Consider the following 115343-nt stretch of genomic DNA (forward strand, 5'->3'; position numbering starts at 1 on the left):
GTTCAGCAGGCAAGCAACCGCAGGTCGGAATTGCTTCGTCCCCTTCAGCTGGAAGCTGCTCAGCTCGACAACCATCCGGTTGTCCGGCTCCGCCTCTAGTGCCGCCTCTGTGAGCGCGCGTCCAATGTTGCCTGCGACGATCGGCTTGAGCCCTCCTGCCTCCAGCATGAGACCAGTCCAGGTCGTCGTCGTCGTCTTGCCGTTCGAGCCGGTAATGCCGATCATCGGCGCCTTGCACAAGAAATAGGCGACCTCCACCTCGGTCACCGTATCAATGCCGAGCTCGGCTGCACGCCGAATCGGCTCGATGCTGTAGGGGATGCCTGGGTTTTTGACGACCAGGGCGACGTCCTCGTTCACGAGCTCAGGCGGATGCTCTCCGCAAACAACAGAAATACCCAGAGCCTCCAGTTCGTCGGCCTCAGGGCATCGATCGCGTTCTTTTTTATCGTTAACCGTCACGAGCGCGCCGGCGTCATGAAACCACTTGGCGACCGCGACACCGCTGCGCGCCAAGCCTAACACGACGACCCGGCGGCCGCGGTAAGCAGAAGGATGCTCCATCCTTACAACACCTCGTTAATGTAGAGTCCAAGTCCGGCAAGAATGAGGCCAGCCGTCCAGAAGGAGATGACGACGCGCCATTCGGACCAGCCGACCAGCTCGAAATGATGATGAATCGGACTCATGCGGAATACGCGCTTGCCTCTCGTCTTGAACGAGATGACCTGAATGACGACCGACATGATCTCTACGAGAAACACGCCGCCGATCAACGCAAGCAATATTTCCGCCTTCGTCAAAATTGCTACGGCCACAAGACCGCCGCCGATACCAAGCGATCCCGTGTCGCCCATGAACACCTTCGCCGGATGCGCATTGAACACGAGAAAGCCGAGCACCGCTCCAACCATCGCTGCCGCAAATATCGCTACGTTCGGCTGCGTATTGTTCAGCGCGATGATCGCATAAGCGCCGAAAGCAATTGCACTCGTGCCGGCGAGCAGCCCGTCAAGGCCGTCGGTGAAGTTCACCGCGTTCGACGTGCCCAGCATCAGGAAGACGACGAACGGGAAGTACAACCAACCGAGGTCGAACGAGAAGTCGACATACGGGATGTTCAAGGTCGTGCTGTGCCCCGACAGCACGAGCAAGTAGCAGACGACAGCTGATAGGATCAGCTGGCCGAGCAGCTTCTGCTTCGCGGTCAGACCGAGCGACCGCTTGAACACGATCTTGATATAATCGTCGAGGAAGCCGACGAAGCCGTAGCCAAGAGAGGCCAAGAGCAGGATGACGGTCTCGAGATTTTTCTCCCCGAACCGTAGCATACCGAGCGCCAGCGCCAGCATAATGATGACACCGCCCATCGTCGGCGTTCCTGCCTTCTTCAGATGGCCCTGCGGACCATCAGAGCGGATCTGCTGACCGAACTTCAGCCTCCGCAAGAGCGGAATGCAGAGCGGTGCCATAATAACCGCTAATAAAAACGATACACCTAACGTAAATAACACAATTTCGAAATCCACCCGTTATCCCTCCAATTGCATCACAAAAGCGGCCACCTGCTCCATCCTCATGCCGCGCGAGCCTTTGATAAGCACGACATCGGCTGCCGAAGCCTCTTGAGCGAGCGCTTGCGCCAGCTCCTCCCGATCTGCAAAGTGACCCACTCGAGCCTGCGGGAAGCGTTCCTGCGCCCCTTGCGCAATATAAGCGCCTAACCGCCCGTATGTCATGACCGCGTATACATGTGCCGGATCTACGTATCGACCAATCTCCCTGTGAAATTCGGCCTCCTCGCTTCCGAGCTCCAGCATATCGCCGAGCACGGCGAACTTGCGTTCGAAGCCGCTCGCCTCATGCAGCAGCTTCAGCGCTGCACGCATCGACGTCGGGCTGGCGTTATACGCATCGTTCCAGATCGTCAATCCGCTCGGCGCCTGCATGACCTCGATGCGCATCCCCGTAACCGTTACCCCGCGCAGCCCCTCTGCGATGGCAGCTGCGTCCATGCCGAAGTAGCGGCCGACAGCGTATGCGGCAAGCGAGTTGACGACGTTGTGCGAGCCGAGCATCGGAATGTACAGCTCGCGTCCTGTGTCTAGGTTAACTCGATAGCGCGAGCCTCTGCCGTCCATCTCGATGTCCAGCGGGAACAGATCATTATCCGGCTCTGCACCGAACCTAACCTTCTTATAGCGGTCCGCTGCCTGCATACGGCCTGGCTCCGCGAGCTCGGGCAGCACCTCCTCGATCAGCGGCTCATCGCCGTTGTAGATGAACGTGCCGCCGGGCTGCAGGCCGGTCAATATTTCCGTCTTGGCGCGGGCAATCTCCTTGCGCGATCCAAGCTGCAGCAGGTGCGCCTCACCGATGTTCGTAATGACGGCGACCTCCGGCTCGGCCAGTCGAGACAATAGCTCTATCTCGCCTCTGCCGCTCATCCCCATCTCGAGCACAGCGATCTCGGTATCCTCGGACAGCTCGAGCAGCGTCAGCGGCAAGCCGATATGATTGTTGTAATTGCCGCCTGTCTTATGCACGCGGAACGCCTGAGACAATACAGCAGCTGTCATATCCTTCGTCGTCGTCTTCCCATTGCTGCCGGTAATGCCGACGATACGCACCTGCAGCTGCTCCTTGTATGCCTTGGCAAGCCGCTGGAGCGCGAGCAGCGTGTCATCCACGACGATGACCGGACGGTCAGGCGGCGGCGTTCCGTGCCCCTGCTGCCACATCGTTCCGGCAGCTCCCGCGTCCAGCGCTGCGAGCGCGAACTGATGGCCGTCGAACGATTCGCCGATCAGCGGAATGTACAGATTCCCTGGCTGCAGCGTCCGCGTATCCTTCGATACGCCGCTCACACGGACGGAGCTGTACGCTTCATTCGTTAACGTCCCTCCCGCCATCGCGGCAACCTCTGCCATCGTTCGATTCATCACCGTCATCGACCCCTTATCGCTTGTTTCGCTATCTCTCGATCGTCAAATGGATGCTTGACGCCTTGTATCTCCTGATACGTCTCATGCCCCTTACCTGCGATCAGCACGACATCCCCTTCGGATGCCGCATTCATTACCCGGGCAATAGCCGCTCTACGATCTGCCATAAGCTCATAACGCGAGCGATCCCAGCCCGCCTGCAGCAGTCCAGGCTCAATGTCGAGTAGAATGCGCTCCGGATCCTCCGTGCGCGGATTGTCGCTAGTTACAATACAGTAATCGCTGTACTTCGCAGCGATAGCTCCCATCAGCGGCCGCTTCGCCCGATCTCGATCCCCGCCGCAGCCGAAGACGCACCAGACACGACCTGCAGCGAACTGCCGAATCGTCGATAGTGCATTCTCAAGGCCATCAGGCGTATGCGCATAATCGACCAGCACAAGGAATGGCTGACCGGCATCCACGACCTCCATGCGCCCCTCAACTGACTGGATGCGCCCCAGACTCGCTGCGATCGCCTCTGGCTCCAGCCTTTCGGCGAGCAGTGCCGCTATGGCACCGAGCGCGTTGTACACGTTGAAGCGGCCGACCAGACGCATCGACACCGGGAACGAGCCTCGGAACGAGGTGACGCATTCGAAGTCAGTCCCCAAGGCGGTCATCCGAATGTCGCTCGCTCTCACATCGGCACGCTCGTCATCGATGCCGTACGTGATCACTTGAGCTGGCGTGACACCGCGGAAGTAAGCGGTAGCCGAGTCATCGGCATTCAGCACCGCATACTGCTTCTGCGCCGCACCGGCGGCGAAGCCGTTGCCCATCCGGGAGAATAGCAGACTCTTCGCTTCGCGGTAACGCTCCATCGTGCCGTGGTAATCGAGATGATCCTGCGTCAGGTTCGTGAAGATGCCCGTGCGGAACCGACAGCCCATCACGCGACCAAGATCGAGTCCGTGCGACGACACCTCCATGACGCAATAGTCGGTACCGAGGTCGGCCATTTCCCGCAAGATGCGCTGTAGCTCCACCGTTTCCTGCGTATTCGTCGCCTTGTTCTCGCGGAACTCGTCTCCCACCTTGACGTGAATGTTGCCCATCAAGCCGGTACGGTAGCCTTGATCGCTTAAGATACGTTCGATGATATATGTCGTTGTCGTCTTGCCGTTTGTGCCCGTCACACCTATGATTTGGACTTCTTGACTCGGATATTGGTAAAAATGGGCGGCCAGTACCGCAGCAGCATATCGCGCATCCGGCACCACAAGCTCCGGCACGCCCGAATGCAGCTCCCGTTCAACGACGAGCGCAGCTGCGCCGCGCTCCACAGCGGCCGCGGCATAGTCATGCCCGTCGACCGTGAAGCCTGGCATGCATAGGAACAGATCGCCCGACTTCACCTTGCGCGAGTCCGTGGTCAATCCTGTAATGTCGATATCCCCGTTGCCCATTAATCGTCCCGTGACCAGCTGATCAGCCAGCTCCTGAAGCTGCATCGAGCGTCCCCTCCATTTCACATGGTATCTATTATGGACAAAAAAGGTTGGGCTGAAAAGCCTATTTTCAAAGAGACGAAACTTTTATGCTCGAATACGAATTAAGAGGCAGGCGACTGCTCGGTCGGCGCTGGCGTATCGCTTGGAGGCGCCCCTGTATCTGACAAGTAAATCCGAATCGTCGAGCCTTGCTCCACGCGCGCTCCCGGCTTCGGCACCTGATTCACAACCGTCTTCCCTACACCGGACTTCGCGAGCTCGAAGTTCATATTCAAGCTTTCATAAATGTCCGTCACCGTCATGCCGACCAGGTTCGGCACCTCGACAATCGGCGTGTCGCCGTACACATACTTGCGGTCAATCTGATCCTTACGCTGCGGCACCTTCATGTAACGAAGCGTATCCTCCATCATGTTCTTCACCAGAGGAGCCGCAATCAAACCACCGAACTGCAGCCCTTGCGGATCATCAACAGCTGCATAGATGACGACCTTCGGATCGTCAGCCGGCGCGAAGCCGATGAACGATACGATGTATTCGTCGGACGAGTATCGACCGTTGATAACCTTCTGCGCCGTACCCGTCTTGCCGCCGACCCGATAGCCGTCGATGAAGGCGTTGCGGCCTGTGCCGTTCGCGACGACGCTCTCGAGCGTCTCGCGCACCTGCTTCGACGTCTCCTCGGAGATGACCTGACGCACCATCGTCGGCTCGACCTTCGAGACGAGCTCGCCGTCCTCAGGCTTATACCAAGCGCGCGCGACGTGCGGCTGATACAGCTTCCCGCCGTTGATCGCAGCCGAGATCGCCGTAATTTGCTGAATGGGCGTCACGGACACACCTTGACCGAACGATGTGGTCGCGAGCTCAACTGGACCGACGCGCGACGGCTTGAACATGATGCCGGTCGCCTCGCCGCCGAGGTCGATGCCTGACTTTTTACCAAAGCCAAAATTGTGGATGTAATCAAACAGCTTCTCCTTGCCGACCGCCTGACCCATGACGACGAAGCCCGGGTTACACGAGTTCTCGACAACGTTGAGGAACGTCTCGCTGCCGTGGCCTTGACGCTTCCAGCAGCGCAGCCTCGCGCCGCCGACCTCGATCGAGCCCTTATCATAGAACGGATCGGTCAGCTTGATCTTCTTCTCCTCGAGCGCCGCCGCCAGCGTAATGATCTTGAACGTCGAGCCCGGCTCGTAAGCCATCCAGATCGGCAAGTTCCGGTTATAGTTCTCAACTGGGTATTCACGATAATTGCCCGGCTCGTAGCCAGGCCTTGACGCCATCGCCAGCACCTCGCCGTTGTTCGGGTCCATCGCAATCGCGATGACATGCTTCGGCTGGTACTTCACCATCGCCTGATCGAGCTCACGCTCCATGATCGTCTGGATATGGCTGTCAATCGTCAGCTGCAGGTTCAAGCCGTCCTTCGGCTCATGATACACATCGGACGATCCGGGAATGAGCTTGCCGGAGGCGTCGACCAAGTATTGAATACTTCCTTTAATACCCGTAAGCAGTTTATCATACTTCAATTCTATGCCCGTCAGTCCTTGATTATCAATGCCTGTGAAGCCAAGCACGTGGGCAGCGAGTCCACCGAACGGATAATGCCGCTTGTTGTCCTCCCTGACGACGATGCCCGGCAGCTGCAGATTGCGAATTTCCTGCGCTTTTTCCTGCGTAATTTTGCGGCCGCCCGGCTTAATGTACACCTGTGAGCGACGTACCGTAATTTGCTTATAGACGTCCGCCTCATCCAGCCCGAGCGCCTCTGCGAGCTTCGAGGCCGTCATCTGCGCATCCTTGATCTGAACCGGGATCGCCATGACGGTAGGTGTACTGATATTGTAAGCGAGCTGAACACCGTTGCGGTCAATCAGCTCGCCCCGCTTCGCGGTAATTTCAATATTGCGGCGCCAGTTGTCCTCCGCTTCCTGGGACAATCTCGGCCCCATCCAAATCTGCACGTACGCGAGCCGCACCACCAGCGCGAAGAACAGGACCGTTCCTATAATCAATACGGCAAATAATCGGCGGCGAACCGTTACATTCGATGACCTCATGCCCGCTGCTTCCCCCTCCTGAACAAGAATGGTTTCATATCATCCCTATTCAGGACAACCGGGGGTTAGAACAAGCTGTGCGTAGCTTGACCTGCTATCGCTTGCTATGACTTGCCGTCGACCTGCTCTACTGCTTGACGCTTGTCGGCTTGGCGCCCTTCGACTCCGACGTCTTGGCGGCAGCCGGGGCTTGCTGCAGCTCCCGATACGACTTCAAGGTAAGCGTCAGCACCCGTTCCTCTCCTTCTCCCTCCAGCGACTGGTCAGCGACATAGCCTTCACCGGTATAAGTGCAACGAAGCTTGAGCAGCGAGCACACCTCGAGCGCATCGCGAAGCGATTTGCCAGATAAGCTCGGTACGTCGATGCTCTCCGTCTCAGACAATCGGAGATAGATCGGCTGTGAGGGCTGAATATCAGCTCCGGGCATCGGAGATTGGCCGACGATCGTCTGTCCACGTCCGTGCAGCTCGAAGCTCAAGCCGCTTGCTTGAAGGAGCTCCCTCGCTTCCTCGACCGACTTGCCTGTCAGCTCAGGAGCCTGCACCGTCTCATCTAGCCCCGTCGTCAGCGTGCTGGCAGGAGCGGCCTGCACCTGCACGGTGGACGGCGCGACGCCGAGGTAGCGCAGCGACTGCGAGACGATCTCGCGGAACGCAGGCGCAGCGACTTCGCCGCCGAGCTGGTAATTGCCGCCGAGGTCTGGCTCATCCGCAATAATCGCAACCAGTATACGCGGATTCTCGATCGGGGCATAGCCGATGAAGGAGATGACCCATTTGCCTTCTGCGTATCCTTTTTCACCCGAGACGACCTTGTTCGCCGTACCGGTCTTGCCTGCAATCCGATAACCATCAATATGAGCACGCTTGCCTGTGCCGATCTCCTGGTTAGATACGACCTGCTCGAGGTATTCGCTTACCTTGCTCGCGGTCTGGCTGGAGATCACCTGACGCACCACCTGCGGCTCGAACTTCTCGACGACTTCTCCCGTCTCGGGATTCGTAATCTCCTTAATAATATGTGGCTTCATCAGCTTGCCGCCGTTCGCTACAGCCGCATAGGCCGTCACCTGCTGAATCGCGGTCGCCGTCAAGCCTTGCCCGTACGTCGCGGTAGCAAATTCCGAAGGGAAGCGCATGTTCACGATTCCAGGCACCTCGCCTGGAAGATCTACGCCCGTCTTCACGCCGAAGCCGAATCGATCGATCGCTTCGCGAAGCTTGTCTTGACCGAGCTTCTCCGTACCGAGCTTCACGAAGGCGACGTTACTGGAGCGAAGCAACCCTTCCAGATATGTAATCTTCCCCCAACCTGATATGTTATGGTCATGGAGCCTGCGGTCTGCGATCTTGATGGAGCCCGACTGGTACGTTTCGTTCGGATTGAACAAGCCCTGCTCCAGTGAAGCAGCCAGCGTCACCAGCTTGAACGTCGAGCCCGGCTCGTACTGCGAAGCAACAGCATGGTTAATATCGGCGCGCTCCTTCATCTCCCAATACTTGTTCGGGTTGAAATTCGGCACATTCGCAAGCCCAAGTATTTCCATCGTTTGTGGATCTACGGCAATCGCCGTCATGCTCTTCGGTTTATATTTATCGAATGATTTCTCAATTGCGCTCTCGAGATAGAATTGGATGTTCTTATCCAGCGTCAGCTTCACATTGTTGCCGTTCACTGCCGCCTTGTATCTGCGCTGCGAATCCGGCAGCTCTACACCGTACCGGTCCTTCTCATAGATGAGCCAGCCCGGACTTCCCTTCAGGTAGTTGTCGAGCGCGAGCTCCAGCCCCATCGCCGGCTTGTCCTCCTTATTCGTGTAGCCGATGACATGAGAGGCCAGCTTCTCCGACGGATAGAAGCGCTTGCGCTGCGGCAGCAGCAGAATGCCTGTGCTGTTGTTCTTCTTATCCAGCTTCGACTCCAGCTCCGCCTTCAGCAGCTTAATCTTGTCAGCCGTCGCGGCGTCGATCTTCCAGCCTTCGTTGCCAAGCTCTACCTGCGCGTAATAAGCGCCGGTGTCCTCGCGCTTCCGATTCAGTCTCGTGCGGATCCGCTCCTCCATCGCGATGAGCGAGCCCGCGTCGTCCGGCTTGCTGAGAATAGCGGCCAGTCCCTTAATGACGTCGAGCTCCAGCCCCTTCTCCATAATGGTCCGCGGCTCCAGTGCCACCGTATAGCTCGGTGCATCCTCGGCCAGCACTCTCCCGCTCCGGTCTACGATCGAGCCCCGTACAGCCGGAATCTCCTTGTCGTGCGCCCACTTCTCCTTCGCCTGGGAGAGCAACTCCTCGCCCTGCACGATCTGTACCCAATACAGTCGGCTAATCAGAACAGCAAAAAGGAGGGTAAACCCCCCTCCGATAAGAAGCGAACGCAGCATTACTTGTTTGGTCATCATCGATCCCTCCGGTACGGTCCTATGAAATCAGGGCTGAACCTTCGTCGTGCTCGCCGAGGCCGTTGCCTTGCCTGCTGGCGATGCGCTGGAAGCGCTAGCCGTGGCGCCTGCAGGAGCGGCCTTGCCACTTACAGTGCTGCTGCTTGCTGCTGTGCTCTTTGGCTTCGCCGACTGCGTCGCTGAAGCGGACTTCGGCTTCGCCGCGCCCTCGTTCTTCACCTGACCGGGCTCAGCTGTGCTGAAGCCGAGCTGCTTCGCCTGCTCCAGCATCCGGTGCGGCTCCAGCGCTGCGTCGAGCTTCTGCTTCAGAATGCTGTTCTCTGCCTCCAGCTTCGCCACCTGCTGCTCGATCGCCTTAATGCTGGCGCTCATTTCATAGATTTGGGCGTAACGCCATATGATAGTGCCTGCAACAATAACGCAGATCACAACCGTGAACAGATACAGCAGCTTCTCTTGCATCGGCAGCGATTTGGAGCGATAGACGACACGCTTCGTTTCCTTCACCTTTACCTTACGCGGCGACTCCGTCCGCTGCTCCACGGCTAAGTTTCCATGAATGTATGCAGGCAATATGGCTCTCCCCTTATTGTGTAATTTTTTCTGCGACGCGCAGCTTCGCGGATCGGGCACGCGGGTTCGCTTCCAGCTCCACCGTTCCCGGCTCGATCGGCTTACGGTTAACGAGCTTCAGCTCGCCGTGCGGGCTGCACACACACATCGGCAGCGCCGGCGGGCATGTGCACTTCGCCACGTAGCTGGCGAACGTCTGCTTGCAGATGCGATCCTCCAGCGAGTGGAACGTAATGACTGCCGCCCGGCCGCCCGGCGCAAGACAGCGTACCGCTTGCTTCAGCGCATCCTCGAACGCGCCGAGCTCGTCATTGACAGCGATGCGCAGCGCCTGGAAGCTGCGCTTGGCAGGATGCGGTCCTGTACGGCGCGCAGCCGCCGGTATACCTTCCTTGATCAGCTCCACGAGCTGCCCGGTCGTCTCGATGACGCCGGATTGCCGGGCTGCCGCAATGTTAGCTGCAATGCGACGAGCGAACTTCTCCTCACCATATTCGAACAAGATGTCGGCGATCTCCTTCTCCGACCATTCGTTGACGATCTCCTTCGCGGTCAGCGGCGCCGTACGGTCCATACGCATATCCAGCTCGGCATCGTGGTTGTAGCTGAAGCCGCGGTCGGCCTCGTCCAGCTGCGGCGACGACACGCCAAGATCGAACAGAATACCGTCCACCTGAGGCTTACCGCTACGGTTCGCCTTCGGGATGAGCGCGAGCTCCTGCTCGAGATAACGAAAGTTGCTGCGCACCAGCTGCACCCGGTCCATGACACCGGCGAGACGCTCCCTTGCGTTCGTGAGCGCAATGTCGTCTTGATCGAACGCAATAAGCAGTCCGTCAGGTCCGAGCTGACTTGCAATCTCCAAGCTATGTCCGGCTCCTCCGAGTGTGCAATCGACATACACGCCGTCCGGCTTAATATGTAAGGCATCAACAGCTTCTTGCTTAAGTACGGTCACATGATGAAACACGGCACTAACCTCCTGCATCGGTGTCTGTCTGGGCTATAGGTCAAAGTTGAAGTCGACGAGCTTCTCGGCCATCTCCGCGAACGAATCCTCCGATTGCTGGAAATAGCTTTCCCAGATCGCCTTGCTCCAAATCTCCACCCGATTGGAGACGCCGATGACGACGCAATCCTTCTCGAGCTTGGCATGGTCGACCAGCGTCCTCGGCAAATTGACCCGCCCCTGCTTGTCCAGCTCGCATTCGGTCGCGCCGGAAAAGAAAAAACGCGTAAATGCGCGCGCATCTGACTTCATTAACGGCAGCGCCTTGAGCTTCTGCTCCAGCACCGCCCATTCCTGCATAGGGTAAACGAACAAGCATTGATCCAGGCCGCGTGTGACGATGAACGATGCTCCGAGGGCTTCTCGAAATTTGGCAGGCACGATCATTCTGCCCTTTTCGTCGATTGCGTGTTGGTACTCCCCCAAGAACACCACTCGTCACCCCCTTTTCACCACTTTACCCCACTTCCTACCACTTGTACAGTTTATTATTCGCGTTGACAAACAAAAATCCTGCCTCATCTTACGATGAGCACAGGATTTTTCGAACAATTTATGAGCCGTCCTCTTATTTGTTCGGGTTCTTCGGCTTGTCGCCGCCCACAGCTCCCTCTTGACCCTCATCCGATGCGGAGCTGTCTGCTTCTGCTTCTGCTTCTGCTTCTGCTTTCGCGCCGAGCAGCTGCTTGTTCTCCTCTGCCAACCGTCTGCGAACATCGACAGAGCTCGCCCGCCGTCTACGTCTCATCCACCACACTGGCAGCCCGACTACAAGGCACAGTACAATTATCGGCAGCGCGCCAGCCAGCAGCACAACCGCTCCTTGCATAATGACGCTCAGCACCGCAATCGAGCCGTTCAGCGCATCCGACGCTCTTGTCCAGAGCGGCCCCCGCTCCTGACTGCGAATGACGTCTGCCGAGCCGATCTTCTCCGTAATGCGCAGATCGATCGTCGAGTAAGCGACGTTCTGCTCCAGGTACCGCATCCGCCCCTTAATGCGCTCGATCTCCTCCTGTACCTTACCTAGCTCCGCCGAGAACGCCACCAGCTCCTCCGCCTTCGTCGCCTTCTCCATGAACGAGACGAGACGCAATTCAACGAGCTCCTTCGCCTTCAGTCTCGAGCTAAGATCGACGAACTCCTCCGTCACGTCCTGCCCCTCCATCGATTTGCGCATCGACGGATTGATCTTCTCCAGCTCAGCGAGCAGCGAAGTGAAGCCGCTCGCCGGTACCTTAATGATGAAGCTGCCGCTACGGTCCGAGGCGCTCGAGCTCTCGTTGAACGTCAGTACGTAGCCGCCGGACATGCGTACAGCCTCCTGCACGAGCGTCTCCGTCTCATCATAGCTGTCGACCTGCATTGTGAGGTTGGCACGATACATGATCTTGCGACTGAACACGTCATTGCTCTGCGGTGCGGTCTGACCATTGAAGCCTCCGCTTCGCTCCTGCGCGGACTGTGAGCCCGGCGACTGCGGCTGAGCCGTATTCGCCTCGCCGCCTGCAGACGCTGGAGACTCCTGCTTGGCCGTGTTCGCCGCTTCGTTCATCATCGCTTTCATCTGCGTTGAGTCCGTCGCTGTCGCCCCGCCATAGCTCGCCATCTCAGATTTCGCCCCATCTGCCCCGCACCCCGACAGCAGCAGCGCCAGCGCCGCTGCCGTCACGAGAAGCTTGCTCCCTGTCTCTCTTCTGGCCTCTCTCATCTCTTAAGATCCCCCTATGTACCTCTGATTGGTCGCGGCCGCCATACAGCGAGCAGCCGCTCCAATCTCAAGACGCAGCGGGATGGATCGATGTTGCAGTCCTTACCATTTCTGCTAAAAAAACAAAACCGCCCTCGGCATAGACATGCGTCTACGCCAGAAAGCGGTTCTACTTATGAATCATGCAGCAGCCTTCGCCGCCGCCCTCACTACTTAATGCTCAGCCCAGCTGTCCAGGTACGCCTTCTGCTCGCCAGTAAGCGAGTCGATCCCCATACCGAGCGCCGCCAGCTTGAAGCGCGCCACCTGCTCATCAAGCTCATACGGCACATTGACGACCTTGCTGCCGATCTGCTTATAATTGTCGTTCACGTACTTCAGCGACATCGCCTGCAGCGCGAACGTCATATCCATAATTTCGGCAGGGTGACCGTCACCAGCTGCCAGATTCACAAGGCGGCCTTCAGCAAGCACGTAGAACTTGCGTCCGTCCTTGAGCGAATATTCTTCGATGTTGCGGCGCACCGTACGCTTCGACACCGACAGCGCCTCCAGCTCCGGCTTGTTCACCTCAACGTCGAAGTGTCCGGCGTTCGACAAGATCGCGCCATCCTTCATTACTTCATAGTGCTCGCCACGGATGACGTCGCGGTTGCCTGTCACGGTCACGAAGAAGTCGCCGACCTTCGCCGCCTCGACCATCGGCATCACAGCGAAGCCGTCCATGTACGCCTCAACGGCCTTGATCGCATCGATCTCGGTCACGATAACGTTCGCGCCCAAGCCTTTGGCACGCAGCGCCACCCCTTTGCCGCACCAGCCGTAGCCGCAGACGACAACCGTCTTACCCGCCACAACGAGGTTCGTCGTCCGGTTAATGCCGTCCCATACCGATTGACCCGTACCGTAACGGTTGTCGAACAAATATTTGCAGAACGCATCGTTCACTGCTACCATCGGGAATTGCAGCTGGCCGTCCTTCTCGAGCGACTTCAAGCGCAGAATGCCAGTCGTCGTCTCCTCCGCGCCGCCGCGCACCTTCTTGAGCAGATCCTTGCGCTCGGAGTGAAGAATCGTCACCAGGTCGCCGCCGTCATCGATGATCAGGTCCGGCTCTGTCTCGAGCGTCTTGATCATGTGCTCCTTGTACTCCTGCGGGTCTGGATTGTACTTCGCGAACACCGTAATACCGTCCTCGACGAGCGCCGCGCACACATCGTCCTGCGTGGAGAGCGGGTTGCTGCCGCAAATTGCGACCTCCGCGCCGCCAGCCTGTACGACCTTCGCCAAATACGCCGTCTTCGCCTCAAGGTGAAGCGAAATCGCCACCTTCAGCCCTTGGAACGGCTTTTCCTTCTCGAATTGCTCGCGAATCTTGTTCAACACTGGCATATGGGCGTTCACCCAATCAATCTTCAGGTGCCCCTCATAGGCAAGGTTAATATCGCGAATACTGCTGCGGTCGATCGTACTAGCCATTATAATATCCTCCTCATATGTCGCTATGCGATTATAAATAATAGATCCGGTGCTTCCCGTCCAGCTCAAGCTCCGCCGTGACAAGCTCCTCCAGCCAAGCGAAGCCATACTTGTTCAAGTACATGGACACGTTGTACACGCGCTCCTGCAGCTTCCCTCCGGGCACAAGCGATTGCTCGATCTTGGCAAAATGCTTCAGTCCCGTCTCGTTCTGCGTTCGCAGACCGTCCTCGGCCTTCTGGGCGAGGTAGTCGATTTGCTCCGTTATTTTACCCAGATTCGTCTCTCCGAGCTTCACTAGACCCGCATTAATGTCGCCAAGCAGCGTAATCAGCGGCTCGTACTGCTGCCTGAAGCTGTCCTTCACCTCGGCGAAGCGCTGCTTCAGCTTATGCTGATCCTGCGCCGCAAGCCACACCTGACGCCGCTCGTCCAGCCGCTCGCGCACATCGTCTAGGCTCAGCCCGAGCTTCGCCATCTGCTTGCTGACGCCGCCCTCCAGCAACGTGAAGCCGTGTCGCGGACACAGCAACGGCATACGCATGCCGAGCGCGTGGAAGGCGCCCTGCGTCAACGTCCAGTACGCGACCTCGGACGGTCCCAGCACGACGCCGAGCACCGGCAGCAGCTCGTCCTGCATGAGCGGACGCGTCATCACGTTGTTGCTGAGCCGCTCCGGCTCGTGGTCTGCGAAGTCGAGCAGCTGCGCACGGCTGAAGCTCCGCCCGCCTCTACGGTCCGTATAGCCGCCTGCCCCATCCTCGTACAGGAGCACCCGTTCGCCGCGGTCGTCATAGACGAACAGATTCAAGCCGTTCGCGGCTACACTCACCTGTGGCTCGTAGCCGAGCTCCACGACACGCTTGCTGCTCGCCTGCAAGCCTTCACTAATGTCCGGCGCACGCTCGATCAGCCGACGGAACATCGGGCCCTCCAGACGGCGCAGCTGCGGATCGTCCGAGTCGAGCAGCACTAGACCGTGCCGCCCGAACAGCGCGGACAGCAGCCGGGCGAACGCCTCCACCAGCGTCGGCGCTCCTGCTGACGACTCCTCGAACAGCCGAAGCACCGACTCCTTGAATTCGGTCGGAGGAAGCGACAGCTCCAGCTGCGTCAGCGCGTCCGCCCATTGCTCCTCGGTAAGACTTGTACGGCTTACCGAGGTTCGCACGTCTTCCGGTCGTCCGATACGCAGCCTCGCAGGGCGCAGCTCCGGGGACAAATAATACGTGTGGTCAACCTCGTCGAAGTCGTGATCCTCCCCGGCAATCCAGAATACCGGCACGACCGAACGCTGCAGCTCCTGCGAGGCGATGCGAGCAGCCTGAATGATCGTCACTGCCTTGTAGACGACGAGCAGCGGACCTGTGAACAAGCCTGCCTGCTGGCCACCCACAACGCAGAGCGTCCTAGGATCGCGCAGCTGCTGCACGTGCTCCAGCGCCTCAGGAGCGTTGCCCGCCCGAACGTTGTACGCCTCAAGCACATCGGCGAGCGCACCCCGATCAACGGTCGTCGTCCGCTCGCGATCGATCCACTCTGCGCGCCTGTGCCAATCGCTCCTGTCCCAAGCACTATAATCGAACAAGGCACCTACAGCTTCCCTCTGATCTATGTAATCGTCGGTCAAGGACTGACCTGTCGGCCAATCCATACTATGTATATGCACGACATTACCGCCGCCCTTCCATCCAGCTGATGAAGCCGACATCGTGCCAGGCCTCATGCACATCGTTACCATTGTACACAATGCTGGAGAAACTCGTCAAAAAAAACAGCCGAAGCGTCCCGCGCTACGGCTTATCCTTACAAGATGTCCATACAGCAGCCGTTGCAGACACTACGACAGCAAGTACGTCCCGACGCCAATGACGAGCAGCACCGCATAACAGACGGACAGCACGAGGAAGGCGAGTCGGCTTAACGTTCGTGCAATTTTGACCAGATCGATTCGACCCTTCACTCGGTTCTGCATGTTGCCAAGCAAGCCCGCCGCAACGAGAAACAGAAGCAGAATGGTCCAGAACAGCATCCGGGAGCCGAACACCGAGCTGCTCATCATCGCGACCGAGCCAATCAGGAACAGCGTCGTAATATCCATACTAAGGTGAGTTGACCTGCGCTTGTTGCGAGTGATGGAATAGACGATAAACCATGTGATGAGAAATGCTACAAACGGTACGAGCGCAAAAAAGCTGTATACGTGCTGGAGCCAATTTATCATATTCATCATCACCGACCCGAACAAATTATCAATCGATAGGAGCGTCACGCTCCTCAAGCGCCCTCACCAGCTCATACAAGCTTCGGTTCACGGTCATCGCGAGGCCATGCTGCTCTCCTAGCCGGACGAGACTGCCAGTGATCGCCTCAATCTCCGTTCGGCGCCCCGCCAGCACGTCCTGAAGCATCGAGGAGCGGTTGGCGGCCGTACGTCTGCATACGTCCTCAACCTGCTGCGGCATATCAGCCGGCAGCTTCACTCCGGAAGCCTTAGCAACAGTCAGCGCTTCCGCAAGCAGACGGTGCATAAGCTCGCGCGCATGAGGCAGCTGAAGCAATTCACCGTTTCTTACCTGCAAAATAGCCGTTAACGGGTTGATACAGACGTTGACTAGCCATTTTCGCCAAACACGGGTAGTGATTTCATTCGACACCATACTGCGAAATCCTGCCAGTTCGAGCTGTTCCGCCAGTTTTTTTTGCAGGCGTGCGCCGACTGCTGTCTCAATGCCGGGCACCGCCGCACCGATCCACGTCTCGCCGCGGCCGGTATGGAGCGCCTCGCGGTCCGACAGACGAAGCGCTGCCTCCGTCGTGACGGCGACAAGCAGCCGTTCAGCCGGTATGGAGCTTCGCAGCAGCTCGACATGACCGACACCGTTCTGCAAGCAGACGACAACACCATTCGAGCCTGCGAGCCGCGCGACGAGTGCAGCGAGCTGCGGCGTCATGTCCGTCTGCTTCACCGTCAGCAATATATAGTGATCCGTCTCCAGCCCCTCTTGGTCGTAATCACCGCGGTCGTTCATAGCACCTTCCAGCACAATGACCGCAGGCCTTGCCTGAAGCTTCTGAGGCGCTTGCTCTACCTGCTCTGCACTCGAGCCGATCTCGATGCCCTGCTCTCTCAGCAGCGCCAGCTGCTCCACCCGCCGCACCGCCAGCTCCACCGGGAAGCCAGTAGCCGCCAGCCTGCAGCCGAATAGAAGGCCCAGCGCGCCAGCTCCTATAATCGTATACCGACTCAATCGGTTCACCCCGCATCTACATGAATGTATGTAAGTATCAATCTACCACATTCAACGCAAAAAGCCACCTGCTGGGTGGCTTAATCATGTCTAATCTGGTATGTAGGGAAGCGAATCAACACTACTCTATAGCCTCTAAATTACCATGCTCGTCGATCTTGAACCTCGACTTCTCCTCTTGCTCCTGCTCATCAAGAATCGCAAGCTTACGCGCCCGATCGAGCATCTGGATCAACGCCTTATAATCGTCGTTCACAACCCGGTAATCGCTGGACACATGATTCACCCGCTTGCTCAGCTCCTCATTCTGCTGCCTGAGCCGCTCCAGCTCCTCCTGCTTCTCGTCCAGCTCCTTCTCCAGCTGCTGCTGGTGACGCACCATCTCCTGATAGCTGCCCTTCCATTGCCGCAGGAATCGGATAATCGCCTCGATCGACAGCTCCTCGACGATACCGTCTGTGCGGACCGTCGCTGTCTCGGAAGCAGTGACTGTGCTGGACACCGTCGCGAACGCTGCCGCATGCTTACGCTGCTGGCTGCGCTTTTGCCTCTGTGCCTTGGCAATCTGGATCGATGACTCATACTTTTTACGGACGAAGCTATTCCAGCGGAAGCCGCAGGCTGCGGCGGTCCTTCCAATTTTTTCACCGACCTCTTCAAATGCTGACAGCTGTGTGCTGCCCTCGCGAATATGTCGCAGCGTCACGTCCGCCAATATCAAATCATCTTCCTCGCTCCATGCATCTTGTCTAATAGCCGTCATTGAAGCTGTCCTCCTAACCCCTGGGGTTCATCTATGATTGATTCATTTCAACCTGCTGCCTTCATTAATCTCTATGCCCATGGTAGAGTTCATAGAATACTTTTCTAGTAATTTGTATTGCCATTTTTGCAGACCGCCATACATCGAATGTCACATTGACGGGTATACTGAGGCACAGCAGGGTAAAATTGACTTAAAATCGTCACCGTTTGGACGTTTACACTTATCGCGGCATTCGCTATAATGTGGAATAGTAATGTTAAGGTATCGTGACCGTAGAGAGGGGGATGCACAATGGATCGCATGTTTCGCGTACTCGGCTTCTGGACGTTAGCGATCGCGCTGATGGCACTGGCAGGAGACTTCATTCCTATGGCGCTGCTGTTCTTCGCCCAGACTGCTATTTTCGTGCTGCTTGGTTACTTGAAGCTGTCCGAACGCGCCTACATATTGATATTTTGGGGTTACATGATCATCTCGTTTACTGGGGTTACGTATTGGTCATTCTTCAAGATGTCCGTATAGAGCGTATAGTAGTGTTAAAAAAAGGTGAACCGCACACGTCGCGGTTCACCTTTTTCGTTGTATCAGTACCTTGAACAGCTCGCTCATCTGATCGGACAGCAGCAGCTGCCGAATCGCCCGGTTCCGTCTCGCCTCCGGGGAGAACGGATCGGTCGCAGCGTGGCTCTGCAGCTTGTTCAACAATCCATGACGCACGAGAAATTGCTTCTGCGTCTCGTAGCACTCCGTGGCGAGCCCTTGCGCCTCGCCGGTCTCCCGCAGCGCACTGAAGTTCACATGCGCCGTCACATCCTGCTCGCCCGGACGCGCTAGCGGCGTGTCGCTCGCCTGATGGCGACGGTACGCGAGCAGCGTGCCGCGCATCCGATGCTCCGCATGCAGCTCCTCCCGGACGTCACCATAGTCGATTGTGACGATACCGCTGCCTGAGCCGAGCGCCGACACCGTACGCTCGTACCAGCGCAGCGCATCGAGCGGCGCCTCGAATTGCTGTCCGGGTCTTGTCGGCAGCTGCTCGCTCTCGATGTAAGCGAGCAGCTCAGGAGAGCTTACGGCTCTTTCAAGCTCGATTAGTCGGCACTCCGCGACGTCCCATCCGACGCCTAGCTCCATCCAGCCGTGCTCCCGATAGACGAGACGATGCACAGGGAACGCGTCCGGCAGCTCGTTCGAGTAGACGATCGTATGACGCCACGGCGCTGCAGCCTGCCATGCCTCCTCCGTCATCCAGCTCGTCCGCTCCTCATGCGGTGCCAGCTGCTCGGCCTGCAGACGCCGATGATACTCGCTGCGCTCGATGCTGATCCAGCTCGTCCTCGCATAGAGCTCGGGATCAAGCTGCTGCAAGCGGTCCAGCAGCTGCCGTGCGAGTCGACCGTCTCCTCCCCCCCACTCGACTAGTGTGAACGGTCTTCTGGCCTCTGTTAGATCGGATACAGCAGCTGCCGCGCCGCTGATCCATTCAGCTATACTCTCCCCGAGCAAGCCGCCAAGAGAGGACGACGTATAGAAATCTCCTTCACGACCTAATTTCACACGATCGCTCGTATAATAGCCGTAAGACGGCTCATACAGGCACAGGTCCATATAGTCGCGAAAGGACAGCCAGCCGTCCGCCTCCTGACTGATGCGCTCACGCAGCAGCGCAACGATCGCACTAGCTGCGTCGTTACTGGATCGTTGTTCCAAGGTCAATACCGAACACCTCCTTATGCACACTGACGAGTCAGCAAGCACCATTTTACTAAAGACAAAGCGAATAAGACCCGATATAATGAGACGGTATCCTTGCTATCGAAGGGAGAACTTATAGATGAAGATACCTAAATGGATCGCATACACATCCGCGCTGTGCGTGACAGCCATACTACTGTCCGGCTGCACAGACCGCAAGCAGCTGAAGGAGGATTGGCTGCAGGCCGCCGCCAAGCAAGAAACGGTGCAGCACCAGCGATTCAGCGGAGAGTGGAAGCTCGCGCTGGACAAGAGCTTGCTGGAGGGCGCACCTCCGTTGACCCAAGCGATGCTAGCTGCACTAGTCGAAGGACGCATCGAGTATTCCGGCCTGTCGTCCACCGCTGATCAGCTGCAGCTGGAGGCCGATGTGAAGGTATGGCCGAAGGGCGAAGGTGCCCCTGCCGTCACGATGCCGATGCTTATTAAAGATAACAAAATGTACGTCCATCTGCCAGTTGTGAACAAGCCGGACGAGTATTTGGAAGCGCTGCTGGCGGAGGGAGATCGGTTGAAGCAATCCGGCAAGCTGTCCGCAGCCGTCAGCCAGAAGCTGCTTCAGGAGCTGGACCCCGACTGGCTTGAGGCGGGCGACGAGCAAGAGACGCTGGAAGGCGGAATATCCGCGAAGCGCATAACAGTCAGCTTGACCGATAAGAACGCCAAGGAGCTGTCCGCCTACGCAGCCCGTGTGCTCCCAGGGGCGATCGACGAGTGGAGAACGAGCGCACTGCTGATCGACTCGCAAGCGAAGCTGCTTAAGGAAGCTGCCTCTTCCATTCAATTGGCGGCCCCAACCACACTTGATGTGTGGATCGATGCCGACGGCTACATCCGTCAACAGAAGGGCCTATTATCGTTCCGACTGAAGCCAGACGGTCCGGTTCACCGTGCACAGTGGACGCACCGTACAGATGCGATGAATGAAGCACCCGCCTTCCAGAAGGAGGTCCCTGCTCTAGTGAAGCCGATCGGAGATGTGCTGAAGCTAGTTCCGAAGAGCTGAAGCGAAGGTGAATAGGATGCTCGCACTTCGCGATCATGAGGCTGCCGTATGCCGGCGGCCTTTTTCGTTGTGCACTTACTCATTTCGCTTTTCACTTATGAATTTAATAGTCATCTTTTTCGTCCTCCTATGATAATCTGTAGTTGAGAGGACTGGGGGGACATGCGGTGAAGGTACATAAATGGGTGTTGACGATGCTAGGCATGACGGCTGCCTGTACAGTCGTCCTATCCTCCGCCTATGGCGCGGACACGAAACCGAAGCAGCAGGAGCTTCTACAGCAAAGCTTGACCATCTATGAGATCGACCGTGAGCTCATCCTGCTAGAGCAGGAGCAATCGAAGCTGAACGCCGCGATGGAGACAACGCGAACTGAGCTGATCGCCGCAGAGCAGGCCACGAACGAAGCACGCGAGCATGCGGCGAAGGTCGTGCGTGCTTATTATATGGGAGATCGCGATTCACTGTGGACGCTCGCCTTCTCGGCGGACTCCTTCTCCGAGGGCATTGCTGTGCTTGAATATTTGCAGATGATATTAGCTAACGATAAGCTCGCGCTTACACGGCATCAAGGTAACTGGGTGAAGCAGACGAAGCTGAAAAGCGAGCTACAGGCGGCAAGCGATACGCTCGAGCAGACGAAGCTGCAATATATGGCGCAGCGGCAGACGCTCGTGGAGCTGCAGGCCGAGCTCGATCTGCGCCTCGCTCAAGAAACGGAGGCCGCTGCCATCCAGCGCCAGATGGAGGAGCTGAACGAGCTGTGGAACACGAAGGGTCTGCCGCAGTTCAAGACGTATTTCATCGAGCTCGGGGCGGCGATGAAGGATCTACCTTCCATCCTAACGAACGGCGGAGGCGCCTCGACGGGGAAAAATTTAAGCCTGTTCGACAACGGCCTCACCTCCACGTTCAAATTGACCGATACGGAGCTGAACCAGTTTTTGCGCAGCAAAAACAAGCTGTTCGAGCAGCTCACCTTCGAATTCAAGCCTGACACCGTCATTGCCTCCGGCAAGCATGATGATATGGAGATGATCATTCGCGGCTCCTACTCGCTTGCTCCCGCACCGAAGGAGGGCGGCAAGCCTTATATTCAGCTTACCATTGAGGAGCTCATTTTTAACGGATATACACTTCCGGACAGTACGATCCGCTCGCTCGAGAAGCAGGTCAGCCTCGGCATCTATCCTGATAAGCTGTCGCCGATCTTGCAGGTGAGTGACGTCGCGCTGGAGGAAGGTGTACTGAAAATAATGCTAAGACTCGTGCTATAGGCAGGATGCATACGATCTTGAAGCTGGAGGCTATACGAAGCATATGACGATTGTACGAACGTACGCACTCGCTATGGAATTGCCCGAGGGCAAACGAGCGGGCTACTATGCGCAAATTGTGAAGGCACTCGCCCAGAAGGCGCCGGTGTTCGATCGGGATAAGGAGCTGCTCATCTTCGCAGAGCTGGAGCAGCGCCAGGCGGCGGAGCCGATTATGGAGCAATACGCTGTACCCGCGGAGCTGCTCGATCTCCTCCTGCTGCCGGAGGCTGCGCGGCTGCGGCCTAGCTTCAGCGACTACGGCTTCACCAGCTTGCTCCAGCGGCATTACGTCTATGCGGACACTGTCTCCGCGTTCCGGCTACGTGCGTTGACTGACGCGACGGACACGTCACCAGCTGCCACTAGCCGGCCGCCTGACCCTGTTTCCGCCGCTGCACAGCTGGAGGAGCACGTGCTCGCGGACTGGCTCGAGGCAAACGGCGAGCGCTGCTTCGCCATCGAGCGCCAGCACGATGTGCTGGCGGCACGTATCGCTATGGCTTACGGCTGCACCGTGGACTGGCTAGTCGAGCCATACGAATAGCGATACGAAGCATGATGCAGATAGCCGATTCGGCGCACATGAATAGGCATCCCCTCTGTACTGGAGTACATAGAGGGGATGCCTTTGTTATGACCAACTTATACTGCCTCATCGCTTGCTCAGCAGGGCTACGACCTGCCTAGCAGCAGCCTACAGCAGGTCCGCCGCCAGCTGGGCGAGGTTCGAGCGCTCTCCGCGCTCCAGCATAATGTGACCGCTGATGCCCTGCTCCTTGAAGCGCTCGACGACGTACGTCAGTCCGTTGCTCGAAGCGTCGAGGTACGGATGATCGATCTGCTCCGGGTCGCCGAGCAGTACGATTTTACTGCCTTCGCCAACACGCGATACGATCGTCTTGATCTCATGCTTCGATAAGTTTTGCGCCTCATCGATGATGATGAATTGACCAGGGATCGAACGGCCGCGGATGTAGGTAAGCGCTTCGACCTGAATGCTGCCGAGTCCAGCTAATATTTTATCAATATCGCCGGGCTTCTTCGTATCGAACAAATATTCGAGGTTGTCGTAAACCGGCTGCATCCACGGACGGAGCTTCTCCTCCTTCTCCCCTGGCAAATACCCGATATCTTTACCCATCGGCACGACTGGACGCGCAATGAGCAGCTTCTTGTACTTGCGCTCGTCCTCCACCTTCATCAGACCGGCAGCAAGCGTCAGCAGCGTCTTGCCTGTACCCGCCTTGCCTGTCAAGGTGACCAGAGGAATGTCGTCGTTCAGCAGCAGCTCGAACGCCATCCGCTGCTGCGCGTTACGCGCCGCGATGCCCCAGATCGGGTCGTTGCTCAGATACAGCGGCTCCAGCTTCTTGCCGTCTCCTGTTACCTTCAGCAGCGCCGACTTGCTCGAGCCCATCTCATCCTTCAGGATGACGAACTCGTGCGGATGGAGTGGGAACGACACGTTCAACGTTTTGACGCTCAGCGAGCGGTACGTGTAGAACTCGTCGATAATGCCGGGATGCACGAGAATGGTCAAGTGTCCGGAATATATATCGTCGGCTACCTTCACGACCCGATCCGTCAAGTAATCCTGTGCCGTAATGCCGAGCACATCGGCCTTGATGCGAACGAGCACATCCTTACTGACCAGAATGACCGGCTTCGGATCCGGCTTCTCCTTCTCCTCCAGATGGTAGTTCAGCGCGACTGCCAATATACGGTTATCGTTCGTAACCTCTGCGAACACTTCCTGAAGCTTGGCGAAGCTCTTATGATTCAGCTCGACCTTCAAGCTTCCACCATTCGGCAGGTCGATGCCTTCATATAAGTGTCCACTTGCTCGCATCGCGTCCAGCATGCGGGATATTTGACGGGAGTTGCGGCCCAGTTCGTCCACATTTCGTTTCTTCGAATCGATTTCTTCAAGCACAACCGCGGGAATGACCACTTCATTATCCTCGAATGCATAGATCGCGTTAGGATCCTGCAGCAGGATGTTCGTGTCCAGCACATAAATTTTTTTCATGTGAGTCCCTCCCAGGTTTGGTGTTTGGCTAAGCTAAGCATGTTACATAGGTAATAGCCTAATGGGACAAACTAACCAAAGCTGAAGCTGCAAAGAAAGGAACGATGTCGAATGAGAATGTTTGTCGTAGTATTCTTGTTGTTGGCCGTTGCTTTGACAGGATGTAACCAATCACCAAAGAATGGAGCTAACTCCTCTCAGGCAGATGATCCGAACCGACAAGTGAAGGTACAGCAAACGGCTCCGCAGAAGAAGGAAATTCAAGACGCAGAAGGCGTTGCTCAGCGGCTGGAGCAAATCGCAACCAGCATCCCGAATGTGGAAAGCGCCAATTGCGTCGTATTCGGCAATACGGCTGTCGTCGGCATTAACGTCCCGGAAGGGATGGACCGCGCTAAGGTCGGTACGATCAAGCTGTCTGTCGCGGAGGCACTGAAGAAGGACCCTTACGGCGTTGATGCGCTTGTAACAGCTGATATGGATTTAGGCGAGCGCCTGCGCCAAATCCGCGTGCATATTCAGCAAGGTCACGGTCTGAATGGTCTAGGTGAAGAGCTGGCTGCCATTATCGGCCGCATCGTCCCTCAGCTGCCGCGTGATGTCGATACGCCAGAGGCGGATCCCTCGGACAGACCCGGTGCTGCGGTAGGACAGCCGAACGGCTTGTAATTCCGGTTATATCAGACGCTCATCCAGCAGATGAACGGAATAGAGCTGACTTACATTCTTTATGGTGCAAAAAAGCCTAGAAACGATAACACGTCGATCTAGGCTTTTTTCATTGCGCTGAACACCTGCGTGTCCAGCTTCTCAGCCGCACGCTTGTCATACGTCTTCTCGTATTCAGGCTCAACGGAAATACGTGCTCCATAGAACATCGCATCGCGAACCTCGGTAATGTGAATATCAAAGCAAGCCAGCTTGAATGGCACGTCCTCCAGCGCTTCTGCAACAAGCTCCCCTTTGCCATAAATGGCATGGACCGAGCCTGCGCCGATATAAGTCAACGTGACGAGTGCGTTATTCTGAATGTTCGCCACAATTCGGGAGCGCTGGTCTACCGCGAAGCGCAACGTCGTCGCATCCTTCGCATAGAGCCAGGAGATGGCGTTCATCGCTGGAGCACCGCTTTCATGATCGATCGTATTGAGCAGCGTCAGTGCTTCCTTCTGCAATTGCTCGATCATTGGCTCAGATAAGGCTGTGATCGTTTCCGCCATAAGTGTCCCCTCCTGTAACTGAAAATCTGTGTTACACCTTTATTATACCATATTCTTAATGGTCGGAATAGACTCCGTGCCGCAATAGCGGCATCTCATGCTGAAAATAAGGTTAAAGGCTATCGGTTCAATTCAAGCGCGCGACACTCCCTTTCCATTCGATAATATATTTTATCAATTACATGCTTCATATATGTCATTCATTGTACTTCGGATTGGAATTAATATCCTCCAATAGCTGCTCGGCCAGTTCACGAGGGTAGCTCTTGAGCAATGCTTGCCCATCCAGCTCGTACTCCACTTGGCACAAGTCTCCCTTATGTGTATAGGCGAATCGGACGAGATGGTGGTCCTCACGCAGGATGACCTCGAAGAAATCTCTCGTCTCCGCAGCTGCCTTGTCGTCCGGTCGAGCTTCAGCCACAATGCTAATCTGCAGCCAGTTAAATAATGCGTCCTGCAGCTTCAAGCGCGCTCCTCCTTCAGCATTATGATTTGCCGACCTTCGGCAAGCCAAGCCTTCATCACATTGATCCACGCGACTGCCTCGATTGCATCATCCGGCTGCTCGGCCTGCTCAAGCTTGAGAGCCGCCTCACGCGCCCCTAGCAAGCCGTGAATGTAAGCTTCGCCGCAATGAGACAGCGTCCAGCCCTGACGGTCGCCAGAGCCCTCGGTTGCCTCCAACGCACCTGCCGCTGCCGCGTCATGATCGGCGCTGTGCAGACGAATGTCACCTTCTGCGCTCAGCTCGAACGGCAGCTCGTCCAAGCCACAGGCGTCGAGCGTCTCATCGGACAGCAGCAGATGCGCCTTGAACGTCAGCAGCAAGCGAGGATGCACCGCCTGCAGCGCTCGGCTCAGCTGCAGTCTCGCTTCCTCAGGCGCAAGACGAAGTCTGTCCGCGCCGAGTACAAGCGCTTCCCCATCCCAGTGAATCGGAACAAGCCAATATACAGCCATCGTGGATCCTCCTTATGAGCGGTCGCTCGTTTGCTGGCTTTCCTTATTTTTCTCGCGCTCCTGCACGAAGTACCGAATACGAACCATCAGCATCAGAATGACGGCGATCGACAAGCTCGGAATGATCGGCAGTCCGGCTAGCTGGAAGAACAGCAGCATGACCGAGCCGAATGCCAGCAGCATATAGATGACTGCCGTCTTCAGAATAGGCAGCTTCCGCTGACGGAACACCTTGTTATAGACGTAAGACGTTAATAGAAAGATCAATAAGTAAGCGACCCAAGGGTACGCACGGAAAAATTCCGTCATCAGCCTGCACCTCCGATAGTTCAGAGCCTAAAGCTCGTTATACGCCGAAGAAAGCTCTGAGCACTCAGAGCTTTCCATCGGAATTGGTCCTGTACGGGCGGCAATCACCTAACAAGAATATATTAACTGTGTCATGCACAAGGCTCACCTGCGGAATTACGCGTTCGTGTTCGCCATCTTCCGCTGCTTCTCGAAGCGCTCGCGCTCACTCTTGTTCAAGATCTTCTTGCGCAGACGAATTGACTTCGGCGTAATTTCGCAGTATTCATCATCGTTCAAGTACTCAAGCGCCTGCTCCATCGACATAATGCGAGGGGTCTTCAGCTTGACTGTATCTTCCTTCGTCGCCGAACGGACGTTCGTCAGCTGCTTCTCCTTACAGATGTTGACGATAATGTCAGTATCGCGGTTATGCTCACCAACGATCATGCCCTCGTATACCTCTGTACCCGTCTCGAGGAACAGAATACCGCGGTCCTCGACAGACAGCATGCCGTAGAATGTGCATGTTCCTGTTTCGCTCGATACGAGCACGCCTTCATGACGGCCGCCGACACCGGAGCCTGCGAATGGACCGTAGCTGTCGAACGCATGGTTCATGACGCCGTATCCGCGCGTAAGCGTCAGGAAGTAGGTCCGATAACCGATCAGACCGCGTGCCGGAATGAGGAACTCCAGACGGACGTTGCCGTTGCCGTGGTTAATCATATTGACCATCTCGGCCTTGCGTGTTCCAAGGCTCTCCATAACAGCACCCATGCTGTCCTCCGGCAGGTCGATGATGAGACGCTCGATCGGCTCCATCTTCTTGCCTTCGATCTCACGGATGATGACCTCCGGCTTCGACACCTGAAGCTCAAAGCCTTCACGACGCATGTTCTCGATCAGAATACCGAGGTGAAGCTCGCCGCGGCCTGCTACGACGAACGCATCTGGGCTGTCCGTTTCATCCACACGCAAGCTTACATCGGTCTCGAGCTCCTTCATCAGACGCTCGCGCAGCTTACGCGACGTTACGAACTTACCTTCACGGCCTGCGAACGGGCTGTTATTGACGAGGAACGTCATCTGCAGCGTCGGCTCGTCAATCTTAAGGACCGGCAATGCTTCCGGCTTGGCTGGATCCGCCATCGTCTCGCCGATGTTGATGTCCTTGATACCGCTGATTGCCACGATATCCCCTGCTGCAGCTTGCTCGATCTCCAGACGCTTCAAGCCCTGGAAGCCGAACAGCTTCTCGATTCTCGCCTGCTTAATCTGGCCTTCACGGTTAATGACCGCAATCGGCTGACCGGCACGCACGACACCGCGGTTGACGCGGCCGATTGCGATACGGCCCAAATATTCGTTATAATCCATCAACGTCACGAGGAACTGAAGCGGGTCCTCTACGCTCTCCGTCGGCGACGGAATGTGCTGAACGATCGTCTCATACAGCGCCTGCATGTTCTCCTGCTGCTTGTCCGGCTCCGGATCGAGACTGGACGTGCCCATCAATGCTGACGCATATACAACCGGGAATTCCAGCTGCGAATCGTCAGCACCAAGCTCGATGAACAGGTCAAGCACCTCGTCGATTACTTCCGTCGGACGCGCATGCGGACGGTCGATCTTGTTCACGACAACGATCGGCGTCAGATGCTGCTCAAGCGCCTTGCGAAGCACGAACTTCGTCTGTGGCATGGTGCCCTCGAACGCGTCAACGACGAGCAATACGCCGTCAACCATCTTCATAATGCGCTCTACCTCGCCGCCGAAGTCGGCGTGTCCCGGTGTATCGACGATATTAATCAGATAGTCCATATAATTGATCGCTGTGTTTTTTGCCAAAATTGTAATACCGCGCTCGCGCTCTAGGTCGTTGGAGTCCATCGCGCGCTCCTGCACCGCTTCATGGTCGCGGAACGTTCCGGACTGCTGAAGCAGCTTGTCGACAAGCGTCGTTTTGCCGTGGTCAACGTGGGCAATAATGGCAATGTTGCGAATTTTATCTCTGGCATGCATAGGTATTCACAAAATCCTCTCTTCTGGATTGGCTTGCGTAGAAGCCCGATCAACAAGAAAGCGCCGACACCGATCGCCGACGCTAGCATTCATCTTTATCATTATACGTTTGATTTTCAGAAAAGGCAAGGAAGCTTGTGCATATTTAACGCTCCGTTAACATTCGACACGAAAGTCGCAGGACATACTCGCAAGCACTCTACTGAGGCGTCTGCTTCGGCCGCACCGCCAACTGCTTCACCAAGCCGCAGGCGAGCACGAACATCGTCGTACAGAGCGGCACCATGTAATGCTTGCTGTCCCCGATGAGCAGCCTCGTCACCTCTTGGTCCGCGATGAACATCTCACCCGCTGTGAAGCCGAGAATGGCGGCGCCAATGTAGATGAGCACAGGGAACCGCTTCAGCAGCTTAACGACCATATTGCTTCCCCATATAATGATCGGAATGCTCAGACCGATGCCAAGAATGATGATCCCCGTCTCCCCCTTCGCCTTCGCTGCAATGGCCAGCACGTTATCCAGACTCATGATGAAGTCTGCGACGATAATCGTCGACACCGCCTTGCCGAGCGTAGACGCCTCTCTAATGTTCGCGTGGCCTTCTTCCTCAATCAGCAGCTTGACGGCGATCCATAGCAGCAGCAGCGAGCCGAGCGCCTGTATGTACGGAATGTCCAAAATATAGACGGCGATCAGCGTCAGCACGACCCGCAGCGCGACTGCGCCGAACGCCCCCCACCATATCGCCTGCTTGCGCTGCGCCAGCGGCAAGTTCTTGCTCGCCATCGCAATCACAACGGCGTTGTCCCCGCTCAGCACGAGGTTGATCAGCATAATTTCGAGGAAGAGTACGATGCTGTCCAGTAACGTCACATCAAGCCCTCCTTCGCTTCACTGTAATCTCAGCCTGCTTATTGCATTAGAATGATGCACTAGACAGTTGCATTAGAAGAGCGTAGCGAACGGGTCGTGCTCCTCTCTCCCTGTCTCCAGCCATATCGATTCGGTCTGCTCCACCGCCCGGCTCAGCGCCTCGTCCAGCCACGGCATGCTCCGCTCGATCGCCTGCAGCACATTCAAGTTCGGATTCGTACTCGGGCTCGGCGGCAGGAAGAGCGTGCAGCAGTCCTCATGCGGCAGCACCGAAATATCGTACGTGTCGATCCGTTCGGCGATACGAATAATCTCCTGCTTCTCCATGCAGATCAACGGTCTCAGCAGCGGGATCGTTACGGAGCGGCCGATCGCGTCAAGGCTCGGCAGCGTCTGGCTTGCGACTTGACCGAGGCTCTCGCCTGTGACAATCGCGCCTGCGCCGTTCGCTTCGGCGAGCTTCTCTGTAATTCGGAACATCGCGCGACGCAGCAGCGTGATCAACAGGTTGTCAGCATACGCCTGATGAATGCGCGTCTGCACGTCCGTGAACGGCACCATATGGAGCCGCAGCGTGCCGCCGCTATATGGCGCCAGCCGCTTGACCAGGTCGCGCACCTTCTGCTGCGACTTCTCGCTCGTATACGGATAGCTGTGGAAGTGTACCGCCTCCAGCTTCAAGCCTTGTCGCAGCCCGAGGTATCCTGCTACCGGGGAGTCGATGCCGCCCGACAGCATGAGCATCGCCTTGCCATTCGAGCCGAACGGGAAGCCTCCTGCGCCCTCGTCGATGCGGGCGTACAGCCAGGCCGCACTGTCCCGCACCTCAATCTTCAGCTCGGCATCAGGTGTATGCACGTCGACCTGAAGCCCCGGTATAGCGCGAAGCACCGCACCGCCCACACTACGGTTGAGCTCGTACGTGTCGAGCGGGAAGCTTTTGTTCACCCGTCGCACATTGACCTTGAACGTAGCGGGTCGAGGCTCAAGCTGCTGCATCAGAGCTGCGGCAGCCTCCTGTATGCGCTCGACGTCGAGCGGTGCGCTGACCGCCGGGCTGATCGAGGATAAGCCGAGCACGCGGGTAAGCGGCTGGAGCACCTGCTCGTACGGCGCACCGTTCAGTTGCAGCACGATACGGCCGAACTCCCGTTCGTAGCCGATCTGCCGGAATGGACGCAGCGCCCTGCGCACCTGCTCGTACACCGCCTTCTCGAAGCGGTGCCTGTTCTTGCCCTTCAATACGAGCTCGCCGTAGCGCAATATAGCCATGGTCGGATTCATCATGCTCTTCTTCCTTTCTGACTGACTGATGCTGTGTGCGGCTGCAGCTGTGCCATCACGTGACGAAGTGCCCGGCCGAACGACTCGGCGTCCTCCATCGTATGATCCAGCGCCAGACTGAGCCGGATGCCCGCCTTCGCGGCTGCCGACGGCAATCCCATCGCTTCGAGCACGCGGCTAGGCTTCTCCTGCCCCGACGAGCAAGCTGATCTCGCCGATGCACAGATACCCTGCTCCTCCAGCGCGTGAATCAGCACCTCTGACTTCATGCCCGGATATGTAAAATGAACAAGGTGCGGCGCCCATACGCCTGCCTCTGCTCCTGAGCTCTCGTCCCTGGCGCCTCTGCTGCTGCCGCCGGTCAACGATAGCGCGTCGAACGCTCGAACATGCGCCTCGATCGCCTGCTTCAGCTTGCGCGTATGCGCAGCGAACTGCGGCTGCCGCTCGACGGCAAGCCGCACCGCCTTCGCCGTGCCGACGAGAGCCGGCACGTTCTCCGTCCCTGCGCGCAGCGCCATCTCTTGGCCGCCGCCGACGAGCAGCGGCCTCAGCTGTACCCCGCGGCGCACATACAGGAAGCCGCAGCCCTTCGGCCCGCCAATCTTATGGGCGGCGAACGATACGAGATCGGCGCCCATCGCAGCGGGGTGCACGGGCATTTTGCCTAGCGCTTGAACGGCATCGACATGGAGCAGCACCTTCGGATACGACTTGAGCACGCGCCCGAGCTCCTCGATCGGCTGAATGGCTCCGACCTCGTTGTTCACAGCCATTACGCTGACGAGGCTCGTATCATCGGTTAGCGCTTCCTTCAGCTGCTCCACGGAGATACGGCCTGTCTCGTCTACAGGCAAATACGTGACCTCGAAGCCTTCCTCCTCCAGCTGCCGGAACGTCTCATACACCGAGGCGTGCTCGATACGGGTCGTGATCAGATGACGCCCCCGATGACGGTATTGATAGGCAGCACCTCGAATGGCCCAGTTATTGCTCTCCGTCCCGCCTGATGTGAACACGATCTCCTCCGGCTCAGCGCCAAGCTGCTGAGCAATCGTCTCTCTGCTGCGCCGAACGAGCAGCTCGGCCTGTACACCCAGCTTATGTAACGACGATGGATTCCCGTAATGTGTACGCATCACCTCTGTCATCGCTTCGATGACCTCAGGCAGCATCGGCGCGGTGGCCGCATAATCCATATATAACAATGTATGTCCCCTCATTTCCATTCAGTACTGCTCATCCATGCTACACAAACAAGACCAACCTCTGGCGCCTTCTTGAATGAAGGGCAGGATTGGTCTTGTCCCTATTACGCTTCCATGCTGCTACAGCTGGTATTGTCTTTGGAGCCGTTGCACCTTGCCCACATAATCCTGCGTCTCCTTCGGGAGCAGATGCAGCTTCGTCCGCAACTGCTCGTCCGTACGAATGCCGAGCCTGTCCATTCGACCCGGACCCCCATTGTATGCCGCCAGCGCGACCGATTCATTGCCGTTATACTTCATTAGCAGCTCGGACAAATATTTCGTCCCGCCCTCGATATTTTGCGCTGGATTGAACGGATTCGTCACGCCGAGCGCCGCTCCCGTCGCGTCCATCAGCTGCATCAAGCCTTTGGCCCCCGCTCTCGACACCGCATTCGGATTAAAGGAGGACTCCGCATCGATCACGCCCTTGATCAAGTCGGACGGGACGCCGTGTCGACGGCTGGCAGCTTGTATAAGCTCCTCATACTCCGTAGGCTTGCTCGCGCTCGCGCCTAGCACGCTCTGCATCAGCTTGCTCGTCTTCTGAAGCGGCGATTGCATACTCATGAGCAATGAGGCTGAAGCGTCGCTGAGTCCGTTCGAATCGCTCAGCAAGGCTGCCGACGTCAGGCCGCCGCGAGCAACAGCGTTCTGCTGCGCCGCCTTCGTAGCCATCAGACCGTCCAGCATATCGGCGAATGGCTGCTTCTGTTCGCTTGAGTTTGCGCCTCCAGTAGACTTTGCAGCTTTATTCATCATTTGCAGCTTCAGCAGCTCTCTTGTCAGTTGCGTGTCAACCGAGCCAGTATTCGCATTCATGCTGTATTCGTTTACTCCTTGTATATGAAAGTGTACATCATGTATACCCATTGTACACCGAATTCAGCTTGTCAGCTACCCCGAACAGACGAAAGCAGGCCGTCACCGGCCTGCTTCTTTTTACCTTCTTTCTCGATGGTGCAGCCTTCTAGCCTAACGCCTCATTACTTGGAAGCGTTTTTCGGCTGGAAGGTGTGACAACAGGTTTGTGCGGACTTCGCAGCTTGATCCTTGTGATCGTCGAAATCTTTGGCGAACTCTGTGTCATACTGCATGTTCGCATGCTTGTCGACCTCGATCATAATCGAGTTCGCTTGGCAGTTGTTGCCCTCTCCCCAAAACGTACAGTTCGAGACGCTGCATTTAACCTCTGGCATCGTAAATCACCCCCGATACTAAGCATGCCCGCTTCTGATCGAGGGTATTCCTGTCAGCCTGCAATTTAATAGCAATGATAGCGCTCGACTCAGCTCTCCGGCTTCGATTGCTTAAGCTTGTTGTATAGCACGAGATACATGCCATGCGACCAGAGCAGCGGCGTCGCTGGCGGCCCCCAGCGCCGTACCCAATCGTCGTACGCAACCCGATCCGGCAGCGCATCCGGCACCTGCTCCGGCAGACGACCGAGTCGGTCGCTCTTGGAGGCGATCCATTCCAGCGCTTGCTCCGCCACCTCGCGTCTACCCTGCCTGAGCGCACACCAGCCATACCAGGCGGTCAGCAGCAGCCACTCTCCGCCGCCATAATAGCTGTCGCCTACATAGCGCCTCACGCCGCCCTGGCTCGTGCGCAGCTCGGCCTCCACCTTGCAGACCGTCGCGACCATCGCGGGGTGTGACGGCTCGAACACACGGAACGGCTCGCACAGCCATAGCAGGCTCGCATCGACGCCCTCGTCGCCGTGTCGGTACACGAGGCCATTTTGCTCATAGGACGGGTACACTCTCTTGACGAAATGCCCCTCTTCATGCACCGTATACTTCAGCAGGAACGACTGGATCGTATCGCACAGCTCGTCTAGATCGGTACGCCCCCCCAGCTCTGCGATTGCCCGCAGACCGCCGTATAAGCATGCCAGCGTGGATGGATGCAGATTGTCCGGATATTCCTCCCAGCAGTCGAAGTTCGGATAGCCCCAGAATGCTTCCACATATTGCACACTCGCGTCAACTGCAGCGCGGAACCGCTCTGGCAGCGACGTATGTCCTGTCGCCTTCAGATGCTCACACAGCCCCCACAGCCATGTGCCGTACCCGTCCATCTGGAAGTGACCCCATTCGGAATGCTCATCGTCCCGCCCGTCAAGATGATACCGTGTATGCAAAAACTCATGCTGCTCAATTCGCTCGCCGCGGTAGTGCTTGCCGACCAAGCACGCAATATGCGGCAGCTTCCGCTCCATAATGGTACGCACCCACTCATAAAACTGCAGCGAGCTGTCATGCTCCCCTGCACAATCCATGCCATATGCGATGAAGCTTCCGTCCCTTAGCCAGCTGAAGGCATAATGTGAAAATAATGGCGAGGCGATGTAGCCTCCTTCCGGGTGTTGATTCCACGCGATCAGCTTGACGCTGTCCGCTGCCAGACGAGCATACTGATCCGATTCCGCCATAGACGAGCTCCCCCTTTCCTTTGTGTCCCACACGTGCCCCGAATCCTTTTCAAACAAAAAGAGATGCTTAGCGCACCTCTTCCTTGTACTTCTTTTATCATTAGTATGGGGTAAATTCGAGCTTTATACGCTCTTACACCTTTTCGCCCTGCATACGGCGCTGCGTGATGTAGTCTGTCTCATAGTAGGAGAGATCCTCGCGAAGGTTCTCGAAAATTTTGGACAGCTCGATCGTCAGATCGCGAACCTCGCGAACTGGCTTTTTGCGGAAGCGGATCGCATCCTGGCCTGTGTAAGCGTAGCGGCCATCCTCCGAGTAGCACTCGTGCTTCGGATAGAAGAAGCTGTTAACTGAGGAATGATACACCTCATACAGCACCTTCTCGGCATATTCAATATTGAAGTTCGGTCTGCGCAGAGATACACCAAGCTTCTCATAAGCAACCTCGGAGAACACAAGCAGATGTCTTGTATCTGCAAGATAACCCTTATAGAACTCGTCCATTGCCGGATCGTTTTCCGCATTCAGCTGCTGCAGCGAATGTGCATTCACGAATTGCTCCATTTTCGCAATCGCGTCGCTCAGCTTCGTTCTCGTCGATTCACATAAACTTTTCACATGTGTTGCGGTCATAGTACGGGACCTCCTCAGTCAAACCAAACATCATTTATTTTTTCGTAAATCTTATCATATTTGAATCTATCGTACCACAATTTCTTTGGAAAAGTAAGCGGCAATGCGCACAAGAGGCATACGAGGTCTCAACAGCGGTCTGGCTTAGAATGGTTATCATTGCTGTTGATATTCAGGACGTGCTTGGGAAATCTAACCCTAAGACGATAAACAAGCAGGAGGATATATAGATGAGAAAATGGGGCGTTACGTTATCCGTTCTTGCCATTGCAGCCGGAGGGCTGCTGCTCGTGCCTCGGGGCGGTCATGCGCCGGAGTCCGAAGCGCTATCTGCCGAGAAGGAGCTGCGCATCAAGCAAGCGACAATGAACCAGGATCTCGCACTAACGAATGAGCTATGCCGCAGTCAATGCAGCTATGAGCTGCACCGGATCGCCACCGACATCGTGAAGGACGGGGCGAAGCCGACGAAGCTGCTAGCCGAGCTTCAGCAGCAGCACCCGCATATGAGCTGGCTCGTGCACACGAGCGCCGGGGTGCCGCTTGCGCAAGGCACTGCCGTCGGTCAGCTCCCTGAGCGCATCCGCGAGAAGGCTCAAGATATGCTGATGCAGGCGAAGCAGTCCGTGGACCGCGGTCAGTCGTATCAATCCGGCACGCTCGAGGACAACGGACAGCAGTTCTTCGTACTCGCAGAGCCGGCTGTCGACGGCCGCAGCGGAATCGTCGGCGTCGTGGAGCAGCATATATTGTCCGAGGTCGCCGAGCATGAACGGAAAAACTTACGCATCGTCACGTATCCAGCCGAAGGCCGCTACAAGATCGAATCGGTCGATTCCAAGACGCTGCGCGACGTGCATGTCGACCACCCGGAAGAGAATGAAGGCGTCAGCCATTACCATCAGAATCAGGTCGTCGTCAAATTCCGCAGCGATCCGACAGAGCAGGAACTGGAGCGCATCCGTTCAGAGATTGGCGGAGGTACGGTTCGCAAGCTTGGCTACACCTACGTATTCGAATCGCAATCGATGGAAGCGAAGGAGCTGATGAGCTACTTCCAGAAGTGGAACGTAGCCTACGCGGAGCCGCATTTCCTGTACTTAACCAATACGTCCGCCCCTGCCCGCAGAGGAGCGGCAACAGAGAGGCCCATCGGGGAAGCAAGCGGCTTCGTGCCGAACGACGCGCTGTACCAGCGTTACCAGTGGAATTTACCCAAGGTCGATATTGAATCGGGCTGGCACATTTCGAAGGGCTCGGACCAAGTGACCGTCGCCGTCATCGATACCGGCGTCGACCTGAATCATCCCGACCTGCAGAACCAGCTCGTCAGCGGCTTGAACGTCGTGAACCAGCGCCAAACGCCTCAGGACGATGTCGGCCACGGCACACACGTAGCTGGTGTCATCGGCGCGCTCGTCAATAATAATCTCGGCGTCGCTGGTATGAGCTGGTACAATCATATTATGCCGATTAAGGCGCTCGACGCGACCGGTGCGGGCAGCACGTATGCCGTTGCTCAAGGTATCATCTGGGCCGTCGATCACGGAGCGAAGGTCATTAATATGAGTCTGGGCAATTATGCAGACGCCGAATTCCTTCACGACGCCATCCGCTATGCGTATGACCGAGATGTCGTGCTTATTGCCGCCAGCGGCAACGACAATACGGAGAGACCGGGCTTCCCTGCCGCATATCCGGAGGTGTTCGCTGTTGCGGCGACCGATCCGAACAATTCCAGGGCGACCTTCTCCAATTACGGCACCTATATCGACGTCGCCGCGCCGGGTGTCAGCATCGCCAGCACGTATCCGCATAGCCAATATGCTGCACTGTCGGGAACGTCCATGGCCACGCCCCACGTCGCCGCGCTCGCCGCGCTGATCCGCTCGGTCAATCCGAATCTGAAGAACACTGAGGTCATGCAATTAATGCGCGATACCGCAGTGGATCTTGGTCCAGTCGGCAGAGATAAGTATTATGGCTTCGGCTTGATCGATGTCGGTCGTGCCCTGCAGGCAGCGAATCCGAATACTGCGTCGCAGAGGGACCAGTCCTCACCGGACGAGACGATCGACTCGACCTGGACGGATTGGCTGCGCCGACTGCTCGGTGTGTAATATGAACGCTCAACGATGCTCGCGACTTAGCGAACGCAAAGAAACCGCCCTCTGAGGCGGTTTCTTCACAAGTATATGGCTATTCATCTGTTGTAGACGGCTGAAGGAAAGCTTGCCGTAAGCCGGGTTCTGTGCTTCCAGTGGTCATAACGGGGGCCACCCTGCCACCATTGAAGCGACAATCATCTATCTAGGCCATACATTGCTGCATGGCTCAAGCGACCAACCCGAACGCGTCTCGGGCTAAGACTGTCCCGCTAGGAGACGTGCGTTCCTCTAGGTCTTGCTCCAAATGGGGTTTACCAGGACCTATGTCACCATAGCTCCTCGTGGTCTCTTACACCACGGTTCCACCCTTACCTGTGCTCACCGGGCATAGCCCGGCTTCCACTGCCTTGTGAGCAGCTGCCATCGGCGGTCCATTTCTGTGGCACTAGCCTTCAGCTCGCGCTGACTGGACGTTATCCAGCATCCTGCCCTGTGGAGCCCGGACTTTCCTCTCGCGGCCGAAGCCGCCAGCGATTGTCTGTCAAACTTTCCTTTGCAACAGATGCTTAGCTAGTATACATAGAATCTGCTGAAAACTCAAGACCTGCAGCGTACCAGTTTATACAAAGCGGAACGGCTCCGTATCAATCGTCGAGGCGATGACCTTCGTTGACCATCTGCGCTCCTCGAGCTTCGACTGTAAATACCGGGCTACGCCCTTCTTCATGATCTTCTCTACGTTATGTCCCGGATCGATCAACGTCATGCCAGCAGCAAGCGCATCGTGAGCGGTATGGTAATCGATATCTCCGGTGACGAGCACATCCGCCCCGGCGAACATCGCATGGCGTACATAGCGGCTGCCCGAGCCTCCCAGTACAGCAGCCTTGCGAATGACACGGTCCATATCGCCGACGACACGCACCATCGGGACGTCGTAGGCTGTCTTAACGCGCTCGCACAGCTCTCCTAGCGTCACCGGCTGCTCCAGCTTGCCCGCACGACCAAGCCCGAACGTCCGTGTCTTCAGATCGAGCGCGTACAGATCGTAGGCGACCTCCTCGTACGGATGCGCCTTGAGCATCGCCTGAACGACGCGGCGCTCCGCGCTCTGCGGCACGATCGTCTCGATTCGCACCTCATGCGCCTGCTCCGCCTTGCCCGGCTTGCCGATGAATGGGTCCGTGCCTTCACCAGGCTTGAACGTGCCGACGCCCTCGATATTGAAGCTGCATTCCGTATAACGGCCAATGCCTCCCGCTCCTGCCTCGAACATTGCCGATCTCACCTTGTCCGCATGCTCGATCGGTACGAAGACGACGAGCTTCTTCAGCTTGTCCGTGTGCACCTCATCGAGCGGCTCCGACACCTGAATGCCGATCGCCTCGGCCATCATGTCGTTGATGCCGCCGTCAGCAACATCAAGGTTCGTATGCGAGATGTAGACCGCGATGTCGTTTTTGATCAGCTTCTCATACAGCCGCCCTGCTGGTGTATCGGTCTGAAGATGAGCAAGCGGGCGGAAAATAATCGCATGATGAGCGATAATGAGATTGGCCCCATGCTGGATCGCCTCCTCGACAACCGCCTCGGTGACGTCGAGCGCGATCAGTACGCTCGTAATTTCCTTCTGCAGCGACCCGAGCTGCAGTCCGATTTTGTCATCGGGCACTGCATACGACTTCGGAGCGAGCTCCTCCATTAGTTGAATGACGGCTTGACCTTTGGCGAGCATGCGCTCAGCACCTCCTCGATCCGATTTATTTGCTCACGAATGCGGGCTTCCTTCTCACGGGCAGTCTCCATCTGCGACAGCTTCAGCTGACTGCACACCTTCTCCAGCTTGTCCAGCTCAAGCCGCCACTTACGCACCCACACCTCGGGACATTGTTGCACCAGGTGCGGGCCCATTGTGATCAGCATTTCCCGAGATACAACAACATTCTCATTCAGCTGCAGAGGCTTGTAGAGCTGATCTGCCTCCTCGCTTGACCCGAGCTCAGCCGTGAGAATCTCGTAAATCTTCCCATCTTCCTCCAAAATACGCTCGTTCAGCAGCGACCAGCCGTTCGCCAGCAGCCACTCGCGCACCGCATCCTCGCCCACGTTCGGCTGCAGCACAAGCCTCTTGACGCCCTCGAGCTTCGCCTTGCCGGCCTCCAGTATAGAGGCGATCAGCACGCCGCCCATGCCAGCGATCGTAATGACGTCGACCTCGCTCCGCTCGATGACGGCCAAGCCGTCGCCGAGCCGAACATCGATGACATGTGCGAGACCAGCGAACCGAACCTGCTTGGAAGCCGCCTCGAACGGTCCGGCGTTCACCTCGCCGGCTACCCCTTTCACAATCGTGCCCTGCTCTGCCAGATACGATGGCAGCAACGCGTGATCCGAGCCGATATCCGCCAATCGACTTCCTTGGGGCACCTCCTGTGCAATCCACTCCAACCGCTTCGATAATTGAATCAAGATCCCATCACCCATTTCGTCCACTTCGTCCGATACATAAACAAGTACGCCGCTTGCACACATAGCTTCGCGAGCAGTACCCATTGTACGGTCTCTTCTCCGTACTGTTCGGCATACAGCATAGCATACAATTCCGGCATGTACCAAACGATGTTGCCGAGCGCGAAAAATACAAAGCCGAGCTGACGGCTTCGATCATGAATGAGCCACGACAGCCAGCAAAATAAAATGGCAAGAGGCACCCAGCTCACCTCAAGCGTGACCCAGCTGATCGTATCGAGCTGATGATGCAGCAACCAACCATAACAAAACACGAGACTCACCCAACCGCACAGCTGGAATAAAGCAAGCCTCGCAGCAACACCGGTCACCATCCAGATCACACTCGTCAAAAACACATAGCCGACCATCAGCACAGGCTCCTCATAGCCGTGAAGCTTCAGCATGTAGACGCCGATAAACAGCAGAAATAAAGAGGCCATGCCCAGTATGATCTGAGCAGCCATCGGCTCCTTCTGCCGCTTCGCACCTCCGAAGGCGTAGCACGTTACAAGAAAGGCGAGAGACACCCCTATTTGCATTGGAATTTCAAAAGCGTTAAAATTAAGAGCAGTAAAGGAAATAACGATGGCAGCGAGCAATAGTAGTGACCATATTTTCCAGCTGCTGTTAACGATTTGTGAAGACGACATTCCAAGAAGGCGGCCAGGTGATTCCAGCTTCGGCTTCTCCAAGCCTTCCGTTACATATAAGTTAAGTAAGAAATCACAATATTGCTCTGGCAGCAAACGGCTTCGACGCCAGTGCTCGATCTCATGGATCATCATGATTTTTTTCTTATCATCCATCAGCCGCCACCCCCAAGACTCATGCTAGTAGTTAAAAAATTAGACCTTACTGCAGCGATTCGCAGAAAGGTCTAATCCATGCGTCCACCGCCAAAGTAGCGCCGCACTACACGCGTCATTAGCGTCTATTCGAGAAAATCCTTCAACCGCTTGCTTCGGCTCGGATGACGAAGCTTCCGCAGCGCCTTCGCCTCAATCTGTCGAATACGCTCACGTGTGACTCCGAACACTTTGCCTACTTCTTCCAGCGTCCTTGTACGGCCGTCATCGAGTCCGAAGCGTAGACGAAGCACGTTCTCCTCACGCTCGGTCAACGTATCCAGCACATCCTCCAGCTGTTCCTTCAGAAGCTCATAAGCAGCTGCATCGGCTGGTGCCAGTGCCTCTTGATCTTCGATGAAGTCGCCCAGATGCGAATCGTCCTCTTCACCGATCGGCGTTTCAAGCGATACCGGCTCCTGCGCGATTTTCATAATTTCACGAACCTTATCGGTGCTCAGGTCCATTTCCTTCGCAATTTCCTCCGGTGTCGGTTCACGCCCAAGCTCCTGCAGGAGCTGCCGCGACACGCGAATGAGCTTATTGATCGTCTCTACCATGTGCACAGGAATACGGATCGTTCTCGCTTGGTCCGCGATCGCACGGGTAATGGCCTGACGAATCCACCAGGTTGCATATGTACTGAACTTATAGCCCTTCGTATGGTCGAACTTCTCAACCGCCTTGATCAAGCCCATGTTGCCCTCTTGAATGAGATCGAGGAACAGCATGCCGCGTCCAACATAACGCTTCGCTATGCTGACGACAAGTCGCAGGTTCGCTTCGGCCAATCGACGCTTCGCTTCCTCATCCCCGAGCTCAATGCGCTTCGCGAGGTCTACCTCATCCTCGGCAGACAGAAGCGGCACACGGCCGATTTCCTTCAAGTACATCCGAACCGGATCGTTGATCTTGATGCCCGGCGGCAGGGACAGGTCATCATCGAATTGGAAATCGTCATGCTCCATCGGACCCATCTCATGCTCTTCATCCGACTCGTTGCCGACATCGATGCCCATCTCCTGAAGATGCTCGAAGAATTCGTCGATTTGCTCCGGATCTTGATCGAAAGGAGCCAGCTTTTCCATAATTTCCTTGTACGTAATGGCCGAACGTTTCTTTCCTTGTTCGATTAATTGGTCTTTTACCTGCTCTAACGTCAACTCGGTCTCTATTTCAGTGCGTTGATCGTTCGCCATAAATCCAACTCCCTCCTCCTTGGAGCAGTCCTCTGATGGACCGGCTATCATGATGACTTCAGCTGCTTCTCCAAGGAAATGATTTCACTTGCCAGCTTCAGAGCGGTCGGGATATCTCCCGAGCGTTCTGCTTGTTTCACTTGCTCTCTCTTCGCTTCGAGCTCTTGCACGAGAGGGTACTTCTTTATTTCGCGGATGTAATCGTCAATGACGGCTTCATTCACGCCATTGCGATTATCTATTAAGGTTAAGGAGCTCGCCAAGCTCTCTAGCTTGTCATCTTGAAGCATTCCGATGAACATGCTTGCATTCGGTTCGTAGCCTTGCGCGTAATAAGCGTACAGGTAAGCAGCAATTGCCGCATGCTCCTCTACATTAAAGCCGTCTCCGAGCTGTTTTTCCACGTACTGGGCGACCTCTTGATCCTGAATCATAACCGCAAGCAGCTGCTTTTCGGCAAACTGATATGCAGGAATGATCGCAGGAGACTGTGTTCGGGGCCTCCCGTTATTCCTAACATTATTCCACGGATTAGGTTTATTATCCCCTTGTGCTTCCTTTTTTTCCGCTTGTAGCCTGATTTCATTCAACGCTTGCATAGCGGTATCGAAGGAATAACGAAACTCCGTGGTCAGCTCCTTTACGTAGTGCTCTCGTTCAATCGGCGACGCAAGACCTGCGATAACCCGAAGTGCCTGCTGTATGTATCGTAGCCTCTCCCCATCCTCCTGCATCTTATAGTTTCTGCGAAAATATAGAAGCTTATATTTGATCGATGGTACAGCGGGATCCATAATCTCGCGTACAAATCGTTCAGAACCGTATTTGCCAATATACTCGTCAGGGTCCATACCGCTTGGCAGCAGTGCGATTCTAACCTGACAGCCTGCATTCTCCAGCAGCGGAATGCTCTTGTAAGCTGCCGCTTGCCCGGCTGAGTCGCCGTCGTATACAACGACAACGCGCTCGGCCAATCTTCGGATCTGCTCCGCATGCTCCGGCGTCAGTGCCGTTCCCATCGTAGCAACGCCGTTGTGTACGCCTGCATCCCATGAGCGAATAACGTCAAGATAGCCTTCGAACAGAGCCAGCTCCTGCGTTTTGCGTATCTGAGGTCTTGCTGCGTGCATGTTGTACAGCGTCCTGCTCTTGTGGAACAGCATCGATTCGGGACTGTTTAAATATTTGGGCTGCCCGTCACCCATCAATCGTCCACCGAAGGCGACCGTCTGCCCCTTCCAGTCCCGTATGGGAAAAATAACCCGATCGCGAAACTTATCCACATAGCCAGTGCCGTCCTGCTTAGCGGATATAAGACCGCCTTGCTCCATGAGCGTTAGCGGAAACTGCTTCTTCTCCAGCAAGTTCACCAGCGTATCCCAGCGCTGCGGCGCGTAGCCGAGCCCGAACGCCTCCATCAGCTTATCGCTAAGCCCGCGGTTGCGTAAATATTGCTTGGCCGCCTTCCCCTGCTCGGTGTTATGCAGGATGTACTGGTACAGCTTCTCCGCCAGCTCATATGCCTCGAGCAGCTTCGTCCGATCCTTGTTCTCCTTCGTCTCTGGGCCGTCTGTAGCAAGTCCGAATTGAACATCCAAACTCGCCTCCTCCGCCAGCTTCCGAATCGCTTGCCCGTAGGACAATCCCTCAATATCGGCGACGAACCCGATTACATTCCCACCGGCTTGGCAGCCGTAGCAATGATAGATCTGCTTCTCCGGTGTGACGGTGAACGAAGCCGTTTTCTCCGAGTGGAAAGGACACAGTCCCTTCATATAATGTCCCTGCTTCGTCAAGTGGACGTATTTGCCAACGACCTCGACGATGTCGTGAGCCTTCAGCACTGCGTCGACGACGGGCTGCGGAATGCGTCCGTTACTCATCCTATCCACCTACAATTCCATTAACACGTATAACTATTCGCTATGTCGTGTGATTTTCCTGCAACCTCGACAAAAGTTTTGTCAAAGATTGTAGAAATATTTGTCGATCTTGCTCGGTGAACGGCTTCGGCCCCTTCGTATACTTCCCCCCGCGCCTCAGCCTCGCTTGCTCATGTCGGCGCTCAAGCAAGAAATCAATCGACTTATCTTGATACAACTGTCCTCTGTTAGACATCGCATAAGCCCGCTTGCCCAAAGCCAATGCGGCAAGTCCAAAGTCCTGCGTAACGAGCACATCTCCAGGGCTTACCTTATTCGCGATATACAGATCAGCCGACTGGCTTGACCGGTCAACCTGCACGATCTGCACCCCTTCCTCCGGCTGCAGCCGGTGATCGAAGGAGGCAACCATAAGGACGGGAACGCCGTGTAGCGCCGCAGCTTGCCGAATTTCTGGCTTAACCGGGCACGCATCGGCGTCAACCATTATTTTGAACATATGCTTATACCTGCCGGGTTGAAGGATTGACGTGCGAAACTACCGTAATATTATATACGATGAATTTACAAAAAATCCTGCTTCCTCTCTAAAACAACAGCTACCGCGAACGCATAAGATCGATGATCATGCTCGCTGTTTCCTCCACCGCTTTATTCGACACATCAATAACGGTACAGCCGATTTTGCTCATAATCGTATCGGCGAACGCAAGCTCCTTCAGTATGCGCTCCGTGTTCGCGTAGGTGGCGTTGCCTGGCAAGCCAAGAGTCTTCAGTCTTTCTGTTCGTATCATATTCAGCTTATGGGGATCAATTCGAAGACCGATCATTTTTTTGGGAGAAACGGTGAACAGTTGATCTGGCGGCGCGATCTCGGGCACGAGTGGCACATTCGCGACCTTGTACTTCTTATGGGCCAAATACATGGAGAGAGGTGTCTTCGAGGTACGGGATACGCCTACCAGCACGATATCTGCCTGCAGCACACCGTTAAAGTCCCGGCCGTCATCGTATTTAACTGCGAATTCGATCGCCTCGACTTTGCGGAAATAGTCTTCATCCAGTCGGTGAATCATACCAGGACGGTGACTGGCCTCCTGATTGAACGAATGCTCTAGCGCACGAATTACGGGGCCAAGCAGATCGACATACGGAATGCCGTTCTTCTCTGCCTCTTGGATTAAATAATCGCGAAGCTCAGGAATAACGAGCGTAAAGACGATCGTCCCTCCACGAAGCTTGACCGCCTGCATGAGTATATCAATGTCTGCACGCCCTTTGATAAAGGGTGACCTGCGAATATCAGCCTCTAGCGGCTCGAACTGGACGGTAGCGGCTCGAACGACGGCTTCGCCCGTATCGCCAGCCGAGTCGGAGGCCACAAAAACAACCGGCTTAAGCGCCCCTGAATTGCTCATAGATGGAAAGCCTCCTATTGTGATCTAACACGAAGAAAAGCTCCAGGATTGGAGCCAAATGGTGGAGTAAAACTCATATTATATCACATTATAATAGCATTGTGTCAAAAACATGTCAATTTCTCACAAGTCGTATTTATACAGCTGGTCTAGAAAATCTCTGGACTTCAGCTTGATCGCAATGTGCGTATCGAAATAAGTTCGCATCATCGTCTTCAAAAGTGCCTTCGTTTCCGGCTTCACATCAATCTGACCGAGCCGGCGCACATCGAGCTGCTGGAATAAGCGCAGCAGCTTCAGTGCACCGGGCGTCAGACGAACGGCCTCCGGCTCACGCAGGCGACAGCTCTCGCATAGGATGCCACCCAAGTTGCTGCTGAACGTAACCGCTTCCGAATGACCCCGACATAGCACACATTGCTCGAGCTCGGGAGCGTAGCCAGCCTGCATGAACATTTTCATCTCATACAGGTGGAGTACGATCTGCATATCTTTCCCGTCCCTCAATGCGGCTAGGCTCCCCTTTAGCTGCTCGAACATGTAAGGATGCCCCTCATGGTCTCCGAACATGCGCTCGGTCAGCTCAGCCAAGCAGGATGCATAGGCGGCGAGATCGAGGCTTTCGCGAAGCTTCTGGAACGAATCCTCGATTTCGGCATGCTGCAGCGAGCCGAGCTGACCCGATTTATAATACGAATAATCGCCCAGTGTGAACAGTTGCACCGCAGAGCCGAACTTGCTCTTTACTTTTTTCGCGCCGCGGGCGACGAAGCTCACCTTCCCTTGCTCCTTGGTGAACACCGTCACTATTTTGTTGCCTTCCCCATAGTCAATCCCGCGAATTACGATTCCTTGCAACCTGTGCTGCATAAGGCCGCCTCTCCCTATCCTGAAATAACAAGCTCCGTAATGTCCGGAATTTGTTATGGCAAGCCTCGAAACGAATGTAGCGAAGCTAAACTGAGGGGCTGCTTCATTCGTTGCTATTGCAGCCATTCCTCGTGCAAGGCAGCTGTGTCTTGCTCAAGCTCCGGCTCTTCAGCCTCCGGACCGCCGTTCATTTCTTTATAAAGCAGGTAGGCATCCACATCTCCAGTCATCGAAAAATACTTCCACGAAAAATCTCTCATGGTTCATCCTCCCCTTGGTGACATGACAACATTACCTGTTTATAGGATTAGCATGGTACGAATCGCATCGAAGTATGCTGACAAAAAACTGGTATGCATGATATCCATTAACCTAAGCGAAGCCGCACTGAAACGGGCGAACGAGCCTATTCGTGGCGGAAGCCGAGGTCCTTCAGCACAACGTCCTTGTTGCGCCAATCCTTCTTCACCTTCACCCACAGCTCCAGGAACACTCTCGAGCCGAGCAGCGCCTCGATGTCAGCTCTCGCCTTCTGGCCGACCTCCTTAAGCAGCGCGCCCTTCTTGCCGATGATGATCCCCTTCTGAGAGTCCCGCTCCACGTAAATAACTGCGCCAATATAGACAACGCCGTTATCCTGCACCTTCATATCCTCGATGCCGACCGCGATCGAATGCGGAATCTCCTCACGGGTCAGATGTAGAATCTTCTCGCGAATCAGCTCCGCGCAGACGAATTGCTCAGGATGATCGGTCACTTGATCAGCCGGGTAATACTGGGGACCGTTCGGCAAAAATTTCACGATCTGTGTCATCAGCGTATTGACATTGTTGCCGTTCAACGCCGAGACCGGCACAATCTCCGCGAACGGATACAGCTCCTTGTACGTGACGATAATAGGCAGCAGTGCCTCTGGCTGTACCTGGTCAATTTTGTTCAAGACCAGAATGACCGGAGTTGTCACCTTCTTCAGCTGCTCGATGATGTAACGATCCCCGCCGCCGATCCCTTCGACGACGTCAACGAGGAATAAGATCGCCTCGACCTCCTTGAGCGCACTCTCCGCCGCTTTCATCATATAGTCTCCGAGCTTCGAAGACGATTTATGAATGCCGGGCGTATCGAGGAAGACGATCTGAGAATCATCCGTCGTATACACACCATGTATTTTGTTCCGTGTCGTCTGCGGCTTATCGGACATAATCGCGATCTTCTGTCCAATGACCTGATTCATGAGCGTTGACTTACCGACGTTCGGTCTTCCGATGATCGCAACGAAGCCCGATCGGAAGCTGTTCTGCTTCGTAGTAGATGTAGATGACATATTAACTGTTCGTTCCCCCGTCCAAATCTTGTGATGTGAAAGCTCCGGGCAGCAGCGCCGCCACCGTCGTAACAGCGACGTCTCCCCGAAGATTAGCCATATATACCGGCATATCCGGCGCGCACAGCTCAATGAGCACCTGCCTGCATACGCCGCATGGCGCAATCGGCTGCTCGGTGTCGCCGATAACGGCGATCGCCTTAAAGCTCCCCGCCGCTTCCCCGTCGGCAATGGCGCGGAACAGCGCTGTACGCTCCGCGCAGTTCGTCGGACCGTAAGCTGCATTCTCGACGTTGCAGCCCAGATGCACCCGGCCTGACGCATCCAGCAGTGCACTGCCGACCTTGAAGCGGGAATATGGCGTATACGCGCGCTCACGCGCTAGTTTGGCCTGTTCGATCAGCTTCGCTTGCTCCATAGTCTACATCAGTCCCTTCTGTTCTGAGCGATCCTATGAATGCCTTTACAGCGGATATAAATAAAAAACAAGAACCGTCATCAAGCTGCCGAGCAGCGCTCCGAGAAGCTGCGAGGCGAACGGCCTGCGTCTCTTATCATGAAGCGCGAACGTCAGCAATAATGCGAGGAAGTAGCCAAGCAGCGCCGTGAGCGTGTCATGCGCCCGATATGCGATCAGCGTCGCCACGGCGAATGCAACCGCGCTGAACAAGCTCGGCTTCATCCATGTTCCCTTATCGGTGAAGCGCGTCTGCACGACGATAACGGTCAGAATGATCAGCGACAGCAGCACCCATACGGCGCCTGCAGTCAGGACGCCGCCCTGCAGCGCTTGACCCGTGCGCACCAGCCGATCCAGCGGCTCGTAGAACACGATCATCCCGGTCATAACGGCAAAAGCCGCAGTCACCAGTACCGCGGCTGCAGCGACATCCTTCGCGATTTTGGCCAGCGGATGAATGTCAGGCATTGCGAGGTCTACCGCCTTCTCAATGGCGGTATTCATCAGCTCGGCTACAATGACGAGCGTAACCGCTAGCAGGATGAACAAGACGTCAGCCTTAGACAGCCCGAGCATCAAGGCAAGGACCAGCGCCGCGAACGCCGTGAAGAAGTGAAATCTCATGTTGCGCTGGGTTGCAAGGGCATATTGGACGCCTTCATACGCATAGCGGAAGCTTCGCTGCCACTTGCCCTGCGGAGTCAACGGGTAAGTCCTGCCTGCTGGAGTATGGCTTCCTGCTTCGCAAACATCCGCTTCTCTTCATCCTCATTCTGATGGTCGTATCCGATCAGATGCAGGAAGCCGTGCACGAACAGAAATCCGAGCTCCCGCTCCAGCGAATGACCGTATTCCTCAGCCTGAGCAGCCGCTCTCTCAACCGAAATAATAATGTCGCCTAGCGGCTCCTCTTCGCCTTCTTCATCGTCCTCGAGCTCGTCATTCTCGTCAGAGCCAGTCGAACCTGTCTTGCCGTCTGCCCCCCCCTCGACCTCGATAAACTCGAACTCCTCCTCGTCGAACTCTTCGTCGCCGTAGATAATCGCAATCTCGTCCTCGCCCATCTCCATCATCGAGAACGACAGCACGTCCGTCGGCTTATCGAGACCGCGATATTGCATATTCAGCTCCTGAATCGCTGCATCGTCCACGAACGACAGTGCGACTTCGCCATCCATCACCTGCTCTGCCCGCCCTGCAAGGACGAGCAGCTCCTTCAGCCTTGCAATCAGCTCAGGCGTAATGCTGTGCTGTTCCTGCTCATTATTCCAAGACAACCGCAAACTCATGGCGCCACCTCTTTTTTGTGATCGTTCGGACGGGGCTGCTGCTCCGTCTTCGCCCCCTGCACATCGGCCGGATACTCGATCCGGGAATGGAAGATGCCGAGCAGCGTTTCATTCAATGTTTTGGTAATATGATCCAGTTCCTTGATCGTCAGGTCGCAATCGTTGAATTGTCCGTCATCGAGACGGCTCTTCACAATTTTGCGCACCATCGAATCGATCTGCTCGACCGTCGGATTGCGAAGCGAACGGACAGCCGCCTCCACGCAGTCGGCGATGCCGACGATCGCCGCCTCCTTGGACTGCGCCTTCGGACCCGGATAGCGATACTCCTCCTCCTCGGGCGGCAGCTCTCCACGTTCCTCGGCCTGCTTGATCGCCTTGTGGTAAAAATATTGCAGCAGCGTCGTACCATGATGCTGCTCGGCGATGTCGCGGATCGGCTTCGGAATGTTGAAATCCTTCAGCATCTCCGAGCCGTCGCGTGCATGCGCGACAATAATCGATTTGCTGAGCGCAGGATCGATACGGTCATGCGGATTTTCCATATTCGCCTGATTCTCGATAAAATAGCTCGGTCGCTTCGTCTTGCCGATGTCGTGATAGTAAGCGCCTACCCGACACAGCAGCCCATCAGCGCCGATCGCCTCCGCAGCGGCCTCAGACAAGTTGCCGACCATGACGCTATGATGATACGTGCCTGGCGTCTCGGTCAGCAGCTTCCGCAGCAGCGGGTGGTTCGGATTCGACAGCTCGACGAGCTTGAGCGGAGACAGAATGCCGAACGCCACCTCGAAGAACGGAAGCAGCCCGATGACGAACACGGCGGTTAATAGACCACTGCCGAGGGCGAACGATGCAGCGAATATCATCTCACGCTTCGTGTCCTGCTCCTCGAAGAGCAGCATCGAGCCAACGAGCACGACGGCCAGCAGCGACACCATAACACCAGCCTTCAGAATCGATGACCGCTGACTCGCTCTCTGAATCGAGAAGATGGCAGCGAACGACGTCGCCAGCGTAAGCAAGCCATACCGGAAGTCGAACATCTGCAGCTGGTCGCCATTGAAGATGATGCTGGCAATGACGCCCAGCACGACAGCTGCAATGAAGGCAATCTGCGGGTTCAATAGGATCGTAATCATCATGGCGCCCATCGCAGCCGGTGCCAAATAGCCGATATACGGATATTCAAGCGTCTGCATCATCGAGAACACCTTCATGAACGTAACGGTAAGAAATAAAATAAGGACGAGCATGAACAGCTGTACATTGTTGTAATGAATCGGCAGCTGGCTTTGACGCACGTACATATACAGCAGCAGACAGCATAAGCTGACGAACAGGAACAGCCCCAGATGCGGCCAATACGTCCGCTCGTCCTTCAACAGATCGAGCGAGGCGAGCAGCTGGTACACGTCCTCCGTAATCGTATCGCCCTTGAACACCAATATATCGTTCTTGTTAATGTAGACTGGCTTCACGTTCTCCCGCGCCTTATCCTTCGCTTCCTCCGTGCCCTTCTGATCGTAGAACTTGTTGGAGGTGAGCACAGCGCGGACCAGCTCCTGCACGAGCTCGCGGGCGTTGTTCTTCGACAGCGTGGAAGCGTTCACAAGCTCAGCAACCTTCGCCCTTGCTGTCTGCGCATCCAGCAGCTGATCGGTCATGAGACGAGACACGATGTCTCGCGCCACTGGCTCCATCACCGTAAGATCGTCCTTCGTCAGCCGCGGAAGCTTGTAGTACGCCTCCTCGGGTATGCGGTAGGGCTGACTCTCGAACGACTTGCGCATCTCCTCCAGCAGCTCCGGACTGAACTGACCGCTTGCCTCGAACTGCTTCAGCTGCCGATCCAGATGACCGTCAATCAGCTCCGGAATGACCGTCTTGTAGATGTTCACCTTGTCCGCTAGGCTGACCTCCGTATCGGCATTGATCTGCTGCAGCTTCTCGAAGATCGACTCGACCGCCGCTTCATTCTTCAGCGCTACGATCTTGTACACCGGCTGCTCCTTCGCCGCCGCCTCGTCCTCTGCCCGCTTCGTCGCGAGCTCATTCAGTATGGCCCTTGGCGCTAATATATCTTTCTCCGCCGCCTCATTGAGCTGCACATCGTACGTCTGCGGCACAACCCGATTCAACAGCGCCAGATATAGAAAGACAACAAGCGCCAGAAACAGAAGAAAGCGCACGATGGCGCTGTACCTCCAGCCGGCGAGCCGGTATTGATATTTGCCTTGAATGGAAACGCGGTTGCTCATAGGAAAGGTCAGCCCTTTCTCAGCCTTCTTTGTCTTCATTATAGGCTACTATAATTTTTTGCACGAGGGAGTGGCGCACGACATCCTGCTCGGCGAAGGTGATAAACCCAAGCTCCTCGATGCCGCTCAGAATGCGCTTCGCTTCCACAAGTCCGCTCGACTTGCCCCGCGGCAGATCGATCTGCGTCACGTCTCCCGTGATGACCATCTTGGAGCCGAAGCCAAGGCGCGTCAGAAACATCTTCATCTGCTCCGGCGTCGTATTCTGCGCTTCGTCGAGAATGATGAACGAATCGTCGAGCGTTCGGCCGCGCATGTACGCAAGCGGCGCAATCTCAATCAGACCGCGCTCCAGCGACTTGAGCACCTGCTCCGGCCCGAGCACGTCGTTAAGTGCATCATACAATGGGCGCAAATACGGGTCAACCTTTTCCTGGAGATCGCCCGGCAGGAAGCCGAGACTCTCGCCCGCTTCGACGGCAGGCCGGGTCAGCACGATTCGCTTCACCTTGCCCTCCTTCAGCGCGGCGACGGCGAGGACGACAGCAATGTACGTCTTGCCTGTTCCCGCAGGTCCGATCCCGAAGACGATATCCTTCTTCTTGATCTCGCTGACGTACTGCTTCTGCCCGATCGTCTTGACGCGAATCGGCTTGCCCTTATGCGTGACGGCGATCTCGCCCTTGAACAGATCAAGCAACTGATCAGCCTTCAGCTCCCTGGACAAGTCCAGCGCATACAACACATCCCGCTCAGTCAGCACATACTGATTACGGATCAAGGCCAGCAGCACTGTGAACAGATGCTCCAGCCGCGTCGTCACCTGAGGCGACGCCTGAATGACGATCTCCTCCTCACGGGAGTAAATCGTAGCCTGCACCTCCTGCTCAATCAGGTGCAAAAACTTGTCCTGAGGGCCAAAGAGCGCCTGGCCCTCGGCCGGATTTTTCAAGGATACTTTCACCGTTGTCGCCTGTTCCATCTAATTCTCCTCTTGAGGGATTATGGCACAATCGTTTGTTCAACCGCGATCGGCTCTTCCACTTCTAAGAATACTTCCATATAAACTTTACCATTCTCCGTCTTTTCATGCAAAATTTTTTCGGACACGATCTTCGCATCTTTGCCCGCCTCGGACAAGATTTGCAGCTTCGCCTGCTCTAATCCGACAGTCAGAGCCTCCTTCTCGTCGATCGGCTGCTCGTGTACATCATATTCTCGCAGCGTCTCCTTCAGCCAGCCGATCGGCAGCGTGAACGTACGCCAGCTTAACGTGTGACGCTCGGTAATCGTCTCGATCTGCTCGAACGGCACTTTGCCGTAGCCCGTAATCTGCACCGCTCTGCTGCCGAGCACGAGATAGGAGCGCTCCTTGCTCTCCCCTGTGAACACCTTGTACCGCTGCACAAGCGGCACCTCGACCGTCGGCTTGTACCACACGATCCCCTTCACCGTACCCTGCGCGACGACCGTCTGCTGGTTCGTCTCGTCGCCAAGCGTGCCTGAGATGAGCACGTCCCCTTTTCGCACATACGTATTGGGCTTCACCACTGGGCGACCCTTCTCTGTGAAAATTTCCGTAACGAGCGCGCTCTTCGACGCGACCAAGTTACGTGTATTCATTAACGGCGGCTTCTCTGGTATTTTGGCCTCGACGATCTTGATAATAACATGCGTCCCCTTGATCTCAACGCCGACCCATGCCGTACCCGGCACGTTCGCCTGTATGGACTTCGCAAGCTCCGAGGGCTCCTTCAGCTTGAACTTCCACTGCATACGCCGAATGCCCTCGTTGCTTGCCGCCTGCTTGATCGTCTCGGAGGAGATCGCCTCATTCCCTTCAACACGCACCTGCCACACGAGCGACGACAGCAAGTAGATCCCGATCACGAACCCGAGCAGCCCTGCGGCAAAAAATTTACGCTGCTCCACCCTCGCGAGCCAAAACGGAAAGCCCTCCTTCGACCGCAAACGAATCCGGGAGCCTGTCTCCTTCAAGAGCGGACGAAGGCGGAAAAAATGCGGAATCGTCACATACATCTCGATCCGATCCTTGTCCAAATAACGAATGTCCCAGACGGACATTCGTTTCTCGGTAAGCCGATTGACCAGGCGCTCCAAATGGCGGCCGGTCACCTCAATGCGAACATAACCGCGAATACGGTGAATCAACGATTCGTTCAAGACGCACTTCCCCTTTCCAAGCTAGGAAATATATTGGATATCGCGAATCATTCCTTCGATCATGACTTCATCCGGCATAATCTCACGGATGACCAGGTTGGAGCCGCTTACCTCAAGCTTTCCTTTCGATAGCGCCAGCTTCAGAGAATCGCTTGAGAAGTGGAGCACGCCGCGATGATTCTCAATGTACAGCTGCATATTCCCGATCATCGTGATGCGCGGCAGGTCCATGGCGACGTCTTGAGGCAGGTCGAGCAGTTTTGCCGTAAATTGATTAATTTTGCGAGTTAGACTGCGCATACTTAACCTCCTCCGTAGCATAGCCGTGGGCAGCAAGCGGCAGATCACGGGCTATTTACACGATATGTTCGCAATTCGAAAATATGACCGGCAGCCGTATAATCTGGGCACGGCAAAAAGCCGCAGCTCCCTTCACCGGAGCTGCGGCTTTCATCATTGCTATTGCGGCTTAAACTTAGCCACGCTTGTAAGGACGCTTCGCCCGCGGCGGGCCGAGTATCTCGGCCCAGAGCACGCCCTGAGCCGCCTGGCTCGGCGTCAGAGGGCCGATACCGGGCGCATGAGGCCCGCCATCAGCAAGGCCCCCAGCGGCGCCTGCGGCCTGCCCCTGCGAGCGAGAGTCGCCGCGCTGAGCGGCAGCCGTCTGCAGGGTAGACTGGCCGCCGTAGGCGGCACTGCTGCCCTGCGCGGAGCCGCCCCGGCCGATGCTGCCGTAGCCAGCGCCGCGACCTGAGCCTTCGCCGCTTATCGGCGCTCTAGCGGCCGTAGCGCTGCGCTCATCGCGCGAGCGGTCCAGCCTTGCCGGACGCGGCTCGCCTTGGCTCATGGCCGCCCTGCCGCCGCCTGCCGCTTGCTTGCGCGGCTCCGCGCTAGGAGACGACTCGCTCGGCTGCAGCTCGCCGCCGCCGAACGTCGGCATCCCTCCCCGCGGCTGGGATGCAGGCCGCTTCGGATCGGCCGACTTTTTCTTACCGAGCATCGAGCTTAAGGAGAACAACAGTACGGCAAAGAACACCCAGTTATCAAGCAACCATTCGAATATTCGCATTGTGATCACCGCCTTCAGGCTCTAGTTTCATTACCCGTGACTCGCCTGTAGACGCTCTTACGACTCTTCCCCCTGATTGTCCCGCGGATCGTTCATCTTCCCAAGGCTTGCGCGCATCTGCGTGTCGGACTCAATGTTCTTCAGGTTCATGTAGTCCATCACGCCGAGCTTGCCCTCGCGAAGCGCTTCAGCCATCGCCTGCGGCACCTCGGACTCCGCCTCGACGACCTTCGCCTTCATCTCAACGACGCGTGCGCGCATCTCCTGCTCCTGTGCGACCGCCATCGCGCGGCGCTCCTCAGCCTTCGCCTGAGCGATCTGCTTGTCGGCCTCGGCCTGCTCGGTCTGGAGGTAAGCACCGATGTTCTTGCCGATATCGATGTCGGCAATATCGATGGACAATATTTCAAACGCTGTACCCGCGTCAAGTCCTTTGCTAAGAACCGTCGTGGAGATACGATCCGGATTCTCCAGCACGTCCTTATGTGAGCTGCTAGAGCCGACAGTCGTAACAATACCTTCGCCGACACGGGCAATAATCGTCTCCTCGCCTGCACCGCCGACGAGACGATCAATGTTCGCACGCACAGTTACACGCGCAATAACCTTCACCTCGATGCCGTCCTTCGCTACGGCAGATACGACCGGAGTCTCGATGACACGTGGGTTAACGCTCATCTGCACCGCCTGCAGCACGTCACGTCCGGCCAGATCGATCGCAGCAGCACGCTCGAACGGCAGCTGGATGTTGGCGCGGTGCGCAGCGATCAGCGCATTAACGACACGGTCGACGTTACCGCCTGCAAGGTAGTGACTTTCGAGCTGATTAATCGTCAGACTCAAGCCCGCCTTCGTCGCCTTAATGAGCGGATTGACGATACGACTTGGAATTACACGACGAAGACGCATCGCGACTAGTGTAATAATGCTGATGCGAACGCCAGAAGCGATCGCCGAGATCCACAACATCACTGGCACGAAGGTAAAGAAAACGGACAGTGCAATGATGACAACCGCCGCTAGAAAAAATACAGAAATTAAAGTAGTGCCCATAAACTCATAAGCCTCCTAAAATATAAGATCTAACATGTTCAAAGCTTGCATACTGCCCACACGTTCGAGATGCGATTACAGCTGCTCATCCGCCTCGTCAGGCTTCACCTCGCGAACGACAATGCGCATCCCTTCAACCTCGATGACCTTCACCCGCCTGCCGCTCGGCACGAACGTGCCATCCGCGACAACGTCAAGCTTCTCTTCGTCCAGCTGCATCGTACCGGCTGGTCGTAGCGGTGTCAGCGTCCAGCCGACTCGTCCGACCAGCTCCTGCCGATCGGCAGCCGACACGTAGCCTTGCTCAGTCGTCAGCCGTTCTCGCAGTATGAACCGGTTCCAGACACCTCGATGCTTGAAGTATCGCACGACGATGGCCACGACGGCAACAGCTGCAACGAATGCAATCGCAAGATTCACCGCCGCAAGCTTCATGTTGTACGCAGACAGCACGACGCCGCTGAACAAGCAGACTGCTCCCAATATGCCAAGAATGCCGAAGCTGGAGACGAATATTTCGAGCACGAGGAGCAATATGCCTGCGACGAACAGCACGATATCCTCAGCCCCCGCAAAGCCGGCAATGTAGTGGCCGAAGAAATAGAGCCCGAAGCCCGCCACGCCAAGCAGCCCCGCAAGCCCGAAGCCGGTAATTAGCAGCTCGATGGCGATGCCTGCGATACCGACCAGCAGCAGCACGACCGACACCCAGGGCTGCGTGACGAAGCGCGCCACCTTCTCCGCAGGGCTGAGGTCGATGGTGACGACGGTACGGCTGCTGCTGTCAAGGATAGCGAGCACCTCGGCAAGCTCCTCCGCTTGCCCATCCGCATAGCCGAGCTTCAGTGCTTCACCTGATGTCAGCGTCAAAATTTGCCCAGGCTCAACCGTTCGCTCAATAGCCGTCAGCGGCAGCTGTACCCGCTTATCGACCATCGCCTCAGCGATACGCGCATCGCGTCCACGAAGCTCCGCAGCGGCCTTCATTTGACCGGACCAGTACGAGATGACCTTCGCGCTCTCCACCTCTTCACCTGAGCCATCCACGACAGCGGCCGCCCCGATGGAGCTGCCCGGCTTCATCACGATCCGATTGGCGTTCAGCGCAATGTACGCCCCAGCTGAGATCGCCTTGCCGCGTATGTAGGCGACCGTTGGTATCTTGCTTTCTCGCACAAGACTGCCGATGCGCTCCGCCGAGTCGACGCGACCGCCAAGTGTGTCAATCTCCAGTATGACATGAGCAGCCTCCAAGTCCACCGCCTCGGCGAAGGCGCGCTCCAGATACGCCTCCAGGCCGGTTTCGATCGTCTGCTCGATCGGTATGACCACGACTGGAGACAGCTCAGAACGCTGCTCGCCAGTCTGTGCAGCTGCGTAGGCCAGCATACCAGGAAGCATCAGCAGTACGGACAGCGCGAGCACAATGAGCCTGCGCCACGCACTATGGCGCCAATCGAAGCGCTGCGACTCTGCAGCCGAATGGTTCATCATTCCTTCAACCTCCTTCATCGCTATCTTCCCACACCATACACCAAGCGACCCGCGCGAACGATGTACAATGGAGGAGTAGGACATCACAAGTATTACGTAAGCACAACCCGTTCGATTCATGTTCAGCGAAAAAAAAGAAACACCCCATAATGGAGTGCTTCTCATGTCGTTAGACTAAAAGCTCTTGAACAAACGTGTTGACGACCTTGCCGTCCGCACGTCCCTTCACCTTAGGCATCAGAGCGCCCATGACTTTACCCATATCCGCTTTTGAAGAAGCCCCCACTTCTTGGATGGTCTGCTGTACAATGGCTTTAACTTCTTCATCTGAAAGCTGTTGCGGCATGTATTCCATCAATACGACGATTTCCGCCTTAAGGTTTTCCGCCAAATCGTCACGACCGGCCTTTTCAAATTCTTGGAGGGAATCTTTGCGCTGCTTGATCTCGCGAGTCAAGACGTCTAGCACTTCTTGCTCCTCTAAGGTTTTACGCGTATCTATCTCAATATTTTTGATAGCTGCTCGAACCATTCGGATCACGGAGAGTTTAAACTTGTCTTGACTCTTCATCGCGAGCTTCATGTCCTCGTTAAGTTTCTCGCTTAAGCTCATCGATTAAGCCTCCTAGAACTTTCTCTTACGAGCAGCCTCTGACTTCTTCTTACGCTTAACGCTAGGCTTCTCGTAATGCTTACGTTTCTTGACCTCCGCCAATACGCCATCCTTAGCGATGGAACGCTTAAAACGGCGAAGTGCAGCATCTATCGTTTCGTTCTTGCGAACTCGAGTTTCTGACACCAGTTTTCCCTCCCTCCGAACAGACCGTCCAAGACGAAAAAAGACATTCATCAAACCTCATTATAGATAAGCGCATAGGCAGATGTCAACCTATATTCGCAATATCTCGACAACGTCGCCGAATCGTGCTGAAGATGCGTTATTTCGCGTTCAGCGGCCCGAGCTGTTCCCCTGCAAGCAGGTGATAATGGATGTGATACACGACTTGTCCGCCGTTGCGGTTGCAGTTGTTGATCAGTCGATAGCCGGACTCCGCCACGCCTTGCTCGCGGGCAATTTGCTGCGCCGCGCGATGCACCTCACCGATCAGACCGAAGTCGTCTGGCTCCACGTCGTTCATCGTCGCAATGTGCTTCTTCGGAATAATGAGAATGTGAACGGGCGCTGCTGGACTGATGTCGTGAAACGCAAGCACGTGATCGTTCTCAAACACCTTCTTCGAAGGAATCGAGCCTTCTACGATTTTACAAAAAATGCAATCCACCGGGTACGACCTCCCATAATTATCATGCTCCCTCTATCATATCATGAAGCTTGTCAAAAAGAAAAAGATCGGAGCATGAAAAAATCCTCCTAAAGTCGATTAGACTCGGAGGATGCGGACTTCGATTAAAGCCTACTGCTGATGGTGGAGCGATGCTGTTTTCGATACTCGAGAGGGGTGCAGCCAGTCATCTTCTTGAACAGACGAGTGAAGTGGGACGAATTGTCATAGCCTAGCCGATTCACGACCCAACCAACCTTCGCGCCGGGCTCTGCCAGCATCGATTTCGCACGCTCGATTCGCTGCTTAAGGATATATTCAGAGAGCAAGCTGCCTGTTCGTCTCTTGAAAAATCTGGACAAATAGACCGGATGAAAGTGAACGTGCTTCGCTATGTCCTCCCTGCTCACTCCGGTCAGCAAATGGTCACTAATATAATCGAATATGCGCTGCAGCACCTCGTCATCCGACGTGGCAGACGTAATGTTTCCCTTCATGAGTCGGCCTCCCTTCACTGTAATGACCGGTATCGCTCCCTCTCACGTCTAATGCGCAGCGTTAAGGCTGAGTTCCCCAAGCAAGCGTTCCGTTCTCGTACAGCGTAACCTTGCTCGAGCTCGCATAACTCGTCTGGGTGCCAATGTACGAATAGTCGTTATCTTCGTTGAAATTGGACCAGTCGTTCTTGTGGACACGAATTTGGATGTCACCTGACTGACCGCCTGCCGGAATCGTTCCTCCGGTGAAGCTGACCTCAAGATAAGTATCCGTATTCGTACCCGAGGCGGAGACGAACGCGCCTTTCACGAGCGAGCTGCCGACCGCGGCCCAGTCCACATGGAAGCTTAAGGCGGAAGCGCTATCCTTCGTGAAGTAGTAGCGAAGCTTGACATTTTTCAAGTCGACAGCTGTGCTTCCTGTATTCTTAATGTTGAAATGAGGCTTCAGCTGGTTATCCGAGCTGCTAGAATCTGCTGTGCGATAGTGCACCACCAACGCTCCTGTGCCGCCGCCTGTAGAGCCTGATGACGGCTGAACGCTCACCTCGGAGGAGTTCGCGCTCACGCCAGCGCTGTTGACGGCACTCACCACATAGTAGTACGTCGTGCCGTTCGTTAAGCCTGTGTTCGTGAAGCTCGTACCAGTAACTGTGCCGATCGTTGTATAAGGACCGCCGCTCGTCACCGCCCGCTTCACCTGGTAGCTGGTAGCTCCGATCGATGCCTGCCAAGTCAGAGTCGCCTGTCCATTACCAGCCGCCGCGCTCACTCCTGTCGGAGCTGCCGGTGCGATGACCGAGCTCTCCTTGATCTTGGCACGTACGAATTGACCCGAGGTCGACAGCTGGTTCGTCGTCCAGCCACCGGTCATGCTCGCTCCTGGCATGAGTGCCGCGGAAGACTCGGTCTTATCGGCGAGCGACCAGTTCACCCAGCTGATCTGGCGTGCGTTGAGGAAATCAAGCCACTCCTGCGCCTGCGTTAAGTATGGACCGCCGTCACCAGTTGCTTCGCTTGTACCCCATTCGCTGACGAAGACGGCAACCCCCTTATTACGGGCATAATCCAGCTTATCCTTCAAATATTGACCATGTGTGCCCGCATAGAAATGAAGCGCATACATAATATTGCTGAACGACAGCGGATTGTTCGCCGCATGATCTACATCCTGACTCCATGTTGGCGTCCCGACAATAATGACATTATCCGGGTCGATCGCCCGTATAGCCGTAATAATTTCCTCTGCGTAAGGCTTGACGTGATGGTTCCAGGTCACGCCGTTCGGCTCATTGGCAATTTCATAGATGACATTCGGATATTCCCCGTATAACGTTGCCATCTCTTGAAAGAACGCCTTAGCCTGAGACTTATACGTATTCGGATCACCGTCAAATAAAATATGCCAGTCAATGATAATATAAAGTCCGTTATCAATGGCGGCCTGCACCGCTTCCTTCACCTTCTCCTTCAACGACGGGTCCGTGATATACCCCTTCTCCGCTGTATATAAGGCTACGCGGAACACGTTCGAGCCCCAGTCGTCCTTAAGCCACTTGATGCTGCTTGCATTCACGTAGCCGCCGTACCACTGAACGCCGTGGGAGCTCATGCCTTTCAGCTGCACAGCCTGCCCATCAGAGCCGACGAGCTGACTGCCCTCCACCTTCAGCTGACCATAAGGGACCGCTGATGCCGCACTCGACTTATCTACGCCGAATGGGAAGCAAAGACTAATTGCCAATATACCGGATACGAGAACCGAGGTCGCTTTACGCTTCAACCTTAACATGAATAACCACTCCTTTTCGTAATATCCTTTCACAGTAAGAGCCGTAGACGTGACATCTGCAGTCGATCTGTGTAGCGAAAACGTTTTATTCCGAACACACACTCCTCCCTTGTACGAACAGGATCAAAACCTTCTCTTGTATGATTTGGGTATATTTACCTTGCCATTTTATTATCATGACCTATGCACTTCGTGGTAAGGTCTGGTAGTTTATCGGATGATGCGCAACCCAAAGAACCATCCGATAATGCTCCGGCCAAAATAAATCAATAAGTCTTGCAAACTGCTGTACATGTGTGTCACAATCGATGTAGATTCGCTGTTGCCCTTTGTGGTGTGACATGCGGACCTGACAACGAGTGTGGAAGAGGCCACGAACCATTTCGCCGTGGGTGTAGCCTTCATCACTCGTTTTTTCTTTGTTTAATTCGTATAGAGCAACGGACAGCAACGTTTCGGCCGTAAACAATAATTCGAAGTGTGCATGGTGATGGGCTTCAGTTTCGGAATGACACTTCTCCAAGGCGAGCTCCTGCTTGGCCGTTCGGAAAAACACCTCGATCCGCCAACGCTTCACGTAAGTACGCAAGGCTTCTTCAGGCGCATCGAAGCGGTTGCTGATGAGCAGGTAGGCACCCTTGTAAGTCGCGGGGGCTTCCTCCTCCGTCTCGAGCAACTCGGAATCATCTTCCTTTAAGCGCATGGCGGCTACAGCGGCAATTTGTACATAGCGCTGCTTGTTGACTTGCTTGCCTCTGCGGTTCGTTACAGGATGAGGCTGCTTCATGTAGATGTCAGGAATCGCAAGCGAAACCAGTCCTGACGCACCCTCGGCAACCAACTGGCCGTACACTTCCCGAATGAGCATGATCGGGGTCACAGGAACGTACCGCTCCCTGCCCGTGTAAGGCTCGATGACCTTACGAAATAATGCCGTGTTGCGTTTAGCCTTCGTTACCCAGTCAAATTGATGCTTTTCGAGAAAGGCGAAAAAGCCTTTACACAAGTACCAGCGGTCCATCGCAACCCAAAGACGGCAGGTCGCCGATTCGCGCAGCATCAAGAGCATTTGCTTAGCCAAATCGATCTTCGACAAGCCTTCGTTCTTCTGCTCAGACTTGTGCCATACGCGGTAAAACAACGGATATTCAAGTCCGCCTTGAAGTACGGCCTGAACAACGACCACATTCATCGCCCACACATAAGTCTTCTTAGACGAATCATACAACCAGCTCAAAAAAGGAAGCTGCTTGGCATAAGGATGAGCTAGATGCGTATCATCCAGATTGATCACATCCCCATCCTGCAGACGAGTGACTTCATCCTGCTGAAGCCGCGCTACTCGCTTTTTGCCAAAGGTAGTCCATGCGAAGGAGTTGGAGAGAAACCGACTCATCGTGTACTGAGCGAGCTTCCATGGCTGAAACATCACTTTAAGAAGCGCATCCTGCTCGGCCAGTCTCGCCATCTGAACGACAGACGAGCAGTTACTGACAAGGCCGATCACATAGAGAAAGCAGATGAGCCAGGACGGAGTACCACTTCGTTTCATCATACCGGATTGTGTGAGCAGCAGGGAAAGGTCAAACCGCTCCCACAAGCTTTTTAGTATGGGTGCGCCTGCGCACTCTCCATGGTTTAATTGTTTGAATCTCGGTTTTTGTAACGCTGACATTGGAAAACCACCTGTTATCTAGAAGATATACCTCGTGAAAAGGTATTCTTCGCAATTATTAGGCCGTTTTTCAAAAGTCAAGTTTTTTTTGGATTGGGATGCTACCAGTTAATTACTTCAACTGCATAGGTCATGTATTATAGCATCCCAACTACCAATTACCAGTGACTGGAGTAACCTGTTTAGGCCGTATTGGAACCTATATCGACACCACAGCTGACGCCAAAAAGCCCAAGGTCATCCGACCTCGGGCTTCGTTCATTCGATACAGCGGGAGTTAGATACTAAGGGAGGACGTTGCCGGCTGCACAGTAAATGTCGTACCACTCCTGTCGACTTAGCTGCACCTCGCTTGCTCGGCAGCAATCCTTCAATCTGTCCACACTTGTCGTGCCGGTAACAGGCTGCATGCGGGCCGGATGACGGAGCAGCCATGCAATCGCAATCGTCGTATTGCTGACGTCATGCTGTGCAGCCACCTTATCAATGACTTGATTCAGCTCCGGGAACTTGTCGTTGTTCAGGAACACGCCCTCGAAGAAGCCGTATTGGAACGGCGACCACGGCTGAATGGTGATGTCGTGCAGTCTGCAATAGTCAAGAATGCTGCCATCACGGTCAACGGCAGACTCATTGGCCATGTTGACATTGATCCCATTCGAGATCATGTTCGAGTTCGTAATGCTCAGCTGCAGCTGATTCGCAACGAGCGGCTGCTTCACATATTTCTTAAGCAGCTCGATCTGCATCGGCTTCTGGTTGGACACGCCGAAGTGCCTTACCTTACCTAAGCTTTCCAGCCGATCGAACGCTTCCGCCAACTCCTCCGGCTCTACGAGCGCGTCCGGACGATGCAGCAGCAGTACATCGAGGTAATCCGTTCTAAGCCGCTTCAGTATGCCGTCAACGGACTCCAATATGTAGTCCTTGGAGAAGTCGAACATCCCGTTGCGTATGCCGCACTTGGACTGAATGATCATTTGCTCCCGCACCTGATCGTTCATCTGAACGGCGTCTGCGAATCTTTCTTCGCAGACCCCGCCACCATAGATGTCTGCGTGATCGAAGAAGTTCGCGCCTTCCTCCATCGCCGTGCGCACGAAGCGTTCTGCCTGAGCCTGGTCGAGCGAATGGATGCGCATACAGCCGATAGCCAGTACCGGCACGTCTAAAGAGCTCGTTCCGAGCTTCATCGTTCTCATGATCGACACACCCCCTTATGATTGTTTAGTGAACATGTGATAATGTTCTAAATATCTTTGAACCTTGTGAAGCCAGGCCGTCTGTTGCCAATCTCATTAGCATCAGATTATGCGGTGCCGCTCCACCATTGCGTCAGTCGCATAAGCTGACTCTGCACCCAGCGAACCCAAGCCGGCTGCGGCTGGCCATCCGCCTGCTCTGCGGACTGCTGATGCTCGGCATCGTCAGCGGCTTGTGACAGCTGGGCGAGCTCAGAGACCCCATTCTTGGCAGACTGAGCCTCGGCGCTTCGAGCAGCTGAAGCTTGACCTGCGCTCCGAATGTGCACCGATCTCGTATCTCCGTCCCAGCTCACCGTACCGCCGAACGCTTCAGCAACGAAGCGGGCCGGAACCATCGTCGAGCCGCCGATGAGCTGAGCCGGAGCCTCCAGTGTTACGGTCTGACCGTTACGCAGCGCTGACTTCGAGCCGATCTGGATCGACACGGTCGATGCTCCCTTGATCGCCGTTGCCGTCTGTGTTGAGGCGTTCCATTCCACCTTCGCTCCCAACGCTTCGAATATCGCACGTACCGGTGTCAGCGTATTGCCTTCCCGAATGACCGACGGCTGTTCGAAGCGAATATCTGTGCCGTCTACCGATACCGAGATACCGGAGCTGATCGGGAACGATTGACTGCCAGCCTGCTTACCAGCTTTGTTGTAAGCCGTTATCGTCAGCGTAGAGCCGTCTGGTACATCGCCAGCCTCAAGCTTAATGCCGAACGGCGGTGCAATCTGCGCTTGCAGCAGCTTCCCGTTCAACGCATACTCGACTTTGCCGATGTAAATATCCGGAATTTTCACAAACGGGACGATGGTCGTCTGCTTGTAGAAGGGAGCTCCGCCAACTGGCACATAGCCCTCCGTCTTTACTGGCTTCGCGTTATTCTCGACCTTGGTGATGAAGTAAGGCTGGGCGATCAGCTTCTTATACAAGCTCATCATCGTCTCGTTGTCGCGCAGCAAGTAGTTGTTCTTGCTCTCCTTCATCTCCAGGTTCACGTTGAAATAGGTGATCGATTTCAGGCGCGGATATTTGTAAGGCATGATCCCATACAGCCTCTCGAGGTTCATCGCGCCGTATTCGGTGAACGATTCTTGAGGAATGTTCGCATAGTGCGATACGGCCGTCTCACTGATCATGATCGGCTTCCGATCAGAATAGTTACGGTACAAGTAATCCAAACGCTCGACGGGGCTCGTAGCTTGCATGTTGCCCTGCTTCGGGTCTCCATTCTCGTACGGCTCGCTGTACAAGCTGACGCCCACCCAATCCACATAAGCATCGCCGGGATAATATGCATCCATCGCATACGTCGGCACATCGCTCGGACTCCAGACCATCGCGACGTTCGGCGCCTCCTGCTCCATAATATCGTGCACCATGCGCCAGTTGCTTATATATTTGGCAGGATCGCCGTGCCACGGAATCCAGTTGCCGTTCATCTCACTCGCATATCGGAGAAAAATCGGGATGCCAGCCGCCTTCGCTTCCTTCGCCCATGCCCTCACCGTCGACTCACTGACCGCATCCAGCCCTTCCATCGGCTCCCAGCCAACCTGCAGCGCCGCACCGACCTGCTTGGCCCGCGTCACGTATTGCTTCGGGAACGCTTTGCCCACCTGTGTATAGAGCAAGTAGAGCGCATGCTTCCTGCCATAGATCGATTCGGAGCGGTCATAATAATTCATCATCTGCGGATCGCGCTCGGGGTAGATGCCCATGTACATCCCGTACTCGGGCTCGAACTTCGACAGCTGACCGCTGGCCGGCATCGCCCTGCGCTTCAGCGCCTCGGAGTCGGTCGTCGACATATATGCTTCAATGACCGTGCGAATCTGGTCTGCGCGCTGAAGATCAACGGCACCCCAATCTTTGCCATCCTTCAGCCAATATTCGTTCTCGCGCTCATAATAATGAATCGCTTGCTCGTAACTGCCGATACTGTCAAAATATTGATTCAGCTTGCCGCTGAACAGAGCAGCGCTCTGCCAATCCCCGACAGACACATAGTGGTCAACAAGAAACTCCCAATGTGGGACAGCTGCCGCCAGATTGCCAGAGGCGACCGCTTTGTCCGCAGCCTTCCACTTGTCCCAGATCGCGTCGGCATAAGCCGGTGTCGCGCCAGGCGAGAGCACGATAGCCGAAGCAAGCGACAGGGCGAGCAACGTGCGGGACCAACGTCTGAACCGACGCAGCTGTGACGAGTGTGATAGCGATGAAGAATAGGATCGTGATGAAGAATTGGATTGTGATGAAGAATGACTTCTGTCGAGACTTTGAGCGTCGTTGCTATCCAAAGCGGCCGATACTTCCATACTAGTATCGTTACTTGAAGGCTTGGATTCTCTTACATGATCGGCTTCAGAACTGTTCTTCTGTATTGTCGGCATGAGCATGCTCCCCCTTGTTGCTTCGTATGTCCTATCCTGAAATAACAGGCTCCAAGCTTATCGGAAAGTGTTAGGGCAAGCCTCGAATTTGGCGGAGGCAAATTGAGGGCCTTCTTCGATATTTCATCCCCTGTAGGTGCCGCATTAGCGGCATTGTTGTCCTAGACTTTGATTATATCACTACATATGCGGACGAGATATGCTTGATGCATCCATAGCTGCCGCTTGGCTGGAGCTTCGTACGCACGCACAAGCCGCTAATGCTGAAACAGGACGCCTTACGAACATACGAGTCGCTTTTGCCAAATCAGGTAGCCCAGCGTACATTCGAGTCGCTTATACCGAAACAGGAAGTCTAGCGTACACTCGAGTCGCTTGTACCGAATCAGGAAGCCCAGCGCACATTCGAGTCGCTTATGCCGAATCAGGTAGCCCAGCGCACATTCGAGTCGCTTATACGAATCACGAAGCCCAGCGCACATTCGAGTCGGCGAAGCTCCGACCCTACAGAAGCTCCAGCGATACCCGACTGCCCCGTCCGCCAGGCTCAGCAGGATGCACGATGAGCTTCCGTTGAAGTCTAGCACGCAGCTCCGGCACATGACTGATGACTCCAACCGTCAAGTTGTTCAGGTGCAGCTTCTCAAGTGCGGTAACGACCGTATCCAGCAGCTCCTGATCCAGCGTACCAAAGCCTTCGTCCAGGAAGAAAAATTCAAGGGGGTACTCGCCCTTCAGCTGTATTTGACCCGATAGCGCAAGAGCAAGCGAGAGCGAGGTCAAGAACGTCTCGCCGCCGGACAACGTCGTCACCGGGCGCTTCACTCCACCGTTCGCATCATCGCGGATGACGAAGCCGCCTCCCGAATCGACCTCGATCGCATACTTGCGCCGAGTCAGCTGCCCGAGCCGCTCCGAAGCGGCACGGCTCACGTGAGCTAGCTGCTCCTCCGCCAAATACTCAACGAAGGCGTTGCCTCTCAGCACACTCTGGAGCTTGCCAAGTAATGTTAGCTGCTGCTGCTGTGACAGCCGCTCCTCCTCCAGCTCCATCCAGCGCGCGTGCTTCGTCTTGAGATCGTCGCAATCACGCTCCGTCTTCGCTGCGTGCTGCAGCGCATGCTCATACTCCACTCTGCTAGCGCTAGCTTCCTTCTCCGTATGCTCCCACTGCTCATCCGTCACATGACGATCGCCCAGCTGCTGCTCCAGCTCGCGGCGACGTGCCGTAAGCTGATGCGCGAGCTTGCTATGCTCCTCCACCTCGCGCGTCATACGATGCTGCTCTTCATCGGACAGAAGAGCCGCCTCCAGCGCAGGTGTATCGGCAAAGCCTAACAATTCGGCTTGCTCCTGCCAATCGCGATGTGTATCCGCCTCCAATACAGCGGCAGACTGCTCCGCTTGGGCTGCTGCAGCTGCAGCTGACGATGCTGCTTGATACGTCATCACAGCCTCGTCATGCGCCTTCGCTGTGCGAGTTGCTTCGCCTCGCAGCTGTAGTAGCTGCGAATTCGTCTCCTCGGCGAGTCGAGCGGCATCCCCCTCGCCGACCATCGCCGTCAGACGAAGCTGCTGCTGAGCGATGTGACGCTGGAGCGCCTCTACTTCTGTCCCGCTACGTGCCGACTCCTTGTCGGCCTCCGATAGCTCGGTACGCAGCTTATCGAGCTGCTCCTGCTTTTCTTGCAGGAACGCAACACTTTTGTCCAGACGCACGCGCAGCTCGTCGACGGCCGCGTCCTGCTCACGCAGCTGCTGAACCATAGCTTGCATCTGCTCCAGCTGCCAAGGCGAGTATTGCTGAAGCCATGCCGCAAGCTGCTCCTGATAGGAGCGCTCCCGCTCAGCCTCCCGCTTCTCCTCGGTCTCAAGCTGGGCTGCAATCGTCTGTCTTCGAGACTCGCCCTCCTTGCGCTGCTTCTCCAAGTCTCTCTGTTCTTGTAGTAGCTGCTGCTGCTCTTGCTCCAAGCGCGCGGTCTCCTTCCGAAGCTGGTCGAGCCGTTCCAGACAAGCCTGTAGAGACTGCTTGTACGACTGCCAGGCTGATGAAGCAACGCTTGCAGCTGAGGAATCAGTTAGGGAATTAGCTGAAGACGTAGAGTCTTGAATATGAGCCGTATCGTTAAATATTGTAAAGTGCTGCTTAATCGTATACAGCCGTTCCTCCCATGCCGCCGCAACAGCTGCTTCACGCTCGGAAGCGAACGCTTCTGTAAGCGGCGGCTGTTCAGCGGACAGCTCCAATTCATCTAGCTCTAGGCGTCTTGCGAGCCCCGTCAGCGCATCCTTCAAGCGAGCAGCCGCAAGCTGTCCGTCCCGCGATTGCCGGCGGCAGACGTCAAGCTCCTTGAGCAGCGATTCATGATCGGAGGCCGTGGAACGTTCAGAATTAGTCGCTTCGGATTGTATAGAGTTAGAGCCTTCGGATTGTGCAGAGTTAGAGGCCTCGGATTGCTTAGAGTTAAAGGCTTCCGATTCCGTAGAGTTAAAGGCTTCAGCATGCATAGAGTTAAAGGCTTCGATTCGCATAGACTCAGCTTGCTGTGCCGAGTCAGCTGGGGACGGAACGCTCGAGCTGTTCAGCGTTCCTTGGTCGAGCCCTGCCGCGCTGACATGAGCAGCGGCAGAGTGCTGCGCCGCCTCCGAGCCGGTCAGCGCCGGATGCTCGGTCGAGCCGCACACGGGGCAGCATTCGCCCGTGCGCAGCTGCGCAGCGAGCGAGACGGCCATCGATTGCCGCTCCGCCTCTAGCTGGAGCAGGCGGCCGCGCTCTTCCTCCCGCGCGGCCGCTTGCTCGAGCCGATCGAGCTGGTGCTCGAACAGCTCGGCCTCCGCTCGCAGCAGGTGCACCCCTGCTGCCCACTGCGAAGCACGCTGCAGCCACGACGCCTCGAAGCGCTGGAGCGCTTCGAGGCGAGCCTGCTGCTGCGCCTCGTCCTTGCGCAGCAGCGCAGCCGCTGCGCGGTGCTCCTCGCGGAGCGCGGCTGTGCGCTCCAGCTCGCGGCTTGCCTGCAGCGCCTCCTGCAGGCGGCTACGGTGCGCCGCCGGCGTCTCGGCGGCGGCGAGCTCCGCCTTCAGCTGCGCCTGGCGCTGCAGCGCCCGCTCGCGCAGCTCGCGCTCGCGCGCCTCCGCTGCCGCGAGCGCGGCGAGCCGCTCAGCGCTCGCGGCAGCGGCCGCCTCGAGCGCGCGCAGCTGCCCGCGCGCGGCCTGTAGCTCGGCCGCCAGCTCCGCGGCGTGCCGCAGCTGCTCGAGGCGCGCGGCGAGCGGCGCCTCCTGCGCCGCCAGCGCGTCGCGGGCGGCCGCATGCGCAGCCTGCGCAGCCGCGAGCGCAGCCTGCGCAGCGCCGAGCGCAGCCTGCGCGGCCGCGGCTTCGCGCTGCGCGGCCGCGTGCTGCGCAGCCGCGGCGGCGCGGCGCACCGCGAGCGGGCGCAGCCGCTCGGCGTCGGCTGCGCGCGCGAGCCGCGCCGCGAGCTCCGCGATGCGCGGCGCCGCGAGCGCGTGCGCGTCGGCGCGGGCGGCGAGCGCCGCTGCCTCGCGCTGCAGCTCGCGCACAGCGCGCTGCTCGGCAGCGAGCTGCTCGCAACCGGCAAGCCGCTCGCGAGCCGTCGCGGCAGCGGCCATCGCCTCCGCCAGCCGCCGCTCCGCCTCCGCGAGCGCCTCCGCCGAAGCGTCGCCTAGCCCTTGCTGCTCCGCCTGCAGCTGCTTCACAAGCACATCGGCTGCCTTAAAGCGGGATGCCGTCTTGGCACTTAATCGATCGCCATATGTCTCGAGATGGAACAACCGCTGCAGCATCGCTCGTCGTTCCTTGCCTGCCAGCGTCAAGAACTCAGCAAATTTGCCTTGGGGCAACACAACCGCCCGTGTGAAATCCGCCATCGACAAGCCGAGCAACTCCTGAACCTGACTGTTCACCTCACCCGCCTTATCAGCCAGCACAATCGTCTCTCCGTGCTGATCACGAATTAATCTGCATAGTGACCCGAGCATCGACTGCTCGCCGTTGCGCTTGAACTGTCGGTCTACACGGTAGCGCACAGTCCCCCCGCCGGGTGATGCCAGCTCGAACGAAAACGACACCGCGAGCGTATCCTCCGCCTGATTCATGATCGACTGCGTGCCTCCGGGCGCACGCTCCACCTTGCCGTACAGCGCCAGCGTAATCGCATCGAGCAACGTCGACTTACCGCTGCCCGTCGGCCCGAATATACCGAACACTCCCGCTCCCGTTAATTCGGTAAAATCAACCTCCTGCAGCTCCCTGTAGCTTTGCAGTCCTTTGATCTGAAGTAAAATCGGCCTCATCGTTCAACAGCCTCCTCTAGCTCCTCGTCAGCGAGCAGCTCCATAAACAAGCGTACCAGCTCATCCTCAGGTACAGCCCCTCCGGTCTGCCGCGTATAGAACCTGCGGAACAGCTCGTCCATCGGCACCCTTGTCGACGCTCTAGTTCCAAGCTGTGCAGCATCCGCTTGAAGCTCGGGATACACCGGCCGTATATGAATGAGCCCGTCATGCGCCTCGCGAAGACGATGCACCTGCTCAAGCGAGATCGTCTCCTTCAGATGCACCTCCAGATCGATCCATGCCGTCGCATCCTTCCCCTCATCCAGCCAGCGGTATACCTCCTCGAGACCGCCTCTCGCAGTCCACTCAACAAGAGGGCGTCCACTCGTCAGAAAAAGCTCCTTGGGCTCCGCCTGCATCCCTGGCTTCAAATCGAGAATCGTCACCGATTTCGCCTGTCCCGCCTCCGAGAAGCTGTACGCAAGCGGAGAGCCGCTGTATCGAATGACCGTATCGCCCCACAGCTGCTGCTGGGGACGATGCAGATGACCGAGCGCCGCATATTGCACGCTCCCCGCGAGCGCAGAGGCGTCGACCGTATACGCCCCGCCGACCTGTATCGGACGCTCGGACTCCGACTCCTTACCACCGAGTACATACAAGTGGCTCATGAGCAAGTTCACCGTATTGGAACTAAAATGACTCGCCTGCTGCTCCACTAAATACCTCACCCGCTCCGAATAAGCCGAGCGAAGTACAGACTCATCCGGCACCTCCACCAGCAGCTCCTTCAATCTCGACTCCGAAGGATATGGCAGTGCGAACAGCACAGCGCTCTCATCGGTGCGCTTCACTGGAATGCGATGCACTCTCGCCTCCGGCAGCCCGACGAGCGTCACCCCGAGCTTCCCAGCAAGCGGCGCAGCCGCAGCAAGCCGATCCGGATGGTCATGGTTACCTGCAATGACGTACAGCGGCCTGCGTCCTTGATCAGACAGACGAGCAAGCGCCTCATAGAACAGCTGCTCAGCTACCGCAGGCGGATTAACCGTATCGTACACGTCCCCGGCCAGCAGCACGAGATCGATCTGCTGATCATTTACAATCTCGACCAGCTCCTCGATGAACGCCTCCTGCTCCGCAAGGCGACTACGTCCCTCAAGCGTCCGCCCCAAATGCCAATCCGCCGTATGCAATATACGCATATGTCTCTCTGTCTCCCCTCCTGAAATAACAGTCTCCGTCTCTTCTCGGAGCTGTTATGGCAAGCGTCGAATTTGGCGCAGCCAAATTGACGGTATTCTTCAATTCCCCTGAAATAACAGCCTCCGAGTCTTCTCGGAGCTGTTATGGCAAGCGTCGAATTCTTTCCCTCTACAATCGCACCACATGAGCGCCGTCGAACAAGAATATATAAGTACCGATCACAGGCTTCTTCCATATTTGCTCCAATGCCCGTGCATACAGTCCAAGCTGAAGCCTGTACTTCTCCGCCACTCGTGCAGGTGAGGAGCCCTTCAATCGATCGGTCTTGTAATCCAGAAGCACAAGTCCGCTCTCCTCCTCAAACAGACAGTCGATCACACCCTGCAGCATGACCGTTTCTCCAGTTAAGCCTGCATCCTGCCCGGCATACAGCTCAGCTGCGGGCAAGCCGAAGCTGAACGGCACCTCACGGTAGACGCGTCCTGATGCCAGCAGTCGCTGACCAAGCTCGCTTCGATAGAAGGCTAAGATGACCTGCACATCTACGAGCGCACGCTGCTGTTCGGTCAGCAGCTCCCGCTGCACCATGTCGGCTAACGTCTCTTCAAGCTCCGATACCGACGGCTCGTCGCCAAGCGGAACGTGCTGCATAACGAGGTGGAACACCGAACCCCGCTCAGCTGCATTCAGCTGCTGCTGCTCAAGAAATCTCGGCCTTCTCACGATCAGAGGCCGATACGAAGTGCCTTCTCCAGTGCGATTCACACCATTCGCCTCGTCTCCTGAGCTGTGTTCTAAGCTGTCTGGAGAGCCTAGATGCAGCAACGGATATTTCGCCACAGCATCAACGTCAACCAGTTCCGACGAACCCGAGTTCGTCTCCAGTAGACTCAGCAGCCTCTCGTGCTCGGACAGCCGCTTCAGCTCCGTAACCGACGTCTTGGAGAACAGCTTGGACGCATCCGGGTACGCATACTGCCACGACAGTCGTCTATTCGTCTGCTCATCCCACTCGTTCGCCCCTTCAACAGACTCCAGCTGCTGCAGCGATAGCCATCTCGGGTCTGCTTCCATCGCCTCACGGCTCACCGCAGCCTCCGCGATGGAGGCGAATCGATCCGGACTGAACACATGCACCTGCCAGCGGGACTGTTCATTGGCCATGATCGAAGGGGACTCATCCGGTATAGCCGCTGCATCCCGCAGTAGACCCGCATCTGGATGGCGGATTAAGGCCGGACCGATCCAATCCAGATAGCAGCGCGCCTCAGCAAGCGTATCGTCAGGCAGCACCGCATCCTCAAGGCTCGCATAGCGCGCCCAGGAAGCGACCAGCTTCTCTAAGCCTCGAACACTAGCAGTCAGAATAAGCTTCTCCTTGGCCCGCGTAAGCGCGACATAGAGCACCCGCATCTCCTCGGCAATCGACTCCATCCGGATACGCTGCTTGATCGCTAACCACGGCAGCGTTGGGTAGCTGACTCTGGCATCCGTCTCCGTCAGCTTCGGACCGAAGCCGAGCTCCCTGTGAACAAGGAACGGATCCGTCAGCTCGCGCTTGTTGAACAGCTTGCCGCAGCCGGCGACGAAGACGACGGGAAACTCCAGCCCCTTACTCTTATGAATCGTCATTATACGAACGACATTCTCCTGCTCACCAAGCGCACGCGCTGTCCCTAGATCGCCGCCGCTCTTCTGCATCCGCTCCACGAAGCGCAGGAAGCGGAACAGACCGCGCAGACTCGTCGCTTCATACTGCTTGGCCCGATCGTACAGCGCACGAAGGTTCGCCTGCCGCTGCTCGCCGCCAGCCAAGCCTCCAACGAAGTCGAAGTATCCAGTCTGTCGATACAAGTCCCATATCAAGTCGGCGAGCGGTCCCTGCAGCGATTGCTGACGCCATCCCTTCAGCTGCTCGTAGAAGAGCTTCAGCTTATGCTGCAGCTCAGCAGACCTGCCGTCTGAATGAGGCACATCCCCCTCTACGTCAGCCGAAGCAGCCTCAGAATTAGGACGAATGTAAGCTCGCACCGCATCGAAGAACGAGCCTCGTTTACTGTAAATGCGCAGCAGAGCTAGCTCCTCTTCGTCAAGGCCAACGATCGGCGATCGAAGCACCCCCGCGAGTGGAATATCTTGATACGGATTATCAATAATACGTAACAGTGATAGGACGAGCTGAACCTCCGTTGCGCCGAAATAGCCTGTATTCAGCTCGGCATAAGCGGGTATGCCCTGCTGCGCAAGCTCCTCGATCAAGACGGGAGCCCACTGCTGGGTCGCCCGCAGCAGCACGACGACATCGCGGTACGTCATATCCCGCATTGCCTTCAACGATTTATCATACACCTGGAAGACAGGGCCTCCGCCCTCGCCAAGCATCGTCCGTATGCGCTGTGCAAGCAATCGCCCTTCCAGCTGGGCAGCCTCCAGCTCCCGCGCCTCGCTCATGTCGGCCGTATCGCCCTCAGCGCCGTCATCGCCCTCACTGTCAGCAGCCGAATTCGCAGCCGCTCCCAAGCCTTCCCCTTCAGCTGTCCGGTCAATGAGAATAAGCTCGGCATCCAATTGACTGCTGTCTGCCACCTCCGGATACACCGCTCCACATACGAGCTCCGCCCGTTCGTCGTAGTCGATCTCACCAACGCTTTCATTCATCACCTGACGGAAAATGTAATTCGTCGCATCGACCACCTCAGCACGGCTGCGGAAGTTGCGCGACAGATCAATGCGCAGCCCCGGTCCCGTGCCGTCCAGCTGATAGCTCTTATATTTCTCCTGGAACAAGCCGGGCTCCGCAAGTCGAAATCGATAAATGGACTGCTTGACGTCCCCCACTAAGAAGCGATTACCCGGCTGCTCGTGCGAAATAAAGGCCACGATCGCCTCCTGCACCCGATTCGTATCCTGATACTCATCGAGCAGCACCTCGGCGAACTGCTCGCGGTACTCGAGCGCCGCCTGCGACGGCACTGGACAGTCAGGCGTCGATTCCGGCGCGCTCAGAATGCGCAAGCAATAATGCTCAAGATCCGCAAAGTCAACCAGTCCCTTGTCCTGCTTCGCTGCTTGGTACCTGCCCCCAAACTCGGCTACGAGCTCTACAAGTGTTCGCATTAAAGGCGCCATCGTCTCGAGCTCCTGACTATATTGCTCAAGGCTGCGGCCGAACCATTCCTCACGCATCGCTGCCAGCTTATCCTTCGCTTCGGTGCGCAGCTTCTTCACCTGCTCCTGCAGCTGCTTGTCGTAATCGTCGCCCTTACATGCCTTCAGCTTGCCGAAGGAGGCGCCTTGCATCGCCTCGTGCAGCTGCTCCCATGCTCCGGTCTGCGTCAGCTCCATGATGGAGCTGACCAGCTGCAGATCGTCAACGAGATTAGCGATATACGGAGCGGGGCCACCGGGCTCCTCGGCAAGCCGAAGCGCCTCGCGCAGCAGTCCGAGCGTCCCCTTCAGCTCAAGTCTGACGGCTGCACGCAGCGTAGCCAAGCCCGGATCAGTCTCCTCGTCTAGAGGTAGCTCGAAGCGGCTCACGCATTCGTTCAGCCAATGGTCAGGCCAAGGATGGCTTCGCGAATCGTCATACAGCCGCTGTACGAGCCGGAACAAGCCATCATCGCTCTTGTCGCCGCTGAACGAATCAGCCAGCCGCCAGAACAGGTCTCCCTCCTGCGTGCTGCCGTAGCGCTCCTCCAGCAGCTCCTCGAGCAGCTCCTGACGGAGCAGAGCGCTCTCTGTTTCATTCGCAATACGGAAGGCCGGGTCGAGCCCAATGCTCTGATAATGCTTCTGAATGACCTCCATACAGAAGGAATGCAGCGTCGTAATAAACGCTCTCGGGATGAGTGCCAGCTGTCTGCTTAGATGCTCCGACTCCGGGTCGAGCACAAGCGCCTTCTCCAGCGCCTCGCTAATACGGTGTCTCATCTCAGCCGCCGCTGCCTTCGTGAACGTAGCGACTAGCAGCCGATCCACATCAAGCGGATGAGCCGGGTCCGAGATACGGCGAATGATGCGCTCGACCAGCACTGCCGTCTTCCCCGAGCCCGCTGCAGCTGCGACGAGCATGCTGGATCCACGGCTGGCGATTGCCTTCCATTGATCATCGGTCCAGGTACTGACCTCAGGCTTCGGTATAGCCATTGTTGCCGCCTGCTCCTTCATCGGTCAACTCCTCCGTTTCGTTCGGATTCTCTTGAGGCTCCACATTAGCCTCGACAGCTGCTGCAGCCTCCTGCATGAAGCCTCCAGCTACCTTCGCAGCAGCCCGCTTGCGACTCCCGAAGCTTCGGCCCGCCGCTGACTTGTCCGAAGCTGGAGCAGCCTCTGCTTGCGCTGAACGCTCCTGCTCCGACTCTACACGCAACGGCCGCTCAAGCTCGGCTGTTCGGCTAACATCACGCTCCATGAGCTCTAGCGCTGCTGTACGGCTTAGCGGCGGGAGCTGTCGATACGCATTCCCTGCCAGCTGCGTATCGAATTGGCATACCTCCTTGAACGAGCAACCCTGACAAGCAGCAGCTGTCCGCGTCCGATATGGCTCGATCGCAATACGGCCGCCAACCATGGAGCCTCCGATCTCCTGAATCGTCCGCTTCACATGACGGCGGATCGTGCTCCATTCCTCATCGGAGGCGACCGAGGACGTCTTATAGAAGCTGCCGTCCGTCTTCAGAGCGGCGGGAAGCAGCTCCGAATGTCCACCCGCGCCGATCAGGCCGCTGTCCATCAAGCGGACGATGTCCGCATCGGCCGACAACAATCCCTTCATCTTGAAGCGCTTCTTCAGCTCCTTGTCGAGCTGCTCGGCTGTCAGCGCATTTTTCACCTGCAGCATTGGATTATGAACATGGAAGTACAGCACCCCCGCCGGCTTCGCCGTCGTTCCGAGCCACGACTCGGCATGCGTCAGCACCACCTCGAGATAGGTCAGCATCTGCAGAGACAGCCCGTAGTACACATCGCCAAGCTGGAGCGCCTTCGAGCTCGACTTATAATCAATGATTCGCAGCAGCGTGCCAAGCTCGGTATCCGCCTTGTCCACTCGGTCAATTCGTCCCCGAAGCTGCATCCGCACACCGTTAGCCAGCTCATATTCGAGTGGTGGTATCGGCTGACCGTCCCCGAAGCCGACCTCCAGCGCAATCGGCTGGAATTGACTTCGCTTCGCATGGACGCCGAGCATCGCCGCAGCTTTGCTGATCACCTGCGTCAGCTTGCGGGCGATATACCGGTATCGCTCCGAGCTGAGCAATATTTCCCCTTGAAGTCGCGGACTGAGCGCCTCGACGACGGATGCGGCTCTCGCTTCGTACTCCGCATCTGACATGCGCGACCAATCCAAGCCCTCCGCGGCGACTTGCTCCGCGAACTGACTGAGCGCGGCATGGAACAGCTGTCCAATGTCTGGTGCTTCGAGTGTATATAGCCGCCGTTCCTTCAAGCGCAGCCCGTGCGAGACGAACTGCGAGAACGGACAGCTGACGAACCGCTCCATCCGCGACACACTCGCCGCTATGGAATCTCCATACAGCTCACGGCTCGTCGATTCGGTTAGTGCTGTCACGCTATTCGTATATTGCAGGGAGAGCAGCAGCCGTCTCAGCTTAGGCTCATACTCAGGCTGCGAGACGAACCAGTTGTACACTGACCACCACATGTCGTGAATCGGCACTCCGCGCACCCACTGCTTAAGCTGAACGAAGAGCAGGGACATCGCCTTGCCCGGCTCGGCTACGAATTCTAGCTGCTCTGCTGCCGCCGCATCCACACTCGGCTCGCTAAGCAGCAGCCGCTCCTGCACATCCGGGAACAATCGCTTCACATGGCGGACAACCTCGGAGGGCAGCAGTGACTTCCCCTCTTCATCGGCGAGCGGATAGCTGATCCACAGCGCCTCGCTCGGTGTGCTAAGCGCATGATAGATCAGGAACGGCTCGTCCAGCAGTCTTCGGCGGCTATCCTCAGCCAGCTGCAGCCCCGCTTCGGCAAGCCGCATCCGCTCGGCCTCCGTCAGCACGCCGCTCTCCACAATCTTGGAGGGCATAACTCCCTCATTAGCGCCCAGCACGAATAGATGCTTCACCTGCGCTGACCTCGTCCGATCCATACTGCCGATCAGCACCTGATCGAGCGTCGGAGGCACGAGGCCGAGCTTGATGCTCTCCATCCCCGCGTCAATGAGCTTCGAGAATTGATCGAGCGGCAGCTCCTCATCCCCGAGCAGCTCGACCAGCTGATCGAACATATCGATCACACGGTCCCATACTTGCGAATGCTCCCTCGCCTTCTCCGGCTTGCCAGACCGCAGAGCGGCTTGTCCCCAGCTCTCCAGCTGCTCCGGTATTTGTAGAGCAACGAGCAGATCATAGACCGCCTCGACCCGATCGCGTACCCGTTTACGCTCGCGAAGCCGGTCCTGCAGCTCCCCGAGCGGTCCTGTGACCAATCGTCTATACCGGTTGATCTGCTCGAGCCACCTGGCGTTCGCTTCAGAGCCCGCACCATCGCTCTCGAGCGATGCGTCATACGTATAAGTCCAATCTGCACCCATACGCCACCTGGAGCCTTGTATGCCGAAGGCGAGCACATAATTTTCCAGCTGATCGAACGCATATCGGCCGACAGGCGCCTCCAGCTGACTGCTGCCAGCTCGCGGCTGGAAGAAGCCTGTCTTGACACAGCGGAATACGGCGTCATACCTCCAGTGGAGCCTAGCCACCTCGAGCGCCGACCGAATGAACTCGACAAGCGGATGATGCAGCACGGACCTTTTCTGGTCAAAAAACAACGGGATTCCGTAATCGGCAAACGTTCCCGCAATCAAATCGCCATACACCTCGATACTTCGGACCGAAACGGCAATATCACGCCAGCGAAGACCATCCTCGCGCACGAGACGGATGATATCTCGAGCCATTCCCTCCACCTCGGCGCGCCGATTAACGGCCGCTGTAAGCTTCACAGCTGCAGTCTCCGTCTCCTCGGCCTTCAATCTATAGGCTGGCCTCCTGCGGCTCCACAGGTGCGTCTCCAGATGCGCCAGCATCGGATTGTGATGATGCCTTGCAGCAGGCTCTGAGGCAAGCACAACAGGCTCGTCCACCTGCACCCCGGCAGCGTGTAGTCGCTTCGTCACCTGCTGCATCGTGCGAGCTGTTGGATGGAACAGCTCCAGCTCCGGCAGCTCCTCACGAGCAGCGTAAGGCCGGTTCAGACATAGCGTGAGCGTCACCTGCTCCGCATGGAGCGCAAGCTGCTCCAGCACATCCACCTCCTGCGGCGTGAAGCCGTGGAAGCCGTCTACCCAGCACATCGCCCCCTGTATGTAAGGGGAAGCCTTGATTTGCTGAGCAAGAAGGGTCAAGTAATCTTCTCCATCCAGATAGGCGCGTGAGAGCTCCGCCTCGAATTGCTCATAGATCAGTCGTAGATCGTCCAGCTTCGGCGCGAACGAGCCGAATGCTCCAGCAAGACCCGCTTCAAGCTTGCCTTCCATGCCAGCGAAGTGCGAAGGCGTGACGTTGTACCGCTTGAATTCCGTCAGCAGCTCATTCAGCTGCTCGAGGAAGCCGTGCTGCTCCGCCGCGCCGTGCATTCGCTGCAGCCGGTCGCGGTTGCGGTGAATGATGCGATGCAGCAGCAGCTTTTTGCCCGTATCGTCTATAGGAAGTCTCGCCGTACCGCCAACCTCCTGCATCACACGCCAGGCGAGCCGTCGGAAGCTGAGCACCTGCGCACGCAGCGTGCCCCCGAGCTCCGGCACGGAGATCAGTGCATATTCGGCCTGAAACGTCGCCTGCTCCGGCACGAGCCATATGAGCGGCGCCCCTTGAGGCGCGGCGATGAGCCGCTGCTTGATTTCGTCGAGACACCAAGTCGTTTTCCCCGCTCCCGCACGTCCGAGGACGAATTGAAATGCCATTGCAGTCCCTCCTTCTCCCCATCGAACGCTGTCCTTAACTCTACTATTCTAGCAGACTTTGTCCGATTCTGGTTCATTGTGACTTTGGTATATTGTATCATAACTCCCATAATAAGAACAAACGTTCTCTACTTGTAAACTTCGTGACAAAATAAAGACGGCCCCATCTCAGATAGGACCGTCTCGTATGAACGGCTGTGTGCAGCTACAGGTCAGACTGCCTTGATTGCTTCGCTTGCTTGAAATAACCGTAAGCCTCGTTCAACAGGTGCACAAGCTGCTGGCTCTGGGCTTCACCCAAATGCTCGACCAGCCCGGCGAACATCGATCGGATCTCCACTCTCGCCTGCTCGGCCATGTGTGACCCTTTATCCGTCAGCGTAATCTCGGCATAACGCCGGTCCGTTCGATTAACGGTACGCTCCACCAGACCTTCCTTGATTAAGGCATTGACCATCTGTGTTACGGTGGGAGAAGTAACCTCCAGCACCTTGCTAAGCTCCGATACCGTCGTCATCTGCTGCTCATTATGGTCTGTTCGATCCTTCACAGCCAGAAGTACTCGCAGCTCACTCGCCTTAATGCCCCATTTCGTCGTCTTCCGCCAGTCTGCCTTGGCAAGCTTCGAGAATGTGCTTATTAATTCCGTAATATGCTGCTGAGAGGGTTGATTCATGCTCATTCATCACCGCCGATTCTGGTTACGCTAATGCCATCTATCATAAATAATGTAGGCTGAAGCGTCAATCCATTGTACAGCCCCCAATAAATACGACTTGATAATTGCTGCAGCAGCCCTTATATTGAATTACATAGGTTGCCTAACTATTTATTTGCACACTTGATAAAGAAAGAAGGATTTATAATGGAACATTTATCAGATAAGCGCAAAGCGACCATCATGCTCGCCTTAATGGCGTCCATGTTTTTCGCTGCTATTAACCAGACGATCGTCAGCACAGCCATGCCGCGAATCATTGCCATGCTTGGAGGCATGGAATATTATTCATGGGTCATTATGATCTATATGCTGACCTCCACCGTATCCACGATCTTGGTCGGCAAGCTGTCGGATCTGTACGGTCGTAAGCCATTCCTGCTCGGCGGTATCGTCGTATTCATGATTGGTGCCTTCCTGACCGGATTGTCGACCAGCATCACCCAGATGATTGCCTTTCGCGGTATTCAAGGACTCGGGGGCGGCGTGCTCATGGCGGTCACAACGATGGCGGTAGGCGACTTGTATGCGCCGCGGGAGAGAGCGAAGTGGACGGGACTAATGATGGGCATATTCGGGTTGTCGAGCGTCATCGGTCCGACACTTGGCGGCTTCATGATCGATCACATGGATTGGAAATGGCTGTTCTGGATCTTCCTTCCACTCGGGATCGTCGCCTTCACCATGATTATGCGCATGTTCCCCAAGGTTCCAAAGGTGGAGAACGTTACGATCGACTATTGGGGCTCGCTGTTTCTATCCCTCAGCATTATCTCGTTGCTGCTCGGATTTACTTGGGCGGGCACGAAGTACGACTGGGGCTCCTTCGAGATTATAGGCCTGTTCTCGCTTGGTGTTGTATTCGCGGCTATCCTCGTGCTGATCGAGCGCAAGGCCCTTAATCCGGTGCTTCCTCTATCCTTGTTCAAAAACGGCATCGTCAACATTTCGAATATGGTCGGTTTTCTCATTAATGCGGGGATGATGGGCGCGATGGTCTACTTACCGTTCTTCGTACAAGGCGTCGAAGGACTGTCGCCGACGCAGTCGGGCTTTGTGAACATGCCGATGATGATTATGATGATTGTGCTGAGCAGTCTCGTCGGACGCTGGATGACGAAGACCGGCACCTACAAGCGATACGCTGTAGCCGGTGTCTTCTCGATGATCGTGGGCATGACGATGATGATGTTCATGGACAGTGTGACGATGGCGGTCGCCAGCATGTGCGTATTCGGCGTAGGTCTCGGCCTGTGCATGCCCGTGTTCACCCTTACTGTACAGAACGCAGTGCCTGCCGACCAGCTAGGCGTAGCGACAGCATCGGCAACGTTGTTCCGCAATCTCGGAGGTACGATTGGCATCGCCGTGCTCGGCTCTGTGATGAACTCGGCTATTACGTCGAATCTCCAGCGATCGTTCCAGGCGAGTGCAGGCAGCGTCGATCTGACGAAGCTGGAGCCAGGCGTCGCGGAGCAGGCAGCGACATTTATGAATCCGCAAATTTTACTCGATCAGCCGAAGCTCAGCTCCATCTTAGCGTCGGTGCCAACGGATCTGAAGCCGCTGCTTGAGCAGCTAGTCGCCTCGCTGCGCCTCGTGCTAGCGGAGTCATTGTCCGTCGTCTTCATGACGGGAGCCGGATTGTTGGGAGCGGCGCTGCTGCTCGTCTTTTTCCTCAAGGAAATTCCGCTACGATCGGGTCAGAGGCCAGCAGAGATGCAAGGCGTTAATGACAAGGCTACCGAGAGCCCATCCGTGCTGCAGCCGTAACTGCCTCCTTTTTTACTCAACAAAAAGAAGCACTTGTCATCAATCGACAAGTGCTTCTTTGATATTCTAGCGAGGTTTATCGAACTCGCCTACGCTTATTGCATCGGCCAAGGCGCACGCTGTAGCAGCCTGTGAATCCAGAGCGCCGTTGCGCCGCGTGTAGCGGCAGCATCCTTCGTGAAGGCAACGCCGTTATCCGCCTGCAGCACCTGGAATCTCCAAGCTAAAGCAGCCGCATCCAGTGCCCAATCATCGACGGACAGCTTGCCGTTCGAATTGGTTATATATGTGCTGCGATCCGTGTCGTTGAGCTTGAGACCCGGCTGCACCGACTTCAGCGCATTGCTAAGCATCGTGACCGCTTCCTGATGCGTAATCGTCTGCTCCGGACGGAACGTACCGTCCTCATAGCCGCTGATCAGTCCTGCATTCACAGCCGTGTAGACGACGTCCGCGAACCAATCGTCAGATGCTACATCTGAGAACGTCAAGCTCGCTTGCTGTGCAGACTTCAAGCCGAGCGCACGAACGAGCAGCGCCGCGAATTCAGATCGCTTCACCTGAACATCTGCTCGGAACGTATCGTCCTCGAAGCCGTTAATGATTGAGCCTGCCGCAAGAGCATCTACAGCAGCCTTGGCATAATGATCGTCCGCCACATCGGTGAACGGCTTTTGTGCTTTATACACCGTATAGATCGAATTTCCTTTTCTCCACATCGTAACTTCCGCAGGTTTGCCGTTGCTCGCAGCCTTGTAGGTGAGCGGCACAGGCACCAAGGAGCCCGTTGCTTCATCCCATACTGCGCCAGCCAGCTGCTCGCCCTGCTTCAGCGCGAAGCCGCTCGGAAGCACGATCGTATGCCCTACATAGACGGAGAAATCATTAGCACTACCTACCACTTTGTTCTGCTTATCCAATAGCGTCAGCTCGAAGGACAGTGCCTTGCCCACTACCTCTCCACCGCTCGTCGCTACATCCTTCGCAAGACGCTGCTGCTCAGACGCCGGCAGCTCCTCAATTTGCAGCTTCACACTTGCATCCGCTTTGTCGCTCGCCAGCTTGGCCGCCTCCTGCAATGCCGCAAGCGGCAGACGAACCGCGCCGATCGGCGTGCTAACCGCTACGATAGCATCCGATTTCTTCTTCCCCAGCTCCCCGATCAGGCTGCTGTTCAGCTGCAGCTCATAGCCTTGAGCGCTGGAGGTCATATCAATCTTCAGCTCGCGGTTGCTACCCTTGAGCTGATCATCGGTAAGCTTCTTCAGCTGGTCCTCGTTCACGACCGTGACTGATTTCTTCTTCCCGTTCACCTGCACAACTTCTTCCTTGAGCTCGGCTGCGTTCCCGATAATTCCGCCGCCTCCGCCGAAGCAGCAGCCTCCACCACCAGCAGGTGCCGGCTCAGCCGTATAAGACTTCGCGAGCTTCAGACTTGGAAGTGCGTTCCCGCGCTGCAAGGAGAAATATAAGCTGCCTGCATCCTTGCCCAGCTGAGCGAGCTCCAGAGACATCGACGTCGCTCCGGACGCAATTTTACGAACATACAGCGGGTAAGGGGTGCTGCTACTTGTATACACTTTAATGACATCACCTGCGAGCAGATTCGTCACCGTTACCGTGTCCGAAGTACCTTCCTTGTTGTTCACAATTTGAATCTGATCAGCCGACAACGATGGGCCATACAGTTTATCTTGAATCGGCAGCACAAGAGGCGCGCTTTCTCCCTCAGAGGTTACCGTATAGATACCAATTGCGGTTGCGCCGCTTGGTATTGGCGTGTTGTATGGGATGTCTACCACGTGGCTTCCGAACGGTAATCTTTGCACTTGTAAGATTGGCTTAAGCTTCTGTTGCTGACTGTTAATGAAATAGAGCTGGAAACGAGGCAAAGACATCATATGGTTCTGATGGATAAAGAACAACTCACCGCCGAGCTCTCCCGAATCGCCATCTACATCATCAAATCCTGCATAAAAAGCAGGAGCTAGATACAGCCCTTGCGGTAAAGAGGCTGTGGTCTCCTCTGAAATATTATCGTATAGCCATTGTCTCGATTGCTCAAATTCATCACCAGCACCATTTCGAGCTAGAACAACAACCGCTCTTGCTGACGCAGGAATTTGACTGCTGGTTATTGTAACGCGATAGGGCGACTGCCCCTTAGCAATAATGATCGAATGTCCGTCAATGCGGACATGGGTATCAGTCTCGAAAACAATCTCATAGCCTGTTATTGAAGTCTCGTCTACCCTAGTAGCCCATGAGAGCTCCACATTAAGCTGACCGGCTCGGCCATCTGTATCGATCGCATAGTCATATTCCGTATCGGTCATTTTGAAGTCCCATAAGCCTGTGAATGCACCGATTTCCGACTCTCCATGCTCGCTCTTGCCGAATAGGCCGATACGCTGGGCCCCTTGCGGAATTACTGTGCCTGGAGGCAGCGAGACCCTATACAAATAAATAGTGTGTTCTCCCAGTTCAAAGGCAACGCCCTTCCTCTGAATCTCTGCAATCGGCTTCAGCTTCACGTTCTCAGCATTAACAAAATAGGCCACGTAGCTAGTTGCTGCTTCATAAGGCTGATATTCGATCCACGAGATTACTCCTTCAGCAACGCCAAGCTCCAAATCACGAAGTCCAATGTAAGGAGTCATGCTCGGTGCGGCCAATGACTTATAGGTTGCCGCCTGTACCGTTTCATTCAAGATGCTGTCATGCACCTGCATCCGGTATGCTTCAGGCAACAAATTGCCGTTCAAATCTTTTGGCACCACCTCGACGAACATCGCCTGGGACGGCAGTGCACCCTCTTCTAAGGTAATACGATAAGTCCCTAAATTCGGTGCCTTCGGGTAGCTCTCGCTATCGTAAACATCACCTGTTACTCCCACATAACGGACCTCGTAGCCCGAAAATTGTGTTTGATCCGAAACATTCCAATTAATGGATGCCTTAATTAGACCTCGCGACGGGTTAAGATCCTCGAAATAAAATGCATTGATAGGAGCACCGCCACTTGAGCCTCCACCGCTATCCTCTGACACAACAACAGATGAAGCACTCGTTCCCGATGACGATTCAACACCTACATCTAATAAAACTGCATTTGCAGCACTTTGGTCATAGTTATTATTCGAATAATTTCTTAGCCTGTTTATACTTTCGTCCATCACTAGACTTCCACTAGACTCATCCATCATCCATTCCCGAATCGGGCTCTCCATCGTCAAGGACGGCATGGCGTCAGCATGAGCTTTCTGCTCACTTGGATACACCATTAATGTCGAGAACATCATGAGACAAGCAAGTAATACAATGTGTAGCCTTTTCAACCCTAACATTCCTGCAATCATGAAAATATGCTCCTCCTATTCGGCCTCTATGAAATCAATTTCATAGCGTTCGTAATCAATATACAACAAACCGAAGGAGAAATTCGTAGAATCATGTCGATAAATATACATAATCTCATTTTGTTTTGTCGAAGAAGAAATCACAACCTCCATCTAAATTATAAAGAAGCCGAACCACGTTTCATTGTCGTGATCAGCTTCTTCATATACTCTTATATTCCGTCTATATCCTGCCCCGGCTCTACTCCTCCAGCCACACCGTCTTCTGCTGCACCGGTCTACGCGTACATTCAGGCTGCGGGACCGCCGGCTCGCCAACGTACACGAGCGCAACGAGCTCCTCCGTATCTGCGAGACCGAACGCCTCCTTCATGCGCGGATGATACATCGGCTCGCCGGAGCGCCAGATCGCGCCAAGGCCGAGAGCATGAGCGGCAAGCAGCATATTATGAACCGCGCAATGAGCGGCAGCGAATTCCTCGATGCGATTCACGCCGGGCTTCGCGGAAGGCGATACCGATACGGCAATGACGACTGGCGCCCGGTAAGCCTTGGCGATATGCTTCGCTCGCTCTGCCTGCTTCGCCTCAGTCGGCTCCGCTGCGCCTGAGACAACAGCTGCTCCGGCTCCACCGCCGACAGACTGCATCGCAATGTCCGCATACGCCTCGCCGAGACGCTGCCGACCTGCGCCCGTCATCACATAGAACCGCCACGGCTCTGTCGCATGGTGGCTCGGCGCCCAGTTGGCCGCCTCCAGCAGCTGCTCGATCCGCTCGCGGCTGATCGGGTCCGGCTTCACCCGTCCGATCGAACGGCGCTCCCGTATCGCTTGAAATACGTCCAAAGTCACCTGACCGCCCCTTCCATCCTACACTCTACCTGCGCGTACGAACCTCGAATATTGCAAATTTCAAATAATGACCTTCTTCTACGCCCAGTATACGCGGATGATCCGTGCCAGCCGCACGGAATTCGATCAGACGCAGCGTCTTGCCCGCATCTGTCGCCGCCGCTTGGATCGTCTCGAGGAACAGCTCCGGCTTCATATGATACGAGCAGCTGGCCGTCACGAGGAAGCCGCCTTCGTTGACGAGCTTCATGCCGTGCAGGTTAATATCCTTGTAGCCGCGGCACGCGCCCTCCACCGCGCCTCTCGACTTGGCGAACGCCGGAGGGTCGAGAATGACGACGTCCCACGTCCGGCCCTTGCCTGCCTCGAGCGCTACCGAGGTGTCGACCTTCCTCTGACTGGCCTGGCTGCGCTCCTTCTTCTGATCGAGGCCACGCGCCTGCGCACGCAAGTAGTCGAACGCATCCGCGACGACGAACTCAACTCGGTCGGTGAAGCCGTTCAGCTCGACATTGCGCTTCGCGGACTCGATCGCATGCTCGGATATGTCAAGACATGTCACCTTCTTGGCGCCATACTTGCAAGCATGCAGCGTGAAGCTGCCGGTATGCGAGAAGCATTCCAGCACCGTCGCACCGTCCCAGTACGGGAACGTCACCTCGGTGCCGCTCTTGTTGACTGGTACACGAGCAACCGTTCCGTCGTCCTGCTGCTTCTCCACCGTCTGAATGCCGCTGCGCTTCCCCCAGCCGAGCATGAGCGGGGCGATGGCGGCACGATTTTCACGCTGGTCAAAAAAGTATCCGGTCTTCTGTCCTTCGACAATGTCGACCTCCAGCAGCAGACCGTTCTCGCGAATCGTCACATGCCGTGGGCAATCGCCGTAGAGCACGCCCTTGCGCTCCTCCAGCCCTTCGAGCTTGCGCACACTGACGTCGCTTCGCTCATAGATACCTGCAGGCTGCATTACCTCGACCAATGCCGCCACGAGCTCCTCACGCACCAGCTCCATCCCGAGCGTCAGCACCTGCACCACCAGTACATCCTCGAACTTATCCACGATGAGTCCCGGGAGGAAATCCGCCTCCCCATAGACGAGCCGATACGACCTTGCCTGTGGCACGAACCGCTCCCGCAGCTCGCGGCATACGTTCAGCCGGTCCGCGAACCAAGCGCGGTCCATCGCCGCGAGCGGCTCATAGCCGACGATACGCACGGTGAGCTGAGACGCTTCATTATAGTAGCCAGTCGCGAGGTACTGGCCGTCATGGCGATGTACTGCCACAAGCTGACCGTTCGCAGGCTCGCCATCCACGCGCTCGATTTCTGTTTTGTAGACCCAAGGATGACCTTCCTCGAGCCTTTTCTTCCGTTTCTTATGTAAAACTACAACTGCCATTCGCCACGCCTTCCGCCTCTATTGCAGGCCTGTAATCTTAGTATCCGTTCCCGCCGGATACGCCTTGCATAAGTGCCACACCGGAGCTCGTCCCAAGGCGCGTCGCGCCCGCCTCGATCATACGTACCGCCGTATCAAGATCGCGGATGCCGCCCGATGCCTTCACGCCGACATTGTCCGGCACGAGGCTACGCATCAGCGCAATGTGCTCGACTGTCGCCCCGCCCGGACCGAAGCCCGTCGACGTCTTGACATAATGGGCGCCCGCTTCGACCGACAGCTCACAGGCCGTACGGATCTGCTCGTCCGTCAGTGCGCCAGTCTCGAAGATCACCTTCACGATTGCGCGTCCTTCGACAGCCATCACCACGCCACGAATGTCCTCGCATACGTAATCGAGATCCCCCTGCTTAAGTCGACCAATCTGCAGCACCATATCGATCTCCGCAGCGCCCTGCTCGACGGCCTTCGCCGCCTCCGCCGCCTTAATGACCGGATCCGTCGCCCCTAGCGGAAAGCCACACACGACGCTGATCTTCACACCAGACCCTTCCAGCAGCTCCTTACACAGCGGCACCCACGTACCGTTCACACAGACGCTGTAGAACCCGTACTGCTTCGCCTCGTCACACAGCTTGCGGATCGCTTGCTCGTCCGCATCAGCCTTCAGCAATGTATGATCGATATAAGCCGGCAGCTTGCTCAGCTCGAATGCATTCGCCATCGATTAATTCACCTCATATCCTAGCGCCTTGAGCGCCTTATGTAAGACCGAATCGTTATTGCCGTACCCGGAGCTCTTCTGCTGATTCCACGCCTCGAGCGGCTGCAGCCATTCGACGCCGCGAATTTCCTCGACCTGCGCCTGTAGCGTGCCACCGACCGCCTCGACCAAGTAATAGTGAACCTCTTTATCGACTGTACCGACGCCTGTCAGGTGAAATTGATAATGAATCGTCTCGAGCGGCGCGATAATGGTGCCCGTAATGCCGGTCTCCTCTAATATTTCACGAAGCGCCGTTTCTTCAATCGTCTCGCCAGGCTCCATCTTCCCTTTGGGCAGCGTAATTTTGCCGTAGCGATCCTGAATGAGCTGTACCTCCAGCCCGTCAGCGGACTTCCGATAGACGACACCGCCTGCTGAAATCTCCTTCATCCCAATCCCTTCCTTCCCGCGAAATGAAAGGACTTCACAGCGCCCACAGAGCACATGTGAAATCCTTGATGAACAAGCTCAAGCTAAACGGCCTTCACCGCTTGTCCGGGTATCGAGTCTGCAGCTTGAACCGTTGCCGAAGCAACAGAGTTCTTGCCTCCGGCAGCTAACCGACCAGAGACCGCCTCAACGCTAGGTGCCTCGACCAGCTCGCCCCGGCATTCGTTCACGCCCGCCTCTGTTACCTTCACGCGGCACACTTCCCCGATCCAATCCTCGCTACCCTCGAATACGACGGACAAGTAGTTGTCGGAGTAGCCCATCACAAGGCCGCTGCCCGGCTGACCCTTATAATCGCGCTCCGGAATAATTTCCAGCTCCTGACCGACGAACTGCTGTGCATACGCCAGCTGCATCCGTTCGGACAGATCGATCAGCTCATGGACGCGTGCGTTCTTGATCTCCTCGTCCACCTGATCGTCCATCCGGGCCGCAGGCGTACCTGTGCGCTTGGAGTACGGGAACACATGCATCTCCGAGAAGCCCATCCGCTCCATGAACGCATAGCCCTCGCGGAACATCTCCTCCGTCTCGCCAGGGAAGCCGACGATGACGTCGGTCGTAATCGCGGCACCCGGCATAATGCGCTTAATATGCTCCAGCTTCGATGCGAACTCCTCGACCGTGTACTTGCGGCGCATCCGCTTCAGCACATCGTTCGAGCCCGCCTGCAGCGGAATGTGCAGATGTCGGCACATCTTGTCCGAGCGCTGCAGCACCTCCAGCACCTCGTCCGTAATCTGACTCGCCTCGATCGAGCTGATCCGAATGCGCTTCAGCCCTTCCACCTTGTCCAGATCCCACAGCAGCTTCGCGAGACTGTAATCTTCCATATCTTCACCGTAACCGCCAGTATGAATACCTGTCAGCACGATTTCCTGATAGCCTGCGTCCACGAGCATCCGCGCCTGATTCAGCACGCTCTCTGGCTCCCGACTGCGCATCAGACCGCGCGACCACGGAATAATACAGAACGTACAGAAGTTGTTGCAGCCCTCTTGAATTTTAAGAAAAGCACGCGTACGATCGGCAAAATCCGGCACGTCCAGCTCCTCGAACGCCCGTGTCTTCATAATGTTACGCACTGCATTGATCGGCTGACGCTCCGCCTGCAGCTGCTGGACGTAGGTCAATATCTTATCCCGATCCTGCGTGCCAATAACGAGATCGACACCAGGAATTGCGAGAATTTCCGCTGGGGACGTCTGCGCGTAGCAGCCTGTCACCGCGATGATCGCCTCCGGGTTGCGCCGTATGGCACGGCGTATCATCTGGCGAGACTTCTTATCGCCCGTATTCGTAACCGTACACGTGTTGATTACATAGATATCCGCCGTCGATTCGAAGTCGACCTGCTCATAGCCTTCGTGCTTGAACAGCTGCCAGATCGCTTCCGTATCGTAGAAGTTAACCTTACAGCCCAATGTGTGAAAAGCGACTGTCGACATCTACTCCATTCCTCCCATTTCTCCGGATTCATATAAAATACAGGTGAGACCGACCATCGCGGCCGTCTCCGTCCGTAATATTCGTCTGCCCAGCGACACCGCGCGGCAGCCTGCCGCCTCTGCAGCCTCCGCTTCCTTCTCGGTAAACCCGCCCTCGGGTCCGACGATCAGGAGCAGCCTCAGCCGACGGGAAGCGGCCGAGCTCGCAGCTTCGCCACCAGCCTGAGCATCCGCGTCTACAGGTCGCTCGGAGTCGGTCACGGCAACAGCTTCGCCAGCCAGCGACGTCTCAGCAGCCTGAGGCTGTCCAGACGAAGCGACGGCCTCGCGGATAAGGCTGCGCAGCTGCTGCGTATTCTGCTTCTCATAGCAGAACCACGCCGCGTCCACGTCGGGTACGAGCTGCAGCAGCTGCTTCCAGCTGAGCACGCCGCTCACCTCAGGCACCCGGTTACGGTGCGCCTGCTCGGCCGCCTCCTTCGCAATCTTCTGCAGCCGCTCGAGCCGCTTCCCTTCCTTCTTCGCGTCCCACTGGACGACCGTCCGCTCCGAGGTGAACGGAATGAACCGGCTCGCGCCGATCTCCGTTCCCTTCTGGATGACGAGCTCCAGCTTGTCGCCCTTCGGCAAGCTCTGGGCGATCCAGACGTCAACCGCAGGCTCGTTCTCCAACGCCAGCAGCTCCTCAATATCGGCCACTGCTTGTCCGCCCTCCAGCGAGCGCACGACAACGCGAGCCTCGCGGCTCATGCCGTCGCTGACGATGACGCGATCGCCTTCCTTGGCCCGCATTACTCTTATAAGATGGTGAGCATCGTCACCCGTTATCGTAACTGTATCAGCACCGAATTGCTCCGGCTGTATGAAATATCGTTGCATAGATCCCATCACTTTCAATGAAAAAAGGTGTGACCGTTATACATGAGTTAGTCAACATGTAAACGGTCACCTTCCATCATACACGATTGTTGTCGAAATATCCACTAGAAGCCGGGTTAGAGCATAACAGCACGAATCACATCTGCTTCTGCAGCGGCTGCGCTATCTACAGCTTGACCGGAACGCCGAAGATCGGAGCCAATATGATCGTGAACAGCGCGAGAATATCGCCCTGCAGCGCGAAGATCGGCCCGAGCGTCACCGCTCGCAGCGGCGGGATGAAGAACATCAGCAGCACCGCATAGAACAGCCATTGCTGGTATTGGTGCAGCTTCTGTGCCCAAGGACGCGGCAGCAGATCCTCCAGAATCCGGTAGCCATCAAGAGCAGGAAAAGGAATGAGGTTCAATATAAATAAGAACACATTCTGTACGACCATCCAGCGCATGAACGTAAGGATGGCTGCCTGTACACCCGCGTTCATCCCTTCCAGCCAGCCGAACTGCTGCATAGCGAGGAACAGCGCCAAGCTCAAGAAGCCTAGCACGAGATTACTGAGCGGTCCTGCGAACGAGACGATCAGCCCCATCAGCCGTGGATTCGAGAATTTGGCCCGGTTCACGAGCGTAGGCTTCGACCAGCCGACCCCGATTACGAGGAAGAAGATCATGCCGAGCCAGTCGATGTGGACACGCGGATTGAGCGTTACCCGCCCCATCGAGCGCGGAGTCGGGTCGCCGAACTTGTCGGCGAGCACCGCATGCGCGAACTCGTGCACTGCGAACGAGAGCAGCAGCACGAGGAAGATGAACGGGATCTCATCAACAGGAAAAGCGAGAAACGAGCTCATCCAATCCATGCTACACCTGCGGCTTTCTCGCGATCAGCACGATCCAGTCCTGCTCCTCGTTCACCTCGTCCACGCGGAAGCCTGCCTTCGTCAGCGCCTCCTCGACCAGCTGCTGCTTGCTCTTGATAACACCGGACACGATGTACGTGCCGCCCGGCTGGAGCGCTTCGTACACGTCATCGACGAACAAGACGATGATCTCGGCAAGAATGTTCGCCACAACGACCTGCACCGGCAGCTGAACGCCGAGCTCAGACGAGCCGCTGCTGCGCCCTTCGTTGATCGCCTGCAGCAGATCGCTCAGCTTCACCGTAATGTGCTCGCTGAGACCGCTCAGTCGCGTATTCTCCGTCGCACTCGATACAGCAACTGGATCGAGATCCAGTGCAAGCACGTGACGAGCGCCGAGCTTCTCTGCCGCAATCGCCAGTATGCCCGAGCCTGTACCGACGTCGATGACGTCCTCGCCGCCTTGAATAACCTTCTCGATGGTGCGCAGACATAGCGCCGTCGTCGCATGCGTCCCCGTTCCGAACGCCATGCCAGGGTCCAGCTCCAGAATGATCTCGCCCTCGCTCGGTGTATACTCCTCCCACGTCGGCTTGATCGTCAGACGCTCCGACACCCGAATCGGCTTGAAATATTGCTTCCAAGCGTTCGCCCAATCCTCGTCATCGACGAGCTTCAGCTCATAAGTCGGCTCACCGGTATCAATATCGTACTCCGCCAGCTGCGCCACCGATTGCTTAAGCTCGGCCAGCACCGCTTCCGGGTCTGTCTCCTCGTTGAAGTAGCCCTTGATGACCGCACGTCCTTCGGGAATATCGTTCAGCGGCAGCTCGTACCATTGTCCAAGCGACGTATCACGCGGCTTATTCAGCGTCCCCGATTCCTCAATTGAGACGCCCCCCGCACCCAGCTCATGAATGAAGTTCGAGATCATCTCGATTGCTTCTTCTGTCGTATGTATCGTAATTTCATGCCAGCGCACTCGTGTGCCTCCTATCGTTCTCTCATTGATATGCATAACCACTAGTATACATCAATTTGGGATATGGGTAAAATGACCGCTCGCCAAAAAGGCAAGGGAGCCGCTGCGGAAGACGATTCGTCTACCTTGTGCTCTCTTGCCTTAAGTTGTATCACGCACAGGCTGATGCGCCTATGAAAACCGTAACAGGCAGCCGACTGCCTCTTGGATGACGTGTAACACGATACACGGGGTCGACTGCCTGTTGGATGGCGTGTAGCAGCACGTGATCACCTCGGCACCTCGGCTACACCTGCCCGCCTGCCTCCTGGATGACGCGAAGCGCTTGATTGTAGGCCGCCTCGTCGACGACGACCGTCAGCAGTACCGTGCCGCTCGTCATGGCATCGCCGCCGCTCGTCAGCAGCTCCCGGCTGCCGTCGGCCATGCCGCTCGCATCAACATCTGCAGCCATCATGACGCGGGCATCGGAATTACCGACCGTTTCACCGAGGCTTAAGTAGGACAGACCCGGGAAGCCGCTATTGCTAAGCGGATTCATCGTCTCGGTCACACCTTCTCCCGGATTCACTCCGATTTCCGACACTTGTACGTCTGCGGCCCGGAGCGCCTGCATTTTTGGTACGCAGCCCTCCGCCGCCTCCCGCGAATGGAAGTACGCTAATATCCCTTTTTCAGACACGTCGAACCCTCATTTCTTCTGCTTATTCGCTTACAGGAGCTAACCCGGTATGTCAAGACGAGTGTTAGATGCTGCTCCAGCTAAGCAACCACTATCTCTACTCCTGCTCCTGACGTGCATCAGCAAGCGCAGCGCGCTCTTGAGCCTCCAGATCCTGAGCATCAGCAATCTCCGCAGAGAACTCCACATCCTCGTTCTTCGCTATCGGCAAATTTTGCTTCTGGAACGCCTTTTTCCAACGTTGTGCCATCTCGTTCACTTCCTTCCCGCATCGTATAAGTTCATAGGCCGTCATCGCAGGCGGCAAGGCCAGGAGTAACCTAGCTTGCTTCTATTGTCCGCAACCTGAACCGGAATATGCGGGGGAGATGGCATTCGTCCGTTAGCTTGGCGCGGCGGGGCTGTTACGATGTGAATCATCGGAACAGCGACTCTGCGGGCGGGCGCACCAGGCGCGGCGGGGCCGTTACGATGGAAATCATCGGAACAGCGACTCCGCGGGCAGGCGCATCAGGCGTGGCGACAGCTGTTACGATGCAAATCATCGGAACAGCGACTCAGCGTGCGTCCGCACCATGCGCGGCGGAGGCTGTTACGATGCAAATCATCGGAACGGTGACTCTGGGAGCGTCCGCACCATGCGCGGCGGGGGCCGTTACGATGGAAATCATCGGAACAGCGACTCCGCGTGCGTCCGCACCATGCGCGGCGGGGGCCGTTACGATGCAAATCATCGGAACGGCGACTTGACGAGCGTCCGCACCATGCGGGGCGGGGGCCGTTACGATGCAAATCATCGGAACGGCGACTCAGCGTGCGTCCGCACCATGCGCGGCGGGGGCTGTTACGATGCAAATCATCGGAACAGCGACTCTGTGAGCGTCCGCACCATGCACGGCGGAGGCTGTTACGATGGAAATCATCGGAACAGCGACTCAGCGTGCGTCCGCACCATGCGCGGCGGGGGCCGTTACGATGCAATTCATCGGAACGGCGACTCTGTGAGCGTCCGCACCATGCACGGCGGAGGCTGTTACGATGCAAATCATCGGAACGGCGACTCCGCGTACCCCCGCATCAGGCGTGGCGACAGCTGTTACGATGCAATTCATCGGAACGGCGACTCTGTGAGCGTCCGCACCATGCACGGCGGAGGCTGTTACGATGCAAATCATCGGAACGGCGACTCCGCGTACCCCCGCATCAGGCGTGGAGACAGCTGTTACGATGCAATTCATCGGAACGGCGACTCAGCCAGCGGGAGCACAGTCAACGTGCCCTCGTACAACGAAAAAACAGCCCGCTCCCGACTCTCGCCAGGAACAGGCTCCTTCATATTGCTTTTGCAACAGCTACATGTGTGAGCGTACAAGGCATCTAGTCGCCCAGTATCGCTTTCTTCATCCGTTCGAAAATCGACTGCTGCTGTCCGTGCGTATGCTCGCCGCTCAGCTTGGAGAACTCGCGCAGCAGCTCGCGCTGCTCGTCGTTCAGACTCGTCGGCGTGACAACGACGACCTTCACGTGCTGATCACCTTGACCGGTGCCACGCAGACGCGGTACACCCTTGCCCTTCAGACGGAAATACGTGTCTGTCTGAGTTCCGGCCGGAATCTTCAACTTCACCTTCTCGGTCAGCGTCGGAATCTCGATCTCATCGCCGAGCGCCGCCTGCGCGAATGTGAGAGGCACCTCACAGTAGATGTCCTCACCCTCACGCTCGAAGAACTCATGCGGCTTCACGCGAATGACGACGTACAAGTCTCCCGGAGGACCGCCGCGCAGACCGCCCTCGCCTTCGCCGGTCACGCGAAGCTGAGCGCCCTCATCGACACCCGCAGGAATGTTGATGTTGATGGTACGCTGCTTCTTCACCTTGCCGTTGCCATGGCACGTGCTGCACTTGTCCTTGATCGTTTTGCCCTGACCTTGGCAGGCCGAGCACACACGACGGTTCACGATCCGGCCGAACGCTGTGTTCTGCACAACCTCCTGCTGACCTGAGCCGTGACAGACGCCGCACGTATCCGGCTTCGTGCCCGGCTTCGCACCGCTGCCATGACACGTGTCGCACGTTTCCGTGCGTGGAATGTGGATGTCCAGCTTTTTGCCGAACACAGCTTCCTTGAACTCAATCGTCAGCGTATACTGCAGGTCGTTACCACGCTGGGGGGCGTTCGGATTGCGCCGCTGGCCGCCTCCGCCGCCGAAGAACATATCGAACAGATCGCCGAAGCCGCCGAAGTCCCCACCGCCACCACCGCCGCCGAAGCCGCCCTGATTCGGGTCGACATGGCCGAAGCGGTCGTACTGCGCCTTCTTCTGATCGTCGCTCAGCACGTCGTACGCTTCCTTCGCTTCCTTGAACTTCGTCTCCGCGTCAGCCGCCTTGTTCACATCCGGGTGATATTGACGCGCCAGCTTCCGGTACGCCTTCTTGATGTCCTCCTGCGAAGAATCCTTACCTACCCCTAGCACCTCATAATAATCGCGCTTGCTCATCCCTTCACTCCCGCTCCCTGGCCTCCTGCGCACATTGCGAATAAGGCCGCATTTCCGGTACGAACGAGCCAGCCTGTACAGACCGGCACGCACAGCGAAAGCCGAAAGCCAAAGCCGACCGGCTTTGACTTAACGGCTTCACCTGCTTGCTGCTTACTTCTTATCGTCTACGACTTCATAGTCGGCATCTACAACGTTCTCCTTGCCCTTGGACGAGCTAGGCTGCTCGCCTTCCGGTGCTGCGCCGCCCTGAGCCTGCGCCGCTTGCTCATACAGCTTCACGGACAGCTGCTGAACGACCTGCTCCAGCTCCTCGCTCGCCGCCTTGATCTCATCGAAGTTGTCGCCCTCGAGCGCCTTCTTCACGCGATCCTTCGCTGCATTCGCCTTGTCGATCTCGCCCTGGTCGACCTTGTCGCCAAGATCCTTGAGCGTCTTCTCTGTCGAGTACACGAGCTGATCCGCCTGATTGCGCACCTCAACCGCTTCCTTACGCTTGCGGTCTTCCTCGGCATGCGCCTCAGCGTCCTTCATCATACGATCGATCTCATCGTCGGACAAGCCGCTGGAGGATGTGATCGTGATCTTCTGGCTCTTGCCTGTTCCCTTATCCATCGCGGATACATTCACAATACCGTTAGCGTCGATGTCAAAAGTAACCTCGATCTGCGGTACGCCACGCGGAGCCGGTGGAATGTCGCCGAGCATGAACTTGCCGAGCGTCTTGTTGTCGTTCGCCATGGCGCGCTCACCTTGCAGCACGTGAATTTCTACGCTTGGCTGGCTGTCCGCATACGTCGTGAACACCTGCGACTTCGTCGTCGGGATCGTCGTGTTGCGCTCGATCATTTTCGTAAATACGCCGCCTGCTGTCTCGATACCGAGCGACAACGGAGTCACGTCGAGCAATACGACATCCTTCACATCGCCTGTCAGTACGCCCGCCTGAACGGCTGCACCAAGCGCAACGACCTCGTCCGGGTTCACGCCCTTGTGAGGCTCCTTGCCTGTCAGACGCTTAACCGCCTCTTGAACAGCAGGAATACGTGTCGAGCCGCCGACGAGGACGATCTTGTCGATCTTGTCAGCTGTAAGACCCGCATCGCTAAGCGCTTGACGAGTCGGTCCGAGCGTGCGCTCCACGAGGCCGCTGGACAGCTCCTCGAACTTCGCTCGAGTCAGGTTAACCTCCAAGTGCTGAGGTACGCCATCAACAACGGTGATGAACGGAAGGGAGATCGTCGTCGTCAGTACGCCGGACAGCTCCTTCTTCGCCTTCTCCGCTGCATCCTTCAGACGCTGAACGGCCGCCTTGTCCTTGCTCAGATCGATGCCATGCTCCTTCTTGAACTCGGCCACGAGATAGTCGATAATCACTTGGTCGAAGTCATCGCCGCCCAGCTTGTTGTCACCGCTCGTCGCCTTCACCTCGAAGAAGCCGTCGCCCAGCTCAAGAATCGAGACGTCGAACGTACCGCCGCCGAGGTCATACACGAGAATCGTCTGATCCTCGGACTTCTCCATACCGTATGCAAGCGCGGCTGCAGTCGGCTCGTTCACGATACGCAGTACTTCAAGACCTGCGATTTTACCTGCATCCTTCGTCGCTTGACGCTGGCTGTCGTTGAAATAAGCCGGAACCGTAATCACCGCTTGGGTTACAGGCTGACCGAGGTATGCCTCTGCGTCTGCCTTCAGCTTCTGCAGAATGATCGCGGAAATTTCTTGCGGCGTGAAGCTCTGGCCGTCAATCGTCTCCTTGTGGCTCGTACCCATGTGACGCTTGATCGAAATAATGGTGCGATCCGGGTTCGTAATCGCCTGACGCTTCGCTGTATCGCCGACGATCCGCTCGCCGTCCTTCTTGAAGCCGACGACCGACGGGGTCGTACGGTTGCCCTCTGCATTCGGAATAACGACGGCCTCGCCGCCCTCCATCACCGCTACGCAGGAGTTCGTTGTTCCAAGGTCAATACCGATAACTTTACTCATCGTGGAAATCCTCCTTGTATGTTTACCTTATATAGTCTGGCTGTTGTTGGTCTTAGTAAAAAAAGATTAAGAGCTTACCTTCACCATCGCTGGGCGCAGTACTTTATCCTTCAGGATGTAGCCCTTCTGAACCTCTTCCACGACGATGCCTTCGCCATATTCCTCGGATTCCACCTGCATGATCGCTTGGTGGAGCGCTGGATCGAACGGCTGACCGACGACCTCCATCGCCTGCAAGCCTTCGGCTGCGAGCACCTGCTCGAATTGTCTGAATATCATGTCAATCCCTTTGGTAAGGGCGTCATAGTCTGTGCTTCCCTTGCTAGTCGCAAGCGCGCGCTCGAAATTATCGAACACCGGCAGCAGCTGCTCCAGCACCTTGGATGACGCATACTTGGTGAAGTCCTCCTTCTCCTTCTGCGTCCGCTTGCGGTAGTTGTCGAACTCGGCCTGCGTACGCAGCAGCCGCTGGTAATGCTCCTCAGCCTGCTTCTTCGCCTGCTCCAGCTCTGCCTGGACAGCATCTTGGATGCCGGAATCGTCTGCAGCCTGCTCAGCAGCATCCTGTGCCTCATATGTAGCGCTGTCGTTCTGCTGCTCAGCGGCAGTCTGCTGCTCAGCGGCAGTCTGCTGCTCTTCAGCTTGCTCCTGCTTCGTTGGTTCCGTACTCAATGTCTGTCACCTCCTTAACCGAATAAACCCTCATATATATAGTGTAACCAAAACGGATGCGGGCAAGACCGCGGCACAACGCCTGCAGGTCTTCGTCACGCAGCCGCTCTGGCTGTTACTCGAACTCTCGAGTGCCATCTCGAAAGCGGAACAAGGTGAAGCAACACGCGATGCGTGATAGCGTGATAGCTCGATAGCTGCCGACTCGTCTGCTACTCCTGCTCACGCAGGCCGCGCATCTTGATGACCGTGTGGATGCGCAGCACCGCGCACGCCACCTCGCCCGCTGCCTGCAGCGCATGCAGCTTGACGGGAGCCGGGTCGATGACGCCGAGCTCCGCCATGTCAGCGACCGCGCCGGTATCGCAGTCGATACCGAGCGAGTCGGCTCCGGCGACGACCTGCGCAGCCTTCGCCTCCTCGACCTTCTCCAGCGGGTTGTAGCCCGCGTTGACGACGATCTGCGCGAGCGGCTTGCGCAGCGCCTGGGCGACGGCCTCGAGGCCGAAGCCCTCCATGCCGCGCACCGTCTCGCGGTAGCGCTCCAGCTCATGCGCGGCGGCCAGCTCCGCCGCCCCGCCGCCCGGCAGCCAGCCGCCGATCAGCGCGGCCTGCACGCTTGAGGCGGCGTCCTTCGCGATGCGAAGCCGCTCGCCCGCTATTTCGTCGGTGCTCGCCCCGACGATGACCGAGACTTGCGCCGGGCCGCGGCCCTCGGCGATGCGGATGCAGCGCAGCCGCTCGTCATAGGCGATATGCCCGGCATAGCCGATGTAGGCCGCGAGCTCCGCCGCAGGCCGGTACAGCGCAGCGCGTCGCACCGGACGCGCGCCCGTGTACGCGCACAGCCGCCGCAGCTCGGCGCGCGGTAGCCGCTGCAGCACCATGATGCCATGGTCGCTGCAATATTGCTCGGCCTCGGGATCGATCGCCCGATCGGCCACAACAAGACCGACGCGCAGCTCGGAGAGCCGCATGAGCGCGTCGCGGAACTGCTCCCGCAGCAGCAGCTGCCGCTGGAAGCCCGCGTCCGTCGTCAGCGCCTCGTCCTCGACCTCGGCCGGGCCGAAGGCGTCCTGGACGACGAGCACGTGGGCGGCAGCTGCGGCTGCCAGCTCCTCCGGCTGCGCGTTCACCGGCCGCTTCGCAAGGACCAGGCCCGGCCATACTTCGCCGGGCGACTTGCCCAGCGCTTGGACGACGTCCGCGAACCGGAACGTCTCCTCGCGCAGCTTGGCGGGGCCGAGCCGCCGCGCCCCCGCGACAATGAGCGCCGCGAGCTCACCGTGCTCGCGGGCTGCAATATGCGCGATCCGCAGCAGCATCGGATCGTCCAGCCCTGCGAGCGGCCTCGCCCGGCCGCTCAAGCTGCCTACCGCGCGAGCGATGCCTTCCTCGACGCCGCGCACGACCTTCGCTACGGGCACTCCGCGCATTACCTGCCGCGCACCCTCCGCGACTAGCGCGCCGGCGAGCACCGTCGCCGTGGTCGTGCCGTCGCCGATCCGCTCCTGCTGCGAGCGGGCGACCTGGATGAGCAGCTGCGCCGCAGGGTGGGCGACGTCCATTTTTTCCAATATGGTCACGCCATCATTCGTGATGATTACATCGCCAGCGGAGCCGACGAGCATCGTATCGAGCCCCTTCGGGCCGAGCGTGCCCTCGACTGCTGCACAGATCGCCTGCACAGCCTGCGCATTGTTGCGCAGCGTCGCGAACGTCTCCTCGCCGTCAGAGCCGCTTCCCTTCAGCTGACTCATCGGTACCAGCGCTCCATCAGCTGCGTCATGTCCTTGGACAAGTACTCGAGCAGCTTGATCACCTTGGCGTAGTCCATACGTGTCGGCCCGAGAATACCAATCGTACCGAGCTGCTGCCCCTCGAACGAGTACGTGGCGGTAATGAGTGAGCAGTCGTTGACGGCCTCCAGCTTGTTCTCGCTGCCGATGCGCACTTGAATGCCCGCCGAGGTGGCCGTGCCCTCGAACAGCTGAATGACCTTCGGCGTCTGGGACAGCAGATCGAGAATGCTCTTGACCTTATCGACGTCCTTGAACTCCGGCTGCGTCAGCATGTTCGTAGAGCCGCCAACGAAGACGCGCTCCTCCTCATCCGGATGGATGATCGAGTCCAGCATGACGAGCAGCTCCTCGTAGCCTGACACGTAGCGGCTCAGCTCTGTCGAAATTTCGCTGTACAGCTTCGACTTGAACTGCATGAGCGGCACGTTTTTCAACCTAGCATTCAAGATCGTGACGAACTTCTCAATCTCGCCCATCGGAATGCCCTCGGGAATCGTAATCGTCTTGTTCTCCACCTGACCGGTGTTCGTGACGACGATGGCAACGGCGTTCCTGTCGTTCAGTGGTATGATCTGCAGATGCTTCAGCGTCGTCGTCTGCATCTCCGGACTCATAATGATCGACGTATACGGCGTCACCTGCGACATAATCATCGCGACCTGCTGAATGACGCGCTCCATCTCCTCCATCCGCTCGGCGAAAAACCGCTTCAGCATGTTCACCTCATCGGCGGCGACGAGTCCGGACGGCATCAGATGGTCGACGTAATACCTGTAGCCTTTATGTGAAGGAATTCGTCCAGCCGACGTATGCGGCTGCTCGAGAAATCCCAGCTCTTCGAGATCTGACATCTCATTGCGAATCGTGGCGGGGCTATAGCCCACGTTGCCGTGCTTCGATATGCTCCGTGACCCGATCGGCTCTGCGGAACGAATGTATCCGTCTACGATGGCGCTTAATATTTGTCTCTGGCGTTCGGTCAGCATATGCGAAACCACCTCCGGTTCTTTCGTTAGCACTCCTCTGTATTGAGTGCTAAACTAATACAAAAATAACAGACCTCAAGGGTCTGTGTCAAGTTCAATCGAGTCTTTTCAGCACAGCGATTTCGTCGCAGCAGTGCTGTTTTTTACAATGGATGCAGTCGCGCCATACCTTCTCGGGAAAGATCTCCTTCTGGACGACGGTGAAGCCGTTTCTCTCGAAAAAAGCAACCTCATACGTCAGCGCCATCACCTTCGGTATACCCATCTGCCGCGCCTCCTCGACGAGGAAGCTGACAATCTTCTTACCAATACCCATTCCCTTATAGCCATCGGTCACCCCTAACGAGCGAATCTCGATCAGGTCTGGACCGAGCTGTGTATTCGAGCCGCAGCCAACGAGCTGCCCGTCTACCTCGGCTACGACGAACGTGCTCAGCTGATGGCTCAACGTTTCCTTCGAGCGCGGCAGCATGATGCCCTTCTCCGCGTAGCCTTGAATAATGTCGTACAATGTGTCGATATCCTGTTCAGTTGCCTTGCGGCAGGTCAGGGTCGTCGTCATAGGAGGATCCCACCATTCGTTGTATCATATCAGATAATATGAATAAATATACAACAAAACGTATAAAGCGATCAACTGTTTTTTTGGGCAGGAGCCCGGCAGGCTATGTACCTCTCCGAGGACCTATACAGTGCCATGACCTGCACAGCATCCGACAGCCGCACACTCTCCGTTAGCTTCCAGCCGTCTTCGGAAAAGCCCTCCGCCTCTTACACCTCGCCCGCCACCTCGCAAGCCTCGAGAAACTGCCCGAACACCTCGTTGCCGAGCAGAATGCCTTGCCCGGTCAGCCGGTATCCGGCTTCCGTCTGCTCAAGCAGCTTCCGCTCGCACAATCCGCGAATCGCCTTCCCGAACACTGACTCGAGCTCACGGCCGAATTGCTGGTGGAAATCTGATCGGCTCACACCGCGCAACAGCCGCAGCCCGACCATCATGAAGTCCTCCATCGCCTCGACCTCGCTCACCTCGCTATGCTGGAGCAGCGGGAGGCCGTTCCGTGTCGCTTCAATATATGGCTGTACACCCTTAATGTTGACATGCCTTGTGCCATGCACATAGCCGTGCGCCCCCGCCCCAAGCCCATAGTAGCTCTGGTTGCGCCAATACATGCTGTTGTGCTTGCTCTCATAGCCAGCCTTGGCGAAGTTGCTGATCTCGTACTGTCCGTACCCGGCCTCGCGCAGCCGATTCATAATATGTACGAACATGCCAACCTCCTCATCCTCCTCGGGAAGCGGCAGCTCGCCGCGCTCATAGAGAGCATGGAACAGCGTATTCTCCTCGACCTTCAGGCTGTAGATCGAATAGTGGTGCAGCTCGAGCTCTAGCGCCTTCTGCAGCGTATGCTCCATGATGTCCACCGTCTGACCGGGCAGACCGAACATCAGATCGATTGACATGTTCGTAAAGCCCGCCTTGCGCGCGTTCTCCAGACTGCGATACACATCATCCGTATTATGAATACGCCCAATGCGCTCAAGAAGTGCATTGTCGAACGATTGAACGCCGAAGCTGAGCCGATTGACGCCGCCGCTCTTCATCGCGTGTAGCTTCTCGGCATCTGTCGTTCCTGGGTTCGCCTCCATCGTGAATTCGAGCTCGGGTGCCCAGTCGCCGAAGTACGTACGTACCCGACTGAGGAAGACGTCCATCTGCTCCGGTGTCAGCACGGTCGGCGTCCCACCGCCGACGAAGATCGTCTTGATCGTGCCCGGCGGCACCAGCCGAACCGTCTGTTCCATCTCTCGCTCCAGCGCGTCGAGATAATCCATCACCGGCTGTCCCTTCAAGATGTAAGAATTGAAGTCACAGTAATGACACTTGTTCGTGCAGAACGGAATATGAATGTACACCGCCTCTGGCGTCTGTGTGCGCTGCATCATCATTCGTAGGTATCCCCCCAATAGCTGAAAAGCAGGCGTCCGCGAACCGCTCGGAACAGCCTGCTTTAGCAGCAATCATTTATAAGTAACGGTTAATTGTCGTCGATCTTCAATACAGCCATGAACGCTTCCTGCGGCACCTCAACGCTGCCGACCTGCTTCATCCGCTTCTTACCTTCCTTCTGCTTCTCGAGCAGCTTCCGCTTACGCGAGATGTCACCGCCGTAGCACTTGGCAAGAACGTTCTTGCGCATCGCCTTAACCGTCTCACGCGCGATAACCTTCTGTCCGATCGTCGCCTGAATCGGCACCTCGAACATTTGGCGCGGAATGAGCTCGCGCAGCTTCTCGCAGATGATACGTCCGCGCTGGTACGCACGGTCGCGATGGACGATGAACGACAGTGCATCGACCTGCTCGTTGTTAAGCAGAATGTCCATCTTGACCAGATTCGTCCGCTTGTAGCCGGAAATCTCGTAATCGAACGAGGCGTAGCCCTTCGTGCTCGACTTCAGCTGGTCGAAGAAATCGTAGACGATCTCGGACAGCGGAATGTCGTACGTGAGCGTCACGCGCGTCGTGTCGAGGTACTCCATGTTGATGAACTCGCCGCGCTTGCCTTGACACAGCTCCATGATTGCCCCGACATAGTCGTTCGGCACGATAATCTTCGCCTTGACGAACGGCTCCTCGACATAGTCGATCTTACCTGGCTCCGGGAAGAGTGACGGATTCTCGATGCTGATCGTATCGCCGTTCGTCTGCGTAACTCGGAACACTACGCTCGGCGCCGTCGTAATGAGCGGAATATCGAATTCGCGTTCGATGCGCTCTTGAATGACGTCCATGTGCAGCAGACCGAGGAAGCCGCATCGGAAGCCGAAGCCGAGCGCCGTTGATGTCTCCGGCTCGAAGCTGAGCGATGCGTCGTTCAGCTGCAGCTTCTCGAGCGCCTCGCGCAGATCGTTGTATTCGCTCGTCTCGATCGGGTACAGTCCGCAAAATACCATCGGGTTAATTTTGCGGTAGCCTGGCAGCGGCTCTAGCGTCGGGTTCTTCGCATCGGTCACCGTATCACCGACTCGCGTATCGCCCACATTCTTGATGCCTGCGACGATGAAGCCAACGTCGCCAACCTCCAGCGAGTCGACAATGCCCATGCGCGGCTTGAACGCGCCGACCTCGATGACCTCGAACGTCTTGTCGGTCGCCATGAACTTGATCTTGGACCCCGCCTTGATCGAACCGTCGAGGACGCGCACGTACACAATAACGCCCTTATATGCGTCGTAATGCGAGTCGAAGATCAGCGCCTTCAGCGGCTTATCCGTCTCACCCGTCGGCGCCGGCACCTTCTGCACGATCTGCTCGAGAATTTCCTTGATGCCGATCCCAGCCTTCGCAGAGGCAAGCACCGCGTCGCTCGCGTCAAGACCGATGACGTCCTCGACCTCCTGCTTGACCCGCTCCGGATCAGCGCTCGGCAGGTCGATCTTGTTGATGACCGGAAGAATCTCCAGATTGTTGTCGAGCGCAAGATACACGTTCGCGAGCGTCTGCGCCTCGATGCCCTGAGCTGCGTCGACAACGAGCAACGCCCCTTCACAGGCCGCAAGGCTTCGCGACACTTCGTACGTGAAGTCGACGTGTCCTGGCGTATCGATCAGATTCAATATATATTCTTCACCGTTCTCCGCCCGGTAGTTCAAGCGCACGGCCTGAAGCTTGATCGTAATGCCCCGCTCCCGCTCCAGGTCCATCTGGTCGAGTACCTGCTCCTGCATTTCCCGTGAGCTGAGCGCTCCCGTGAATTCAAGAATGCGGTCGGCCAGCGTCGATTTCCCGTGGTCAATGTGCGCTATAATACAGAAGTTTCTAATTTTCTTTTGTCTCGCTTGAATATCCATCGGCAGCAAACCTCACTAAACTGGCGTTTTGTACAATACTTTTCATTATAGCAGTTGTGCGGGCGTGCGGCAATGTACATGGCAAAAAGCAGGCTCGCTCCCGCGACCCCGCTTACTTGAACAGCCCCTCGAACGTCGACACGACCGTTCGAATGCCATGATACGCTGCCAGCTGCAGCAGCTCTCCTGTCTTGTTGCCGAGCCGATTGACATCGGTGACCGTCGCCGGCTCCTGCGGCCGCATGGCCATCGGCTGCGCCTGCGGCTTCTGCTGCGCGGCAGCCTTCGGCTGGGGCGGCGGCGAAGCGCTGCCAGCCGCCTGTGCAGCCGGGCGCGGGCTGTCCCCCGCCCGCTGCTGCGATGTCGCCGCCGCTGCTGCGCCCTGCGGCGGCTGCTTCCCTGCCGGCGCCGCTTGGGCCTGCGCCGGCTCAGCCTTCGCTGGCTTCGGCGACGCAGCCGAAGCCTGACCTGCTGCGGGCGGCGCTACCGATGCCGCCCCGCTGCTCGTGCCGAGCGGCCCTGCGATCCGCTCGGTGCCCTTCGTCGCCAGCGCTACGCCGAAGAAGAGACAGAAGGCCATCGCCGCGACGAGGCCAACTGCTTTTACAATACCGCTGCTCATATTCACTGGCCTCCCTCATTAGCTCGTCTTCTTCTCGACTTGCTTCGCGTCCTGTGGCGACGGCTTCGCGTCGACCTTCTCCGCATTCATGATCACCTCGGCGATCGCGGCTGCGAGCACGTCAGCGGTCCGGTAGCATTCCTCGAACGTGTTGTCGACCCCGCCCACCTCGACCAGCAATGTATTCGGCGAGAACGTCTGGTTGTAGACGCCGTTGCCTTCGCCGCTCTTCGCATGAATACCCTTGGAGATGCCGGGATGCGTCCGCTCCAGCACCGCATTGACCTTCTCCGCGAATTCATAGTTCTGCTTCCAGTTCGGATTTTTCCCACCGATTATAAAATATATTTGCGCATAATCTTTACCCTCAATACGCGCTGTCGTCTTCTCTCTCCGCTGGGAATCACGATGGATATCGAAGTAATATTTCAGGTCCGGGTGCCCGGCCGATGCTTCCTGCAGCGTTTTCAGAGAATACTTGTAGGAATAATAGTAATTGAAGCCCTTCTCAATCGCCGGATAGTTCTTGTCCGAATGCACCGCTCCGACCCCTTCCTTCTCCAGCTGCTGGGCAAGACGACGGCCGACGAGCGTAATGTTCTTCTTCGGGTCGTAAGCGCGATCCGGGTCCTTCACACCGGGCAGCTCCGGCAAGTACGACTCCTGGTTGTGAGATTGATAGATGAAGGCGACGTTCTTGCCTGCGGTCACCGGCGGCTTGTTGCCCGACTCCTGCGGCACCTCCGGTCCGTGCATCGGCCCATCAGCCGATGGCTGCTCCGATTGCGGTATCGCCGTAATCGAGCCCTCTATCCCGTGATCCGAATGGTCGAACACCTCGGACGGCGGGCTGTAATCCTCAGGCGAGTCCGTCGCATGGCTGAGCGGCACCGAGCGACCCTGCGCCATTCCGGCTACCTCTCTAGCCAGCAGTGTCTTCGGATCGTTCGGATTCAGGTCGGTGACCATCGCGAACAAGAACCTTGAGACGTTCGTCTGCGAGAACGTGAAGCCGCCCTCCTGCCCCTGCATCCCCGGCACCTCCAGCCCCATCATATCCGTGAAAAACTGGCTCGACACCGACGCGGCAAGTCCCTTCATCGAGGCGTTCGGTGACGTGCCGCTCAGCTTCCCCTGTACGAAGCCTAGCAATCCGAGCACCATAAACAAGATCAGCCAACCGACCATTAATAGCGATATCGTTTTCGAGTATACCCCGAATCCATGTCCAGTTCTTCTCACTCTCGTTAAGCTCCCAAGCTCGGCAGGCCGCTTCACGAATATCCCTCCCTCAATCTGCGACAGCTGCGGCCTCTGCGTCATCCGTCCTGCGCATGACCGGACGCCTTGACCGCTTGTCTTCGTCCTTCTAGTAATTACTCTATGAGGGTCTGCCGAATGGTAGAACTATTTTTTGTATAACTAGCTGGGAGCTTACGAGAGTTGGAGGGGGATAAAAAATAGAGCCGCCTGCCAGCAGCTCGGTTCAACAGGAACAGAGGTGCTGGAGCGACTCTATCGTGGGGGTGACAGCGGCTGCTGTGGTGATGTGGCGCGTACGCTTCCGTTAGCGTGCCAAAGGTAGCTCTGCACCTGAGGCGGCTTGGAGCTTGCAAGCTAGCTCGTGCTAGTGCGTATACGCCGACACGTTGTTCACGTCGACCGCTTCATGCAGCGCGGCGTTCAAGCCGTTCGCAATAATGTTAGCAATATCCTCGATGAACTGATCGATCTCCTTCGGCGTCACGAGCAGATCGTGACCGAGCGGATTCAGCACCTCGCGTACGAGCGACAGACGCTCCTGCTCCTGCATCGTGTCCATCAGCCCGAGAATATGACCCGTGTTCGACGTCTGCCGGGCAAAATGCGCATGCATCATATCAAATGCATTGTTCACGATCGTAGACGCATAGACGACCGTCGGCACGCCGATCGCAATGACGGGCACGCCGAGCGTCTGCTGCGTCAGCCCCTTGCGCTTGTTGCCGATGCCCGAGCCTGGATGAATGCCCGTATCGGCGATCTGAATCGTCGTATTGACGCGTTCCAGCGAGCGGGACGCCAGCGCGTCGATCGCGATAACGAGATCCGGCTTCGAACGCTCGACGATGCCCTGCACGATGTCGCTCGTCTCGATGCCGGTAATACCGAGCACACCCGGCGCGACAGCGCTGACACGACGGTAGCCCGGGCTAACCTGCTCTGGCATCAGCTCGAAGTAATGACGCGTTACCATAATGTTCTCCACCGCGATCGGGCCGAGCGCGTCCGGGGTGACGTTCCAGTTGCCAAGTCCGATGACGAGCACGCTTGCATTCGGTCCAATGTTCAGCTTGCGCAGGAACTGCTCGAACTCACGGGCGAACAGCGTCGCGACACGGTCCTGCAGCTCGCTGTCCTTTTTGCGGAGCTCCGGCACCTCGATCGTAATGTAATGACCCGGCAGCTTGCCGATCGCGCGCGAGCCTTCCTCGGATGTAATATCGACCAGACTGACACGGATGCCTTCCTCGTTCTTCGTCGACGTATGTACGCCCGGAATGGCCGAGCCTGGCGCAGCCGCCAGCTCATGGGCCTCCAGCGCAAGGTCGGTACGTACCGAATATTCGCTTAAATCCAGATCCATGGATAAATTCCCCTTTCGTGAGCTATCATCTTATAGTGTGTGATCATTCGGCTGTTGTTATACAAAAGATTAGAAGCGCTCCGTTCGTTTCTATTGCTTTTTAAAATTGGGCATGTTAGAATATCTAAAGTTGTCAACAAGCTAAGTATTGTTTGTTTGCAAGTTGTAGTAGGAGGTGAAGTCATGCCAAACATTAAATCCGCGATTAAACGTGTTAAGGTGAGCGAGAAGCGTCGTCTTCGCAACGCATCTCACAAATCTGCACTTCGTACTGCTGTAAAAGCTTTCGAAACGGCTGCAGCAGGCAGCAGCGTGGAAACTGCTCAAGCCGCTCTGGTTAGCGCCAGCAAGAAGCTTGATAAAGCTGTAACCAAAGGTTTGATCCACAAAAATGCAGCTGCCCGCAAAAAGTCCCGTCTTGCGAAAAAGCTCAACGCTATTGCTGCTCAAGGCTAAGCGTTCAGAATACAAGCATGCGACAAAGACGAAAAACCGTGTCCTTGATGGACATGGTTTTTTTTGCGTTTATAGGTGCTACCGTGAAACCGTGAAGAATGCCAAATAATAATAGAGGAAGAAGCTCTCGCAGAGCCTCCTCACGCCCCTAGCCTGAGCAGAAACAGCTCCAGCCCGAGCACCTTATCGATGCGTCCGCTCTTCATCTGGTAATCGAGCTCGCCCAGCTGCTCAAGAATAGCGGTCAGCCGCTTCGCCTCGAAGCGCGACGCTTGTCCGGCTGCAATCTTCACCGCATACGGATGCAGCCCGAGCACTCCAGCCATCTGCTGCTGGGAGAAGCCCTGCTGCTGCAGATCCTTCACCTGATACATAATGCGGAATTGCCGCGCAATGAGCATGACGATCTTGATCGGCTCCTCCTTGCGGCGCAGCAGCTCGGCCAGCATCGTGAACGCCTGCTCCAGATTCAACTGCACGATGCTCTCCACCATCTGGAAAATGTCCTGCTCGACCGTCTTCGTCACGAGCTCCCCGAGCTGCGCCGCTGTGATCGTGCCGCCCTTGCCGACATACAGCGAGCACTTCTCTGCTTCCTTCTCCAGCGCCTGCAGACTTGTGCCTGCATACTGCAGCAGTGTCTGGGCTGCGCCGGGCGCGAACGTGAACCCGAGCTTGGAAGCCTGCTGCTCGAGCCAGGCGACGAGCTCGCCTTCACCGAGCAGCGTACAAGGGACGAGGGCGCCCAGTTCCTTGAGCGCCTTCACGATCTTCTTCCGCTCATCGAGCTTATCCGCATCGACCGTCATCACCAGCACCGTAAATTCCGCAGGCGACTTGATGTAGGCGGCCAGCCGATCAAGATCATGCTCCACCTTGCCTGTATCCTTCGCTCCGGTCAAGAACGTGGCCCCTCTTGCAACGACCAGCTTACGCTCCGCGAGAAAGGGCAGCGTCTCTGCCTCCTCCAGCACCGCCTCGAGCGGCGTCTCCGCGAGTTCATACCGGCCGACACCGAAGGCCCGCTGATCTGGCTCCAGCAGCGTATCGGTCAGACGCTGAATGAATTGCTGCATCAAGTACGTTTCCGAGCCGTAGCATACATAGATCGGGGCGAACTGCCCCTTCGTGATTTGCTTCATTGTCTGCTTATAGTCCATGGCTGCCATTGCTTCCGCTTCCTTCCTCCTGACGCCTTCCTTTGCTTTATTCTAGCAATAACAAAGGGATTAGGTCAAAGCCGCTAAAGGCTTAACCTAATCCCTTTGCCCGAGACCCATCTATATAAACACGCGCTGCGGGCTCTAGAAACCGGCTAGCCGCGTGGTCATACATCGTGTCCGATTGAGTTCTTGCTCTCTATCTTCCTTACTAATATACGCAGCAAGACCGCATATTGTGCATGAAGTGTTGATGAAGATTAGCGACTTGCTCTATCACCCTTTTATTTCCAGTTCCTTCTTCGTAGCGAGGTCGATTTCGAAGGTGCGTGTCTGACCGCTCATGAGCACCGAATATTTGAGCTTCGTGCCGCTCCAGCCGAGCAGCTCGATCTGATCCGCTTCCTTCCACGCCTCGAACCTCGAGCGGTATACTTCTGCACCGTTCTTATCGGTGATGACGACCTGGGCACTCAGGACGTAACCGATGTACGCACCGTCCGTGCTCGGCAGCTCATGCACAAGATCTGGCTCTGACGGCACAGCCATTAATCCGTAAGATGAGCCGCTCGATCTCATGCCCTGCAGCGGCTCCTCAGGCTGCTGCAGTGACGATTCCGGAGCTGAAGCCCGCTTCTCCGAAGGCGAAGCTGCCTCACCAGCTGATTCAGTCCCTGACCTCGCGGCATCAGCTTGATTGCTCGAGCCTGTGCGGGCTGCAGACGACTGATTCGCCCCGTCTCCCGCTGATGAAAACGACTCTATAGCTCCCGAGCCGCGTGGAGCTGACTCCTGCAGCTTCGCAGCAGGCGGTGCATCCATCCCGAGCTTTCGCGCCTGATCAGCTGCATTTCCTGCTCCAGCACGGCCCCCACCAGTAGCCTGATTGCCGCCCTCGCCTTCGGCTTGCTCCGTTGGCGCATGCAGCGGGTCTGAGAGCTTCGGAGACACAGACTTCGCCTCACCGGTTGCCGTCTCCAGCTGCTGAGCCGCGCCGCCCGCTTCATCACCTGCGCTCGACTGATTCGTCATCTGTCCGTCCAGACGCAGCTCCGTAGAAGCACCGCCCTCATTCGCCGCCATGCCGACACCGGCCGCTGGCTTCTGTGCCGCTCGTTGGTCCGCCTCGAAGGCGAGGCTGTCCGCAGACCGATCCGTTGCCGCGGGAGGCTGCTGGAAGGCGAAGAAGCCGAAGATCAGTCCCGCCGCAACGACGCCGCCCATCACAGGAAGCGACATCCATTCACGGGCTTGCTTACGCCAGCTTGCGCCTGAGCGGTCGGACCGCTCCCCAGCCGGATGCTCTGCAGCTGCCGCGCTATCCATATCAGCACTTGCCTCGTGATGCTCGGCGAACGCTCCGCCGCCTGCCTCATACCGCTCAATCGCAGGCATGATCGCATCGACCAAGCTGAACGGAGGCGTCACCTTCGGCAAATGCTCTAGCTCGTTCGAGATTTTCATCAGACGCTCGAACAAATCGGTGCAGTCCGGACATTGCTGAATATGACCGAGCATGCTTTGATATTCGAGCTCATCGAGGTCTCGATCGAGGTATCTTTGCATCAGTTCGATCACCTCTTGACACATCATACCGTACACTACCTTTCCCTAACGAGTCACTTATCGATTGCTGTCCCTCACTACGCTCACTAACCCCTGATCGCATCGCCGCGATGTTTGTTATAATCCTTAAGTATACCCTGCAGCTGCTGCCTTGCCCTGAATAAGTATGACTTCACCGTGTTCAGGGGCAGATCCAGCGATTCCGCAATCTCATGATAAGAGAAATCCTGCAAATACCGAAGCACGACCACGGAGCGATGATGCTCGGGAAGCTGATCGATCGCCTCCCGGATGTCCTGCGCCACATAGGCAGACATGACCTCCTCCTCGACCGTTCGGTGATCGGCAAAGCTCAGATCGTGCTGCTCAATAGATACGGTCTGCTTCGTCCTGCGGAACTTGTCGATGCACAGGTTGGTCACGATCCGTTGAACCCACGTTTTGAACTGCGCTTTCTCTTCGTAGGAATTAATTTTGGTATAGATCCGGATTAACGCTTCTTGAGAAGCATCCAGCGCATCTTGCTCGTTCCCCAAAATGTAGTAAGCGGTGCGATAGACGTGATTCTCAATTTCGCGCAAAAGGGTAATAAGAGCGTCGCGATCGCCCGCTTGGGCAGCCTTGATGAGTTCTGACGCTACCACCGGGATCCCCCTCTCTTGCAACCTTATAAACGTTGTCATAAGTTAAAAAGTTGCAGTCCATTCTATTAATCATCTTATCAAAAATTGCCTTTCAATCTCCACACCAAACGATTCCCTGCGTATCCAGCTTTTAGTCGTTGTTTATACGCATAGGGGCTGTATTTGTTCCTCATACAACGTAAATAGCCGCCCCCCTGCTGAGGAGAGCGGCTATTCGCGAGCCTCTTGAAGCTGTGGCGGACTAAATCTAACGCGCAGCTGCTGTGCTCTTACTGCCGTCAGCGCGTCGCCGTGTATACTCCGACAGCAAGACACCGCACATAATGAGCGCGACGCCGAGCCACTGCAGAGCACTCATCCGTTCGCCGAGCAGTAGCGTCGAGCAGATCATGACAACAGGCAGCTCCACCGAGCCGAGTATAGCAGTGAGGCCTGTGTCGAGCGACGGCGCACCTTTGGCGAATAAATAGGGGGGAATGATCGTTCCGAATAAAGCCAGAATCAACGCCCATAGCCATAGACCGCCTGCCAGCGCACCGTTCCATAGAAACTGCGGCGGAAACACGAGCCACACCGCAGCGACGGCACCCGTCAGCATCCATGCGCTTCGCAGCACTGGCGGCACCTCGGTTGCGACCCGCCCGCTCACATGCATGAACAACGTATAGCATAGTGCGGCGAGCAGACCGAGTACGATGCCTATGCCGCTCGCCTGGGCAAGTGTCGCCTGCATATGGCCGAGCACACCTGTCGCGAGAAGCGTACCGCCGGCAATGACGGCCGCACCGAGCAGCTTGCGCCGAGTCGGGGGGCGTCGGTGAAGCACCCCATCGAGCACGAGCCCCATCCACGTGAACTGGAACAACAGCAGAATGGCGAACGATGCCTCCACCCGCTGCAGCGATAAATAATAGAACACACCGGTCATGCCGGTGAACACGCCGCTGCCCAGCAGCTTCCATCTGGTGGCTGCGGACATCGAGCGCATCAGCTTCCACGAGCGGAAGCTCAGCAGCCACAGCACGACGCACCCTAGCAGCATCTGGCTGCCTGTTACTTCTCCAGTCGAGAAGCCATCCGCATAAGCCAGCTTGACGACGGTCGACAGCACGCCGAACGAAGCGGCTCCCAGCAGCACGTACATCATCGATTTCCAGCGATTGTTAAGTCTCATGAAGTTCGGATCAGCCTTTTGTCTTCATCCCTCACCCACCCGCGCACCTTGGGGCCGTCCAGTTGAGATAGCCGCAAGTGTGCACAAGGAAATAATATACCAGATGTACGGCGGGTGAACAATGGTCTTCCGTCATATTTTTCCCCGACTTAATGCCGAAGCTGATTCACAATCACGTCGAATATATGATCCCGAATCGTAATTGGTACGTCATACGCTTGAACGTAGCCGTTCGACCAGGTCACCGTGAAGCGGAACGTCTGTCTACCCTGCTCCAACACCTTCGTATGGTCGGTGTTCAGCAGCAACCCCTCGAATGTTGCTGCAGTATGGGCGCTGCGCGACAGCTCAACCTCCTCGCCTGTTGACAGCAGCTCAGCGGTTACGGCTAGTGGCTTCGTCGTACTGCTGCTGCCCGTATTCGTTACATCAGCCATCAGCACGAAAGCCTCTCCGGCCCAGAAGTCGGAATAGGCTCGCTCCAGCTGCGGGAATCGGGCATTCCACGATTGCCTGTAGCTCTCCCAATCGGGTGTATGGTGCACCGCACCTGTCAGCACAAGCGGCAGCACGACGTAGCTGTACGACTGCTCGAACACACTGCCGTGCTCATCAGTCACCTGCAGCCTGAGCACAGCTGGCCCTTCCGGCAACGGACCGTCGGTGAAGGATAAGGTGCTGCCCGAGTCGACAGCCGTCCACTCCTTCAGCCGAGCATACGGCTTGCCTCCAACACTCTTCTCGACGACGACGCGCAGCTTGCCCCCGTCGGGATCTGACACGGTCACCGTAAATTGCGGAGAATCGTGCTCATAGATCGGCGATGGGATCTGCAGCTGACCCGTTGGAGGCCGATTAATCAGCATCCACGCATCCGGCGACCAATCAGACTCCGACCCATGCTGATCCCACGTCTTCACCCGCACGCGCAGCTTCTGCCCAGCTGGCAGCTCCGGACCAAACGTATAGCTCATCGTCGTGCTCGTCGTCCCGACACAAGCGCCTCCGCTTGCAGCTTGGCATATTTGACCGCTATCCTGATGCATCACCGTATTCGCCTCATTTCGGACCTGCAGCTGCATGTACATGAACGTCGTCCCCGGATCCGGGTCAGCTTGTACAAAGAGTAGCTGCGGCCTCGTCGTGTTGAATACGGTCGGATTCGCCTGTGTGCCGCTCGGCTGCTGCATATACGCCGTCGGCGGGGAATTCGTGACCATCCAGCCGATGCCGCTCCACGGCGAAGCCAGATTGCCGTCATCCTTCACCTGTACCTGCACCTGGTACTTGCGCCCCATCGTCAGCGAACCGTCCATCGTCCACGCCCAAGAACCGTTCGTCGTGTTCATCGGCTGATCCGTCTTACATTCCACACAGCCGCCCGACTCATCCTTGATCTCGAGGTTAAACGTACTGAACGTCGTACCTGCATCCGGGTCGCTCTGGTTCCAGCGGATCGTCGGCTTCAGGCTGACCGGCGTCGGATTGACGAGTGTCCCTGTCGGATAAGTCAGCGTCACCGCTGGCGGATTGTTCGGAGCAGGCTCCACCCAGATCGGCACCTCGTACCATTCGCTCCAGACCCCGTATTCGTCCTTCACCGCCTGACGAACCGTATACCAGCCCGATTCACCCGGCCGCGTCAGCTGCCCTTCTACAGTCATACCGCTCGGCGTCGTGTAGTTACGCTGGTATTCCGTAATCCCTCTTGTCGTACGGTAATTGATACCAGTAGACTCCGTCGAATAGTTCGTCGCGCTTAACCATCGATCGGGGTCACGGCTCACGTCCGTCCAAGCAATCGTCTTGTCAGCCCGAACAGCTAGTGTAAACTCCGAGATCGGACGGCGATGAATCGTCACATACGTTGTCGACAGGTCAGAGTATTTACGGTATGACGCGAACAAGTCGTTCGAGTATTTGTACCCTGGTGGCGCCGGATCATCCGGTAGCTGGTAATCAATCTTGTACGTCCCGACCTTGTCCAGCACCGCATGCGGCGACGTGACAGTCTGTCCATGCATGGACGACAGCCCTGAGTACCCGTCCCCTGCATCGAG

99 protein-coding genes and 1 other RNA gene (2 of these 100 cut by a window edge) are annotated in these 115343 nt (G+C 56.7%); 9 read left to right on the top strand and 91 right to left on the bottom strand.

The annotated features are described in order from the left end of the window. The 15 genes from murD to PAE68_RS14870 all read right to left on the bottom strand — a co-directional run. Positions 1-564, bottom strand: the 5' portion of a protein-coding gene (gene murD / locus PAE68_RS14800) for a UDP-N-acetylmuramoyl-L-alanine--D-glutamate ligase (protein WP_281888122.1). 873 nt of this gene lie to the left of the window's left edge; the window shows 564 of its 1437 coding nt (coding positions 1-564); its start codon is at positions 562-564; its stop codon lies off the left edge, out of view. 2 nt (positions 565-566) lie between these two features. Continuing rightward, entirely contained in the window at positions 567-1529 is a 963-nt protein-coding gene (mraY, locus tag PAE68_RS14805) for a phospho-N-acetylmuramoyl-pentapeptide-transferase (RefSeq protein WP_281888124.1), read from the bottom strand. Positions 1530-1532: 3 nt separating this feature from the next. After that, positions 1533-2945: a UDP-N-acetylmuramoyl-tripeptide--D-alanyl-D-alanine ligase gene (locus PAE68_RS14810; protein ID WP_281888126.1), complete on the bottom strand. Its 1413-nt coding sequence runs from the start codon at positions 2943-2945 to the stop codon at positions 1533-1535. 2 nt (positions 2946-2947) lie between these two features. After that, positions 2948-4438 (bottom strand): UDP-N-acetylmuramoyl-L-alanyl-D-glutamate--2,6-diaminopimelate ligase, encoded by a 1491-nt coding sequence (locus PAE68_RS14815; protein ID WP_281888128.1) that lies wholly within the window; start codon positions 4436-4438, stop codon positions 2948-2950. A gap of 101 nt (positions 4439-4539) precedes the next feature. After that, entirely contained in the window at positions 4540-6507 is a 1968-nt protein-coding gene (locus tag PAE68_RS14820) for a stage V sporulation protein D (protein ID WP_281888130.1), read from the bottom strand. Positions 6508-6634: 127 nt separating this feature from the next. Continuing rightward, positions 6635-8905: a penicillin-binding transpeptidase domain-containing protein gene (locus tag PAE68_RS14825; RefSeq protein ID WP_281888132.1), complete on the bottom strand. Its 2271-nt coding sequence runs from the start codon at positions 8903-8905 to the stop codon at positions 6635-6637. A gap of 30 nt (positions 8906-8935) precedes the next feature. Continuing rightward, positions 8936-9481 (bottom strand): septum formation initiator family protein, encoded by a 546-nt coding sequence (locus PAE68_RS14830; protein WP_281888134.1) that lies wholly within the window; start codon positions 9479-9481, stop codon positions 8936-8938. Between the two features lie 13 nt (positions 9482-9494). Continuing rightward, entirely contained in the window at positions 9495-10451 is a 957-nt protein-coding gene (rsmH, locus tag PAE68_RS14835) for a 16S rRNA (cytosine(1402)-N(4))-methyltransferase RsmH (protein ID WP_281888136.1), read from the bottom strand. Positions 10452-10484: 33 nt separating this feature from the next. Further along, positions 10485-10922 (bottom strand): division/cell wall cluster transcriptional repressor MraZ, encoded by a 438-nt coding sequence (mraZ, locus tag PAE68_RS14840; protein ID WP_281888139.1) that lies wholly within the window; start codon positions 10920-10922, stop codon positions 10485-10487. Positions 10923-11058: 136 nt separating this feature from the next. After that, entirely contained in the window at positions 11059-12201 is a 1143-nt protein-coding gene (locus PAE68_RS14845; RefSeq protein ID WP_281888141.1) for a DUF4349 domain-containing protein, read from the bottom strand. A gap of 213 nt (positions 12202-12414) precedes the next feature. Further along, positions 12415-13680: an adenosylhomocysteinase gene (locus tag PAE68_RS14850; protein ID WP_281888143.1), complete on the bottom strand. Its 1266-nt coding sequence runs from the start codon at positions 13678-13680 to the stop codon at positions 12415-12417. A 31-nt stretch (positions 13681-13711) separates the two neighbouring features. Beyond that, positions 13712-15391 carry a bacillithiol biosynthesis cysteine-adding enzyme BshC gene (gene bshC, locus PAE68_RS14855; protein ID WP_281888145.1) on the bottom strand — a complete coding sequence of 560 codons (1680 nt, stop codon included), beginning with the start codon at positions 15389-15391 and terminating at the stop codon, positions 13712-13714. Between the two features lie 129 nt (positions 15392-15520). Beyond that, the gene (locus PAE68_RS14860) at positions 15521-15904 is read right to left on the bottom strand and encodes a DUF3397 domain-containing protein (protein ID WP_281888147.1); all 384 of its coding nucleotides are present in this window, start codon (positions 15902-15904) and stop codon (positions 15521-15523) included. Positions 15905-15932: 28 nt separating this feature from the next. Then, positions 15933-16940 carry a ketopantoate reductase family protein gene (locus tag PAE68_RS14865; RefSeq protein ID WP_281888149.1) on the bottom strand — a complete coding sequence of 336 codons (1008 nt, stop codon included), beginning with the start codon at positions 16938-16940 and terminating at the stop codon, positions 15933-15935. A 112-nt stretch (positions 16941-17052) separates the two neighbouring features. After that, positions 17053-17694 carry an RsfA family transcriptional regulator gene (locus PAE68_RS14870; protein WP_281888151.1) on the bottom strand — a complete coding sequence of 214 codons (642 nt, stop codon included), beginning with the start codon at positions 17692-17694 and terminating at the stop codon, positions 17053-17055. A 294-nt stretch (positions 17695-17988) separates the two neighbouring features. Here PAE68_RS14870 and PAE68_RS14875 point away from each other — a divergent pair, with 294 nt between their 5' ends. Next, positions 17989-18219, top strand: coding sequence for a DUF2626 domain-containing protein (locus PAE68_RS14875; RefSeq protein ID WP_281888153.1), 231 nt, complete (start codon positions 17989-17991; stop codon positions 18217-18219). A gap of 45 nt (positions 18220-18264) precedes the next feature. Here the strand turns inward: PAE68_RS14875 and PAE68_RS14880 are convergent, their stop codons facing one another. Then, a complete protein-coding gene (locus PAE68_RS14880; RefSeq protein WP_281888155.1) occupies positions 18265-19413 on the bottom strand; it encodes a class I SAM-dependent methyltransferase in 1149 nt (382 codons plus the stop codon). Positions 19414-19531: 118 nt separating this feature from the next. Between PAE68_RS14880 and PAE68_RS14885 the strand changes: the two genes are divergently transcribed. From PAE68_RS14885 to PAE68_RS14895, 3 genes are all read left to right on the top strand, one after another. Continuing rightward, positions 19532-20458 (top strand): hypothetical protein, encoded by a 927-nt coding sequence (locus tag PAE68_RS14885; protein ID WP_281888157.1) that lies wholly within the window; start codon positions 19532-19534, stop codon positions 20456-20458. A gap of 167 nt (positions 20459-20625) precedes the next feature. Then, positions 20626-21735 carry a hypothetical protein gene (locus PAE68_RS14890; protein WP_281888158.1) on the top strand — a complete coding sequence of 370 codons (1110 nt, stop codon included), beginning with the start codon at positions 20626-20628 and terminating at the stop codon, positions 21733-21735. A gap of 43 nt (positions 21736-21778) precedes the next feature. Further along, the gene (locus tag PAE68_RS14895; protein WP_281888161.1) at positions 21779-22321 is read left to right on the top strand and encodes a hypothetical protein; all 543 of its coding nucleotides are present in this window, start codon (positions 21779-21781) and stop codon (positions 22319-22321) included. A 150-nt stretch (positions 22322-22471) separates the two neighbouring features. Here PAE68_RS14895 and PAE68_RS14900 read toward each other — a convergent pair whose 3' ends face one another. Next, positions 22472-23806, bottom strand: a complete 1335-nt coding sequence (locus tag PAE68_RS14900) for a PhoH family protein (protein WP_281888163.1) — start codon at positions 23804-23806, stop codon at positions 22472-22474. Positions 23807-23923: 117 nt separating this feature from the next. On the opposite strand from PAE68_RS14900, the gene PAE68_RS14905 reads away from it, so the two are divergent. Beyond that, complete coding sequence (locus PAE68_RS14905) at positions 23924-24475, top strand: YhcN/YlaJ family sporulation lipoprotein (RefSeq protein ID WP_309299358.1); 552 nt, start codon at positions 23924-23926, stop codon at positions 24473-24475. A gap of 98 nt (positions 24476-24573) precedes the next feature. On the opposite strand, the gene PAE68_RS14910 is transcribed toward PAE68_RS14905, so the two are convergent. From PAE68_RS14910 to PAE68_RS14965, 12 genes are all read right to left on the bottom strand, one after another. Further along, entirely contained in the window at positions 24574-25026 is a 453-nt protein-coding gene (locus tag PAE68_RS14910; RefSeq protein ID WP_281888167.1) for a pyridoxamine 5'-phosphate oxidase family protein, read from the bottom strand. A gap of 196 nt (positions 25027-25222) precedes the next feature. Then, positions 25223-25495, bottom strand: coding sequence for a hypothetical protein (locus tag PAE68_RS14915; RefSeq protein ID WP_281888169.1), 273 nt, complete (start codon positions 25493-25495; stop codon positions 25223-25225). Then, on the bottom strand, positions 25492-25989 hold the full coding sequence (locus PAE68_RS14920; protein ID WP_281888171.1) for a hypothetical protein: 498 nt from the start codon (positions 25987-25989) through the stop codon (positions 25492-25494). Before PAE68_RS14920 ends, PAE68_RS14915 begins: the two co-directional genes overlap by 4 nt. 12 nt (positions 25990-26001) lie before the next feature. After that, positions 26002-26298: a YlaH-like family protein gene (locus tag PAE68_RS14925; protein WP_281888173.1), complete on the bottom strand. Its 297-nt coding sequence runs from the start codon at positions 26296-26298 to the stop codon at positions 26002-26004. 156 nt (positions 26299-26454) lie between these two features. Beyond that, positions 26455-28302 (bottom strand): translational GTPase TypA, encoded by a 1848-nt coding sequence (gene typA, locus PAE68_RS14930; protein WP_281888174.1) that lies wholly within the window; start codon positions 28300-28302, stop codon positions 26455-26457. A gap of 199 nt (positions 28303-28501) precedes the next feature. After that, positions 28502-29137, bottom strand: a complete 636-nt coding sequence (locus tag PAE68_RS14935) for a TerC family protein (RefSeq protein WP_281891090.1) — start codon at positions 29135-29137, stop codon at positions 28502-28504. Positions 29138-29248: 111 nt separating this feature from the next. Then, complete coding sequence (gene thiI, locus PAE68_RS14940) at positions 29249-30463, bottom strand: tRNA uracil 4-sulfurtransferase ThiI (protein WP_309299332.1); 1215 nt, start codon at positions 30461-30463, stop codon at positions 29249-29251. After that, positions 30460-31668: a cysteine desulfurase family protein gene (locus PAE68_RS14945; RefSeq protein WP_281888175.1), complete on the bottom strand. Its 1209-nt coding sequence runs from the start codon at positions 31666-31668 to the stop codon at positions 30460-30462. The genes thiI and PAE68_RS14945 overlap by 4 nt, the downstream gene beginning before the upstream one ends. 120 nt (positions 31669-31788) lie before the next feature. Further along, the gene (locus tag PAE68_RS14950) at positions 31789-32529 is read right to left on the bottom strand and encodes a lytic transglycosylase domain-containing protein (RefSeq protein ID WP_281888176.1); all 741 of its coding nucleotides are present in this window, start codon (positions 32527-32529) and stop codon (positions 31789-31791) included. A gap of 164 nt (positions 32530-32693) precedes the next feature. Continuing rightward, positions 32694-32906: a DUF1540 domain-containing protein gene (locus PAE68_RS14955; protein WP_281888177.1), complete on the bottom strand. Its 213-nt coding sequence runs from the start codon at positions 32904-32906 to the stop codon at positions 32694-32696. A gap of 89 nt (positions 32907-32995) precedes the next feature. Continuing rightward, complete coding sequence (locus tag PAE68_RS14960) at positions 32996-34144, bottom strand: glycoside hydrolase family 15 protein (RefSeq protein WP_281888178.1); 1149 nt, start codon at positions 34142-34144, stop codon at positions 32996-32998. A gap of 133 nt (positions 34145-34277) precedes the next feature. Next, complete coding sequence (locus PAE68_RS14965; protein ID WP_281888179.1) at positions 34278-34778, bottom strand: YpuI family protein; 501 nt, start codon at positions 34776-34778, stop codon at positions 34278-34280. Positions 34779-35008: 230 nt separating this feature from the next. On the opposite strand from PAE68_RS14965, the gene PAE68_RS14970 reads away from it, so the two are divergent. Next, positions 35009-36898, top strand: coding sequence for a S8 family peptidase (locus tag PAE68_RS14970; protein ID WP_281888181.1), 1890 nt, complete (start codon positions 35009-35011; stop codon positions 36896-36898). Positions 36899-37001: 103 nt separating this feature from the next. On the opposite strand, the gene rnpB is transcribed toward PAE68_RS14970, so the two are convergent. From rnpB to PAE68_RS15140, 34 genes are all read right to left on the bottom strand, one after another. Then, an RNA gene (gene rnpB, locus PAE68_RS14975) (RNase P RNA component class A) lies at positions 37002-37436 on the bottom strand. A gap of 69 nt (positions 37437-37505) precedes the next feature. Further along, positions 37506-38621 carry a Nif3-like dinuclear metal center hexameric protein gene (locus tag PAE68_RS14980; protein WP_281888183.1) on the bottom strand — a complete coding sequence of 372 codons (1116 nt, stop codon included), beginning with the start codon at positions 38619-38621 and terminating at the stop codon, positions 37506-37508. Beyond that, complete coding sequence (locus tag PAE68_RS14985) at positions 38588-39355, bottom strand: tRNA (adenine(22)-N(1))-methyltransferase (RefSeq protein WP_281888185.1); 768 nt, start codon at positions 39353-39355, stop codon at positions 38588-38590. Before PAE68_RS14985 ends, PAE68_RS14980 begins: the two co-directional genes overlap by 34 nt. Continuing rightward, on the bottom strand, positions 39352-40203 hold the full coding sequence (locus tag PAE68_RS14990) for a hypothetical protein (protein WP_281888187.1): 852 nt from the start codon (positions 40201-40203) through the stop codon (positions 39352-39354). The genes PAE68_RS14985 and PAE68_RS14990 overlap by 4 nt, the downstream gene beginning before the upstream one ends. A gap of 125 nt (positions 40204-40328) precedes the next feature. Then, positions 40329-41441 carry an RNA polymerase sigma factor RpoD gene (rpoD, locus tag PAE68_RS14995; RefSeq protein ID WP_281888189.1) on the bottom strand — a complete coding sequence of 371 codons (1113 nt, stop codon included), beginning with the start codon at positions 41439-41441 and terminating at the stop codon, positions 40329-40331. A 47-nt stretch (positions 41442-41488) separates the two neighbouring features. Then, positions 41489-43324, bottom strand: a complete 1836-nt coding sequence (dnaG, locus tag PAE68_RS15000; RefSeq protein WP_281888191.1) for a DNA primase — start codon at positions 43322-43324, stop codon at positions 41489-41491. Between the two features lie 40 nt (positions 43325-43364). Then, positions 43365-43823: a YaiI/YqxD family protein gene (locus tag PAE68_RS15005; RefSeq protein ID WP_281888193.1), complete on the bottom strand. Its 459-nt coding sequence runs from the start codon at positions 43821-43823 to the stop codon at positions 43365-43367. A 100-nt stretch (positions 43824-43923) separates the two neighbouring features. Next, positions 43924-44742 (bottom strand): pyruvate, water dikinase regulatory protein, encoded by an 819-nt coding sequence (locus PAE68_RS15010; RefSeq protein WP_281888195.1) that lies wholly within the window; start codon positions 44740-44742, stop codon positions 43924-43926. A gap of 123 nt (positions 44743-44865) precedes the next feature. After that, positions 44866-45612 carry a DNA repair protein RecO gene (gene recO / locus PAE68_RS15015; protein ID WP_281888197.1) on the bottom strand — a complete coding sequence of 249 codons (747 nt, stop codon included), beginning with the start codon at positions 45610-45612 and terminating at the stop codon, positions 44866-44868. Positions 45613-45725: 113 nt separating this feature from the next. Continuing rightward, entirely contained in the window at positions 45726-45872 is a 147-nt protein-coding gene (locus PAE68_RS15020; RefSeq protein WP_281888200.1) for a YqzL family protein, read from the bottom strand. A 146-nt stretch (positions 45873-46018) separates the two neighbouring features. After that, positions 46019-46936, bottom strand: coding sequence for a GTPase Era (gene era / locus PAE68_RS15025; RefSeq protein WP_281888203.1), 918 nt, complete (start codon positions 46934-46936; stop codon positions 46019-46021). A gap of 1 nt (position 46937) precedes the next feature. Beyond that, positions 46938-47354 carry a cytidine deaminase gene (gene cdd, locus PAE68_RS15030; RefSeq protein WP_281888205.1) on the bottom strand — a complete coding sequence of 139 codons (417 nt, stop codon included), beginning with the start codon at positions 47352-47354 and terminating at the stop codon, positions 46938-46940. A 45-nt stretch (positions 47355-47399) separates the two neighbouring features. Continuing rightward, a complete protein-coding gene (locus PAE68_RS15035) occupies positions 47400-48101 on the bottom strand; it encodes a diacylglycerol kinase (protein ID WP_281888207.1) in 702 nt (233 codons plus the stop codon). Further along, positions 48098-48685, bottom strand: a complete 588-nt coding sequence (ybeY, locus tag PAE68_RS15040) for an rRNA maturation RNase YbeY (protein ID WP_281888210.1) — start codon at positions 48683-48685, stop codon at positions 48098-48100. The genes PAE68_RS15035 and ybeY overlap by 4 nt, the downstream gene beginning before the upstream one ends. Next, the gene (locus tag PAE68_RS15045) at positions 48682-50946 is read right to left on the bottom strand and encodes an HD family phosphohydrolase (RefSeq protein WP_281888213.1); all 2265 of its coding nucleotides are present in this window, start codon (positions 50944-50946) and stop codon (positions 48682-48684) included. The genes ybeY and PAE68_RS15045 overlap by 4 nt, the downstream gene beginning before the upstream one ends. A gap of 19 nt (positions 50947-50965) precedes the next feature. Then, positions 50966-51928: a PhoH family protein gene (locus tag PAE68_RS15050; RefSeq protein ID WP_281888216.1), complete on the bottom strand. Its 963-nt coding sequence runs from the start codon at positions 51926-51928 to the stop codon at positions 50966-50968. 20 nt (positions 51929-51948) lie between these two features. After that, positions 51949-53130, bottom strand: coding sequence for a sporulation protein YqfD (gene yqfD / locus PAE68_RS15055; protein ID WP_281888218.1), 1182 nt, complete (start codon positions 53128-53130; stop codon positions 51949-51951). 21 nt (positions 53131-53151) lie between these two features. Beyond that, complete coding sequence (gene yqfC, locus PAE68_RS15060; RefSeq protein ID WP_281888220.1) at positions 53152-53430, bottom strand: sporulation protein YqfC; 279 nt, start codon at positions 53428-53430, stop codon at positions 53152-53154. A 175-nt stretch (positions 53431-53605) separates the two neighbouring features. After that, positions 53606-54199 carry a hypothetical protein gene (locus tag PAE68_RS15065; protein WP_281888225.1) on the bottom strand — a complete coding sequence of 198 codons (594 nt, stop codon included), beginning with the start codon at positions 54197-54199 and terminating at the stop codon, positions 53606-53608. 57 nt (positions 54200-54256) lie between these two features. Next, complete coding sequence (floA, locus tag PAE68_RS15070; protein ID WP_281888227.1) at positions 54257-55252, bottom strand: flotillin-like protein FloA; 996 nt, start codon at positions 55250-55252, stop codon at positions 54257-54259. A gap of 75 nt (positions 55253-55327) precedes the next feature. Then, positions 55328-56743 carry an NfeD family protein gene (locus PAE68_RS15075; RefSeq protein ID WP_397379489.1) on the bottom strand — a complete coding sequence of 472 codons (1416 nt, stop codon included), beginning with the start codon at positions 56741-56743 and terminating at the stop codon, positions 55328-55330. 172 nt (positions 56744-56915) lie between these two features. After that, positions 56916-57359, bottom strand: a complete 444-nt coding sequence (locus tag PAE68_RS15080) for a GatB/YqeY domain-containing protein (RefSeq protein ID WP_281888229.1) — start codon at positions 57357-57359, stop codon at positions 56916-56918. A 12-nt stretch (positions 57360-57371) separates the two neighbouring features. Further along, positions 57372-57545 carry a 30S ribosomal protein S21 gene (gene rpsU, locus PAE68_RS15085; RefSeq protein WP_010491812.1) on the bottom strand — a complete coding sequence of 58 codons (174 nt, stop codon included), beginning with the start codon at positions 57543-57545 and terminating at the stop codon, positions 57372-57374. A gap of 139 nt (positions 57546-57684) precedes the next feature. After that, positions 57685-58029, bottom strand: coding sequence for a histidine triad nucleotide-binding protein (locus PAE68_RS15090; protein WP_281888236.1), 345 nt, complete (start codon positions 58027-58029; stop codon positions 57685-57687). 125 nt (positions 58030-58154) lie between these two features. After that, on the bottom strand, positions 58155-58526 hold the full coding sequence (locus PAE68_RS15095; RefSeq protein ID WP_281888239.1) for a helix-turn-helix domain-containing protein: 372 nt from the start codon (positions 58524-58526) through the stop codon (positions 58155-58157). Positions 58527-58587: 61 nt separating this feature from the next. After that, positions 58588-60318 (bottom strand): cellulase family glycosylhydrolase, encoded by a 1731-nt coding sequence (locus PAE68_RS15100; protein WP_281888242.1) that lies wholly within the window; start codon positions 60316-60318, stop codon positions 58588-58590. Positions 60319-60499: 181 nt separating this feature from the next. Next, entirely contained in the window at positions 60500-61993 is a 1494-nt protein-coding gene (locus PAE68_RS15105; RefSeq protein ID WP_281885511.1) for a transposase, read from the bottom strand. 284 nt (positions 61994-62277) lie between these two features. Next, a complete protein-coding gene (locus tag PAE68_RS15110; RefSeq protein ID WP_281888244.1) occupies positions 62278-63195 on the bottom strand; it encodes an aldo/keto reductase in 918 nt (305 codons plus the stop codon). A gap of 107 nt (positions 63196-63302) precedes the next feature. Next, on the bottom strand, positions 63303-65411 hold the full coding sequence (locus PAE68_RS15115; protein WP_281888247.1) for a stalk domain-containing protein: 2109 nt from the start codon (positions 65409-65411) through the stop codon (positions 63303-63305). A 729-nt stretch (positions 65412-66140) separates the two neighbouring features. Then, positions 66141-69944, bottom strand: coding sequence for an AAA family ATPase (locus tag PAE68_RS15120; protein WP_281888250.1), 3804 nt, complete (start codon positions 69942-69944; stop codon positions 66141-66143). Then, positions 69941-71131 carry an exonuclease SbcCD subunit D gene (locus tag PAE68_RS15125; RefSeq protein ID WP_281888253.1) on the bottom strand — a complete coding sequence of 397 codons (1191 nt, stop codon included), beginning with the start codon at positions 71129-71131 and terminating at the stop codon, positions 69941-69943. The genes PAE68_RS15120 and PAE68_RS15125 overlap by 4 nt, the downstream gene beginning before the upstream one ends. A gap of 169 nt (positions 71132-71300) precedes the next feature. After that, complete coding sequence (addA, locus tag PAE68_RS15130; protein ID WP_281888255.1) at positions 71301-75299, bottom strand: helicase-exonuclease AddAB subunit AddA; 3999 nt, start codon at positions 75297-75299, stop codon at positions 71301-71303. After that, positions 75259-79059, bottom strand: a complete 3801-nt coding sequence (gene addB / locus PAE68_RS15135) for a helicase-exonuclease AddAB subunit AddB (RefSeq protein ID WP_281888258.1) — start codon at positions 79057-79059, stop codon at positions 75259-75261. The genes addA and addB overlap by 41 nt, the downstream gene beginning before the upstream one ends. A 205-nt stretch (positions 79060-79264) precedes the next feature. Continuing rightward, positions 79265-79735 carry a MarR family winged helix-turn-helix transcriptional regulator gene (locus tag PAE68_RS15140; RefSeq protein WP_281888261.1) on the bottom strand — a complete coding sequence of 157 codons (471 nt, stop codon included), beginning with the start codon at positions 79733-79735 and terminating at the stop codon, positions 79265-79267. Between the two features lie 189 nt (positions 79736-79924). Here PAE68_RS15140 and PAE68_RS15145 point away from each other — a divergent pair, with 189 nt between their 5' ends. After that, on the top strand, positions 79925-81550 hold the full coding sequence (locus PAE68_RS15145) for an MDR family MFS transporter (protein WP_281888263.1): 1626 nt from the start codon (positions 79925-79927) through the stop codon (positions 81548-81550). A 95-nt stretch (positions 81551-81645) separates the two neighbouring features. Here PAE68_RS15145 and PAE68_RS15150 read toward each other — a convergent pair whose 3' ends face one another. The 11 genes from PAE68_RS15150 to PAE68_RS15200 all read right to left on the bottom strand — a co-directional run bounded on the left by PAE68_RS15150 (position 81646) and on the right by PAE68_RS15200 (position 93477). Beyond that, complete coding sequence (locus PAE68_RS15150) at positions 81646-84447, bottom strand: S-layer homology domain-containing protein (RefSeq protein WP_281888265.1); 2802 nt, start codon at positions 84445-84447, stop codon at positions 81646-81648. A gap of 703 nt (positions 84448-85150) precedes the next feature. Then, positions 85151-85756 (bottom strand): nitroreductase family protein, encoded by a 606-nt coding sequence (locus PAE68_RS15155; protein WP_281888269.1) that lies wholly within the window; start codon positions 85754-85756, stop codon positions 85151-85153. 31 nt (positions 85757-85787) lie between these two features. Beyond that, positions 85788-87161 carry a class I SAM-dependent rRNA methyltransferase gene (locus PAE68_RS15160; RefSeq protein WP_281888271.1) on the bottom strand — a complete coding sequence of 458 codons (1374 nt, stop codon included), beginning with the start codon at positions 87159-87161 and terminating at the stop codon, positions 85788-85790. A gap of 37 nt (positions 87162-87198) precedes the next feature. Beyond that, a complete protein-coding gene (gene deoC / locus PAE68_RS15165) occupies positions 87199-87885 on the bottom strand; it encodes a deoxyribose-phosphate aldolase (RefSeq protein ID WP_281888274.1) in 687 nt (228 codons plus the stop codon). A 3-nt stretch (positions 87886-87888) separates the two neighbouring features. After that, entirely contained in the window at positions 87889-88317 is a 429-nt protein-coding gene (locus PAE68_RS15170) for an NUDIX hydrolase (RefSeq protein WP_281888277.1), read from the bottom strand. Between the two features lie 83 nt (positions 88318-88400). Continuing rightward, positions 88401-89825 (bottom strand): tRNA (N(6)-L-threonylcarbamoyladenosine(37)-C(2))-methylthiotransferase MtaB, encoded by a 1425-nt coding sequence (gene mtaB / locus PAE68_RS15175; protein WP_281888280.1) that lies wholly within the window; start codon positions 89823-89825, stop codon positions 88401-88403. Beyond that, positions 89826-90704, bottom strand: a complete 879-nt coding sequence (locus PAE68_RS15180; RefSeq protein ID WP_281888281.1) for an RsmE family RNA methyltransferase — start codon at positions 90702-90704, stop codon at positions 89826-89828. A gap of 166 nt (positions 90705-90870) precedes the next feature. Next, positions 90871-91563 carry a site-2 protease family protein gene (locus PAE68_RS15185; RefSeq protein WP_281888283.1) on the bottom strand — a complete coding sequence of 231 codons (693 nt, stop codon included), beginning with the start codon at positions 91561-91563 and terminating at the stop codon, positions 90871-90873. Position 91564: 1 nt separating this feature from the next. Beyond that, the gene (prmA, locus tag PAE68_RS15190; RefSeq protein ID WP_281888287.1) at positions 91565-92545 is read right to left on the bottom strand and encodes a 50S ribosomal protein L11 methyltransferase; all 981 of its coding nucleotides are present in this window, start codon (positions 92543-92545) and stop codon (positions 91565-91567) included. A gap of 286 nt (positions 92546-92831) precedes the next feature. After that, positions 92832-93227 carry a hypothetical protein gene (locus PAE68_RS15195; protein ID WP_281888289.1) on the bottom strand — a complete coding sequence of 132 codons (396 nt, stop codon included), beginning with the start codon at positions 93225-93227 and terminating at the stop codon, positions 92832-92834. A gap of 97 nt (positions 93228-93324) precedes the next feature. Next, the gene (locus PAE68_RS15200) at positions 93325-93477 is read right to left on the bottom strand and encodes a YfhD family protein (RefSeq protein ID WP_281888293.1); all 153 of its coding nucleotides are present in this window, start codon (positions 93475-93477) and stop codon (positions 93325-93327) included. 161 nt (positions 93478-93638) lie between these two features. Between PAE68_RS15200 and PAE68_RS15205 the strand changes: the two genes are divergently transcribed. After that, the gene (locus PAE68_RS15205; protein WP_281888296.1) at positions 93639-93977 is read left to right on the top strand and encodes a hypothetical protein; all 339 of its coding nucleotides are present in this window, start codon (positions 93639-93641) and stop codon (positions 93975-93977) included. Positions 93978-94162: 185 nt separating this feature from the next. Here PAE68_RS15205 and PAE68_RS15210 read toward each other — a convergent pair whose 3' ends face one another. From PAE68_RS15210 to gpr, 12 genes are all read right to left on the bottom strand, one after another. Continuing rightward, entirely contained in the window at positions 94163-94465 is a 303-nt protein-coding gene (locus PAE68_RS15210; protein ID WP_281888299.1) for a hypothetical protein, read from the bottom strand. A gap of 139 nt (positions 94466-94604) precedes the next feature. Continuing rightward, positions 94605-95729, bottom strand: coding sequence for a molecular chaperone DnaJ (dnaJ, locus tag PAE68_RS15215; RefSeq protein WP_281888302.1), 1125 nt, complete (start codon positions 95727-95729; stop codon positions 94605-94607). A gap of 153 nt (positions 95730-95882) precedes the next feature. Next, positions 95883-97721: a molecular chaperone DnaK gene (gene dnaK, locus PAE68_RS15220; protein WP_281888304.1), complete on the bottom strand. Its 1839-nt coding sequence runs from the start codon at positions 97719-97721 to the stop codon at positions 95883-95885. A 66-nt stretch (positions 97722-97787) separates the two neighbouring features. After that, the gene (gene grpE, locus PAE68_RS15225) at positions 97788-98393 is read right to left on the bottom strand and encodes a nucleotide exchange factor GrpE (RefSeq protein WP_281888306.1); all 606 of its coding nucleotides are present in this window, start codon (positions 98391-98393) and stop codon (positions 97788-97790) included. A 212-nt stretch (positions 98394-98605) separates the two neighbouring features. Next, positions 98606-100153: a TCP-1/cpn60 chaperonin family protein gene (locus PAE68_RS15230; protein ID WP_281888308.1), complete on the bottom strand. Its 1548-nt coding sequence runs from the start codon at positions 100151-100153 to the stop codon at positions 98606-98608. After that, positions 100150-101181, bottom strand: a complete 1032-nt coding sequence (gene hrcA, locus PAE68_RS15235) for a heat-inducible transcriptional repressor HrcA (protein WP_281888310.1) — start codon at positions 101179-101181, stop codon at positions 100150-100152. The genes PAE68_RS15230 and hrcA overlap by 4 nt, the downstream gene beginning before the upstream one ends. A 94-nt stretch (positions 101182-101275) precedes the next feature. Beyond that, positions 101276-101743, bottom strand: a complete 468-nt coding sequence (locus PAE68_RS15240) for an N-acetyltransferase (RefSeq protein ID WP_281888311.1) — start codon at positions 101741-101743, stop codon at positions 101276-101278. Positions 101744-101952: 209 nt separating this feature from the next. After that, on the bottom strand, positions 101953-103128 hold the full coding sequence (gene hemW / locus PAE68_RS15245; protein WP_281891092.1) for a radical SAM family heme chaperone HemW: 1176 nt from the start codon (positions 103126-103128) through the stop codon (positions 101953-101955). 92 nt (positions 103129-103220) lie between these two features. Further along, complete coding sequence (gene lepA, locus PAE68_RS15250) at positions 103221-105035, bottom strand: translation elongation factor 4 (RefSeq protein ID WP_281888313.1); 1815 nt, start codon at positions 105033-105035, stop codon at positions 103221-103223. Between the two features lie 112 nt (positions 105036-105147). Further along, positions 105148-105657 carry a hypothetical protein gene (locus tag PAE68_RS15255; protein ID WP_281888314.1) on the bottom strand — a complete coding sequence of 170 codons (510 nt, stop codon included), beginning with the start codon at positions 105655-105657 and terminating at the stop codon, positions 105148-105150. A gap of 18 nt (positions 105658-105675) precedes the next feature. After that, positions 105676-106935, bottom strand: a complete 1260-nt coding sequence (spoIIP, locus tag PAE68_RS15260) for a stage II sporulation protein P (RefSeq protein ID WP_281888316.1) — start codon at positions 106933-106935, stop codon at positions 105676-105678. 349 nt (positions 106936-107284) lie between these two features. Then, positions 107285-108283 (bottom strand): GPR endopeptidase, encoded by a 999-nt coding sequence (gpr, locus tag PAE68_RS15265; protein WP_281888318.1) that lies wholly within the window; start codon positions 108281-108283, stop codon positions 107285-107287. Positions 108284-108466: 183 nt separating this feature from the next. Between gpr and rpsT the strand changes: the two genes are divergently transcribed. Then, positions 108467-108739 (top strand): 30S ribosomal protein S20, encoded by a 273-nt coding sequence (rpsT, locus tag PAE68_RS15270; protein ID WP_281888319.1) that lies wholly within the window; start codon positions 108467-108469, stop codon positions 108737-108739. A gap of 140 nt (positions 108740-108879) precedes the next feature. On the opposite strand, the gene holA is transcribed toward rpsT, so the two are convergent. The 5 genes from holA to PAE68_RS15295 form a co-directional block, all read right to left on the bottom strand. Next, a complete protein-coding gene (holA, locus tag PAE68_RS15275; RefSeq protein WP_397378857.1) occupies positions 108880-109908 on the bottom strand; it encodes a DNA polymerase III subunit delta in 1029 nt (342 codons plus the stop codon). Positions 109909-110175: 267 nt separating this feature from the next. Beyond that, on the bottom strand, positions 110176-111492 hold the full coding sequence (locus PAE68_RS15280; RefSeq protein WP_309299333.1) for a zf-HC2 domain-containing protein: 1317 nt from the start codon (positions 111490-111492) through the stop codon (positions 110176-110178). A gap of 59 nt (positions 111493-111551) precedes the next feature. Next, complete coding sequence (locus PAE68_RS15285) at positions 111552-112109, bottom strand: RNA polymerase sigma factor (RefSeq protein ID WP_281888321.1); 558 nt, start codon at positions 112107-112109, stop codon at positions 111552-111554. A 247-nt stretch (positions 112110-112356) separates the two neighbouring features. Further along, positions 112357-113283: an EamA family transporter gene (locus PAE68_RS15290; RefSeq protein ID WP_281888323.1), complete on the bottom strand. Its 927-nt coding sequence runs from the start codon at positions 113281-113283 to the stop codon at positions 112357-112359. A 149-nt stretch (positions 113284-113432) separates the two neighbouring features. After that, positions 113433-115343: the 3' portion of a glycoside hydrolase family 78 protein gene (locus PAE68_RS15295; protein ID WP_281888325.1), read on the bottom strand. 492 nt of this gene lie beyond the right edge of the window; the window shows 1911 of its 2403 coding nt (coding positions 493-2403); the start codon falls outside the window, past its right edge; the stop codon is at positions 113433-113435.

The organism is Paenibacillus sp. YYML68 (assembly GCF_027923405.1).
In the GTDB taxonomy this organism is placed as follows: domain Bacteria; phylum Bacillota; class Bacilli; order Paenibacillales; family NBRC-103111; genus Paenibacillus_G.

Excerpts from the sequence above, each read along its gene's own strand:
- PAE68_RS15140 (WP_281888261.1), bottom strand. The coding sequence starts at position 79,735 with ATGAATCAACCCTCTCAGCAGCATATTACGGAATTAATAAGCACATTC.
- thiI (WP_309299332.1), bottom strand. The coding sequence starts at position 30,463 with ATGATGAATCCGACCATGGCTATATTGCGCTACGGCGAGCTCGTATTG.
- PAE68_RS15240 (WP_281888311.1), bottom strand. The coding sequence starts at position 101,743 with ATGACGACGACCCTGACCTGCCGCAAGGCAACTGAACAGGATATCGAC.
- PAE68_RS14960 (WP_281888178.1), bottom strand. The coding sequence starts at position 34,144 with ATGGCGGAATCGGATCAGTATGCTCGTCTGGCAGCGGACAGCGTCAAG.
- PAE68_RS15185 (WP_281888283.1), bottom strand. The coding sequence starts at position 91,563 with ATGGATTGGATGAGCTCGTTTCTCGCTTTTCCTGTTGATGAGATCCCG.
- mtaB (WP_281888280.1), bottom strand. The coding sequence starts at position 89,825 with ATGTCGACAGTCGCTTTTCACACATTGGGCTGTAAGGTTAACTTCTAC.
- dnaG (WP_281888191.1), bottom strand. The coding sequence starts at position 43,324 with ATGAGTAACGGACGCATTCCGCAGCCCGTCGTCGACGCAGTGCTGAAG.
- PAE68_RS15050 (WP_281888216.1), bottom strand. The coding sequence starts at position 51,928 with ATGGAACAGGCGACAACGGTGAAAGTATCCTTGAAAAATCCGGCCGAG.
- PAE68_RS14875 (WP_281888153.1), top strand. The coding sequence starts at position 17,989 with ATGGATCGCATGTTTCGCGTACTCGGCTTCTGGACGTTAGCGATCGCG.
- PAE68_RS14885 (WP_281888157.1), top strand. The coding sequence starts at position 19,532 with ATGAAGATACCTAAATGGATCGCATACACATCCGCGCTGTGCGTGACA.
- PAE68_RS14850 (WP_281888143.1), bottom strand. The coding sequence starts at position 13,680 with ATGGCTAGTACGATCGACCGCAGCAGTATTCGCGATATTAACCTTGCC.
- PAE68_RS14970 (WP_281888181.1), top strand. The coding sequence starts at position 35,009 with ATGAGAAAATGGGGCGTTACGTTATCCGTTCTTGCCATTGCAGCCGGA.
- ybeY (WP_281888210.1), bottom strand. The coding sequence starts at position 48,685 with ATGAGTTTGCGGTTGTCTTGGAATAATGAGCAGGAACAGCACAGCATT.
- PAE68_RS14845 (WP_281888141.1), bottom strand. The coding sequence starts at position 12,201 with ATGAGAGAGGCCAGAAGAGAGACAGGGAGCAAGCTTCTCGTGACGGCA.
- PAE68_RS15200 (WP_281888293.1), bottom strand. The coding sequence starts at position 93,477 with ATGGCACAACGTTGGAAAAAGGCGTTCCAGAAGCAAAATTTGCCGATA.
- PAE68_RS14910 (WP_281888167.1), bottom strand. The coding sequence starts at position 25,026 with ATGGCGGAAACGATCACAGCCTTATCTGAGCCAATGATCGAGCAATTG.
- PAE68_RS15290 (WP_281888323.1), bottom strand. The coding sequence starts at position 113,283 with ATGAGACTTAACAATCGCTGGAAATCGATGATGTACGTGCTGCTGGGA.
- PAE68_RS15005 (WP_281888193.1), bottom strand. The coding sequence starts at position 43,823 with ATGTTCAAAATAATGGTTGACGCCGATGCGTGCCCGGTTAAGCCAGAA.
- PAE68_RS14920 (WP_281888171.1), bottom strand. The coding sequence starts at position 25,989 with ATGGCTGTATATTGGCTTGTTCCGATTCACTGGGATGGGGAAGCGCTT.
- lepA (WP_281888313.1), bottom strand. The coding sequence starts at position 105,035 with ATGGATATTCAAGCGAGACAAAAGAAAATTAGAAACTTCTGTATTATA.
- bshC (WP_281888145.1), bottom strand. The coding sequence starts at position 15,391 with ATGTCGGCTTCATCAGCTGGATGGAAGGGCGGCGGTAATGTCGTGCAT.
- PAE68_RS15230 (WP_281888308.1), bottom strand. The coding sequence starts at position 100,153 with ATGAGTCAGCTGAAGGGAAGCGGCTCTGACGGCGAGGAGACGTTCGCG.
- PAE68_RS15110 (WP_281888244.1), bottom strand. The coding sequence starts at position 63,195 with ATGAGAACGATGAAGCTCGGAACGAGCTCTTTAGACGTGCCGGTACTG.
- PAE68_RS14860 (WP_281888147.1), bottom strand. The coding sequence starts at position 15,904 with ATGATAAATTGGCTCCAGCACGTATACAGCTTTTTTGCGCTCGTACCG.
- PAE68_RS15180 (WP_281888281.1), bottom strand. The coding sequence starts at position 90,704 with ATGCAACGATATTTCATACAGCCGGAGCAATTCGGTGCTGATACAGTT.
- gpr (WP_281888318.1), bottom strand. The coding sequence starts at position 108,283 with ATGGATCTGGATTTAAGCGAATATTCGGTACGTACCGACCTTGCGCTG.
- yqfC (WP_281888220.1), bottom strand. The coding sequence starts at position 53,430 with ATGCGCAGTCTAACTCGCAAAATTAATCAATTTACGGCAAAACTGCTC.
- PAE68_RS14870 (WP_281888151.1), bottom strand. The coding sequence starts at position 17,694 with ATGACGGCTATTAGACAAGATGCATGGAGCGAGGAAGATGATTTGATA.
- dnaK (WP_281888304.1), bottom strand. The coding sequence starts at position 97,721 with ATGAGTAAAGTTATCGGTATTGACCTTGGAACAACGAACTCCTGCGTA.
- holA (WP_397378857.1), bottom strand. The coding sequence starts at position 109,908 with ATGGCAGCCATGGACTATAAGCAGACAATGAAGCAAATCACGAAGGGG.
- PAE68_RS15105 (WP_281885511.1), bottom strand. The coding sequence starts at position 61,993 with ATGTCAGCGTTACAAAAACCGAGATTCAAACAATTAAACCATGGAGAG.
- PAE68_RS14990 (WP_281888187.1), bottom strand. The coding sequence starts at position 40,203 with ATGGATGATAAGAAAAAAATCATGATGATCCATGAGATCGAGCACTGG.
- rpoD (WP_281888189.1), bottom strand. The coding sequence starts at position 41,441 with ATGGCGAACGATCAACGCACTGAAATAGAGACCGAGTTGACGTTAGAG.
- PAE68_RS15160 (WP_281888271.1), bottom strand. The coding sequence starts at position 87,161 with ATGGCAGTTGTAGTTTTACATAAGAAACGGAAGAAAAGGCTCGAGGAA.
- PAE68_RS15020 (WP_281888200.1), bottom strand. The coding sequence starts at position 45,872 with ATGAGAGATTTTTCGTGGAAGTATTTTTCGATGACTGGAGATGTGGAT.
- PAE68_RS15080 (WP_281888229.1), bottom strand. The coding sequence starts at position 57,359 with ATGAGCTTAAGCGAGAAACTTAACGAGGACATGAAGCTCGCGATGAAG.
- PAE68_RS15010 (WP_281888195.1), bottom strand. The coding sequence starts at position 44,742 with ATGAGCAATTCAGGGGCGCTTAAGCCGGTTGTTTTTGTGGCCTCCGAC.
- deoC (WP_281888274.1), bottom strand. The coding sequence starts at position 87,885 with ATGGCGAATGCATTCGAGCTGAGCAAGCTGCCGGCTTATATCGATCAT.
- PAE68_RS15125 (WP_281888253.1), bottom strand. The coding sequence starts at position 71,131 with ATGCGTATATTGCATACGGCGGATTGGCATTTGGGGCGGACGCTTGAG.
- hemW (WP_281891092.1), bottom strand. The coding sequence starts at position 103,128 with ATGATGCAGCGCACACAGACGCCAGAGGCGGTGTACATTCATATTCCG.
- cdd (WP_281888205.1), bottom strand. The coding sequence starts at position 47,354 with ATGGAGCAAGCGAAGCTGATCGAACAGGCCAAACTAGCGCGTGAGCGC.
- PAE68_RS14905 (WP_309299358.1), top strand. The coding sequence starts at position 23,924 with ATGTTTGTCGTAGTATTCTTGTTGTTGGCCGTTGCTTTGACAGGATGT.
- PAE68_RS14815 (WP_281888128.1), bottom strand. The coding sequence starts at position 4,438 with ATGCAGCTTCAGGAGCTGGCTGATCAGCTGGTCACGGGACGATTAATG.
- PAE68_RS15065 (WP_281888225.1), bottom strand. The coding sequence starts at position 54,199 with ATGCGAATATTCGAATGGTTGCTTGATAACTGGGTGTTCTTTGCCGTA.
- PAE68_RS15170 (WP_281888277.1), bottom strand. The coding sequence starts at position 88,317 with ATGAAGGAGATTTCAGCAGGCGGTGTCGTCTATCGGAAGTCCGCTGAC.
- PAE68_RS15255 (WP_281888314.1), bottom strand. The coding sequence starts at position 105,657 with ATGAGCAGCGGTATTGTAAAAGCAGTTGGCCTCGTCGCGGCGATGGCC.
- PAE68_RS15045 (WP_281888213.1), bottom strand. The coding sequence starts at position 50,946 with ATGAGCAACCGCGTTTCCATTCAAGGCAAATATCAATACCGGCTCGCC.
- rpsT (WP_281888319.1), top strand. The coding sequence starts at position 108,467 with ATGCCAAACATTAAATCCGCGATTAAACGTGTTAAGGTGAGCGAGAAG.
- dnaJ (WP_281888302.1), bottom strand. The coding sequence starts at position 95,729 with ATGAGCAAGCGCGATTATTATGAGGTGCTAGGGGTAGGTAAGGATTCT.
- PAE68_RS15120 (WP_281888250.1), bottom strand. The coding sequence starts at position 69,944 with ATGAGGCCGATTTTACTTCAGATCAAAGGACTGCAAAGCTACAGGGAG.
- floA (WP_281888227.1), bottom strand. The coding sequence starts at position 55,252 with ATGGGCACTACTTTAATTTCTGTATTTTTTCTAGCGGCGGTTGTCATC.
- PAE68_RS15095 (WP_281888239.1), bottom strand. The coding sequence starts at position 58,526 with ATGAAGGGAAACATTACGTCTGCCACGTCGGATGACGAGGTGCTGCAG.
- PAE68_RS14925 (WP_281888173.1), bottom strand. The coding sequence starts at position 26,298 with ATGACGGAATTTTTCCGTGCGTACCCTTGGGTCGCTTACTTATTGATC.
- PAE68_RS14965 (WP_281888179.1), bottom strand. The coding sequence starts at position 34,778 with ATGACCGCAACACATGTGAAAAGTTTATGTGAATCGACGAGAACGAAG.
- era (WP_281888203.1), bottom strand. The coding sequence starts at position 46,936 with ATGTCATCTACATCTACTACGAAGCAGAACAGCTTCCGATCGGGCTTC.
- PAE68_RS15210 (WP_281888299.1), bottom strand. The coding sequence starts at position 94,465 with ATGAATTGCATCGTAACAGCTGTCTCCACGCCTGATGCGGGGGTACGC.
- PAE68_RS14820 (WP_281888130.1), bottom strand. The coding sequence starts at position 6,507 with ATGAGGTCATCGAATGTAACGGTTCGCCGCCGATTATTTGCCGTATTG.
- PAE68_RS14955 (WP_281888177.1), bottom strand. The coding sequence starts at position 32,906 with ATGCCAGAGGTTAAATGCAGCGTCTCGAACTGTACGTTTTGGGGAGAG.
- PAE68_RS14980 (WP_281888183.1), bottom strand. The coding sequence starts at position 38,621 with ATGCTCGCCAAAGGTCAAGCCGTCATTCAACTAATGGAGGAGCTCGCT.
- addB (WP_281888258.1), bottom strand. The coding sequence starts at position 79,059 with ATGGCATTTCAATTCGTCCTCGGACGTGCGGGAGCGGGGAAAACGACT.
- hrcA (WP_281888310.1), bottom strand. The coding sequence starts at position 101,181 with ATGCTGACCGAACGCCAGAGACAAATATTAAGCGCCATCGTAGACGGA.
- typA (WP_281888174.1), bottom strand. The coding sequence starts at position 28,302 with ATGCATGCCAGAGATAAAATTCGCAACATTGCCATTATTGCCCACGTT.
- PAE68_RS14950 (WP_281888176.1), bottom strand. The coding sequence starts at position 32,529 with ATGAATGCGAATACTGGCTCGGTTGACACGCAACTGACAAGAGAGCTG.
- PAE68_RS15075 (WP_397379489.1), bottom strand. The coding sequence starts at position 56,743 with ATGAACCATTCGGCTGCAGAGTCGCAGCGCTTCGATTGGCGCCATAGT.
- PAE68_RS14825 (WP_281888132.1), bottom strand. The coding sequence starts at position 8,905 with ATGACCAAACAAGTAATGCTGCGTTCGCTTCTTATCGGAGGGGGGTTT.
- PAE68_RS14935 (WP_281891090.1), bottom strand. The coding sequence starts at position 29,137 with ATGCTGATCAACCTCGTGCTGAGCGGGGACAACGCCGTTGTGATTGCG.
- PAE68_RS15100 (WP_281888242.1), bottom strand. The coding sequence starts at position 60,318 with ATGTTAAGGTTGAAGCGTAAAGCGACCTCGGTTCTCGTATCCGGTATA.
- PAE68_RS14895 (WP_281888161.1), top strand. The coding sequence starts at position 21,779 with ATGACGATTGTACGAACGTACGCACTCGCTATGGAATTGCCCGAGGGC.
- PAE68_RS15280 (WP_309299333.1), bottom strand. The coding sequence starts at position 111,492 with ATGATGTGTCAAGAGGTGATCGAACTGATGCAAAGATACCTCGATCGA.
- addA (WP_281888255.1), bottom strand. The coding sequence starts at position 75,299 with ATGAAGGAGCAGGCGGCAACAATGGCTATACCGAAGCCTGAGGTCAGT.
- PAE68_RS14900 (WP_281888163.1), bottom strand. The coding sequence starts at position 23,806 with ATGAAAAAAATTTATGTGCTGGACACGAACATCCTGCTGCAGGATCCT.
- PAE68_RS15145 (WP_281888263.1), top strand. The coding sequence starts at position 79,925 with ATGGAACATTTATCAGATAAGCGCAAAGCGACCATCATGCTCGCCTTA.
- recO (WP_281888197.1), bottom strand. The coding sequence starts at position 45,612 with ATGCAGCACAGGTTGCAAGGAATCGTAATTCGCGGGATTGACTATGGG.